This is a genomic window from Campylobacter coli (genome assembly GCF_009730395.1).
Lineage (GTDB): Bacteria > Campylobacterota > Campylobacteria > Campylobacterales > Campylobacteraceae > Campylobacter_D > Campylobacter_D coli.
The window spans coordinates 692059-807401 of record NZ_CP046317.1 but is presented as its reverse complement, the minus strand read 5'-3'; the positions used below and the strand labels follow the sequence as shown (position 1 = coordinate 807401).

Genomic DNA, 115343 nt, shown 5'->3' with positions numbered 1-115343 from the left:
AAATTTTACTTCAAATGGCTATAGTTTTAACTTTTGCGGGTGGTTGTCCCGTTGTTAAAATTGGTCGTATGGCGGGGCAATTTGCTAAGCCAAGAAGTAGCGATTATGAAGAGATAAATGGAGTAAAGCTTCCAAGTTATAGAGGTGATATTATTAATGGCTTTGAATTTAATGAAAAAGCTAGAATTCCTGATCCAAATAGAATGCTTGAAGCTTACTATCAAAGTGCTACTACTTTAAATTTATTGCGCGGTTTTGCTAAAGGGGGATTAGCTAATTTACACGAGGTGCATCGATGGAATTTAGGTTTTTTGAAAAAAAGCGAGCTGCATCAACAATACACCGATATCAGTGAGAAAATTTCTCAGGCCTTAGATTTTATGGAGGCCTGTGGTATTAATACCTATAATACTCCAAGCTTAAAAGAAGTTGATATCTATACTTCTCATGAAGCTTTGCTTTTGCCTTACGAGGAAGCTTTAACTAGAGTGGATAGCTTAAGTGGTGAAATTTATGATTGTTCAGCTCATATGCTTTGGATAGGTGAGAGAACTAGGGGTCTTGATGAAGCTCATGTACACTTTTTAAGTGGAGTTAGAAATCCTTTAGGAGTAAAAATAGGCCCAAATGCAAGTGCTGATGATGTGATCGCTTTAGCTAATGCTTTAAATCCAAACAATGAAGAGGGTAGATTAAATATCATCATTAGGATGGGTGCTGAAAAAATAGCAACTCAATTGCCTAAAATTTTCTCTAAACTTAAAAAAGAGGGATTAAATTTAGTTTATAGTATAGATCCTATGCATGGTAATACGGTAAAAGCAGGGGATTTTAAAACGCGTGAATTTGATAAAATCATGCAAGAAGTAAGATATTTCTTTGAAATAGCTATGAGCGAAGGTGTATATGCAGGTGGAGTTCATCTTGAAATGACAGGACAGGATGTAACCGAATGTACGGGTGGTGCGAGTAATGTTACTGCGCAAAGTTTAGAAAAACGCTATGAGACACAGTGCGATCCAAGACTTAATGCAGATCAGGCACTTGAGCTTGCGTTTTTGATTGCTGATTTGGTTAAAAAGGCAAGAAAATGAAAGTCTATGGGATTAAAAACTGTAATTCCGTAAAAAAAGCTCTAGAGTTTTTAGATAAAAAAGCTCTAGAATTTGATTTTATTGATATTAAAAAGATTGATTTGGGCGTGCTTGAAAACTGGCTTAAATATAAAAGATTTAGTGAAATTATCAATACTGCAGGCACTACTTCAAAAAAACTCGGTTTGAATAAAGACAAGATAGAGAGCTTAAGCGAGCTTGAGTTGAAAAATATTATTTTAGAAAATCCAAGTTGTATTAAACGCCCTGTTATAGAAAAGGATAACCAAATTTATATTGGCAAAGAATATGAACAAATTTTGTGATTTTATCTCTTGAAAGATGATTCATTCTTTCAATCTTAAAAACTTTTACCATTTTATTTTTTAAAATATATTTGCTGATGGTGATAAAATTATCATGATAAATTTCAGGTAATTTTTAGTGATAAATTCTTTCAAATTCAGCAATAAAAATTTATAATTTTTATCAAAATCTTTAGTATTTATATTTTCAAGGAAGACGATGAGCCAATTTACCCATCTTCATTTGCATACAGAATATTCTTTACTTGATGGAGCCAATAAGCTTAAGGAATTAGCTAAAACCCTTAAAGAGCAGGGTGCTACAAGTGTAGCCATGACAGATCATGGTAATATGTTTGGAGCAATTGATTTTTATCAGACTATGCGTTCTGAGGGATTAAAACCCATCATAGGTCTTGAAGCGTATTTGCATAATCATGAAGATATTTCAGATAAAAGCTCGCGTCAAAGATTTCATCTTTGCTTATATGCAAAAAATGAGGTTGGTTATCAAAATTTAATGTATCTAAGTTCTCAAAGCTATATCAAGGGTTTGTATTATTATCCACGCATCAATAAAAAGCTTTTGGAAGAGCATAGCGAAGGGCTTATCTGTTCTTCGGCTTGCTTGCAAGGTGAGGTAAATTGGCATTTAAATATTCATAGTGAAAGAAATGTTCGTTTTGGAGCCAAGGGTTATGAAGCGGCTAAGGAAGCGGCTTTATGGTATAAAAAAGTTTTTGGCGATGATTTTTATTTTGAAATTATGCGTCATGGTATAGGAGATCAAAGAGCCATAGACGATGATATTATAAGACTCTCAAAAGAATTGAATATTAAAATTATTGCTACAAATGATACCCATTATACTTTTAAGGAAAGAGCGGCTGCCCATGAAGTATTTATGTGTATTGCTATGGGCAAAAAGCTGAATGATCCTGATCGTTTACGCCATAGTGTTCATGAATTTTATGTCAAATCTCCAGCGCAAATGAGCGAGCTTTTTGCTGATATACCTGAAGCTATTGAAAATACTCAAGAAATTGCTAATAAATGTAATTTAGAGCTAAATTTAGGAAATCCCACTCCGCCAAATTTTAAATTCACAAGAGAATATGCAAAAGAATATAATATAAGCTTACCCGAAGAGGGTAAAGAATTTAGTTTTGATAATGATGATGTGGTTTTTGATGAGCTTTGCAAAAAAGGACTTGAGGAAAGGCTAAAATTCGTTGATATAAGCAAGCATGAAGAATATAAAACAAGGCTCGAAGTCGAAATCAATATCATAAAAAAAATGAAATTTTCAGGCTATATGCTAATCGTTCATGATTTTATCAAAGTGGCTAAAGATAAAGGAATTCCTGTAGGTCCTGGAAGGGGTTCAGCTGCGGGTAGTTTGGTCGCTTATTCTTTGAAAATCACGGATTTAGATCCTATTCCTTATAGTTTGCTTTTTGAGCGTTTTTTAAATCCAGAACGCGTATCGATGCCCGATATTGATGTGGATTTTTGTCAAGATAGACGCGCAGAAGTGATTGATTATGTGATTGATAAATACGGAGCCGATAAGGTTGCACAGGTTATTACTTTTGGTAAGCTTTTGGCTCGTGGAGTGATTCGTGATGTGGCAAGGGTTTGTGATATGAGTATTCCTGATGCAGATGAACTTGCCAAGCTTATACCTGAAGAACTTAAAATCACTCTTGATGCAGCTTACGAAAAAGAACCAAAGATTAAAGAATTTATAGAGCGTCACCCAAAGGGTCCTGAAGTTTGGGAGTATGCTAAGGCTCTTGAAGGACTCAATAGAAATGCAGGTATGCACGCAGCAGGTGTTGTGATTTCTAATGAAAGTTTATGGAAAAAAACTCCTCTTTTTAGACAGAGTAAAAACGATGAAAGACATTTAGTTACACAATACTCTAAAGATCATTTAGAGGATGTAGACTTAATCAAATTTGATTTCTTGGGTTTAAAAACCTTAACTTTGATCAACAATGCTATTAAACTCATTAAAAAGCGTTACAATAAAGACATAATCTGGGAAGCTATCGATGTAAACGATGCTAAAGTTTATAAAACCATACAGAGTGGGAATACCTTAGGAATATTTCAAATAGAATCAGGCGGAATGCAAAACTTAAATGCAAGATTAAAGCCTGAGCGTTTTGAAGATATTATCGCGGTTCTTGCTCTTTATCGCCCAGGTCCTATGGAATCAGGAATGCTTGATGATTTTATAGATAGGAAACATGGGCTTAAAAAGATAGAATATCCATTTGATACTCTTGAAAGTGTATTAGAGCCTACATACGGGATTATTGTCTATCAAGAGCAAGTTATGCAAATTGTTCAGATTATAGGAGGATTTTCACTAGGTGGTGCTGATGTGGTGCGCCGCGCTATGGGCAAAAAAGATCCTGAAAAAATGAAAAAATTAAAAAGTGAATTTGCTGATGGTGCTGAAAAGCAGGGTTATGATAGAGTAAAAGCCGAAGAGCTTTGGGAATTGATTGTTAAATTTGCAGGATATGGTTTTAACAAATCTCACTCTGCGGCTTATGCCTTGATCACTTTTCAAACAGCGTACTTAAAAACCTACTATCCTAGTGAATTTATGGCAGCATTGCTAACAAGTGAAGAAAATAATGTCGATAAAATCGCTGTTTATATCGATGAAATGAAAAAAATGAATATCAAACTTCTTCCACCTTCTGTTAATAAAGCCATACGCGAATTTAGTGCAGTAGAGCAAGAAGATGGTAAAGATGCTATTGTTTATGGACTTGGAGCTATTAAAAGTGTGGGAATTCCTGCAGTTGAAAATTTACTCGAAGCAAGAGAGCGAGGCGAATTTAAAAATATTGATGATTTTTTAAGCAGGATAGAGCCTACAAAGATCAACAAAAGAACCCTAGAAAGTCTTATCAAAGCGGGTGCTTTTGATGAATTTGGCTATACGAGAAAGTGCTTGTTTGATAATATGGACAATTTAACCGAAGGCTCTAAAAAAATGGCCGATGCAAGAAAAAATGCAGCAAGTTCTCTTTTTGGAGAAGATGAATTAACTGTTGGTTTGCAAGTTAATATAGTGGCTAAGAATGAAGAATTTGAGGTTATGGAAAAACTTGAATTTGAAAAAGAGATTTTGGGAATTTATGTTTCAGGACACCCACTCGATCGTTTTTATGATAAATTTAAGGAAATAGATTATGTAAAAAGTATAGATTTTTCAACACTTAAAGGCAGTGGAGAAATTTTAAGCATAGGAAAGATTGAAAGCTTTAAATCTATGATGAGTAAAAATAATAAGCGTTATGGCAGGCTTGAGATATTGGATTTTTATTCTACTTTTGAAGTGACGGTTTTTGAGTCTAATATAGAAGAGATTGAAAATATTTTAAAAAATGAAGCCTCTAAAAATGAGGCTTATGGATTTTTATTAAGCTATAAAGCAGAGGAGGGCAAATTAGATAGCTTGGCTTTAAGATCAATTAAAACTCTAGAGGGGCTTCAAGAAGGAGAGATTAAGGCGGTAAAAAAATTTAACGCCAAGAAAAATACTCAAGAAAATAAAGATTTTATAGCAGAGCCTAAAGAATTTGAAAACAATATTATAGAACTTGATCTTTCAAGATTAAATCGAGAGCTTGTTTATGAAATTCACGAAATAGCAAGAAGTGCACATAATCCAAATAAAAAAGGCAATAAAAAGCTTGTCTTAAAGATCGTTAGCACTGGTTCTTGCTTGCTTTATCATACTGATTTTGTTATTTCTGATAGTGTTAGTGAAAAAATTATCAATAAATATGCAGGGTAAAGGATTAGGGGAGATTTTATTTTAAATTTTTAAATAAAATACTTCCAAGCCTTACCATATTAGATCCACACTTAATGGCGATTTCAAAGTCATTACTCATCCCCATGGAGCAAATTTTAGCTCCGTGTTTTTGAAGTTTTTCATAGATTTTATAGGTTGTTTCAAAACTTTTTTCAATTTCTCTTTGATCTTCGCTGTGTGAACCTATGCTCATAACTCCACAAAGATTTAAATTAGGACATTCTTCTTGAATTTGTAAATATTCTTCTATAGCTTGATCCGGATTAAGTCCGCTTTTGCTGAGTTCATTGGCACTATTGATTTCTAGTAAGGTATCTAGTTTATAATTTAGTCTTTTATCCATGGCTTTTGCTATTTTTAATCCATTACAAGAATGCCAGAGTATTGGTTTTTGCTTGATTAAAAGATTGATTTTATTGCTTTGTAGCGTTCCTATAAAATGCCATTTTATATTTAAATCTTTTTTATCAAGAATTTCTTTTTTTTGTACTAGGGCTTGAACTTGATTTTCTCCAAATTCTGTAATTCCTTGAGTAAAAAGTTTTTCGATAATATTTGCATCAACATATTTGCTTGCTGCTACAAGACGGATATTTTTGGTTTTTTCTAAAATTTGTTCTAAAGTCATTTTTATAAAAAGAGAAGCCCTAGATTAGGGCTTTTATCATTGTAATAAGCTAGCAATTTTGCTTTGAAGTTGCATGTTAGATTGTGCAGCGACGAAAGCAGCTGCATTTTCTTTTAGGTAATTGCTATTAAAATCATTGACATTTTTTGCCATATCATTATTCAGCAAATTATTTTCAGCTGCTTTAGTATTGATGCTATTTTGCACACTAGCATTGATATTAGAAGTGATGGCATTGATACTCGATCCTATTTCACTTCTTAAAGCACCAAGTTGATCCATAAAATTTGTAATACTGTCTTGATTATCTATGCTAAGACCACTAGTTGTCAATGGATTTAAATTGGTCGTTTCAGTTCCACTTCCTACTACAAAATTCATAGTTTGGAATACATTTTTTCCATTATAGGTAGCATTATTAAAAGAATCATTGATGGACTCTTGTATGCGTGTTACTTCTGTTCTTAGCATGCTTTTTTGAGAATCACTTAATGCTGCATTATTCATCTTTACGGAGAGTTCATTAAGTCTATCAGCACTTTGAGAAATATTTGTCAGGCTTGCATCTGCAATTTGTAAAACACCAATAGCATCATAGGCATTTGCGATACCTTGATCTATAGTGCTTGATTGAGATCTTAAAGAATCAGCAATAGCTAAATTAGCACTATCAATCCCACTTATCGCACGGACAGCTGCAATGTTTTCTAAAGCTTTTTCACTAGCTTTTTGAGCATTATTTAAATAATAATTTTGTTGCATCATGCTTGCATCAGAGATCATCATAGCCTACTCCTCCTTATAAATTTTTATTGGATTTTAGCATTTTTTTGCTATTTTAAAGCTTAAGAAATATAGAAAAACTTGCATTAATAAAATAATTTTTATAACCACTTCGCTTGCATTATGTATACTAAGAAATTCTTGGCTTTTTGTAGCTTGTTCGCCCAAATTTTGAAGTTCAATAATGGTATTTGTAAAATACAAAACAAACACTAAGCTCAAAATTAAAATGAGTATAGTAAGCATTAATTTTGAGAATTTAATCTGAAATTTCATATCTTCTTTTGCAAAAGAATAGATTTCAAATAATAAATTAATAATAGAAACAAAAATTAACAAATATCCCATTTTAATGAAAATTTGAGTCATCATTAAGCCACTTTGAAAATGACTTAAAACTCCCTCGCCTATAAGGTTAGCTGGGTAAAAAATTACTGGTGCAACAACTATGCCAAGTATAAGCTCTATGCCAATCATAGCTGCAAGTAAAAATAGATTGATTGCTTTCAATTTTTCTCCTTAATTTTTTAACTTATCATATCATACAAAGCTTATTTTTTAGCAAATTGAGCGACAAAAGCACGATCATATCCTTGTTCATCTTGAAAAAATTCAGCTTGAAAATTTTTTTGATATAAAATTTGTTTTAAAATTACTTTTTGATCATAGCCAAATTCGCATGCTAAAAATTTAACCTTTCTTTCAAAGGAGAAAGTTATAATTTCTTCTAAAATTTCATATCCTTTTTCTCCTCCAAATAGGGCTTCTTTTGGTTCGTTTTGTACCCAAAGATCTATGGGGTATGAATTTTGGATATAGGGAGGATTTGAAAAAATAAAATCATAATTTTCTTTTATTTGTTTAAAATCACAAAGTTTAAAGTCGATTAAATGTTCAACTTTGTGTAATTTAGCATTTTCTAAGGCTAATTGTAAAGCTTTGGGGTTGATATCACAAGCTGTAATTTTTATTCCCAATTCTTTAGCTAAAACTATACTTAAAATTCCGCTTCCAAAGCCTATTTCTAATATATTTTGAAAATTATTATTTTTGCAAATTTTAAGAACTTGTGAAAGTAAAATTTCGCTATCATAGCGTGGGATTAAAACCCCTTTTTTTACTTTAAATTCCAAGCCCCAAAAATCTGCTTTTTCAAAGATGTATTCAAAAGGTTCCCCTGATTGAAAGCGTTTGATAAGTTCAAAATAGGGCTTGGAATCAAATTCTAGATCTTGATTTAAAAAAATCCAAGTCCTATCTTTTTTTAGATATTCACAAAGTATAAATAAGGCTTCATTTTCGTGTTTTTCAAGTCTAGTTTTAGCTTCTATAAGAGCGTTTTTTATGGTCAAGAAAGAGCCTTGATTCTATCACTAATGCTTGGATGACTAAGATAAAAAAAGGTATAAATCTTGCTTGTTTTAATAAAAGCTTTATTTTCTCTTGCTAGAGCTAAGAGTGCATTCTTCATATCTTCTTTGCTTGTAACTTTAGCTCCGTGTTGATCTGCTGCAAATTCATTTTTTCTACTTAAGGCATTTATTAAAGGAGAGATGATAAAACTAAAAATATTTGCAAATATAAACAAAAGAGCAAAAACACCCCCATTAACTCCTTCTAGATGGCTTTCTTGATATACAAAATCAGGCAAATGGGCAAAAATAAAGAAAAGTAAAAACATAGTGATTGCCCCATTGATTAGGGCTTTTATTATATCTTTGTGAACAAAATGTCCAAGTTCGTGCCCTAAAACTGCTAGAAGCTCTCTTTCGCTTAAGGCTTTTAAAAGTGTGTCAAAAAGCACCACTCTTTTGCTTTTAAAAAGCCCACCAAAATAAGCATTTAAACGCTTATCTCTTTTACTAGCATCAATCACATAAACCCCATTCGCATTAAAGCCACATTGTTTCATTAGATCATTGATTTTACTTAGCAAATTTTCATCTTCTAATTTTTCCATTTTGTTAAATATAGGAGCGATTAGAGTAGGATAAATAACATTTATGATCACTATCACACAAAAAGCAAAAATAAAGGCCGCAAGCCACCAAAAAGTACCAAAAAAATCATAGCAAAAAAGTAGGGCATAAAGGATTAAAAATCCAAAAATCAAAGTTAAAATAAGGCTTTTTATAGTGTCTTTGATAAAAAGTTTTAAAGTCATATTTGAAAAACCATGAGCCTTATCTTTAACAAAGCTTTCATAAATGCTTAGAGGCAAATTTAAAATACTTGTGATAATTAAAAAAGCAAGTAAAAATAGAGTATTTTCAAGGCGAGAGTTTTCGCTGATTAATAGTTCTTTTAAGTAAAGAAATCCAAAACCTATCCATGCGATATTAACAATCAGCATATAAAAATTTGAAAAAAGCTTGAATTTTTCATTTTCTATAGCAATATCGGCTGCGTTTTGATAGTCTTTTTCGCTTAAAATTTGAGCTTGTTTGTCTTTTTCTCTTTCTAAGAAACGAATTTGAGCATAGGAAATCCAAGATAAAAGTGCTGTGTAAAGACATAAAATTGCAATTAAAGTCATTTATTTTTTCCTTGATTTATTTTTTGCGAATTCTAGCTTAAAATAATGAAATAAAGTTAATAGTTTAAAATCTAAAATAATATTCTTTTCAACTAAGTTGGTGTATATTTATAAAAAAGGATTAAAGAATGTTTTTTAAGAAAAAGATTTCACAAAAGCAAAAAGAAAAGCCTAAAATTCCAATCAATGATGTGATTTTAGATGACAGGCTTTGTAAGTTTAAAAATAAAGTACAAAAGATAAGCAAAGATGAAGCTTCGGCAAGTCTGCTTGCTAGACAATTAAGCAGACTTGTTAGGGCTAATAAATTTTAATTTTGACATTTTTTCTTAGGTCTAAAAACTTGAATTACTTCATCATTTCCCTCTATACAAGCTCCACCTATTAAATCAATACAATAAGGTATTGCAGGAAATACAGGCTCTAGACATTCTGCTATGGCTTTAGGATTGCCAGGTAGATTGATGATAAAAGATTTATTGCGAATTCCTGCACTCTGTCTTGAAAGTATAGCTGTTGGGACATATTTTAAACTTTCTAAGCGCATAAGTTCTCCAAAACCTGGCATCATTTTATCACACACGGCTTCCGTGGCTTCTGGGGTTACATCACGAAGTGCTGGACCTGTACCTCCGCTTGTAACAATCAAATCGCATTTTTTTTCATCTGCTAGATAAAGTAATTTTTTAATGATCAAATCATAATCATCAGGGATTAATTCTTTATGATAAATAATATCATTTTTTATATATGAATTTAACACTCTTTCAATTTCAGCAGTGGCTTTATCTTCGTATATACCACTACTTGCTCTATCGCTTAGGGTTAAAATTCCTATGTTTATTATATCCATTGTTTCTCCTTAATAAATTTTTATAACCATCCTTTTTTCTTGAAAACAACCAAAGGTAAAATGATAGAAATTACCATCACGCCAAGCACTATGGGATAAGCATAGTGAAGTTCAAGTTCGGGCATGAATTTAAAATTCATACCATAAACAGTTCCTATTAAAGTAGGTGGCATCATGGCAACAGTTGCAACGGTGAAAATTTTAATGATTTTGTTTTGTTCTATGTTGATTTGGCTGGCTAAAATGGTTTGGATATTATCTAAGATATTAAGTTGCGAAACGCTAAATTCAACCAAAGAATTTAAGTCTTTTAAAACTATAGTGAGATTTTGTTTTATATCTTTATCGATTTTATCGCTTTTTAGCAAAGAAGTCATAGCGCGACGCTTATCAAACAAAGAATCTCTTACGCGCATATTAAGCTCTTGCAAACTTGAAATATCCTTTAGCATTTCATCATAACTATATTCATCTTTTTTTTCTAAAACACTTGTTCTTAAGCGTCTTGCTTCTTTATCTATCCATTCTAGTAAATCCGCATCTTTTTCAACGCGTACTTCAAACATTTTATCAATAATATCAAAACCATCTTCAAAATTCTTCGGACTAGCTAAAATCCTTGCTTGAATTTCTTCAAAAGTGCTAAATTCGTTATATCTTATAGTAAATAAGATATTTTTAGCGGTAGCAAAAGTAACAATTTCTGTGCGAAGCTTGATTAAATTCCTATCTTCTTCATCACTTTTAAGATCTCTTACTAAAAAATGAGCATTGATGGTTATTGTCGCATTATCTTCCCAATATTTTGCGCTAAGTTCTATTTCTTCCCTTTCTTCTTTTGTAGGAAACTCAAGATTAAATTCACTTGATATAAAAGCAATTTCTGCTACACTTGGATGAAGTAAATCAATCCATAAAATATTTTGTGGTAGTTCTTGACTATCGAGATTAAAATTGATTCTTTGAACTAAAGCATTTTGAGTTTTGATATAAATATAAAGCATGATCGCTCCTTGTTTATGACTTTAAAATTATAACCTTGTTTGCTTAAAAATTAACTTGTTTCTAAAATGTTTCTAAAACTCATTAAATTTCCAAAATATTTTTTGAAAGGAAAAAAATGAGTAAGAAATTTTTCTTAAGTTTAGGTCTTGTTGCTTTATTGTTTTCAAATTCACAAGCTATTGATGAGAATTTGATTAAAGCTGCGCAAGCAGAAGGTAGGGTAAATTCTTTAGCTATGCCTGATACTTGGGCAAATTGGAAGGATACTTGGGCAGATCTTAAAAATCTTTATGGCATAGAACATAGCGATACAGATATGAGTTCAGCTCAAGAAATTGCTAAATTTAAAGCCGAAAAGAAAAATGCAAGCGGTGATATAGGGGATGTAGGGGCTTCTTTTGGAGAGATAGCGGTTAAACAAGGAGTAGCTCAGCCTTTTAAGACAAGTTACTGGGATCAAATTCCAACTTGGGCTAAAGATAAAGATGGAAATTGGCTTTTAGCTTATACAGGAACCATAGCTTTTATAGTCAATAAAGATGTAGTAAAAGATATACCTAAAACTTGGCAAGATTTGCTTAAGGGAAATTATAAAATTACCGTAGGTGATGTAAGTGTAGCGGCTCAAGCTGTGAGTGCAGTTTTGGCAGCTAATTATGCCTTAGGTGGGGATGAAAAAGATTTAAGTCCTGCTTTAGCTTTTTTTAATACTTTAGCCAAACAAGGAAGACTTGTAAATAATGATGTAAGTATAGCCAATCTTGAAAAAGGTGAAGTTGAAGTGGGTTTAGTTTGGGATTTTAATGGTTTAGGCTATAGAGATAAAGTGGGCAAAGATCGTTATGAAGTTTTAATCCCTGCTGATGGTAGTGTTATTTCGGGTTATACAACTATTATCAATAAATACGCAAAACATCCAAATGCGGCTAAATTAGCCCGTGAGTTTATACTTTCTGATAAAGGACAAATCAATCTAGCAAAAGGTTATGCAAGGCCAATAAGAATTGATCATATTACCTTGCCAGATGATATAAAAGCTAAACTTTTACCAAGTGAGCAATACAAAAATGCAAGAGCAATCAAAGATCAAAAAGCTTGGGAAAAAAGCGCTAAAGAATTGCCACAACTTTGGCAAGAAAAAGTTATAGTGGATATGAAATAAAGGAGATTGGATGAAAAAGGTTATTTTAACAAGTGCTATGCTTTGCAGTGTTTTATTTGGAGTTCAAGAGTATGAGGCCAATTTAGCAGGGCATATTATCATAGATTCTAAAAGTACAGTAAAACCTCCTAAGGATGCTCCTGATTTTTTTAAAACTTATGGGAAATTTGCAAATATCACTAGAGAAGAAAAAATTGGAACTTTTAAATCTAAGGGAAACAGGGAGACAGATTTTTATTTACCTTTTAAAAATCAACCTATACAAGGACATAGTGGGATAAAATATATTCCAAAAAAAGATGTTTTTTGGGTAATTAGCGATAATGGCTTGGGTAAAAAGTATAATTCTTATGATGCCATGCTTTATGCTCACGAGTTTAAATTTGATTTTAAAAATTCAAAATACGAACTTTTAAAAACAGTTTTTTTTAAAGATAGTGATAAAAAATACCCCTATCCTATAACCACCGAAACAACCAAAGAAAGGTATTTAAGTGGGGTTGATTTTGATACTGAGAGTATACAGGTTATCAATGATGAATTTTATATAGGTGATGAATTTGGTCCTTATTTGCTTCATTTTGATAAGAATGGGAATTTAAAAGAAGTTTTTGATGTGTATGTGGAGGGTAAAAAACTTATTTCTCCTGATAATCCAAGTTTAAAATTTAGCGATAAGCCTGATGGAGAAAATGAGAAATTTAATATCAAGCGTTCTAAAGGCTTTGAAGCTATGGCAAGCTCTAAAGATGGTTCTAAACTTTATTTGCTTTTAGAAGGAAGCATTTATAATAACAACGCTTATGAGAATGAAAAAGGCAAAGAATATCTAAGAATCATAGAATTTGATGTAAAAAATAAAAAATTCACCGGAAAAACTTATAAATATTTCTTAGAAGATAAAAGCCATTCCATAGGTGATTTTAATATGATAGATGATAAATACGGCATCATCATAGAAAGAGATCAAAAAGAAGGCACTAAAGATAAGGTTTGCAAAGAAGGTGAAGATACTAAGCATTGTTTTAATAATGTAGCCCAATTTAAAAGAATTTACAAGGTTAAATTAGATGATAAAACCCATGAAGCTCAAAAAATTTCTTATATAGATCTTTTAAATATTAAGGATAGAAATAAAATTTCTAAAAAGCCTTTGGTAAATGATAAATTTGTTTTTCCTTTTGAAACCATAGAAGGTGTGGATATAGTAGATGACTCTCATATAGTCGTAGAAAATGACAATAACTTTCCTTATTCTTCAAGTAGAGAACCTAATAAAACTGATGATAATGAATTTATTTTACTTGAAGTAAAAGATTTTTTAAAGAGCAAATGATGTCCAAAGTTATTTTAGTTGTGCTTGATGGCTTAAATTGTAAAAGTGCTAGTATAAATATGGGATATTTAAATGCGCTTTGCAAAGAGAATTTAGGCAAATTTTATTCTTTAGAATGCGAACTTCCTAGCATGTCTCGTCCTTTATACGAGTGCTTATTAACAGGCGTAAAGCCTGTTTTAAGTGGGATAATTAATAATAAATTGAGTTTTTCAAAACAAACAAGCATTTTTGACCTTTGCAAAGAACAAGGCTTAAAAGCTGGAGGCGCAGCTTATCATTGGGTTTTTGAGCTTTATAATAAAAAAGAATTTATTCCTTCTTTACATCGCCACATAGAAGATGAAAATTTAACTTTACCTTATGGACATTTTTATTATGAAGATGATTATTTAGATTCTCATTTATTTGCAGATGGGGAGCATTTAAGAAACAAATATAATCTAGATTTTACTTTTATACATTCTATGAATATAGATGATGCAGGACATAAATTTGGCTCACACTCTATTGAGTATGCTAATAAAACCAAAAAAGTTGATATTTTGATTTCTGAGTATTTGCCTACTTGGTTAGAACAAGGTATTAATGTAATCATCACAAGCGATCATGGTATGACAGAGGGTAAAAGTCATGGAGGCTTAAGTGAAGATGAAATTTTAGTGCCTTTTTTCACTTTTGGTAGTGCTTTTTCGTATGAAAATGCCAAGATAAAACAGGATGAAATTTGTGGCAGTATCTGTGAAATTTTAGGACTTAAACACGATAAGAGATATAATGATGAAATTTTAAAGGCCAAAAAATGAAAGAAAAATTTCTAGCATTTTTAAGTATTTTACCTTTTTTTATAGTTTTTACTTTTTTTATGATAGCACCTTTGATTTGGATTGTTTTTAATGCTTTTTATGTAGAAGAGGATGAAATTTATTCTTTAGCCAATTTTATACATATTTTTGAGTCCAAATTCTATCTACAAAGCATTATAAATTCTTTACAAATCAGTTTTATTTCTAGTATTTTTGGACTTTTAATAGGGCTTTTGGCGAGCTATTCTTTATTTGTTTTAGCTCCATCAAAAATATGTAAATTTCTTTTTTCTTTAAATACCATGATAAGTAATTTTTCAGGAGTTCCTTTAGCTTTTGCTTTCATTATAGTTCTTGGAAGCAATGGTGTAGTTAATGTGTTTTTGAAAAATTTAGGCATAGAGCCTTTTGTTAGTGTTTATGCTAATTTCGGGGTAAATATTGTTTATGTGTATTTTCAAATTCCTTTGGCAATCTTGCTTTTGCTTCCAGCTTTTAAAAGTCTTGAAAATTCACATTTAAATGCTTGTAAAATGTTAGGTGGAGGCAATTTTTTATATTGGTTAAAAATAGCTTTGCCTTTGCTCGCTCCTGCTTTGTTTGGTGTTTTTGTGATTTTATTTGCCAATGCTTTTGGAGCTTATGCGACTATTTATGCTTTAAGTTCGGGAAATTTTAATGTCGCTCCTGTAAGAATCGCTGCTTTAATCGCAGGCGATATCAATCTTGATCCTTATATGGCTAGTGCTTTAAGTATCATTATAACTATTATCATGCTTGTTGTTACCTTTATAGCCAATTTCCTTTCTAAAAAATATCATTTTAAGGTGCTTTAAATGAATGAAAATTTGAGTTTAAAAGCTAAAATTTATCATTATGCAGTTTTGTTTTTGGTTTTTTTGTTTTTAGCTTTGCCTTTAATGGCTACTTTTTTATATTCTATTTCCACTTCTTGGGGTGTAAGTGTTTTGCCTGATGATCTTACGCTTAAATGGTATCAAGAACTTTTTCATGACGAAAGATTTTTACTTGCTCTTTGGCATTCTTTGCTTGTTTGTGTGGGCAGTATTTTACTTTCTGTGATTCTTGTTTTTCCTTTGGTTTTTGTGCTAAATTATTATTTTTTAAAATTAAAAGCCTTTGTAAATATACTTATTATCATGCCTTTTGCTGTACCTCCTATAGTTAGCTGTGTGGGGCTTTTGCAACTTTATGCTGACAATATAGGAGGCACAGCTTGGATACTCATTTTTACTTATTTTACTATAGCTTTGCCTTTTATATATAGGGCTTTAGATAATGCTATGTCTAATGTCAATTTAAATGAACTCATCGCATCTAATGCTATGCTTGGAGGTTCTTTAATGGGAGCGATTTTTAAGCTTGTCTTGCCTAATTTAAGAAATGGAATTTTGGTGGCAGTTTTTTTAAGTTTTTCTTTTTTAATAGGCGAATTTTTATACGCAAATATTCTTGTAGGAAGTGCTTATGAGACTTTGCAAGTTTATCTTTATAATATCAAAAATCAAAGTGGGCATTATTCTAGTGCTTTGGTAATAGTTTATTTTGTGTTAATTTTTATAACAACTTTTATAGCTAGTTTGATTAAGGAGTAAAAAATGGCTTATTTAAAGATTAAAAATTTTAAAAAAGCTTATGGGGATAAAATTATTTTTGAAGATATTAATTTTAGTGCTAAAAAGGGTGAGTTTATAACCCTTTTGGGCCCAAGTGGCTGTGGAAAATCCACTCTTTTAAGGTGTATAGCAGGGCTTAGCCAAATTAATGGAGGAAAAATTTCTTTAAATGATAAAGATCTTACTAAATTAAGTCCTCAAAAAAGAAATATAGGTATGGTTTTTCAAAATTACGCTCTTTTTCCAAATCTTAACGTTTTTGAAAATGTAGCTTTTGGTTTAAAGATCAAAAAAATGGATAAAAAGGACATAGAAAAAAGAGTGAAAAAAATGTTAAAACTCGTCGAGCTTGAAGAATACGCTAAAACTTATCCACATAAGCTTTCAGGCGGACAAATGCAAAGAGTGGCTTTAGCAAGATCTTTGGTGACTAAACCTGATTTACTTTTGCTTGATGAGCCTTTATCGGCACTTGATGCTAAAATTCGTAAGCATTTAAGGGTGCAAATTAAAGAAATTCAAAAAGAACTTGAACTTACCACTATTTTTGTAACGCACGATCAAGAAGAAGCTTTAGAGTTATCCGATAGGATTATTTTAATGAATGAGGGTAAAATCATACAAAATTCCAACGCAAACAATCTTTATCTTTTGCCAGAATCTCATTTTGTGGCTAGCTTTATAGGAAATTACAATATTTTAAGCCCTAAAGAGCTTGATAGCTTGGGTTTAAAACACGATTTTAAAAAAGATATAGCCTTGCGTCCTGAAACCATAGAAATTTCTAACGAAGGCTTAGAGGCTAAGATCAAAGAAAAATCATTGCTAGGTAATATCATACGCTATAGGGTTAGAGTGCAAGAAATTGAATTTAAGGTAGATACTTTAAATTTTAGCACTCATAGTACTTATGAAGCAGGTGATAAAATCGCTTTAAAATTCAATCTTTCTTTAGCAAAAGAGTTAAAATGAAGCTTGTTTTATTTGATTTAGATGATACTTTAATACAAGGCGATAGTGCTAAACTTTGGCTTAAATTTTGTGTTGAAAAAGGTTTTTTACCTCAAGAATATTTAGAAAAAATCGTTTTTTATCAAAAACAATATCAAGAAAAAAAGCTTGATATGGATGAATTTATGACTTTTTTTCTTCAAAGTGTTAAGGGTAAAAATGAAGATAGAATTTCATCTTTAGTAGATGAATTTATAAAAATTTATATAAAACCTTATGAAAAAGCTAAAGAACTTATAATCAAATATCAAGATCAAAGGTGTATTATAATTTCAGCTACGGCTGAATTTTTAGTTAGAAAAATCGCCTCTTTTTTGGGAGTGAGAGAAAGCATAGCCATAAAATGCGAGCGTGTGGGTGATAAATTTAGTGGAAAAGCTTACGGGATTTATAGCTTTAAGGAAGGCAAGGTTTTAAGACTTAAGGAATATTTGAGTAAAGATTATGAAAAATGGATGAAAGATTCTTATTTTTTTAGTGATTCTATCAATGATTTACCTTTACTAGAGTCTGTTAGCAAAGCCTTTGTATGTAATGGCGATGAAAAAATTTTAAAAATTGCAAAAGAGAGAAAATATGAAATTTTAACTTTTTAAGCTATAAGCGTGAAAATTCACGCTTATTCTAATTCATATTTTTTAATTAAAGTATCATAAAATCCATCAGTTTTTGCTTCATCTATGCCTTTGTTAAATATTTCAATAATATCTTTTTGTTTATTTTTATCAAAAGCAAAACTAAAGCCTTCTCCTCCATCTGTTTCTTGGTAGAAACTTACCAATTCTGGATTTTCAGCTAAAAAACCTTTAGCAGTATCTTGATCAGCTACAATAGCATCGATTTTGTTGTTTTTTAGTGCTAAAACAGCTATGTTTAAATCTTTATTGCTTTGCACTTGTGCATTTTTGATAGCTTTTGCAGTATTTTCTTGTAAAGTTCCTAATTGAACTCCTATTTTTTTGCCTTCTAAATCATTTTTTGTTTGAAGAGAGTCGTTGTTTTTTAGCTTAAGATAAAGATTTTTACTCATATAGTAAGGTTTGGTAAAATCAACACTTTGTCTTCTTTCATCAGTTGCGCTCATAGCTGAAGCAATCATATCAATCTTACCTGATTTGAGAGCAGGAATCAATCCATCAAAATTGGTTTCAACCCAAACAATTTCAATACCATTTTTTTTAGCAATTTCTTCAATCAAATCAGTATCAAAACCCGTAAGTTTAGAATCTTGCTTAAAATTAAAAGGTTTATAATTTGGAGCAGTTCCAACCTTTAAAGTGAGTGTAGTATTAGCTTCATTGCTTGCATTATTTTCTGTTTTAGTGTTTTGGCAAGCCACCAAAAATAAGCCCGTGAAGGCAACTAAGAAAGCGGTTAAAAACTTTTTCATTGTTTTCCTTTATAGTAAAATTTTCTCTATGATTATATCAAAGTTAGCTAGCCAATTGGCAAAAAAATCTAGTTTTTAATTTTTTGCCAAAATTAATTAAAAAAATAATTTATTTAATCCTCCTTTAAGCTTAATTGGTTATACTTTCATTTCCTTTTTCAGAAAAGGACTTAAGATCTTTAAATTATAGTCTAAAGTTAACTAAAGTTAAATTAAGATTTTATAAACCCTATGTTTCTAGTTTTAAATTAATCTTTAATCCTAGCTAAAGCAATCTAAGTTTATAAAACTTTATTATTACTAAACTTTATTTACATATAATAAATGATTTTTTGTTTTTGTTCTTTAAAATTAATATTGTTATTTCAAATCTTATTAGTCAATCTTTGAAATCTAAATAAGTGATCGATTGAGCCAGAAGGATTTAGGCATAAGTAATTATGTAAAATCTATTCAATCTAAATATTTAAAGATTAAAAGTTTTTCTTTTTAATCTTCATTACTTTTTCTTTGAAGAAAAAGATTAAACTATCTATAATTTTTATGGAGAGTTTGATCCTGGCTCAGAGTGAACGCTGGCGGCGTGCCTAATACATGCAAGTCGAACGATGAAGCTTCTAGCTTGCTAGAAGTGGATTAGTGGCGCACGGGTGAGTAAGGTATAGTTAATCTGCCCTACACAAGAGGACAACAGTTGGAAACGACTGCTAATACTCTATACTCCTGCTTAACACAAGTTGAGTAGGGAAAGTTTTTCGGTGTAGGATGAGACTATATAGTATCAGCTAGTTGGTAAGGTAATGGCTTACCAAGGCTATGACGCTTAACTGGTCTGAGAGGATGATCAGTCACACTGGAACTGAGACACGGTCCAGACTCCTACGGGAGGCAGCAGTAGGGAATATTGCGCAATGGGGGAAACCCTGACGCAGCAACGCCGCGTGGAGGATGACACTTTTCGGAGCGTAAACTCCTTTTCTTAGGGAAGAATTCTGACGGTACCTAAGGAATAAGCACCGGCTAACTCCGTGCCAGCAGCCGCGGTAATACGGAGGGTGCAAGCGTTACTCGGAATCACTGGGCGTAAAGGGCGCGTAGGCGGATTATCAAGTCTCTTGTGAAATCTAATGGCTTAACCATTAAACTGCTTGGGAAACTGATAGTCTAGAGTGAGGGAGAGGCAGATGGAATTGGTGGTGTAGGGGTAAAATCCGTAGATATCACCAAGAATACCCATTGCGAAGGCGATCTGCTGGAACTCAACTGACGCTAAGGCGCGAAAGCGTGGGGAGCAAACAGGATTAGATACCCTGGTAGTCCACGCCCTAAACGATGTACACTAGTTGTTGGGGTGCTAGTCATCTCAGTAATGCAGCTAACGCATTAAGTGTACCGCCTGGGGAGTACGGTCGCAAGATTAAAACTCAAAGGAATAGACGGGGACCCGCACAAGCGGTGGAGCATGTGGTTTAATTCGAAGATACGCGAAGAACCTTACCTGGGCTTGATATCCTAAGAACCTTTTAGAGATAAGAGGGTGCTAGCTTGCTAGAACTTAGAGACAGGTGCTGCACGGCTGTCGTCAGCTCGTGTCGTGAGATGTTGGGTTAAGTCCCGCAACGAGCGCAACCCACGTATTTAGTTGCTAACGGTTCGGCCGAGCACTCTAAATAGACTGCCTTCGTAAGGAGGAGGAAGGTGTGGACGACGTCAAGTCATCATGGCCCTTATGCCCAGGGCGACACACGTGCTACAATGGCATATACAATGAGACGCAATACCGCGAGGTGGAGCAAATCTATAAAATATGTCCCAGTTCGGATTGTTCTCTGCAACTCGAGAGCATGAAGCCGGAATCGCTAGTAATCGTAGATCAGCCATGCTACGGTGAATACGTTCCCGGGTCTTGTACTCACCGCCCGTCACACCATGGGAGTTGATTTCACTCGAAGCCGGAATACTAAACTAGTTACCGTCCACAGTGGAATCAGCGACTGGGGTGAAGTCGTAACAAGGTAACCGTAGGAGAACCTGCGGTTGGATCACCTCCTTTCTAGAGTACAAAGTAATAAGTCTCACAACTATTACTTCATTATAAACTCAATTGATTCTTGTTTAGATTTCAAAGATTGATGATAAAGCTAATTGTTTATGGGGAATTAGCTCAGCTGGGAGAGCGCCTGCTTTGCACGCAGGAGGTCAGCGGTTCGATCCCGCTATTCTCCACCATTTATTAAGGGCCTATAGCTCAGCTGGTTAGAGTGCACCCCTGATAAGGGTGAGGTCACAAGTTCAAGTCTTGTTAGGCCCACCATAGAAGTATCAATCTTAAAAAGATAAAAACAAGATTTGAAATCAAGCTTTAAAATCTAAAGCAAGTATATATTTATAAATATACTTTATATACCATATACTTCCTTTAGGTTTTAAACCTAAATGTTCTTTATAATTATCATTGTTAAGAGTCACAAGCAAGTTTTAATAAAAACAATTTTACAGGACTTGTTAAAGGATAAAACTCAATTATCTTTTCTTTGGTTTTATTTATATCTTTTAACTATCTTTATTTTTTATAATAAAGAGAATATTAGATCTAAAATTTTAAATTAAAGATAAGTTTCAAACTCACGACTTAGTTTAGATATTTTTAGTATTTATATTAAGTGTTTGAATGCTTTCCGTCTTAAGATAATGAAGTCTTATCGTAAAAACTTTAACAAGGAAGTGATGCGTTTTAGAATCAATAATAAAAGGTAGAAGTTAGATTATATCTAACTTTTATGCATATTCTTAGCAGAAGAAGCAAGAAAGACTATTAGTCTTTAACTTACTTTATCAGCCTAATATCTTTTAGGTTGGCGGGGTAGGTCTTTAGCTTGCTTCTTAGTCAAGGCTTTGCCTTGACGCTAAAGAAGGTAAAAAAGGTAAGCTACTAAGAGCGAATGGTGGATGCCTTGACTGGTAAAGGCGATGAAGGACGTACTAGACTGCGATAAGCTACGGGGAGCTGTCAAGAAGCTTTGATCCGTAGATTTCCGAATGGGGCAACCCAATGTATAGAGATATACATTACCTATATAGGAGCGAACGAGGGGAATTGAAACATCTTAGTACCCTCAGGAAAAGAAATCAATAGAGATTGCGTCAGTAGCGGCGAGCGAAAGCGCAAGAGGGCAAACCCAGTGCTTGCACTGGGGGTTGTAGGACTGCAATGTGCAAGAGGTGAGTTTAGCAGAACATTCTGGAAAGTATAGCCATAGAGGGTGATAGTCCCGTATGCGAAAAACAAACCTTAGCTAGCAGTATCCTGAGTAGGGCGGGACACGAGAAATCCTGTCTGAAGCTGGGTCGACCACGATCCAACCCTAAATACTAATACCAGATCGATAGTGCACAAGTACCGTGAGGGAAAGGTGAAAAGAACTGAGGTGATCAGAGTGAAATAGAACCTGAAACCATTTGCTTACAATCATTCAGAGCCCTATGTAGCAATACAGGGTGATGGACTGCCTTTTGCATAATGAGCCTGCGAGTTGTGGTGTCTGGCAAGGTTAAGCAAACGCGAAGCCGTAGCGAAAGCGAGTCTGAATAGGGCGCTTAGTCAGATGCTGCAGACCCGAAACGAAGTGATCTATCCATGAGCAAGTTGAAGCTAGTGTAAGAACTAGTGGAGGACTGAACCCATAGGCGTTGAAAAGCCCCGGGATGACTTGTGGATAGGGGTGAAAGGCCAATCAAACTTCGTGATAGCTGGTTCTCTCCGAAATATATTTAGGTATAGCGTTGTGTCGTAATATAAGGGGGTAGAGCACTGAATGGGCTAGGGCATACACCAATGTACCAAACCCTATCAAACTCCGAATACCTTATATGTAATCACAGCAGTCAGGCGGCGAGTGATAAAATCCGTCGTCAAGAGGGAAACAACCCAGACTACCAGCTAAGGTCCCTAAATCTTACTTAAGTGGAAAACGATGTGAAGTTACTTAAACAACCAGGAGGTTGGCTTAGAAGCAGCCATCCTTTAAAGAAAGCGTAATAGCTCACTGGTCTAGTGATTTTGCGCGGAAAATATAACGGGGCTAAAGTAAGTACCGAAGCTGTAGACTTGCGCACAACTTAGATTATTTAAGTTTAGAATATGAGAAACTAAGTTATATGTTTAGTTATATTTTTACTGATTTTTATAGAGTAAAGATAGAAATAAAACTTAGTAAAATCAGTAAAAATATTCTTAGACTAAAGTTAAGTAGTTTAAGTTGTGTGCAAGTGGTAGGAGAGCGTTCTATTTGCGTCGAAGGTATACCGGTAAGGAGTGCTGGAGCGAATAGAAGTGAGCATGCAGGCATGAGTAGCGATAATTAATGTGAGAATCATTAACGCCGTAAACCCAAGGTTTCCTACGCGATGCTCGTCATCGTAGGGTTAGTCGGGTCCTAAGTCGAGTCCGAAAGGGGTAGACGATGGCAAATTGGTTAATATTCCAATACCAACATTAGTGTGCGATGGAAGGACGCTTAGGGCTAAGGGGGCTAGCGGATGGAAGTGCTAGTCTAAGGTCGTAGGAGGTTATACAGGCAAATCCGTATAACAATACTCCGAGAACTGAAAGGCTTTTTGAAGTCTTCGGATGGATAGAAGAACCCCTGATGCCGTCGAGCCAAGAAAAGTTTCTAAGTTTAGCTAATGTTGCCCGTACCGTAAACCGACACAGGTGGGTGGGATGAGTATTCTAAGGCGCGTGGAAGAACTCTCTTTAAGGAACTCTGCAAAATAGCACCGTATCTTCGGTATAAGGTGTGGTTCGCTTCGTATTAGGATTTACTCCGAAAGCGAAGAAACTTACAACAAAGAGTCCCTCCCGACTGTTTACCAAAAACACAGCACTCTGCTAACTCGTAAGAGGATGTATAGGGTGTGACGCCTGCCCGGTGCTCGAAGGTTAATTGATGGGGTTAGCATTAGCGAAGCTCTTGATCGAAGCCCGAGTAAACGGCGGCCGTAACTATAACGGTCCTAAGGTAGCGAAATTCCTTGTCGGTTAAATACCGACCTGCATGAATGGCGTAACGAGATGGGAGCTGTCTCAAAGAGGGATCCAGTGAAATTGTAGTGGAGGTGAAAATTCCTCCTACCCGCGGCAAGACGGAAAGACCCCGTGGACCTTTACTACAGCTTGACACTGCTATTTGGATAAGAATGTGCAGGATAGGTGGGAGGCTTTGAGTATATGACGCCAGTTGTATATGAGCCATTGTTGAGATACCACTCTTTCTTATTTGGGTAGCTAACCAGCTTGAGTTATCCTCAAGTGGGACAATGTCTGGTGGGTAGTTTGACTGGGGCGGTCGCCTCCCAAATAATAACGGAGGCTTACAAAGGTTGGCTCAGAACGGTTGGAAATCGTTCGTAGAGTATAAAGGTATAAGCCAGCTTAACTGCAAGACATACAAGTCAAGCAGAGACGAAAGTCGGTCTTAGTGATCCGGTGGTTCTGTGTGGAAGGGCCATCGCTCAAAGGATAAAAGGTACCCCGGGGATAACAGGCTGATCTCCCCCAAGAGCTCACATCGACGGGGAGGTTTGGCACCTCGATGTCGGCTCATCGCATCCTGGGGCTGGAGCAGGTCCCAAGGGTATGGCTGTTCGCCATTTAAAGCGGTACGCGAGCTGGGTTCAGAACGTCGTGAGACAGTTCGGTCCCTATCTGCCGTGGGCGTAAGAAGATTGAAGAGATTTGACCCTAGTACGAGAGGACCGGGTTGAACAAACCACTGGTGTAGCTGTTGTTCTGCCAAGAGCATCGCAGCGTAGCTAAGTTTGGAAAGGATAAACGCTGAAAGCATCTAAGCGTGAAGCCAACTCTAAGATGAATCTTCTCTAAGCTCTCTAGAAGACTACTAGTTTGATAGGCTGGGTGTGTAATGGATGAAAGTCCTTTAGCTGACCAGTACTAATAGAGCGTTTGGCTTATCTTTAATAAAGCATCACTTCCTTGTTAAGGTTTTTAAGAAGACTTTGAATATAGATAATATTTAGAGTTTAATAGAAATCTTTCAAGTAGAGTTTGTATTAGAACTTGCTCTTAACATTGTTTTTTAAGTATTCTAAAATAAAAACTTATCAAAGAGAGTAAAGATTTGATTCATTGATAAGATGAAAGATAAGATTTAAAAGATAAAAGTAAAAATTAAAAAACAAAAAAAGAAAAATAAAAAAGAATAGAAGAAAAGCAAAAAAATAAAACAATAGAATAAAAAATAAAAGCTTTATTCTTAAGTTAAATCTTTCAAAGAATATTTAAATAACAATGTCCGTGATTATACAGATGTGGAAACGCCTTGCTCCATCCCGAACCAAGAAGCTAAGCACATCGTGGGTGATGATACTACGCCTTACTGGCAGGGGGAAAGTAGCTCATTGCGGACTTGTTAATTCTACTTTATCTTATTCTTATAGATTTAAAATCTTAGTTTTTATATGTCAATCGTTGTTTTTATATTTAATTATTTTTTTATGTTTATTAAATCTATTATTGTATTAATTATTTTTTTATTGATTGAATTTGTTTTTATGCCAATTAAATATGTTTTTGTATTCATTGTTCTTTTATGTTTATGTTTATGTTTAATTGGCTTGGATTGATTTATGCTTTTGTTCTAATTGTATTTAATCAGCTTAGAATGCTTTGTATAATGCTTTTACTTATCTACAACTTATTATTTTTATATTCAATCATTAGTTTAATTGATTTATGCTTTTGTTGGTTTTAAATACTTTATTAGTCATTGCTTGATTAGTTTATTAATTTATTTAATTTAATCAGTTAGGTTATATTCATTGGTTTGTTTGATTAATTAGTTTGAAGTTTAATTAGCTTGGGTTGATTTAATTTGTAGTTTTATATTTAAATTGATTGGTTGGGTTGTCAGCTTAAGCTATGGTTGTTTATTAGTTTGGTTGTTTGAGTTGTTTAGTTTATATGTTTTTATATCTCAATTATTCTTTTTATTTATTAAATCTTTTGTATCAATAATTAATCTTTATGTTTACTTGTATAGGTTTATTTATTCAATCTATTTTTATGTGTCAATTGTTCTTTATATGTCTAGTTTATATTTTATTATGTAGCTTGGGTTTGTTCAATAATTGGGTTGGATTTTTAATCACTCAAGTTTATTTTATAGTGTTTATTGAGGTTTTATGGTTGGGGGTTGTTTATGATGAAATAAATATTGCTGTAAATACATGCAAGGGTTTAGTGTTGTCTAAAAAAAGATTATTTGCTTTAAATTTATCTTTTTTATTCAATAAAACTCTCACTTCTTAAGTGGGAGATGAATTGCTTACAGTGTTAGTTGTACGGCTCTAGTTAGGTTATTTGACATAATCAGTAATTTTTTATAGAATACCTATGCGGAATAATGCTAGAAACTCTTAAAAAATATGCAGAAAATCAAGGCATAGAAGATAATTACCCTAAAAAAATATATAACCAAAAAGAAAAAAAGCCCTAATGGAACAAAGCAATGCAAATAACCAAAGGTTTTAAATATAGAATTCTACCTAAACAAAGAACAACAAAAGCTTATTAATCATCAATGTTTCATCTATATCAAGCCTATAATATTTGTTTAAATTTACAGCAAGAGCAGTGGGATAAAAATAAGAATTTAGATAAAAAAGATAGGAGTTATTTAAAGGCAAGTAAGATAGATAATCAATAAAACTAGCCTTATAAAAGCAAGAGAATTAAGCTATAAAAGTGTTGTAACCCAACAAGCAAGGATTAATCTTCTCGTGCCTTAGAGCAAGCAATTAGAGATAAAAACAAAGGCTTTCCCAAATTTAAAAACTCTAAATTTGCAAAGCAAAGCTTTAATTGGAATAATCAAGCCTACAAAATCAAAGATAGTGATACTACTAAGTTTAAGATATTTAGACTTATGAATACATTTTTTAAAATGCGTTATCACAGAGATTTACCAAATACTTATAAGTTTAATCAAATCACTATTATCAAAAATCACAATAAATACTATTTAGCTTTTAGTATCATTTATGATGAATCAAATATTTCTTTAATATCTAGCAAAGATTTTGATATTAAAAAAGCAGTTGACATTGATTTAAATATCAATGAGATTACCTTAAGCAGTGGAGAGTTAATAGCTACTAACTCAAAGCTACTTAGTAGAGCTGAATATGATTTAGCATTTAAAAGATTGCAAAGAAAACAAAGTAGGAGAATATTAAAAACAAAAAAGGAGAAAACAAAGTTAAGCCATAATTTCAAAAAAACACAATTAAAATTAAATAAAATCTATGAAAAAAGTTCAAATATCAAAAAGGATAGTTATCACAAGATAACTTCAAAACTCATACAAGAATTTGACTTGCTAGCAGTCGAAGATTTGCAAATTAAGAATATGTCTAAAAGAGCTAAATTAAAGAATATAAAAGCTAAAAGTGGTTTAAATAAATCTATTCTTAATATTTCATTCTATCAATTCTCTCAATATCTAGAGTATAAAGCAAAGCATAATGGTAAATTCTTTATAAAAGTCAATCCACAATATACAAGCAAAACTTGTAGTGTATGTGGAAATATCAAAAAAAATCTTATGTTTAAAGATAGAGTGTATCTTTGTGAAAAATGTGGCAACACTTTACATAGAGATATTAATGCTGCAAATAATATCTTAAAGCGTGGATTAAAGTCGTTTGGGTTAGGAATTAGCCTTGAGGACTATAAACTCAAAGCCTTTCGAATTAGCTAATACTAGTTAGCTTTAGCTAGGAAGCTTCTACTTCTAAGCGTTAGCAAAGCTGGAGTGATTTGCATTAAAAATAGAGTATATTGTGAAAGATTTAGCTTAATTTATATACCAATGGTATTTTTATATGAAAAGTTTTTTCATATTGTGGAAATTTTTTAGAAGCTATGCGTATAGTTTCTAAAGCACTTTTATTTAGAAAATCATATTTTGAAGGTTTAAGTATTTTTAAATTTTCTAATTTCTTTTCTTTTGTCCAGGTAAATTCTACAAGAACCTCCCCACTCATACGCATTTTTCTAGCTTGTCTAGGGTAGATTAGGGCTTCATCGATTGCTGATTTTATTTCTTTTAAAAATTCACTATTGCTAGTTAAAGATACGCTTTGGTAAGAGCTGGCTTGTGGAGTTTGTTGCTGCATGATTGGTTGCTGCATGTTTGTATCTTTTTTGGGTTGACTTATTGCCTTTGCATTTGCTGGAGGGATTATTTTTTTAGGTTTAGCGATAGGTTTTTCTTTTCTCGGTTTTATTTTTTTTATTTCTTGCACAGGTTCTTTGGGTTGCACATTCGAAGGCTCTTGTATAGTTTGTGTGGGTTGTGTCGGTTTCATATCGGAGGAATTTTGTACAAAATGTTTGATTGCCATATTAAATTTATTTTCTTTAATAGTTTCATTGGGTTGTATGTGTAAAAAATCTTTAGAATAAAGAAAAACAAAAAATAAAGGTGTAAAAACAAATAAAGTGATAAAAGAAGATTGGTTTTTATGATTGCTTATAAATGTTTTCATCTTTTACTCCGTTATGATTTTATTTTTTGATTTAAATATCTTTATTTCTTAAACACATTCTATGGTAAATTGTTTAAAAAGATAAATTTTGAAACAAATTTCACAGAGAAAAATAACAATCAAATAATCAAGCTTGTATCTAAAAGATATTTAATTTTTGCTATTTACTTCTCTAAAAAAACTTATATTTTTAAGAATTATAGCAAGAAAAAATAAATTTTTAATTAATACTAATTATCACAATTGATACAAAATTTATCTTAAATTAATAATTATTATCATAATATTCTGATTTCTAATTAATATTTAACAAAAGGAGAAAAATGAAGAAATTATGTCTATCGGTTTGTGCCATTGGCCTTTTGGCTTCTAATGCTATATCGCAAAATGTAGAGCTAGACAGTTCGATCATTAGTGCTTCTGGATTTGCTCAAGATATTAAAGAAGCTCCTGCTACTATCAATGTTATTAGTAAAAAAGAATTACAAAGTAAGCCTTATAGAGATGTTGCAGAGGCTATCGCAGATATTCCAGGCGTTGATTTATATGCTAGCAAGGGAAAAACAGGTTCTTATAATATCACTATGAGGGGTATTACTGGATATACTTTGGTTTTGATTGATGGGCGTCGTCAGGGTATTGGCGGAGAGGTGGGCCCTAATGGTTTTAATGAAATTTCAAATTCTTTCTTACCTCCGATTTCTAGTATAGAAAGGATAGAAGTTATAAAAGGTCCTATGAGTACTTTATATGGCTCTGAAGCTTTAGGCGGGGTGGTAAATATCATTACCAAAAAAGTAAGTGATAAATGGGAAACTTCTGTAAGTTTGGATGCTCTTTTAAATGAAAATAAAGATTGGGGTAATACTTATGGAACGAGTATTTATTCTAGTGGTCCTTTGATGAATGACAAATTGGGTCTAACACTTCGATTTAGAGAATTTTACAGACAGCAATCTAATGTTGAATTTACAAATGGAAGTGGACAAAGAGTTCAAGGGGATCAAGCTCAAAGTCCTACAAAGGCAAATAATTTCAACATAGGAACAAGAATTAGTTATTTAGCTAATGATTATAATACTTTTATATTTGATATAGATTTTTCAAGAAATCATTACGATAATAAACAAGGTCAATTAGGAACTATTACAAGTCCAGGTAGAACACCAGGTAGCTTAACGGGTGGTTATGCAGATATTATGGAAGTTGATAAATTTGTGACTTATTTAAGTCATGAGGGTGTTTATGAAAATTTTTCTATCACTTCTGGTTTGCAATATAATAGAGTGAGCAATGATGGCCGCGAAGTCGTAGGGCAATCTACACAGCCGTTTTTGGGAGAAAATAGAGATATAGTCGCAGAAGATATTATCTTAGATACTAAGTCTGTTATTCCTCTAGGACAAAGTCATATTTTAAGCGTAGGCGGTGAATATAGGCTTGAAAAAATGCAAGATAAAATAGCTAGTCCTACTAATTTTGATCAGTATTTATTGGCAATTTTTGCAGAGGATGAGTATAGTATAAAAGATGATTTAAGACTTACTTTTGGAGCAAGATATAATCATCATGAAATTTTTGGAAACAATGTTTCGCCAAGAGCTTATGTGGTTTATAATCCTACTAATGAGCTTACTTTAAAAGGCGGTGTATCTACAGGCTTTAGAACCCCTTATGCAAACCGTTTGATAAATGGAACTTACAGTTATAGTGGCCAAGGCAGATTTCCTACATATGGAAATCCTGATTTAAAAGAAGAGACATCTTTAAACTATGAAATAGCAGCTATTTACAATAATGATTTATTTTATGTTTCAGCAACAGGTTTTTTAACGAATTTTAAAGATAAAATTTCAAGTCAAAGTTATAATAATAGCGAACCAATCCCAGGTATTGGCACTTGTGATGCTGATAGATGTTCTAGAGCAATCAATCATGGCAAGGTTGAATACAAAGGTGTAGAACTTGGAGCAGGGATAAGCCCTCTTGATAATTTAAATGTAAATTTTGCTTATACTTATCTTGATACTGAAGTTAAAGAAGCACAAGATAGAAGTGTGATAGGTAAACCTGAACAAGATAGTTTAAAACACAATATCATGTTAAAAACCGAATACAGCTTCTATAATAAATTCACTCCTTGGATAAAAGGCGAGTGGCAAATAGATCGCTATATGGGTGATACTAATATCAATAGAGAATATTACAAGGATATCTTTTTAGCTTCCATGGGTGTGCGTTATGATATCAACAAACAATGGAGTATCAATGCAGCTATTTATAATCTTTTTGACAAAAGCTTTACAAATGGCTGGGAATCTTATGCAAGTGGGAGTGGTAGCACTTGGGTAAATACCTATAACCGCATAGAAGAAGGAAGAAGAATGTATATTTCTATCAATGGTAACTTTTAAGCTTTGATAGAAGAACCAAAGAGCTTTCAAAGGCTTCTTTGGTTTTTTATTTTAATATCTTATACCTTTAAAAAACTAGACAATCAATTCAATTTAAAATTTTCATCTTATTTTTATCATTGCATTTTCAATCTTAAAAGATAGCTTATCCTTATAAAAAAGTAACTAACAAAACTTTAGTCATATTGACTAAATAAAATTAAGTATATTTTTTTATATTTATACTTGACAAAATAACACTCAATGTTGTATAATATATCTAGCAATCAAAAAATAGAGTGCTAGATATGAAGGAAAATATGATGAAAAGTCGAGATAAAAAGGATTTGATTTTAGAGTCTATTATTCAAACTTATCTTTTGGATAATGCACCTATTGGTTCTAATGAATTAAATTCAAACCTTTGCATACCTGCTTCGACTATACGCGTTTATCTTAAAAGACTTAGCGATGAGGGTTTGATCACTCAGCTTCATATAAGTAGCGGTAGAATTCCTACTATTTTAACGATGCAAAATTATTGGCAAAATTTTTGGGAAAAAGAGCAAGATAAAAACATTCATATCAAAAATGAAAGCTTTTTAAAGGAACTAAGCAAGGAATTTGAAATTTATTGTCTTGTTTATGGAGGTAGAAGTTTAGTACTTAAAGAAGTACTTGATCTAAATGCTAAGTTTATAGTACTTGATTTTAAAGAAGAAGAGCTCGTTTTAAAATATGAAAAAGAAGCGTGGAATTTTTTACAAAGTCTTATAGGACTTGATCTTTCTAGTATAGAAAAAATAGCTTTGAGAGTTCATTTTATAGATCTTGTAGAAAAAATAGCTAGCTTAAGACAAAATTTGATTTGCTATAGAAGCAATGAAGAAAGAGCTTATCAAATTTATCAAAATGATGAATTTGTTAAGCTCTTAGATTGTCAAATTCACCGTCATTTTAAAGAAAGTCTTGAATTTGAACCCTTATTTAAAGAGGGTTTTATGGGGCTTAAGGTGGATGCGCAGTTTTTGGGCGAGGATGTAAATATTATCTTAGCAGGTAGTGTTTATACGGATTATAAAAAGATATTACAATACATAAAGGAGGCGGCATGAGCGAACAAAAGCAAGAAATTGAAAATGAAAACGCAGAAAATTCTGAACATTTGCAAGATGAGAATTTGCAAAATATCGAAGATGTTGAGCAAAACAAATTGCAAAAAGACTATGATGAATTAAAAGACAAATATATGCGTGCAAACGCTGAATTTGAAAATATTAAAAAAAGAATGGAAAAAGAAAAGCTAAGTGCTATGGCTTATGCAAATGAAAGCTTTGCAAAGGATTTGCTTGATGTTTTAGATGCTTTAGAAGCAGCTATCAATGTCGAATGCCAAGATGAAATTAGCTTAAAAATCAAAGAAGGAGTGCAAAACACTTTAGATTTATTTCTTAAAAAACTTGAAAAACATGGAGTGGCTCTTATCAAAGATGAAAAAGAGTTTGATCCTAATTTACACGAAGCGATGTTTCATGTAGATAGTGAAAATCATCAAAGTGGTGAAGTGGTTCAAGTGCTTCAAAAAGGTTATAAAATAGCCGATCGCGTGATCCGCCCAACCAAAGTTAGTGTAGCAAAATAAATTTTAATAAAAAGGATAAAAAATGAGTAAAGTTATAGGTATAGATTTAGGAACAACCAATTCTTGTGTTGCTGTGTATGAACGCGGCGAGAGTAAAGTAATCCCAAACAAAGAAGGAAAAAACACAACTCCTTCAGTAGTTGCTTTTACAGATAAAGGTGAAGTTTTAGTAGGCGATAGCGCAAAACGCCAAGCGGTAACAAACCCTGAAAAAACTATTTATTCTATCAAAAGAATTATGGGTTTGATGATCAATGAAGATGCGGCTAAAGAAGCCAAAAATAGACTTCCTTACCACATCACCGAAAGAAATGGTGCATGCGCGATAGAAATCGCAGGTAAAATTTACACCCCACAAGAAATTTCAGCAAAAGTTTTGATGAAATTAAAAGAAGATGCAGAAGCTTTTTTGGGTGAAAGTGTTACTGATGCGGTGATTACTGTGCCTGCGTATTTTAATGATGCACAAAGAAAAGCAACGAAAGAAGCAGGGACTATCGCAGGACTTAATGTATTAAGAATTATCAACGAGCCTACTTCAGCAGCTTTAGCTTATGGGCTTGATAAAAAAGATAGTGAAAAAATCGTAGTTTACGATCTAGGTGGGGGAACCTTTGATGTTACCGTGCTTGAAACAGGGGATAATGTAGTAGAAGTTTTAGCAACAGGTGGTAATGCTTTCTTAGGTGGTGATGATTTTGATAACAAGCTTATCGATTTTCTAGCAAGTGAATTTAAAGATGAAACAGGTATAGATCTTAAAAATGATGTTATGGCTTTACAACGCTTAAAAGAAGCTGCAGAAAATGCTAAAAAAGAGCTAAGTTCAGCTAATGAAACAGAGATTAATTTACCATTTATCACAGCTGATGCGAGTGGCCCAAAACACTTGGTTAAAAAACTTACTAGAGCTAAATTTGAAGGTATGATTGATTCTTTAGTAGCTGAAACTATCACTAAGATCAATGAAGTGGTAAAAGATGCAGGGCTTGATAAAAATGAAATTAAAGAAATCGTTATGGTAGGGGGTTCTACTCGTGTTCCTTTAGTGCAAGAAGAGGTTAAAAAAGCTTTTGGAAAAGAACTTAACAAATCTGTAAATCCTGATGAAGTTGTGGCTATCGGTGCGGCGATTCAAGGTGCAGTTATAAAAGGTGATGTAAAAGATGTACTTTTACTTGATGTAACTCCACTTTCTTTAGGTATCGAAACTTTAGGCGGTGTGATGACTAAAATCATCGAAAAAGGTACAACTATACCAACCAAAAAAGAGCAAGTTTTCTCAACTGCAGAAGACAATCAAAGTGCTGTAACTATCAATGTTTTACAAGGGGAAAGAGAATTTAGTCGTGATAATAAATCTTTAGGAAATTTCAACCTTGAAGGAATTCCACCAGCACCACGCGGTATGCCACAAATCGAAGTAACTTTTGACATCGATGCAAATGGTATTTTAACTGTTTCTGCAAAAGATAAAGCAACAGGTAAAGCACAAGAGATCAAAATCACAGGTTCAAGTGGACTTAGCGAGGAAGAGATTAATAACATGGTAAAAGATGCTGAACTTCACAAAGAAGAAGACAAAAAACGCAAAGAAGCTGTAGATGCTAGAAATGCAGCTGATAGCTTGGCGCATCAAGTGGAAAAATCTCTAAATGAGCTTGGAGAAAAAGTAGCTGATAGCGATAAAGAAAATATCCAAAAAGCTCTTGATGATTTGCGTGAGACTTTGAAAAATCAAAATGCAAGTAAAGAAGAAATCGAAGCTAAAATGAAAGCTTTAAGCGAGGTTTCTCATAAATTGGCTGAAAATATGTATAAAAAAGATGAGCCAAATGCAGCAAATGATAAAAAGAAAAAAGACGATGATGTAATCGACGCTGAAGTCGAATAAAACTCTCTAAGATCTTTAATCAAGCCTTTTTAAAAGGCTTGAAAATTTTATAAAAATTTTCAAGAGATGATAAAATCTCTAAAATATAATTCTTTAATCAGCTTATTGCCTAATTTTTCATTAATTTTTTTAACCAATTCTCTTTGAAGTTCTAGTTTGAAATTAGAGAATTCAATTTCTTGTATTTCTTTTGCTAGAATGGTTTGAATAATAGTATCTCTAATAACGGGTGAAATTTTTGTAAAATCTTCTAAAGAAATTTCTTTTATTAATTCTAAATCAATGGTGCAGTGTGTATATTTTTGTCTGCCAGCTTGTGGTAAGTTAAGAATAAAAGGATCTAATGAATAAAAATAATTTGTATGAAAGTGTTATATGAAAAATTTTCTTGTCTTATGCTTTTGGAGGGCTTGTTAAGTAAAAAAAGGTAATAAATATAATACAAGATAAAATGCATGCAAATAAAAAAATAATTAATACTTCTAGTGGTTTTAGTATTCTTTTTTTTGACATTTTCTTCTTTTGGAATAAAATGTAAATTGTTTGGATTATTTTTAAAATTAACAATACTTTGTTTAAGTCTTGCTAGATCGTAACGAATAAGATTTGTTACGATATTTAAATCCATGGCTACTATTATGTGCTGCAATATTTCTACTTTTTGAGAGTCTTTTCATATCTTCTTCACAAAAAATTACCATAACTTCAGCATCTGCACTATCTTGGATATTTTTTATCGTTTCTTTAATGTTGATTAGTGACATGAAAATAGCTTTTTGTTTGATTTCATTTTTTAAAGCTTGCATAAGCTCGCCTTTGGTTTGTTTAAATATAAAATCAATTTCTTGAAGTATTTTGTCTAGTTTATATAAATTTTATTTTTACATCATTTTATCCAATATTTGATTTGGACATTTTAACACAAGTAAACCAAAAACTTGTGTAAAATAAAATTAATCTAAAAATTTCTTGGATATAATTTTAATAAACATAAAAAAGGAAAAAATTGAATTTGTCATTTAAAACCTTTGATCTTTCGAGTAAAGAACGCCAAAAAGCTAAAAAAGTGCAGGGTAAAAAATATGAAATTTTTCTTAATGAAAATCCCCAAACACATAATGCTTTTAAAGTGTCTTTTAGGGAAGTTTTGAGGTATTATTATCTTTACCCTAAAAATGCTAAGGCGACTTTTAAACTTCCTTTTTTTAAGCCAAATTTAAAGTATGTTCGTACTCCGCACATCACTTGGCTTGGACATTCATCGCTTTTTGTGAGTTATAAAAACTATAAAATTTTAATCGATCCTATCTTTAACACTCACGCTTCACCTTTTTCTTTTATTAATAAAGCTTTTAAAAATGCACCTGTTTATAATGCCAATGATTTTGATGAAATTTTTGCCGTGATTATCACTCATTCTCATTTTGATCATTTAGATGAAAAAAGCGTGAAAACTTTAAAAGATAGGGCTAAATTTTTTATCGCGCCTTTAAAAGTAGGAAATTATCTAAAAAGTTATGGAGTGAGTGAGAAAAAAATCATAGAGCTTGATTGGTGGAGTGGGGTGGAATTTGATGATTTAAGGATTGTTGCAACGCCTGCGCAGCATAGTTCAAGCAGGGGCGATGGGTTAAATAAAACTCTTTGGGCTTCTTTTGTGATGGAATTTTTAAGCGCGGACAAAAGGGTGTTTTTTAGTGGCGATGGAGGATATTTTACACATTTTAAAAAAATCGGGGCTTATTTTGGTGGTTTTGATTTAGTTTGTCTTGAAAGCGGTCAATTTAATGCCGCTTGGCCTTTTTCGCATTCTTTTCCTGATCAAATTTTAAAAGAAGCAAAAGATTTGAATGCAAAAGCTTTAATGCCTATACATTGGGGAAGGTTTTTAGCAGGAACTCATGCGTGGAATGGAGTGGTAGAATATCTTTATGAGAATTCAAATTTGCCTTTGATTACACCAAAAATGGGCGAAGCTTATGAGGTGGGAAGTGAGTTTGAGCAAGATTTTTGGTGGAAAGAAGGATAAAATTAACACAAGTTTATAGTCTGTGTTTTGATTTTTGTTACAATCTTATAAAATTAAAAAGGAGATTTTATGAAAATCACTCAATGGAATAAAGCGGATTTTAGCCCCAAAGAAGTAAAAATCAATGTTTTAATCGATGATGAGCACAGCAAGGAAATTCAAATTTTACTTGCTAAAGATAGCGTGATGAAAGAGCATAAAGCACCCTTTGCTATCCGCGTGCAAGTTTTAAGTGGTAAAATTTGGTTTGAAGTAGAAAATGAGAAATTTGAATTCAATACTTTAGATATGATAAGCTTAGAAGCAAATGTGCCTCATTCTTTAGGAGGATTAGAAGATTCTGTGATAAGACTTAGTTTAAATAAACTAGATAAAGTCCAAAGAGTAAATGCAGTGCTTAAAAAACCTTGATTTTTTGGTTTTATTTTGAAATTTGGGTTTGAGAAAGTTTAAATTTGGGTCATTTGAATTTTATTTGATTGCCTAACAAAGTTAGCAATTCTAGGTTTTAAACCTAGAATTATTTATAATTTTTAATAAAATTTGCTATTCTTTCTATGCCTTTTTTGATAAGTTCATCGCTTGTAGCATAAGAAAGTCTAAAATATCCATCCATGCCAAAACCGATACCTGGAACTACAGCAACTTTTTCTTGTTCTAGTAATTTTTGGCAAAATTTCATAGAATCTTTTTCAATTTTTTGAGTATTTACAAAAAGATAAAAAGCTCCTTCAGGCTTATAGACGCTAATATTTGGAATTTGATGAAGCATATTTAAGGCTAAATCGCGACGCTTTTCAAAAGCTTGACGCATTTTTTCTATATCCTCATCACATTCTCCATTTAAGGCAGGTATGGCAGCGTGCTGAGTGATAGAGCAGATATTTGAAGTGCTTTGGCCTTGAAGTCTTTTAACAGCTGAAATCAAGGCTTTGTTTTTACTTGCCATATAGCCAAAACGCCATCCAGGCATAGCACCGCATTTACTAAGTCCATTGATGGTCACAGTGCGATTTAAAGCATCTTCGCTTACACTTGCAAAAGCTACAAATTCAAAGCCATCGTAGCGAAGTTTTTCATACATTTCATCACTTAATACGATAATCTTTGTACCCTCTAAAACCTTAGCAATACTTAAAAGCTCTTCTTTGTTGTAGATAGAGCCTACAGGATTTGAAGGAGAATTAAGCATTAAAATTTTAGTTTTAGGAGTGATGGCTTTTTTAAGCTGCTCTGCGTTGATTTTAAAGCCATTTTCTTCTAAACCCTCGATAAATACAGGCTTTCCACCTGCAAATTTAACCATTTCAGGATAGCTCACCCAATAAGGACTAGGAATGATGACTTCATCGCCTTCTTCAACTAGACATTCTATACATTCAAAAAGAGAATGCTTTGCCCCTACATTTGTAATAATTTCACTTGTTTCATAGCTAAGATTATTGTCTTTTTTGAGTTTGTTTTGAATAGCTTTTAATACATCAGCAATTCCTGCAACAGCAGTGTATTTACCACAACCCTTTTCTATGGCAGCAATAGCTGCATTTTTGATGGTTTGCGGGGTGTCAAAATCAGGCTCACCTGCGGAGAAGCTGATCACATCTTCACCCTTAGCTTTTAACTCGTTAGCAAGCGCAGTGATTGCTAGAGTGATGGATTCTTCTAAAACTTGTGATCTTTGGGTTAACATCTGTTGTCCTTTTGAATTTTTTGTCTAATTTTAGCAAAAAAACACACTTATGCAGTGAATTTAATTAAAAATTAATAATGTAAAAATGAACTAATGTGCAAATTCGTTAAAGGTTAAAAAATATAAAATAATATATAAGATTTTTATATATTATTTTATATCTGATAAAGCTTTTTCAAGTTCTGCAATTTTTCTCTCTAGCTTTTCGAGCTTGTCTTCGCAGTTTGCATCAACAGCCCTTGTGTTTTCCTTGTTTTTACGACGCTCTTCTACTATATAAGCAGGAATTCCTACTGCGGTTAAATTTGCTCCTACATCTTTAACAACAACGGCATTGGAGCCTATTTTGGCATTTTCTCCTATAGTGATATTACCGAGTACTTTTGCACCCGAGCCTATAATCACTCCTTTTTTGATGGTAGGATGGCGTTTAATACCCTTTTCAAGACTGGTTCCGCCTAGGGTTACGCCTTGATAGATTAAAACATCATCTTCTATGACCGCGGTTTGTCCTATCACCACTCCATTAGCATGATCTATAAAAATGCGTCTGCCTAAAGTTGCACCCGGATGTAGATCTACGCCTGTTAAAAATTGTGAAATTCCGCTGATTATCCTAGCGGTGCGCTTGAAATTTTTTGTATAAAAAAAATGCGCAAAGCGGTAATTTACTACCGCCCATACACCCGGGTAATTAAAAAAAAGTTCTACACAAGAATTATACGCTGGATCTTGTACTTTTGGTTGGGAAAAATCTTCTTTTATAATGCCGAAAAATCCCATTTATACTCCTATGCTTTTTAAATAGCCATTATCATTTAAGAAAAGATAAAGTTCGCCTAAAATGTGTTTTTTCTGCTTTTCATTGACAAGCTTAGAATTGCTAATGCGTTCATTAAGTATATCCATAATCGTATGTATATCATAGTCTAGATCTTCTAAAGCATCAAGTATGGATTGAGCTTCTATAATCCCTTCGATTTCATAGCCTTTTTCATTGACACTTATCGTTGCTTCGGTAGGATGGGTAAAAAGATTGTGCTTCATTCCAAGCACTTCTTGATAAGCTCCTACAAGGAAAAAACCTAGAAAATAATTTTCTTTTTCTACATCTACATCATGCAAAAATAAAGGATTGTTTTTAGAATACGAAATTTCGCCATCGCTATCGCAGGTTATATCCCATATGCTTGCGCTTCTTGTTGGTTCTTCGTCAAGTCTATCAAGTGGCATGATAGGGAAATTTTGCTCCAAGCCCCAAAAATCAGGTATGCTTTGAAAGAGTGAAAAATTTACCAAATACCTTTCTTGCACTTCATCTTGTATAGCAAGTAAATCCGCAGGATTTTGCTTATCACCTAAAAGCAAAATGGCTTTTTTTGTGATTAAATGTGTTAAAATTTCAGCATTAGAACGATCTTGCAAATCCACATAACCTAAGTCAAAAAGTGTTAAGATGCTTTCTAAATGATCGATACTATCGTGCAAATATTCTAAAGCATTGGAAGGCTTTATGCTTTTGTAAAGATCGTAAAGTTCATCGATAAGTTTTGGATTTTGCTTTTTTAGTATAAGCTTGCTTTCTGTGTATTCTTGAGAGAAAAGCTCTAAAACAGGAGCGACTAAAACGGCGTGATTGGCCGCGACAAAACGCCCGCTCTCTATAAAAATATCAGGCTCAAGATCTTTTTTTTGCTCGGCTATATTTTTCAATATAAATACCACATCGTTAGCGTATTCTCTTAAGGTATAATTTCTACTTTTTTCATTTTTAAATTGCGAGTATTCCACTGCTAAACCGCCACCTAGATTGATAGCTTTTAAATTTTTAGCCCCCATTTTTCTAAGCTCGGTATAGATGTTACCTGCTTCATTTAAGGCTTTTTTAAGAGGATGAATTTCAGTGATTTGCGAACCAAGATGAAAATGTATCATGGTAAATTGCTCTAAAAGCTTGTTTTCTTTGAGTAAATTTACAGCTTCTATAAGTTCAGTAGAGGTAAGTCCAAATTTAGAATTAATCCCCCCGCTTTTTGCCCAAATTCCTACACCTGCAGAGTGCAAACGCACACGCAAGCCTATATTGGGTTTAGGCTTAAAGCGCTCCTTAGCTATATCAACAATGGCTTCAAGCTCGTTTAGTCCTTCTATGGTTAAGGTGATATTGTGTCCCATTTCAGCTGCGATAAAGCCTATATTGATAAGCTCTCTATCTTTAAATCCATTTACGGTAATAGGCGCATCTTCGTTATTGTAAGCCATGGCAAGTAAAAGCTCAGCCTTAGAACCTGCTTCAAGACCGTAATTATAATCCTTACCTAAACGAACGAGATTTTTTACAAAACCAGGATATTGATTGACTTTTAAAGGATAAACGGCATTGAATTTTCCTTTATAATTAAATTCCTTTCTTGCTTTATTAAAACTTCCATAAATACTTTCAATTTGCTTTTGAATCAAATGAGGAAATCTTAAGAGCAAAGGGCCTTTATATCCATCATCTCTTAGCTCTTTTACTATATCGATAATGGCAGGTTTTTTTTCGTGATTGATACAAACTTTACCATTTTTGATGATAAAATTATCATTTCCCCAGATATCAATTCCATAATTCATCATAAAGCATTCTCCAAATCTGAAATTTGAATCACTTTTTCATCTTTGTTTTCTAAATTTTTATAAAACAAACTTTCGCTTTTTGCTTCATTTTCCCCCATGCAAAGAAAATGTTTTGAATTTATCTTATCTCCATTTTCTAAGTGCTTGGCAAGTTTTCTAGCTTCATAGCTTAAGATTACTTTGTGTTTTTTTCTAAGCTTGGTAGCAATTTGCAAAAGTTTTGGGATATAAATTTCATCCATAGCACAAAGATAAATTCCCTCTCTTTTTTCTAACTCTTCTTTTTGTTCTAAAATGGCTATAATTCTTTCTATACCCATGGCAAAACCTATACCATAGCCACTTTTTCCACCTAAATACTCTATAAGTCTATCGTAGCGTCCTCCACCTGCAATGGCGGCTTTTGCTCCTATTTCATCGCTTATAAATTCAAAAGCCGTTTTAGAATAATAATCCAAGCCCCTCACAAGTTTTGAATCTAACTCAAATTTAACTCCATTATCCTTTAAAATTTGTTGTAGTGTTTCAAAGTCTTTTTGGCAAGAGGTACATAAATTATTGATTAAAAGTGGAGCATTTTCAAGCAAATTTTGACAATATTCATTTTTACAATCCAAAACGCGAATAGGATTTAAATTTTTTCTACGCAAACAATCTTCGCAAAAACCTTCTTTAGAATCTAAGAATTCAACGAGCTCATCGCGGTATTTTGGCAAGCATTGTGAGCAGCCTAAAGAATTAAGTTGAAGTTTGAAATCAATACTAAGGCGTGAGAAAATTTCTACTAGCATTAAAATAATACTCGCATCTTCATAAACGCTAGGTATACCAAAGCTTTCAACTCCAAATTGATGAAATTCTCTTAAGCGACCCTTTTGAGGTCTTTCATAACGAAACATAGAGCCATGATAAAACCAACGCTTTACGCTGATGTTTTTATCTAATTTTTTTTCTATATAGGCACGCACGACTCCTGCTGTGCCTTCAGGGCGCATACAGACTTCATTGCCCCCTTTGTCTGTAAATTCATACATTTCTTTACCAACGATGTCAGAACTTTCTCCTACACTTCTTTTAAAAAGTATGCTTTGCTCTAAATGTGGAGTATTGATGAAATTAAACCCGTAGTTTTTTGCAACTTCTTCGCAAGTTTTGATAATTTTTTCATAATATAGCGCATCTTTATCGCTTAAATCTTTCATACCTTTTAGAGCATTAATCATTGTAAAAAATCCTTTATTTTTTGGTGTAAATTTTCTTTTGTATCATTTGCATTTAGGGTTAAAACTTGAAGATTTATTTTTTCTTTTAAAAAATAAAGAGTATTTTCAAGTTTATCTTGGACACTTAAGAAATAATCAATTCCGCGTTTTTCTATAGCATCTTGCTCTTTTTGGCTAAGACGTTCTTTGATTAAATTTTCATCGCCTTTTAAAAAAATAACTTTTTGCGGGAAGAAATTTTCTAAAGCAAAGGCATTAAGTCTAAAAAGCTCTTCGTTTTCAAAATCTTTTGCATAAGCCATGCCTGAAATAAAACTTCTATCGCTAATAATGAGTTTATCTTGATTTGCTTTTAAAATTTCCTCACAGTGCTGCGCACGATCAGCTAAAAAAAGCAAAAGCTCGGTTTTTTTGTCAAGTTGATAGGGTTTATAAAGTAAAAGCTCTCTTAGGTGATTGCCTAGTTTGGTTCCCCCAGGCTCTGCAGTAAAAACGGCTTCTTTAAAACATTCTTTTAAAAGTGAAATTTGCGTACTTTTACCAACACAATCCACCCCTTCAAAAACTACATACAAGGCAAATCCTTTAAAAAGGGTAAAATTTCTTTAGGGACTAAAGTGCTGATATCTCCTCCATGGGAAGCAATAGATCTAACTATAGAACTTGAGATAAACGCATTTTTTAAATTTGGCATTAGGTAAATGGTTTCAATCTCTTCCCAAAGGGCGTGATTAGCATAGCCAATTTGTAGTTCGTATTCAAAATCACTTACTGCTCTAAGTCCTCTTACTATGGTATTTACTTTGAGCTCTTTGGCTAAATTTACAAGGAGATTATCAAAAGTGATAATTTCTACATTGTTTAAATGTGAAGTAGCAAGCTTTGCAAGCTCCTTTCTTTGTTCTAAGCTAAAACAAGGCTTTTTATGCTCGCTATTTGCTATAGCTACAATCACTTTATCAAAGATTTTAAGCGCTCTTTTAATCACATCTAAATGTCCATTTGTAATAGGGTCAAAAGTCCCTGGATATAAACAAGTCATTTTTACTCCAAAAATTTTTAAAAATATAACAAATTTAAGCTAAAAATTCTGCCATCTTTCGTATAAATTATGAGAAATTCCTAAAAGATCTAGCCATTTTCCTATAATAAAATTTTCCATTTGTTCTAAATTACTAGCATGAGAATAGCTCGCTATAATAGGAGGTGCGATGATAACACCTAGTTGACTAAGCTTGTGCATATGTTCTAAAATTAAAGTTGAAAAGGGCATTTCTCTTACTCCTAAAATCAAACTTTTTCTTTCTTTTAGAGCCACGGCAGCAGCTCGCATCAAAAGTGTGTCGGCTAATCCTGCGTGAATTTTAGCAAGGCTCGAGATAGAGCAGGGTGCAATGATGGTTTTTTCTATACTAAAAGATCCGCTTGCAACACTTGCGCTTAGGTTATTATCATTTAAAAAACAGATATTTTGAAATTGTTCTTGACAAATTTTTTCCAAGTTTTTCTTATTTTCAGCTTCAAAACTTATCTTTGCACCTTCAGTAATAATACAATAAAGCTCGCATTTATTTTCCAAATTTTTTAAAAGTTTAAGTCCTAAATGCGTACTACTAGATCCTGAAATTCCTAATAAAATTTTCATTGTATAATCATCCTATTTTTTCCTGTAACTATACCTTGCATGACTTTACCCTCTTTGTTTTTTGCTCGAATTCTTTCTCCCATATCGGCACTGTGTAAGGCTGTGAGTTCTATTAATACATCAACATTTCCATCACTTAAAACACCTATTATAGGGTCATTGCGGCGAATAAGAGCCATGGTTTTAAACATATTTTCTTTTAAAATAGTATTTTTACTGATATTGCTTTTTGCTATGAGATTGTGAGTGTCTTCAAGAGCGAGAGCGTTAGAGGGAACTTTATCAAAGTCCATAAGTACGCTTTTATAGTCAAAAGCGCCAAGTTTATCTCCTCTTTGTATAGAGCGCTCACTTTTTAATACTTCTAAACTTGCTTGCATAAAATAACGAAAAAATACATTTTTTTGTATATTTTGTGGGGTTTTAAATTCAGCCCTTATAAATCCTTGCGCTTGGTTAAAACGAGCATTGGCTATTCTTATAAATTGATATTGTTCGAAATCTTTAGGTAAAGTAGTGATTTTTAAATCGATATTTTTAATGATTAAACTTGGAAAATTGTTTTTAAATTCTTTGGCAAGTGCAGTTTTAATCTCTTCTAAATTTGCACCATGGCTTAAACCAATAAAAACAAAAAAAATAAAAGATATAATTCTCATTGCCAGCCTAATATGGTATTAATCTTTTATATTTTACCCAATACAAATTTACAAAGCCTTTAAAGGCTTTGCTTGGATTAAAAAGTAGGTATAACAGAGCCTTTGTATTGCTCATTGATGAAATTTTTTATTTTATCACTGGTTAGAATTTCTTTAAGAATTAGACTTTTTTCGTTTTTTTCATCACCTTGTCTTACTGCCAGAACTATAGCATATAAGCTGTCTTTATCCTCTATAAAAATTCCATCTTTTAGAGGATTAAGTCCTGCGCCAAGGGCATAATTTGTCGTAATGACTGCTAAATCTACATCATTTAAAGCTCTTGGAAGTTGTGCGGCTTTTAGCTCTATAAATTTAAGATTTTTAGGATTTTTACTGATATTAATCGGGGTTTTAAGAGTGCTTGAAGTTTTAAATTCGATCAAACCAGCTTTAGCAAGCAAATCCAAAGCTCTACTTTCATTGGTAGCATCATTTGGAATAGCAATTTTAGCACCATTTGGGATATTTTTAATATCTTTAATATCATTAGAATAAATAGCCATAGGAACTAAAACAATAGAACCCAAAGAACTTAATTTTGTGCCTTTGTGAGCGTTAAAATCCTCTAAAAAGGGTTTGTGTTGATATAAATTTGCATCTAAATCTTTTTCATTAAGCGAGATATTAGGTATATTATAATCACTAAATTCTTTTACTTCAAGATTCCAACCTCTTTCTTTAAAAATAGGTTTTGCAAAATTTAAGATTTCAGCATAAGGAGTAGGCGTTGCTCCTATAATGATACTCTTTTCGGCTCCAAAGAGAAAACTTGTTATGCAAAAAACACTCAGTAATATTTTTTTAAATTTCATAAAAACTCCTTAAAATGCAGGGATTAGTACATCTTTATAGTGCTCATCAATAATATTTCTAAATTTATCACTTCTTAAAATTTCATCTATGATTTTAGTTTTTTCATTGTCTTTATCTTCAAAACGAACCACAACATAATTTACATAAGGGCTATTTTTATCTTCTCTAAAGATGGTATCTTTAATCGGATTCAGTCCAGCTCCAAGCGCAAAATTAGAATTAATCACAGCAATATCCACATCATCTAAAGCTCTTGGGAGTTGTGCTGCTTTTAGTTCTATAAATTTAAGATTTTTAGGATTTTTCTTTATATCTAATGGGGTTTTAAGAGTATTTTGATTTAACTCAATCAAGCCAGCTTTTTCTAAAAGCTCCAAAGCTCTACTCTCATTTGTAGCGTCATTAGGTATAGCAACCCTAGCACCTTTTTTAAGATTCTTTAAATCTTTAATTGTTTTGCTATAAATTCCTACTGGTGCGATGACAACAGGCGTTGTTGGGGTTAAATTTGTGCCTTTTTGAGCATTGTATTCTTCTAAAAAGGGTTTGTGCTGATATAAATTTGCGTCAAGTTCTTTTTCTTCTAAGGCTCTATTAGGCAGTATATAATCAGAAAATTCTATTATTTTTAATTCATAACCCTTATCTTTAAAATCATCTTTAACTTTTTCTAGTAAGCTTGCAAAGGGATTTGGTGTAGCTCCTATGGTTATGGTTTTGGCAAATATAGGACTTAAATTCAGTAAGCAAAATAATAAAATAATTTTAAATAATTTCATAAAAAACTCCTTTGGTGATTAAAAAAAGAAGAGTCCCTAAAAAAGGGACAAGGATTAAAATGCAGGTAGAATTGAGCCTTTGTATTTTTCGATGATAAATTGTTTAACTTTCTCACTTTGTAGAGCTTTTGCTAAAGCTTGGATTTTAGGATCATTTTCATTTCCTGTTTTTACTACAAGGATGTTTGCATAAGGGCTTTCTTTATCTTCTATAAATACGCCATCTTGAGCTGGATTTAAATTCGCAGAAAGTGCATAGTTAGAATTAATTACAGCAAAATCCACATCATTTAAAGCTCTTGGAAGTTGAGCAGCTTTAAGCTCTACAAATTTTATTTTCTTTGGATTTGTTGTGATGTCAAGTGGAGTTTTAAGAGCTTTTTCTTTAAATTCCACCAAACCTTTTTTTGCGATAATATCTAAAGCTCTACTCTCATTGGTTGGGTCATTTGGTATAGCTATAGTAGCACCTTCTTTGATATCATCTAAACTTTTATATTTTTTAGAATAAACAGCCATAGGTTCGATATGCACATTAGCTACTTTGGTGAGTTTGGTACCTTTATTTTTATTGAATTCTTCTAAATAAGGTGTGTGCTGAAAGAAATTTGCATCCACTTCTCCGCTGTCTACGGCTAGATTAGGTAAAACATAATCTGTAAATTCTTTGATTTCGAGTTTATAACCTTGTTTTTCTAGTTCAGGTTTTACCTGCTCTAATATTTCAACATGAGGAACTGGAGTTGCTGCGATACTGATAGTTTCTGCGGCTGTTAAATTTACAGCCAAACCTAAAAAACTTGCTACGATTAAATTTTTGATATTCATTTTAATTTCCTTATATAGTCATTTTTGTGCTTGCTTTAATCTTAATCACTCTGACTATCAGGAAGAAGCATTATGAGAAATCTTGATAGTCAGACTAGCGCATCTGAGGCATCATCTGTTAATCCTTTTAAAAATTTTTTGGCTTATTCTACTTAAAAAAACTTATATTTAAATTAAAACCGGATTTAATTTTTTATTTTTTAAGGAATTTATAAATAAAACACAGAGCAAGAACGATTAAAATAATTGCTTGCCAAACAAAACTTTCATCGTTGTTTATATTGATGATTATGCTAATTACAAATAAGGCTATTAAAGTAGCAAGAATGTATAAAGTTTTGCTATTTTTAGCCCAAGTGTAAAATAAATTGCCTAAAATTTGAACCAATTGCACCAATACAAGTAAGATAACTACCGTTTGAATCATGATTTCTTTATTAAAGCGTTCATAACCATAGCGAATCGCCACATCTCCAAGTCCGCCACCACCGACAGTTCCTGCAAGGGCCGAAAAACCTATGGTAAAAATCAAAGTCAAAGTTATACCGCTAATAATATTTGGCAAGGATTCGTTAAAAATCACTTTAAAGATGATTTGAGTATTGCTTGCACCGTAGCTTTTTGCAGCTTCTATAATGCCATGATCTACTTCCTTAAAAGCACTTTCTAACATCTTTGCCAAATAAGGTGCTATACCTATAGCTAAAGGAACTATGGCTGCATTTGTGCCAATACTAGTGCCCACTATAATTTTAGAAAGAGGTAAAAGCACAACAATCAATATAAGAAAAGGAAAAGCTCTTAAAAGATTGGTGATAAAATCTAAAACCGCATAAGCGATTTTATTATGCTTGATACCATTTTTATCCCAAATAGCAAGTAAAATTCCAGGAATTATAGCTAAAATAAAACCAAAAAATACAGCCATTAAACTCATATAAATAGTTTCATTTAAAGCAGGTTTTAAAATATTTTCATAGTTTTGTGCAAAGGTGCTGATGGAATTTAGAGATACCTCTTTGATACCTTGCCAAGAAAATTCAGTAAAAAATTGCGAAATTCTTCCCAAAAATGCATCAAATATAGACACTTCATTCATGATACTACCTCCCATAAAACCCCACTTTGTTCTATATAATTAAGAACTTTACTTTTATCCTTTTCATCGATATTAATCACTAGATTTCCCAAAGCATTTCCATTAAGCTTTTCAATTTTACCCCAAACAATATTAAAATCGATATTAAGAGTTCTTGCCATATGCGTAATAATACTATTTTGCGCTACTTCTTTTGGGAAGTAAAGCTTGATATTTAAACCTGTTGAAGGCAAGAAATCACTTTCGCCCAAAAATTCTTTCATTTTTTCATTAGGTTTTAAAAAGAGCTCATCAATTGCGCCACTTCCTATAATCTGACCATGTTCTAAAAGTAAAGCTTTTTGAGCAACATCTTTTACAACATCCATTTCGTGTGTGACTAAAACCACGGTTATTCCAAATTCAGCATTGATTTTAGCAATGAGTTCTAAAATATTTTTTGTTGTATTAGGATCAAGAGCTGAAGTGGCTTCATCACTAAGTAAAATTTTAGGATTTAAAGTCAAGGCTCTAGCAATGGCCACGCGTTGTTTTTGCCCCCCACTAAGTTCTCTGGGGTAGGCTTTGTTTTTATGATCAAGCCCTACAACATCAAGCAAAGAATTGACTTTTTGATTTAAATCTTTTTCGCTCATATATTCTTTGCCAAAAAGCTTAGAATAAATTTTGCATTGGCTATAATGCATTCTTAAAGGCATTGCAACATTTTCGAATACATTTTTTCTTTCCATTAAGGCAAAATTTTGAAAAATCATACCTATATCTTTTCTTAACATTCTAAGCTTTTTAGGATTATTTTGACTTAGATCTTTTATTTCAGCATCAAGCACTTTTAAACTTCCTTCTTGATAGCTTTCAAGTCCATTGATACATCTTAAAAGAGTAGATTTTCCAGCACCGCTGTGTCCTACGATAGCATAGATTTCACCTTTTTTTATCTCCAAGGAAACATCATTAATAACCAGTTCTTTTCCGTAATATTTTTTTAAATTTTGTATTTTTATCAAAGTTTTTAACCTTTTAAATTTGCTAGTTCAGCTGATATTTTTTCAAGCTGAGTTTTTAAATTTGCCAAAGCTTCTTTATTCTGTTCTACGACTTCTTTAGGCGCATTGGCAATAAATTTTTCATTTGACAACATAGCATTTAGTTTGGTACTTTCTTTTTCTAGCTTTGTTTTTTGATTTTCAAGCCTTGTTAAAATACCGCTTAAATCTACATTATTAAGCGTGATGAAAATTTCTAAATTTTCACTTACATCGCAAATGGCTTTTTGTAGTTTGTTTTCTGTAAATTCTATATTTTCGCATTTGGCAAGCATGGTGATGAACTTCATATAGGATTTGATTTCATCTTGCATTTTTTTATCATTTAATTTAATATAGGCTTTTTCTATTTTTGAATTTCCTAAATCCACAAGGCTTTTAGCGCGGCGTATGCTAACAATGCTTTCTATGATCAAAGAGAAAATTTCTTCTATATTGGAATTTTTTGCATGAAATTGTGGGTATTTGCTTATCATTATGGAGGCACTTGTTTTAAGTTCACTTTTACTAAGCTTGTGATACAGATACTCACTGATAAATGGCATAAAAGGATTTAAGAGTTTTAAAGCCTCTTTGAAAATGCTTCCTAGTTCTTTTACTGATTCTTTTTGAGCTTTGCTAAGTTCTATCCCCCAATCGCAAAAATCATCCCAGAAGAATTTATAAAGTGTGTTTGCAGCATCATTAAAGCGATAATTGTCTAAATTTTCTCTCACATTTTTTACACAATCTTGAAATCTAGAATAAACAAATTGAGCTAATGCGCTTTTAAGTTCTATCTTTTCTAAGTCTTCAAATTGCTCTTCATTTAAAAGTAGATAATTTGTCGCATTATAGATTTTATTTGTGAAATTTCTAACTTGTAAAAGTTTGTCATTGCTAAGCTTGATATCGCGTCCTTGTATAGCAAGCAAGGCTAAGGTGAAACGCAAGATATCGGCGCTATATTCTTTAATGCTTTCATTTGGATCAATAACATTTCCAAGACTCTTACTCATTTTTCTACCTTGCTCATCTTTAACAAGAGCGTGTAAATAAATATCTTTAAAAGGTAAAGCCCCTAAAGCATTTGTACTTTGAAACATCATTCTAGCTACCCAGAAAAACAAAATATCAAAACCGGTTATCAATAAAGAATTAGGATAAAATTCTTTTAAATCTTCTTCAAACCAGATTTTATCTTTTCCCCAAGTATCATTTCCCCATCCAAGTGTACTTATTGCCCAAAGTCCCGAAGAAAACCAAGTATCGAGTACATCTTCATCTTGTTTGAAATTTTGCCCTCCGCATTTTGGACAAGCTTTTGGTGTATCTTGACTTGCCCATTCATGCGAGCATTCACAATAATACACAGGAATTTGATGTCCCCACCAAAGTTGTCTTGAAATACACCAAGCCCTTAAATCTTTCATCCAAGCATTAAAGCTATTAACCCAATGGCTTGGATAAAATTTACTCTCGCCAAGAGCTACTTTTTCTATACTTTCTTTGGCGATTTCTTGCTTTACAAACCATTGTTTTGAAATATAAGGTTCGACTATATTGTTGCAACGATAGCAATATCCTACTTGATTGTTATGTTCTTCTATTTTATCTATAAAGCCAAGACTATCCAGTTTAGCTACAATTTTATCTCTAGCTTCTAATCGTTCTAAGCCTTTAAATTCCAAACAATGCTCGTTTAAAATTCCTTTTTCATCAAAAACACTTATAAATTCTAAATTATGTCTAAGTCCTACTTCATAGTCATTCATATCATGAGCAGGGGTAACCTTTACAACCCCTGTTCCAAATTCTTTTTCTACATGTTCATCAGCTATGATTTTAATGGCTTTATTGCTCAAAGGCAAGATCAGTTCTTTTCCTATAAATTGTTTATAACGCTCATCATCAGGATGAACCATGACTGCAGTATCACCAAAAAAAGTCTCAGGACGCGTTGTTGCTACGACTAGGTATTCATCACTATCTTTTAAATAATATTTTATATGATAAAGTTTGCCTTTGTTTTCTTTGTATTCTACTTCTATATCACTTAAAGCTCCATCGTGAGTGCACCAATTGATCATATAGTTTCCACGCACGATAAGTTTTTTATCGTAAAGTTCCACAAAAGCTTTTTTTACAGCATTTGCTAAGCCTTCATCCATAGTAAAACGCAAGCGGCTCCAAGCAGGAGTAATTCCTAGAGTTCTCATTTGATCTAGGATTTTTCCACCGCTTTGTTCTTTCCATTCCCAAATTTTTTCTATAAATTTTTCACGACCCAATTCTTCTTTTTTAATGCCTTGAGCAAGAAGTTGTTTTTCTACAACATTTTGAGTGGCAATTCCTGCATGGTCAAGTCCTGGTTGATAAAGAACTTTATAGCCATCCATTCTCTTATATCGTGTCATAATATCTTGCAAAGTAAAGGTTAAAGCATGGCCTATGTGTAAAACGCCTGTTACATTAGGCGGTGGCATCATGATACAAAAATTTTTATTTTTTTCTTGTATGGCTTTATTTCCATCGATTTCAAAATACCCACGCTCTTCGCAAATTTGATAATATGTTTTTTCTATGCTTTTATCATACATTATTTTTTACCTTTTTTACGCGGCTTATTTTACGGAAGTAATTTCTATGATTTCACAAAATGGAAAAAAGTATTGAGCCTTGTTAAGTCCAGTTTTTAAGCTATTTATATGCTTAGAAAATTCACTTCCTTTTCCTTCTTTTTTAGTTTGAAGCTTAAATCTTTCTATAATTTCTTCGCGTGCTACATATTGATTAAGCACTTCAGGGGTTTTAATATAAGGTGAAATTTTATCCATACTTATATATTTATAAGATTTTTTCATATCAGAGAAAATAATATCTTTATTGTAAATAGTTAAACTCATTTCTCCCTTAGGCAGCATTTTAACAAAAACACTAAGAAAATAGTCTTTAGAATTATCTTCTATAATCGCTAACATATCTTTTAAAAGCTTGATTCTATAATCGCTTAAGAATTTACCATCAAGCACATAAACTTTCATATTTTCTGTACTTAGTTGAGGTTCAAGGCGACTATTTTTTCCCAAGCTTAAATATTCTTGCGCTGGGCTTAGTTTTTTAGCTTGATAATTTGTTTTATTGTTATTTGTATTTTGAGGCTTAAATATTTTTTCTTGTTCTAAAATTTTTTGCTGTTTACTGATTTCTTTTTCAATCGCTGCTAGTTTTTCTTCATTGTTTTGTTTTGTAATTTGAGAAGATTTTGTATCGCTTTTGTTGTCATCGTTAATGATGTTATTTGCATCCTTTTCATCTTGCTTGTCTTGTATTAAATTTATATTTTCATTATTTGTATTTGTAATATCAGAAACATAAGAGTTTTGGGTTGTTGTATGGGTGTTATTGCTGTATTGGTTTTGTTCTGTTGAAGTTTGTGTTATAGGTGTATAGCTAGGTTTAGAATACTCAAAAAGATAGTAATAAGTTCCGCTAAGTATTAAAATCACAACGACTAAAATCCCTACAATAATAGAAAAAAATTTAAAATTCATCTTTAATTCCTTAACAAATAAAATAAATTGAATATTGTACTATATATTAATATAAATAAATGTTAAATTTTTATATTTTTAAGCATTTTTTTTCTATAATTCGTGCTTTTTAAGGAAAAAAATGCCACTTTCTAGATTAAATGAAGAGCAGTATTTAGCTGCTACTGCAAATTTTGGACACAATCTGATCATAGCAAGCGCGGGGACGGGAAAAACTTCTACCATAGTTGCAAGAATTTCTTATCTTTTAAGCCAAGGTGTATCGCCGCAAAAAATCATGCTTTTGACTTTTACTAATAAAGCCAGTAAAGAAATGATAAGCCGTTTGGGGAAATATTTTGACAAAAATATTACAGGAAAAATTTTAGCAGGAACTTTTCATAGCACAGCCTATACCTTGCTTAAAAGCGCAAATAAAGATGTGGTTTTAAAACAGGCCAGTGAGTTAAAAACCCTACTTAAAAGTGTTTATGAAAAAAGAACCTTTAGACATTTAAGTGATATAAAACCTTATCAGTCAAGCTATTTATATGATATATATTCTTTATTTCAAAACAAGGCTTATGATCAAGATTTTTACCATTGGTTTTGCGTAAATTATGAAGATCAAAGTATTTATGCAGAAATTTATGAAGATATATTAAAAGAATACAGTGAAGAAAAAAAGCGTTTTAATTATGTAGATTTTAACGATTTACTTTTGAATTTAAAAACTCTTTTAAATGAAAAAAAATACGAATTTGATGAAATTTTGGTAGATGAATATCAAGATACTAATGCGCTTCAGAGTTCTTTAATCGAGGCTTTTGAGAGTAAGAGCTTATTTTGTGTGGGGGATTATGATCAAAGTATTTATGCTTTTAATGGTGCAGATATTAACATAATAGGTGGATTTAAGCAGCGTTTTAAGGATGCTCAAATTTTTTCTCTAAACAAAAACTACCGTTCTTCAAGAAGTATTCTAGCTTTGGCAAATAAGGTAATTTTAAACAACGAAAGACTCTATCCAAAGGAGCTTATAGTTACAAGAAAAGATGAATTTAAAGCCCCTTCTTTACTGACTTTTGAAGAATTGTTTGATCAATATCAAAATATAGCCAAAATGATACTTACTAGCGGAGTGAGCTTGGAAGAAATTGCTGTTATTTTTCGCAATAATTCGAGTGCAGATGGTATCGAGGTGGCCTTAAGAGAGCAGGGGATCGCAAGTGTGAGAAAAGGCAGCGGGAGTTTTTTTGAAAGCTTGGAGGTTAAAGCCTTTAGTGCTATGCTTGCTCTTGTGGTAAATCCTAAGGATATCATGGCATTTATTCATTTGGTTCAGTATACCAAAGGAGTAGGCGGAGTTTTAGCAAAGGAAATTTTTGATGCTCTTTTAAAATTAGGTCATGGTAGCTTGATAAGGGGTTTTTTAGAACCTGATAAAAGTGTAAATTTGCAAAACCATCAAAAAAGAAATTACCAGCTTGGGCTTTTTGCAGACTTAGAAGAACTAGCCAGTGAAAATCGTTTTAAATTTGAGAGTGAGTTCAATGCTCATCCTATCTTAAAACTTTCAAAGATTAATGATTTATGTGCTAAAAATTTAGAAAAAATTTATTTTTTCTTAAAAAAAGCTATGGAAACAAAACATTCTTTAGCACTGGTTAATTTAATTTGTGAAAATTCTTTTTATAAGGAAATTTGCGAAGAATTAGCCATCAAAAGAGCGACAAATAAAGCAGGGCAAGTGGATCTTTTAAGAAAAAAAGAAAATTTAGAAAAGATAGAAACGAAATTTAATGTTTTAAAAGAACTCACTAAAAATTATAGCGATATTTATAAGTATTATAATTTTTTAACCCTAGGTGCAAGCGAGATGAGTAATGGCAAGGGTGTAAATTTGCTTAGCGTGCATGCAAGCAAGGGTTTGGAATTTGATTTGGTATTTGTGATCGATCTTGCACAAGGGCGTTTTCCTAATCAAAAACTTATGAGCATGGGCGGAAGCTTGGAAGAAGAAAGAAGGCTGTTTTATGTTGCGGTAACAAGGGCTAAAAATATACTTTATCTTAGCTATGCAAAATACGACAAAAATAAAAAAACTGCTTTTACACCTTCGCGTTTTCTTATAGAAGCAGGGCTTTGCAAGGGAGAGTTAACCATAGATTGATAACATTTTCTTTCAAAATAAATATCATTGAAAGAAAGGTTTAAAATATGAAAAAATATTTATTTTTTTAAGTTTAGTCGCAGCAAGTTTTTTAAATGCTGAAGTTTTAATTTATGGTCCTGGCGGTCCTGCGCCGGTTATGAAAGAACTAGCATTGAAATTTGAAGAAAAAACTAAAGAAAAAGTTGTAGTGACTGCAGGTCCTACCCCATCGTGGTTTAAAAAGGCTAGAAAAGATGCGGATTTGATTTTTTCGGGTAATACTTCTATGATGGATGGATTTATCAAAAGAATTCCTAGCTTGAATTTAGAAGATTTGGTTGTTTTAAATGCCCGTCCTTCAGGTATCATCGTGCGTCCTAATAACCCAAAAAATATCAAAAGTTTTGAGGATATTTTAAAAGATAATGTAAATGTTATGGTTGTTGATGGTGCAGGTCAAGTTGGACTTTATGAGGATATGGCTTTAAAAGATGGTAAAAGAGAAAATTTGGTCAAGTTGCGTAAAAATATTAAAGTTTATGCTAAAAATTCTAAAATAGCTATAGATGAGTGGAACAACAATCCAAACATAGACGCTTTAATTATTTGGTCGCATTGGGCTAAGGTTTTAGGAGATAAGGCTTTGTTTATCGAAGATGAAAAAGCAGCAGTTTATCGCACAGCTGAAATCATTCCTACCAAAAAAGGACTTCAAAATAAACAAGCTTTAGAATTTGTGAAATTTATTCAAAGTAAAGAAGCCCAAAAAATTTGGAAAAAACATGCTTGGAATGAAGTTGAGTGATTTTAAGCTGAGTATTTAAAGAATTAATAATAATTATTAAGATATAATAATTTTCGAAACATTAAAATTACAAAAATGTTTCAATTTATAAAAATAAAGGATGACAAAATGAGTTCAGTAAATTTTAAAGGAAACCCAGTAAAACTTAAAGGAAATTCAGTAGAAGTTGGAGCAGATGCTCCTAAAGTAGGACTTAAGGCTAAAGATTTAAGCACGATTGAAATTGGTGCTGCAGGTAAAACACAAATTGTTTTAAGTCTTCCAAGCTTAGATACTCCAGTTTGCGCAACTGAAGCAAGAGAATTTAACAAAAAAGTAGCAAGCTACAATGGAGCTGAAGTTGTAGTTGTAAGTATGGATTTACCTTTTGCTATGGGTAGATTTTGCAGTACTGAAGGTATAGAAAATCTAAGTGTTGCTAGCGATTTTGTAGCAAAAGAATTTGGAGAAAAATATGGCGTTTTAATTGGTGAAGGTCCATTAGAAGGTCTTTTAGCTCGTGCTGTATTTGTAATCAAAGATGGTAAAATCGCTTATAAAGAATTAGTAAGTGAAGTGACAGAAATGCCAGATATTGCAAAACTTGATGCATTTTTTGGTGGCTCTAGCTGCTGCGGCGGATGCGGTTGTCATTAATTTTCTACATATAAAGCCCCCAATGGGGCTACTTTCTTAGCTTTTCAAACAAAATCATTTATCAAACATTATTTTATATTTTTATTAGATTAGAGTTTTCTAGCCTGTTTTATTTTTTATAATCTTATTATTTCAAAAATGATAAAAGGACAATAAAAGTCCTATAAAATAGGGCTTTGAAATTATTATTTTTTGCAAAAAATTCAAGATAATTTTATTTTCTATTTTTTATAATAAAATGATTTTTATTATTTTGGAGGATTAGAGTATGAATAGAAGGGATTTTATTAAAAATACCGCTATTGCGAGTGCTGCTAGTGTTGCAGGTCTTAGTGCCCCAAGCCCAGTATTTGGCGCACAAGAGGAAGAATGGAAATGGGATAAAGCCGTTTGTAGATTTTGCGGAACGGGCTGTGGAATTATGATAGCTAGAAAAGATGGCAAAATTGTAGCAATCAAAGGTGATCCTGCTGCTCCTGTAAATCGTGGTCTTAATTGTATTAAAGGATATTTTAACGCTAAAATCATGTATGGAGAAGATCGTCTTGTTATGCCTTTGCTTCGTATGAATGATAAGGGAGAATTTGACAAAAAAGGAAAATTCAAGCAAGTTTCCTGGCAAAGAGCCTTTGATGAAATGGAAAAACAATTTAAAAAAGCCTACAATGAACTCGGCGTTACAGGTATAGGGATTTTTGGTAGTGGACAATACACTATCCAAGAAGGTTATGCTGCTTTAAAACTTGCAAAAGCGGGTTTTAGAACAAATAATATCGATCCAAATGCAAGACATTGTATGGCCTCTGCAGTGGTTGGTTTTATGCAAACTTTTGGTGTAGATGAGCCATCAGGCTGTTATGATGATATAGAACTTACCGATACTATCATCACTTGGGGAGCTAATATGGCTGAAATGCACCCTATACTTTGGTCAAGAGTTAGCGATAGAAAGCTAAGCAATCTTGATAAAGTTAAAATTGTGAATTTAAGCACTTTTTCTAATCGTACTTCAAATATTGCTGATATTGAAATCATTTTTAAACCTAATACAGATTTAGCTATTTGGAACTATATAGCAAGAGAGATTGTTTATAATCATCCTGAAGCTATGGATAAAAAATTCATTAAAGATCATTGTGTATTTGCAACAGGTTATGCAGATATTGGTTATGGCATGAGAAATAATCCAAACCATCCAAAATTTAAAGAAAGCGAAAAAGATACCGTTGTAAAAGAAAATGCAATCACTTTAGATGAAGAAGAAGCAACCTCTCTTTCTTATCTTGGTGTGAAAGCGGGTGATAAATTTGAAATGAAACATCAAGGCGTAGCTGATAAGAATTGGGAAATTTCTTTTGAAGAATTCAAAAAAGGTTTAGCACCTTATACTTTAGAATATACCGCAAAAGTAGCCAAGGGTGATGATAATGAATCTTTAGAAGATTTTAAGAAAAAACTCCAAGAATTGGCTAATTTATATATAGAAAAAAATCGTAAAGTAGTGAGCTTTTGGACTATGGGCTTTAACCAACACACAAGAGGCTCTTGGGTAAATGAACAAGCTTATATGGTGCATTTTTTACTTGGCAAACAAGCTAAGCCAGGTAGTGGGGCTTTCTCTTTAACAGGACAACCAAGTGCCTGTGGAACAGCTAGGGAAGTAGGAACTTTCTCGCATCGTTTGCCTGCAGATATGGTTGTAGCCAATCCAAAACACAGAGAAATTTCTGAAAAAATTTGGAAAGTTCCTGCAAAGACCATCAACCCAAAACCAGGTTCTCCTTATCTTAATATCATGAGAGATTTAGAAGATGGAAAAATTAAATTTGCATGGGTGCAAGTGAATAATCCATGGCAAAATACCGCAAATGCAAATCACTGGATCACAGCAGCTAGAGATATGGATAATTTTATCGTTGTGAGTGATTGTTATCCTGGAATTTCAGCAAAAGTAGCCGATCTTATCTTGCCAAGTGCGATGATTTATGAAAAATGGGGTGCTTATGGTAATGCTGAAAGAAGAACTCAACACTGGAAACAACAAGTTTTACCTGTAGGTGCTGCTATGAGTGATACTTGGCAAATTTTAGAATTTGCAAAACGCTTTAAGCTTAAAGAGGTTTGGAAAGAACAAAAAGTAGATGGTAAGCTTACTTTACCAAGTGTACTAGAAGAAGCAAAAGCTATGGGTTATAGCGAAGATGATACGCTTTTTGATGTTTTATTTGCCAATAAAGAAGCAAAAAGCTTTACTTCAAATGATGCTGTTATGAAAGATTATGACAATAGTGAAGTTAAGGGTGATGAAAGAAAAATTCAAGGCAGTGATGGAAAAGAATTTAAAGGATATGGCTTTTTTGTTCAAAAATATCTTTGGGAAGAGTATCGTAAATTTGGTTTAGGCCATGGTCATGATTTGGCTGATTTTAACACTTATCATCAAGTAAGAGGTCTAAGATGGCCAGTGGTAAATGGTAAAGAAACACAATGGAGATTTAATACTAAATTTGATTATTATGCCAAAAAAGCTGCTCCAAATTCAGATTTTGCTTTCTATGGTGAATTTAATAAAATGCTTACCAATGGGGATTTGATAGCTCCTAAGGATGAAAAAGAACATAGTATTAAAAATAAAGCTAAAATTTTCTTTAGACCATTTATGAAAGCACCTGAAAGACCAAATGAAGAGTATCCATTCTGGCTTTCAACTGGAAGGGTTTTAGAGCATTGGCATAGTGGGACTATGACTATGCGTGTGCCAGAGCTTTACCGTGCTGTTCCAGAAGCACTTTGTTATATGAGTGAAAAAGATGGTGAAAAATTAGGTTTAAATCAAGGAGATTTAGTTTGGGTAGAATCGCGTCGTGGTAAAGTAAAAGCAAGAGTAGATATGCGTGGCAGAAACAAACCACCTGTAGGACTTGTTTATGTGCCTTGGTTTGATGAGAATGTATATATCAATAAAGTTACTCTAGATGCAACTTGCCCACTTTCTAAGCAAACTGACTTTAAAAAATGTGCGGTAAAAATCTATAAAGCTTAAGATAAAGGTTTGATTTGATGAAAGATAGAAGAGAATTTTTTGCTAGTGCTTTTAAAGGTTTGTGTCTTTGTACTGCGGGTGGATTTTTGGCAAATTTAAGCTTAAAGGCTGACGATGATTACGCCTTGAGGCCACCAGGAGCTGAAGATGAGGCGAGATTTTTAAGCAAATGTATTCGTTGTGGTTTGTGTGTAAAAGCCTGTCCATACAATACTTTAAAACTTGCTACTTTGTTAGATAGTGCAAAAAACGGAACTCCTTTTTTTAAGGCTAGAGAAATTCCTTGTTATCTTTGCAAGGACATACCATGTATTAAGGAATGTCCAACCGATGCTTTGGATAAAAAACATTTAGAGCAGGGCATAGAATCTTTAAAAATGGGTATTGCGATCGTAGATAGTGCTTCTTGTGTAGCGCATTGGGGAATTCAGTGTGATGCTTGTTATAGAGCTTGTCCTTTGATAGATAGGGCTTTAAAACTTGAACTTAAACGCAATGAGCGCACTGCTAAGCACGCCTTTTTATTGCCTAGTGTTGATCATGAAGTATGCGTAGGCTGTGGGCTTTGCGAGCTTGCGTGTATTACGGAAAAGCCTGCTATTCGTGTTTTACCACGCGAGTATGTTTTAGGTAAGGCTGGTTCGCATTATGTAAAGGGCTGGGATCAAGAGGATGAAGATCGTATAAAAGATGCAGATACTTCTAAATATTTTGATGCTAAAAAGGCAACAAATTATTTAAATGAGGGAGAATTTTGATGAGGTATTTAATCGCTAGACGCATCGTTCAAATCGGAATTTTAGCTCTTTTTAGTTTTAAGGCTACGGATTTTATCTTAAAAGGAAATTTAAGTTCTTCTAGGCTTTTTGATACCCTGCCTTTAAGCGATCCTTTTGCAGTGATTCAAATTTATTTAGCAAGTTTTAGCATAGATTTAATGGCACTTATGGGAGCTTTGATCGTTTTAATTCTTTATGGAGTTTTCTTAGGTCGTGCTTTTTGTGCTTGGGTATGCCCTGTAAATTTGATTACTGATTTTGCTGCCTTTGTTCGCTCTAAAATGGCTTTTAAACAGAGTAAGGTTTTAATCTTAAGTAAAAATTTAAGATATTATATTTTAGCTTTGAGTTTAATTCTTTCTTTTGTATTGTCTTTGCCTGTATTTGAAAGTATGTCTTATATAGGCATTATACATAGAGGGATTATTTTTGGCACCACTTCTTGGATATTTATAGCTTTTATACTTTTTTGTATAGATGCTTTTTTGAGTCCTAGAGCGATATGTTCGCATTTGTGTCCTTTAGGGGCTTTTTATGCTCTCATCTCTCGTTTTGCGCTTTTAAAAATCAAGCACAATCATCAAAAATGCACTAAGTGTTATAAATGTATTGGAATTTGTCCTGAAAAACAAGTTCTTTGGATGATAGCTAAAGAAAGCGCGAGTGTAAATTCGGGGGAATGTATAAGATGTGGACGCTGTGTAGAAGTGTGTAACGATGATGCTTTAAATTTTAATATATTTGATTTAAGGAAAAAATAATGAAAAAGAAAACGATTTTACTAGGAAGCGTTGCTATAATGTTTTTAGCCGCTTGTGCGTTAAATAGTGGGGTGAGTTCAGAGCAAATTGGACTTAGGAAAGCAAGTTTGGAAAATGAAAATAAGGTAGCTTTGGTCGATGCTAGTTTTACTGCTTTACAGCCAGGTGAATCTGTGCTTTTTGAGCGTTCTTTTGAAAATGCACCACCGCTTATTTCGCATACTATTGAGGATATGTTGCCTATTACTAAGGATAATAACACCTGCCTTAGTTGCCATGATAAAGCAATTGCAACCGATGTTGGCGCAACTCCTCTTCCTGCGAGTCATTATTATGATTTTAGAACTAATAAAACCACAGGAGATGCGATCAGTGATTCGCGCTTTAATTGTACCCAATGTCATGTTCCACAAAGTGATGCAAAACCTTTAGTTGGAAATAGTTTTAAGGCTGAATTTAAAAATGAAGGCTTGAAAAATCGTTCTAATTTAATCGATGTAATTAATGAAGGTGTTGAGTAAAATAATGAAAAAAATTCTTTTCATTTTAAGCTTTTTATATATTTTATCTCCTGCTTATGAGCTAAAGCTTAATTCAAATATTACAGCTTTAAAGCTTGATCAGCAGGAGCTGTATATAGGCACTGATAAGGGTGAGATTTATGAGTATAATCTAAAAGATAAAAGCTTAAAAGAACTTTTATCTTTGCCTAAAATTAAAAATTATTATGAGGGTGATTTTGCTAGAATTTATAATATCGATGTTTATCAAAATTCTCTTTTGATACTTAGCGAAGGCGATTTTGGAGCAAAAAATTTAAGCCTTTATAATAACAATCTTCAAATTCAAACACTTCAAGAAAGCAGTGTTAAAGAGGCTTTTTTTATAGATGAAAATACCTATCTTTTGGTTTTATTGGGTTCTAAAATAGAGCTTGTTGATAAGGATTTAAAGCGTATAAATGAGTTTAAATTCTCTCATTCTAGTTTAAATGATGCAGCTTTAAATGAAGAAAAAACCAAGTTTATAGCAGGATTTGAAAGTGGGGAGGTGGAACTTTTTGATTTGAAAAGTTGGAAAATATTAAAAAACTATGATAAAATGCACAAAGATAATATCTATCAAGTTGATTTTAAAAATGATACTCTTATAAGTTGCGGCACAGATAGGCGTATAGGTTTGGTAAAAAATGAAGAGCAAACTTTTTTGCAAAAAGATTTTTTAATCTATACTTGCGCTTTAAGTCCTAGTGGGAAATTGGCTGCGTATAGTGATAATGAAGAGGGTTTTAATGAGGTTTTTGATACAAATACCCTAAAAACTGTTAGAATTTTCAAGGATGAAAATTTAATGAGTGAAATTATCATTTTTATCAACGAAAGAGAATTGATTATCTCAGGCTTTGGAGATAAAATTGTATTTAGGAGTTTAGATGAATCTTTCTAGCGTTTTGATCGTAGCTAAAGTACAACATATAGATGAATTAAAAAAAGAAATCTTAAAAATTCCTTCATGTTTAATAGAGCTTTGTGAGAATGAAAAAATCATCGTTGTGATAGAAAGTGAAAGTTTAGAAAAAGAGCTTGAGTCTTACAAAATGCTTGAAAAATTACCTCATATTATCAGTATAAATATGGTTTTTTCTTATCAAGATTTGGATAAAGATATCCAGAAAGCTATAAATAGCGGAGCGATACAAACTATAGAAAAAAATGAAAATGCTGAAAATATTCGTTATTATGGTAGTATTTACAATCAAATGTCTTGATTAAAGCTTTTAGATGGTTTTTTTAATTCCTTTACTTATTATTATAGCTATTATTTTTGGTATTGATTATTTGTATTTTAATGATGAAAATGTCAAAGTAAAAGAAGAGCGACAAATTCATAAAAGCGATCCAAATTTAGATAAACAAAGAGAAGAATATCTAAAACATTTATTCAAAGAGAAAAAATGAAGCAAAGAGAACTCTTTCTTCTTACTATCCCTGTTTTAATGGGTTATATCCCTTTAGGGGCTGCTTTTGGAATTTTAGCTGCTAGTAAAGATTTTTCTTTGTTTGAAATTTTGCTTAGTTCAATTTTTATTTATGCAGGTGCTGGGCAATTTCTTTTAGTAGCTTTAGTGGCGCAAAATGTATCTTTTTTGATGATTTTTTTTACTTTGTTTTTATTGAATTTTCGCCATTTTTTCTATACTTTATCACTTTTAAAAGAGCTAAAATCCATTAATTTTCTAAGGCACTATATTATCTTTGCTTTAACAGATGAAAGTTTTGCTCTTTTAAGCTCTATTAAAGAGAAAATCAAAAATCTTAGTCGTGCGCAAAGATCGCTTATTATGTTTGAAGTTTGTTTATTGAATCAAATTTATTGGGTAATAGGTTCTGTTTTGGGTTATTATTTTAAGCAGGGTTTAAATATTGATTATTCGGGTGTAGAATTTAGTCTTAATGCCCTTTTTATTGTGCTAGCTTATGAGCTTTATAAACAAAATCCTAATTTAAAAATTTTACTTTATTCTTCTTTTGTGGCACTTTTTGCTTTATTTTGCATAGACAAGCCTTATATGTTGGCTTTTTGTATTTTTATCGCTCTGATGATTTTGATTTTTGGAAAAAAATATGTTAGATAAAAATATTTTATATGCGATTTTAGCAGCTTCTTTAGCGACTTATTTAACTCGTGTTTTAGCTTTTATTTTGTTTAAAAATAAAAAAGAAAACTATCACTTGCTTTTTGTGCAGTATAATATGCCTTTAGTTATCATCATCATTTTATTTTTTTATACTTTTTATGAGGTGGATTTTTATTCTTATCCTTATGGGCTTGATTTTATTGTATCTTGTATTTTGGTATTTTTGATACATCTGCTTTTTAAAAATGCACTTCTTAGCATTATTTTAGGAACTATTTTTTATATGTTTGTGTTAAGATTGTTTTAATGGACTATACTTTATTTATCTTGACTTTTGTTTCGGTTTCTTTACTGCCAGGATTGTGTATGAGCCTAGCTTTTTCCTTGGGACTTTCTTTAGGATATAAAAATACTTTATGGATGATATTTGGCGAGCTTGTGGGATTAGCATTAGTGGTTTTGTGTTGTGCTTTGGGGATAGAGTTTATTTTGCGATATGAAAATTTATTTAAATTTTTTCAAATAGCGGGTGCTTTATATCTTTTATATATTGCTTTTATATTGTTTAAATCAAAAAGTCAAATTACTCAAGAAAAAATCATCCATAAGAAAAAATTTTCTCTTATCATCCAAGGCTTTATAGCTTCATCTTCTAATCCAAAAGCATGGATTTTTATGTTTTCCATCTTGCCTTCTTTTTTAAAATTTCAAGTGAATGTAAATATTTTGCTTTTGATTATTTTGTTGATAGAATTTTGCTCTTTAAGTCTTTATGCTTTAGGCGGAAGTATATTTAAGATCTTTATGAATAAGCATTTAGATAAAATCAATAAAATCAGCGCTTTGTTTATCTTTGCAATGGCTCTTAGCGTATTATATAAAGTTTAACTTAAAATGCTTTTTGCTAAAATTAAAAAAAAATATTAGGAAAGATAATGAAAAACACAGTTACAGAAGCTTCCATTTATGAAGCCCAAGGGCTTAAGGATGAAGCTTTAGAGATTTATAAAAATATTTTAAAAGAAGATCCTAATAACCAAAATGCAATTGATGCAGTGCGTCGTCTTAGTGGGTTTCGTTCTAAGCATCAGGATTTAAATACTCAAATGCTTGATTTTTTTATAAATATGAAAAGCGATGAAGAGATCAATGAATTTAAAAGGTGGTTGATAAAAATATGAATTTAGAAGATTTGGCAAAGAAAACTATCAGTGAAGTTAGCTCTATCATGGAAGAACAAAGAAGGCAAAGTGAAATTCTAAAAGAACAAGAAGAGCTTAGAAAGACTCAAATTCAAGAGGATATGCCTACGGTTAAACTTAAGGAAGAGCCTATTTTGGAGCAAGAATTAGAAGATAAAATTTCTATGGCGAAATTTGAAGAAGAGCAAAAAATTCAAGAAGAGATAAAAAATTTAGATGAATTAAATCAAGAAAATAAAGAGCCAGTTAAAGAAGAGGCTGTTTTGCAAAGTGAAATTTTAAACCCTAGTATTATAGCAGAGGTGCAAACTCTTAATGAAGATATATTTTTAAAACACCTTAGAGAAAGAATTTTGGTTCTTTTTGAGGGTTTAAATAGTGTTAAGGAGGAGAATTTGGAACACAGACTTCAATTAACTATTAATTTTTTAGAGTTTTTGCTTGCAAACATCGAAGATAAGCTTAAAAAATAATGCAGATTTAAAATTTGTCATTGATTTTCTAAGTCCCTATACTCAAAGGGCTTATTTGGTTGGTGGGAGTGTAAGGGATTTATTTTTAGGTTTAGAAATTTATGATTATGATATAGAGCTTTACGATATAACGCCTAGTGATTTTGAAAAAATGATGAAAAAACTAGGCGCGCAAGGCTTTGGAAAAAGTTTTTTTGTATATAAATTTAAAAATTATGATTTTGCTCTTGCTAGAACTGAAAACAAGACAGGTTATGGGCATACGGGTTTTGAGGTGCAAATTTGTAATGATGAAAAATTAGGCGCCAAAAGACGCGATTTTACTATAAATTCTATGATGATCAATCTTTTTAATGATGAGTTTTTAGACTTTTATGGAGGATTAAAAGATCTAGAGCAGGGCATTTTAAGGCATATTGATCAAACAAGTTTTCAAGAAGATAGTTTAAGAATTTTAAGAGCAGTGGCTTTTGCTTCAAGATTTGATTTTAAAATAGCAGATGAAAGCTTAAAATTAATGCAAAGCATGAATATAAAAGATCTTAGCAGAGATAGGATCAATGCTGAGCTTTATAAATTTTTTAAAAGCTCTAAGCTTGAAGTGGGCTATAAATATTTACAAGAGCTTAATATGGAAAAAGAAATTTTTGGCTTTGATAGTGCTTTTAAAAGCATGGAATTTCAAGCTTTGCTTAGAAAAAGTAGAGAAGTAGTTAAAGACGATGCTTTGTTTTTGTATTTGTATTTAAATTTTTTTAATTTAAACAAAGAGGAATTTTTTAAAAAAAGCAAAATAAAAAAAGAGTATTTCAAAAAGGCAAATCAAGCTTTTTATCTTGATGAAATGAGTGATTTTGATTTAGCAAGTATTGCTTTGGATATGCCTTTAAAAGAATGGCTTGGGCTTTGGGATAAAGAGCGCATAAAGTGGGCTAAAAAATTCAAACTTTATGAGAACAAATTTAAAACAAGTATTTTAGCAAAAGATTTTCTTGATGCTGGAATTTATGGTAAAATGTTGGGTTTAAAGCTTAAAGAAGCAAGAGAAAATGAATTATATGAATATATTAAAAGGTTAAATTAAATGATTTCTGTATTAAAAATTTGCACCAAGGATCAAAAAGGTTTGATTTATCGTATTTCTGATGTGATTTTTAAATATCATATCAATATAGTAAAAAATGATGAATTTGTGGGCGAAGAAATGTTTTTTTTCCGCGCTATTTTAGAGGGTGAATTTGATAAAAAAGCCTTTGTTGGGACACTTGAGGCGATGTTGGGAGAAGAAGCTTATATAGAGCTTTGTGAAAAAAGAAAGAAAGATATTATTGTTTTTGCTACTAAAGAAAGCCATTGTTTGGGAGATTTATTGATCAAGTATTATAGCAATGAGCTTGAGGCTAATATCAAAGCCGTGATTTCTAATCACGACACTCTTAAAAACTTAGTAGAAAAATTTGAAATCCCTTATCATTGCATCAGTGCAGAAAATTTAAAGCGCGAAGAGCAGGAAAAACAAGTTTTAGAATGTTTAAAAGAATATCAATTTGATTATTTGGTTTTGGCAAAATATATGAGAATTTTATCCCCTGATTTTGTCAAACATTTTGAAGGAAAGATAGTTAATATCCATCATTCTTTCTTGCCTGCATTTGTGGGAGCAAATCCCTATAAACAAGCTTTTGAGCGTGGGGTGAAGATTATTGGAGCTACGGCACATTTTGTTAATAATAATCTTGATGAAGGGCCGATTATCACTCAAGCAGTTTTGCCTGTAAGTCATGAATACACTTGGCAAGATATGCAGCAAGCTGGACGCAATGTTGAAAAAAATGTGCTTTCAAAAGCTCTTGATTTGGTTTTTGATGATAGAATTTTTATACATAAAAATAAAACCATAGTATTTTGATAAAAGATTGAGTATTTTTAAGCAAGTAAGTTTTATATTTTTATATAAAAATATAAAACTTAAAACATTTTAAGTTCTCTTTTAATTATAAAGAATATAATTTTTTCCATTTTTAAAATTATCTTTATAAGTAATGAAACAAGAAGAGGATATGGTATGTTTATTTTTAGTCCTTTGTTTACGATTTTTATCTTACTAGCAGGTGGGTATTTTGCTAAAAGAGTGGGTATCTTAAAACAAAAACAAGCAAGAACCTTTTTAGATTTTGCTATCGTTTTTGCTTTGCCTTGTTTAATTTTCGATAAAGCTTATCATTTAAATTTTGATTTCTCTTTGATTGTTTTGATATTTATAGGATTTTTTAGTTGTGCTCTTGCTGCTTTTATAGTCGTATTTTTAGGTTTTATTTTTAATTTTTCAAAAGCAACACTAGTGAGTATGTTTTTACTCTCTTGCTTTGGAAATACTATTTTTGTGGGTATGCCTATCGTTGAAGGCATTTTTGCTAATGCGCAATTTGGCGCAGAAGTAATACTATATGATGCTTTAGCTACTACTTTGCCTATTTCTCTTTTGGGGCCTTTTATCCTTTCTTTGGGAAGTGGTGAAAAAGTAAGTTTGGTAGCAAATATTAAAAAAATTCTTTCTTTTCCACCTTTTTTGGCTTTGCTTTTGGGTTTTTTGTGTAAATTAATATCCTTGCCTGAATTTATTTTTTCCCCTATTCGTTTATTTGGTGGTGCAGCTACTCCAGTGGCACTTTTTGCCATAGGTTTGGGGCTTGGTTTTATGGCGATTAAAACTGCTTATAAACCTACTATTCTTGTGATTTTAGCTAAAATGGTTTTAGCACCTTTAATTTTTGTGCTTTTATTAAAGCTTTTTGGTTTTGAAATGAAAGCTTCAATCATAGTTGCCATCATAGAAAGTGCCACGCCTACAATGACTTTAGCAGGAGCTATGGTAATGAAGGCTAAATTAGATAGCAATCTAGCTGTAAGTACTGTGGCTTTTGGAGTGCTTTTTGCTTTTATTTCTATGCCAATTTTAGTTTGGGCTTTGGCGTAAATTTAAATATATGAAAGAATTATAAGAAAAAATTAAAAAAGCAAAGAGTATTTATCTCTTTGCTAAAAATTTATTATTTTAAACCAAGCTTTTTGCTAATTCCTTAGCGCCTTTTAAGTCCACTTTTCCAGAGCCTAAAAGTGGAATTTTTTCTACTTTTAGATAGCGACTTGGCTTGAAAATAGCAGGCATACTTGAGCTTTTTATAGCTTCGCAAACACCTTCAAAGAATTCTTCATCACATTCTATAAGCAAGGCAACTTGTTCGCCTTTTTTCTCATCTTCTAAAGCTACGGTGCAAAATTTCACTATATTTGTATCGATGAATTTAGCGATTTCTTCTTCTAGAGCACCTAAAGATATCATCTCTCCACCGATTTTCGCAAAACGCGAATAACGATCTACGATATACAAAAATCCATCTTCATCTAAATGCCCTTTATCGCCGGTGTTATACCATCTTATGCCATCGATTTCTTTGATGACTTCATCGGTTTTTTCTTTGTTGTTAAGATATCCTACCATGACTTGGTGTCCGCCTATGAGTATCAGCCCATCTTCATTTGTTTTTAGAGTTTCGTAAGTATTAGGATCGACAATGCGAACTGCAGTTCCAGGTAGAGGCATGCCCACACTTCCTTCTTTGCTTGCGCGGTGAACTATCCAATAATCCGCATCAAAGCGATTAGGCAAATTCACGCTTGCAACAGGAGTGGTTTCAGTCGCTCCATAGCCCTCAAAAATACTCTTTTTAAATTTCATTTCAAAGGCAGATCGAACTTCGCTTTTAAGCTTTTCAGCTCCTGAAACAACCACTCTTAAGCTTTCAAACATAATGGCATCAAGCTTTTTATTTCTAGCGTAAATTCCTAAGAAGGTCGAGGTTCCACACATTATCGTAACATTGTTTTTGGCTACAGCTTTTGCTATGCCTAAAGCATCGGTTGGATCAGCAAAAGTAATGCTTTTAATACTTTCAAGTAAAGGTAAAAATGTAGTAACAGTTAGCCCAAAAGCATGAAAAGGTGGCAAGGATGAAAGTATTACATCGTTGTTTCTTGTGCAAAGCACATCTGAAATTTGAGCGATATTGCTTAGGATATTTCGGTTATTTAACATTACGCCTTTTGGAGTGCCTTCGCTACCACTGCTAAAAAGAATAGCTGCTATGGCAAGATTGTTTTTAGAAGGAGCAAAGATCGCTTTTAATATAAAGCTAGGTAAAATACTAACTGCCATCATCATTGCTAAAATTTTACTTTTTTGTTTTTTAAAGATTTCAACCACATCTTCCATGTAGATAAGATTTACTTCTTCACCAAAATTTAAAGACACGCCTTTGCTTTCTAATTTTTCTAAGAATTTCTTAGAAGTATAAATTTGTGAAATTTGAGCACTTTTTACTGCTGCTTGTAAGGCTTTTTCTCCCGCAGTAAAATTTAAATTTACTACAACTTTTTGTGCAAGCAAGACACTTAAATTTAGCAAAGAACTAGCAAAAGAAGCAGGAAGTAAAATTCCTACACATTCTTCTTTGGGCGCATAAGATCCGCGTTCAAAATTGCTATTGATTTTTTTTGAATTTTCTTTTATAAGGGTGCTTAAAATAAAACTAAGACTCAATAATTTTCTATAGCTAATCGCTCCTGCTAAAGAGTCGATTATAGCTATATTACTAAGATTTCTCTTAGCGCTGGTGATAAAAGCTCTTGCTATGGTATGCATTGCTTCGCATTGAGATTTCCAAGCCATAAAAGAAAGTTCAAAAACTTTAGCTTTTACCTCTTCTTTTTTAGAATGTAAAGACATAGGAGCACCAAAGGCTATAGCGATATTTCTTTTGCTTAAGGTGCGATTTCTAGCTGAAAACTCCTCATCACTTCTTGAAAAAGTGCTACCCCAAAGTCCGCGTATATAAAAAGGTAAAATCACCCCATCATCTTCTTCTAAATTTGAGCAAACATGTTCAAATCCACCTTTAAATTCATTGAGTTGCCCATGTCTTGAAAGCACGCCTTCAGGAAAAAGACAAACCAAATCCCCTTGTTTAATACGCTCTGCAATAAGCTCTAAGCTAGCCTTGCTTGCTGCACTTGAAACAGGAATGACACCAAATTTATCAAGAAAAATTTTGATATACCATTTAGAATAAATACTTCGCTCCATGACAAAATAAATTTTTCTAGGAATTGCCATTTGCACTATAGCCCAATCGATAAAAGAAATATGATTGCCCAAAAGCAAGGCACCGCCTTTTTCAGGGATATTTTTAAAGCCTTCCACAAGCAAACGATAGCGTCCTAAAAATGCTATGCTTAAAAGCATTCTTACTAAAGAAAAAGGGAGTTTAAAGACTACATAAATCGCACCCAAAAAAGCAACAAGTGTAATGAAGTAAAATAAATAAATTACATTGATTTCTAAATTGGCAAATAAAGTTGCCAAAACAAGAAAAGTAAGCATGGCGATATTTTGTATGAAGTTATTGCCTGCTAAAATTTTACCCAGTTCATTTTCTTTTGCATGAAATTGTATAAGAGAATTTAAAGGTATGATAAATAACGCACCGCAAAAACCAAAGATAAAAAAGATAAAACTATATGTAATCAAACTTGTAAAATAGGGCATAATCAAGGCCATTAAAAACACGCCCAAAGCCCCAAAAGGAATGAGTCCAAGCTCGATATAATTTTTAGAAAACCTACCCGCTATTAAAGAGCCTAAAACGACTCCAATCCCTGAAAATCCTAAAGAAACTTGTACAAAAAAAGTATTTTCAATAAAAAGTTCATTTTTACTAAATACGGGAAAACTTACAAGATATAATTGCGATATCGCCCAAAATATCGAAATTCCAACGATACAAAGCCAAATTACTTTATTTTCAAAAATAAGTTTTAAATTGCTCATCAACAATTTTCCGCTCAAATAGCGTTTAGAATCAAATTTTAATTCTTTTATCTCATCTTTAAGTTTAGGTAAACGCCACGCTAAGTAAAGCTCTATGAGTGAAAAAAGTATAAGTAAAAATCCCAAAGGTGCAACTTGCTTTAAAACCTCTTCTGAGCTGTTATGATTTATATCATATAAGCTTTCAAAACTTAAAGAAAAAAGACTCATTCCAGCTAGTATAGCCACGATGCTTACTGCATTAACTGCACCATTTCCCATCGCAAGTAAATCTTTTCCGACTAATTCTTTAATAAAGCCGTATTTGCTAGGAGAATAAAGTGCAGCTTGAATTCCCATGATGAAAGTAAGTGTAAAAGCTGTCCAAAAAGCCCCATTATAATAGCTTATACAAATGATAATCGTAAGCATAACGCTAAAAGCTGCTGAGAGTTTCATGATAAGATTTTTTGGATATTTGTCTGCTAAAAATCCTGAGGGTGAAAGCATTAAAATAAAAGGTAGAAGGATAAGAGCATTAACAATGGCTGTTAAAAGAAGCTGTGTGCTACCTTCATAAACCTTATAAATAGTATTTTGAATGATGATTTTATGCCCTAAATCTACAAAAGCATTGATGAAAGCTACAAGCAAAAAGGGTATGAGCCCATAGATTTTTAAAAAAGAATTTTTTTGCATATAATTTACTCCTAAATTTATGAAAACTTTATAAAAGTGGCATTGATTTTATCATAAAATTCTAACAATAAAATAGAAGATGATTTAAGATAAGAATTAGAAATCTTTCTTAAATATCTTTATCTTTAAAATTATTCACAAGATAAACTTACATAAAACTAGGTGCATCATTAGAAAAAAGTATCAAATCGCCTTGTTGGGTTTCTTTTGCTAAAACCTTAACAAGATCTGCTTTTTCTTTGAGTATGATGGTTTTTATTTTAAGTTCTTTTTTAAAGATATCAGCATTAACCTGTGCTGTGATGACGGCAAGATCAAAGCATTCATTGATGATTTTGGCTAATTTTACATTTTCATCCTTATCTACTTCTACTATACCAGGGCTAACTAAAACCTTGCGCCCTTTATAGTTTTTGCAAAGCTTATAGCTTGCACTCATACCTTTATAATTTCCATTAAAACCATCATCGATGATGAATTTAGGCTCTTTAGAGATGATTTGTAAGCGATGTTCTACTGAATTGATTTTTAAAACTTGCTTTTGAATTTTTTCTATTTTTACGCCTAGATAATTTGCACAAAGTATACAAGCGCAAAGATTTTGAGCATTAAAATCTCCTAGAATTTGGCTTTTAAATTCATATGTTTTATTTTCTAAATTGATCTTAAATTCCAAACCTTGAAGACTTGCTTGAATGTCTTGTAATTTATCATCGTAAAGCAAGATAAGCTCATCTTCGCTTTTTTGGGTGCTAGTATGTAAAAAAGCTTTTTCTAATCTTTTGGAATTTAAAGCTTCGAGTTTGGTTTTTCGCGTATTTTCTATATTTTTAAAATACTCTAAATGCGCATTTCCTATCTCTCCTACAATGCAAATTTGAGGCTCTAAAAAACGCGTTATAACATCAATATCGCCTTTTACTCTTGCTCCTGCTTCTGCTATGTAAATTTGTGTATCATCGCTTAAATTTGTATTGATATCTGCGATAATGCCAAGTAGGGTATTTACAGAGCGAGGGGTTTTGTAGGTTTTAAAATCATCTTTTAAAAGCTCATAGAGGAAATTTTTAATACTTGTTTTTCCAAAACTTGCAGTAATGAGTATGATTTTTAATTGTGGATTGTTTTGAAGTTTGGCTTTGGCTTTATTTTTAAAATATAAATTGCTAAATAGCTCAAAGATTTTAAGACTTATAAGAGCAAAAGGCAGGGCAAAAAGATTAAAAAGAAAAGAAAAACGCAAAGCAAGTATGGCAAAAAGGGTATTGTAAATAAATACGAAAACAAAAAACCATTTAACCTTACTTGTAAAGACGAGTTTTTTATCTATGCTTTTATTCCAAAAATATAAAATCGGAGTATGAATAAGTGCAAAATACGCCAAAGAATATAAAGGAAAAGTCAAAAAGAAAAAATAAGGTAAAAATAAAAAATACAAATGCCACAAAGGTCTATGATAGTGAAAAAATACGCGTTTAAATTTATAAGAATACCATTGTAAAGCGCTCATAAGATAAAAAGCTACACAAAAATTAAAAAACAAAGAATTGATAAAATAAAGTGTATTGGTTAGCATTGGTTTTCCTTGATTTTATTGGCTATAAATAAAGAATGTTTTAAAAAGAAAAAATGATCCCCTTCTAAAGGATAAAATTCGCTATTTTTGATAAGCTTGTGCATTGCTTCTCCGCTTTTTAAAGGGGTGGCTTTATCATCAATCCCCCAAAAAATAAGGCTTTTATTGTCGATTTTAGCAAAAGTTTGACTCAGATCTTCATCTACTACATTTTTAAAAGTTTGATACATCAAAGGGTTTAAATTTGCTCCATCTTTGCTTGCAAAATAACGATAAAATCTACCCAAACCCAATTTTTTTAGAAATTTAAACAGCATGATTTTAAAACGCACTTTAAAAGATTTTTTTGCAAGTATGCCTGAATTTGAAAGCAAAACAAGTTGAGCTTTTTGAAAATCCAAAACAAGTAAAGCAGCTATTTTTCCACCAAAAGAATGTCCTAGAAAAATATCAATATCAAGTTTTTTTTCTTTTAAAAATTCTTTTATGATATTTACATAATCTTGACTATAAAGACTTTTTGGCGCACTTGAATTTCCAAAACCAGGTAAATCTAGATAAATTTGACAAAAATCATTTAAATTTTTAGAAAAAGCTTGCTTCATAAGCTCCTTATTTGCACCCCATCCATGCAATATGAGTAAAGATTTTTTCTTATCTTGATTTAAAATTTCATAACTTAATTCATAAGTATCATTATTATAAATCACATTTACAAGCGCCATCTTAAACCTTTTGGTTTTTGTAAATATTTTCTAAGAGTTGCATAGCATTTTGCAAGCGTTCAAATTCTTTCATACTGAGCAAAACGGCCTCAAATTTATTATTTTTTAAGATGACCATTTTGCCCGATTCGCTTTTTTTTAGTTTTTCGATCAAAGGGCTAAAGTTTCGCACAACTTCTGTGGCGGTATAGATTTCATCTTGTTTAAAAGAAAGCATAAATTTTCCTAAAATACATAAAATTTTATGTAAAATTTAACATACTTTCTCTTAAAGCTTTATAATTTGCCTTTTTGTCCATTAATAGAATGTAAAAATTCATAAGTGATTTTAATCTTCTTTTCGCTTTCTATACTTAGAGCAAGTTGCTCTATAATTTTGTTAAAATCTTTGAAAAGATAATTTGCTAAAGAGCCTGGATTTGGATTGATTTCATTCAGATAAACTTCATTATCTAGGATGAAAAAATCACAACGGATTAAAGCACCTTTAAATAAAGGATTATAAATTTTGGCAAAATTATCTTTAAGCTTTTGCTTTAATTCTTCGCTCAAATCAGCTTCGATAAGTTCGTTATGGCCTGAAAAACTAAGATATTTTTGCTCAAAATTCAAAAATTCTTTTTTCTTTGGTTCTTCGATGATTGAAAAGATAAATTCATCTTTGATCATACATCCTGCAAGATTGTACTCTTTGATGTTACTTTTAAAATCCTCTACCAAAATATCAGTATCAAACTCAAAACCCACATCCTTAGCATAATCCAATTCCTTTTCATTTTTAGCTATGCTAATCCCTATACTGCTCCCAAGTCGTGCAGGCTTTAAAATGCAAGGAAAATGAGCTGTAAAATCTTGCTTTTGACTTTTTCTAAGCATTTGATAATCTAGAGTTTTAACCCCAACGCTTTGTGCGTAAAGTTTTGTGAACTCTTTATTGAAAGATAAAACACTTGCTTCAACCCTAGGACCTATGAATTTGATATCAAAAAATTCAAGCAAAGAAGCTATCTTTCCGTCTTCTCCATCTCTTCCGTGGATGAGGTTGATCACACAATCTAAATCTAAGTTTTTTTCACTCCATAGACTTTTATGATAAAAAGCCTTTTGTCTTAAAAATAACTCCTTTTCTTTTTGGTAAGCACCACCGCTAAAGGTTTTAGAATTCATTTTTTCGCTAGGAATTAAATAAAATCTCCTTTTTTCATCGCAAAAAATAAATGTCAAATCCGTATTTATCACTTTTTTTAATACCACAGCACTTACAATGCTGATTTCATGTTCGTAAGAATTTCCGCCAAAAAGTATCGCTAATTTCATTATTTTTCCTTATGCTAGTTTTTTTAGTGCTTCTTTGATAAGTTCGCTTGTATCTTTTCCGTTGCAAGTACTTAAAACGCTTAATATTTTATCTTGTTTAAATCCCAAAGAAAGCAAAGCAGCCAAGGCTTCGCTTTTATCATCGCTCACACTTTCGAGTTGGACTTTGGCATCTCCAAGTTCTACGATGATGCGTTTGGCGCTTTTTGGACCAATGCCTGGAACTTTTTTAAGTACACTCTCATCTCCCAAATTTAAAGCCTTATAAAAAGAATTTACATCCAAACTTGAGCATATAGCCATCGCAGTGCTTGCGCCCACTCCATTTACTTTTAAAAGCATTTCAAACATTTTTTGCTCATCTTTATCTAAAAAACCATAGAATTTATTAGAATCCTCTTTGATGATTTGAGTGATGAAAAGCTCGTATTTTTGATGAGTTTCAAGCTTAGCAGCACAAAAAAGTGAGATAAAAACCCCATAGCTTAAACCACTAGCGCATTTTATGATAGCAAAAGTGGGTTCTTTTTTTGTGATTATTCCTTCGATGGCAACAACCATTCTATATCCTTTTCTTCATAGTCAAGTTTTTTATCAATCTCTATATATTCTTGATTATTTTGTATGATTTTTTTCAAAGCTATAAATTTTGCACTTTCTTTAGTGGAAGAAGAATAAAAAATATCTTCTTTAGGTTCTAAAAGCGAAAATCTGATTTCATTCATATCGCTCCATTTTCCACTTTTGTTGATAAATTTAGCTTTAAATAAATCCTCTTCTAGTGCTAAAAGCTCATCGTGGATTTTTTTTCTATATTCTAAAAGTTCTTTTTCTTGGTTTTGAAGTTTATTTAAGTTTGCATTTTGTATAGAGAAATTTTTTAAAAATTTTTCATATTGGCTTGGTATATTTTGTCCTTGATTTTTAAGCTCTAAGACTTTTTTTTCTATATCTAAAACATTGTTTTTGTTTGATAGAATGTATTGTTTGAGTTTGCTTATTTTATGATGAAGAGATGAAATTTCATTCTTTATTTTTAAAAGTTCTTGATCGTAGTCTTTATCCATTTTTTTTATTTTAGTATGAAATTTATTATTTTCACCTTCAAAGCGTTCTATGACAACATTATTGTAAAACACACATGAATTATTGCTTTCTAATTGTTCTATATAAATTCTATCTGCTTCTATCACTCCACCTAAGCTTTTTTTAATCCTTACTTCCTTGGCTTTTATATTGCCACCCTCTAAGAGATCTATGTTTAGTTTGTCTGCTTGAGCAAAACCGCGATGTGTTTTTATATAGGCTTCTTTGGCATAAATTTTAGATTTTGTGTGCGTGGTGCCTTCAACTCTCATTCTTGTAGCTTTTAAATTTGTATTGCTTCCAACGCTTCCTGTGATATTGAGTTCTTCGCATTCTATTCCTACACCTGAATTAACAGCATCTTGCATATCGGATATAAATTTGATATTTATTTTTACATTTTTATCCAATCCTGCGCGGATTATGCCTATATTTTTAAAATCAACTTTATTATTAAATTCAAGCAAGTTTGCAATATCAAATTTATCTTGATCTTCAACTACATAACCCTTTTTTAGCGCCAAATATTCTGTGTAATCTTCGTATTCTACAGTCTTAAATGCTAATGAGGAGCAGTTAAATTTGATTTTGTTTTGATTAGCATCTATAACTTTTAAAGTATGTAAATTTAAGTCTTTTCCTTCTTTGCCTTGCTTGAATTTGTTATATCTTAATACAACTTCATTTTCATCAACTGCTATAATACCCGAGCGTTTTTCATCTATAGTATAATCTTTAGCCTTTTCTTTATAAAGCAAAACTAAGGCTTCATCTTGGCTTTGTATAGGTTCAACACCTTTGGCTACATTGATTTGCAAGGTTTTATTTAAAGTATTTTTCTTGTGTTCATTGCATATACGGATGAGTTCTTTTTTAAAATCAAAGATACGAATGCCTATTAAAAACTTAAGCTTTAACATTTTTTTGTAGATAATTTGCAAAAGTTCAAAAGTTAATTTTTCATGATATTTTAACTCATTAAAATTGATTTGAGCGACAATTTTTGTTAAATTTTTATTAGCAATCAGCTTGATAGCATTTGCGGTTTTATCTTGGCGTGTTTGATGAAAAATTTCGATTTTGTACTCTTGTTTGATTTGCAAATCCTCTTTTAAAAATACTTCATCTTTTTCAAAAAGAGTGAGATCTTTTTCAGCGATTTTTATCCATTCGGTATTTTCAAGACAATATTGTGTCGAAAAAGCTAAAAGATGAAAATCAAGTTCATTTAAAGCGATATTAGTTCTTGAAGCTACAGATAAAAGTTCGCGAGAAGGATTTTCGGTATAGGAAATGATTTTCTCATCTAAAGCCAAAACTTTCCCCTTTATTGTTTAATTTAAATTCAATATTATAGTCAATTTTTAATCAAATTTAGTTAAAATGATAGCTTTTATATTTGAAATTTTGTGAAAATTTATGAAGAGTTTAGTGTTTAAAAATTTTATTATCAATGCTTTAGGAATTTTATTTTCTCGCGTTTTGGGTCTAGCGCGTGATGTTTTAATCGCTCTTTTTTTGGGGGCTGGAATTTATAGTGATATTTTTTTTGTAGCATTAAAAATGCCTGCCTTTTTTAGAAGAATTTTCGCTGAAGGGGCGTTTGGGCAAAGCTTTTTACCTAACTTTGTCAAAGCAAAGAAAAAAGGCGCTTTTTGCGTGAGTGTGATGTATCAATTTAGTGTTATAGTGTTTTTATTTTGTCTTTTAGTAAGCTTTTTTTCTTCATTTTTTACCAAGCTTTTTGCTTTTGGGTTTAGTTCCGATACTATAGCTTTAGCCTCTCCTTTGGTGGCGATTAATTTTTGGTATTTGTTTTTTATTTTTTTGGTTACCTTTTTAGGAGCGATTTTAAATTATAGACAAAAATTTTTCATCACTTCTTTTTCGGCAGCTTTGTTTAATCTAAGTATAGTTATAGCCGCATTTTTTGTTGATAAAGATGCTCCTCAAGATACGCTTTATTATTTTTCTTATGCGACTGTATTAAGCGGTGTGGCACAATTGATTTTGCATTTAATGGTGTTGCGAAAAAATCCTGTGATACGCGCTATGGCATTAAGTGTGAAATTTAGACGAGCAAAGGCTAAACTAGAGGGTTTTTATAGTAATTTTTTTCATGGAGTTTTAGGCTCTTCTGCTACACAAATAAGCTCTTTGCTTGATACGACAATAGCGAGTTTTTTAATGACGGGTAGTATTTCTTATCTTTATTATGCAAACCGCGTTTTTCAGCTTCCTTTAGCTCTTTTTGCTATAGCCTTAACTCAAGTTTCTTTTCCTAAAATTTTAAAGCATTTAAAAAGCGATCAAGAAAATTTAGCCTTAAGTTTTATGCAAAGAGCTTTAGCGGTTTTAAGTATTTTGTTGATTGTTTCAAGTATTGTAGGTTCTGTATTTGCTTTAGAAATTTCAAAGCTTTTATTTGAAAGAGGGAATTTTACTCACGAAGATAGTATTATCACAGCTTATGTTTTAATCGCTTATTTGATAGGGCTTTTGCCTTTTGGCTTACAAAAATTATTTTCTTTATGGCTTTATGCTAAATTCAAACAAAAAACAGCCGCTTTTATCGCCTTTAAAGCTTTGCTTATTAGTGCTTTATGCTCTGTGCTTTTTATTTTTTTAATCAAAGATGAGAGTTTAAAGGTTATAGCTGTGGCGCTTTCAAGCTCTTTAAGTGCTTTTTATTTGCTTATTGCCAATATCAAAGAATTTGGTTTTAAGAACTTTTTTGCTTTAATATCTTTTAAATTTTGTTTTTTAATGATTACAGGACTTGTTGTTTTTACAATTTTGCTTTATGAGATCAAGCCTTATCTTATAGAGGCTTTGTTGTGGATCGTTGCTAGTGTTAAAGGAGTGTTTTGATGAAATTAATGGATAGCGTTTTAAAAGAAAAAATCGAACTTGATCAAGATAATGTCAATATTTATTTATGTGGACCTACTGTGTATGATGATGCGCATTTGGGTCATGCTAGAAGCAGTGTTTGTTTTGATTTGTTGCGTAGAGTTTTACTTTCTTTGGGCTATAGGGTGCAATTTGCTAGAAATTATACAGATATAGACGATAAAATTTTAAAAAAAATGAGTGAAAGCGGTAAGAGCTTAAATGAGCTTGTTGAGTTTTATATAGCAAATTACGAAAGAGATATGAAAGCTTTAAATGTTTTAGAGCCTGATTTTAAACCTCGTGCGACATATTATATAGAACCTATGTTAGATCTTATCCATAAGCTTAGTAAAAATGGCTTTACTTATACTTTAGAAGATGGAGTGTATTTTGATACTAGCAAAGATGAGGATTATCTAAGCTTATCTCATCGTAACACAGAAGAAAATGTTTCAAGACTGAGTAATGAAGTTGAAAAAAGAAATGAGAGTGATTTTGTTCTTTGGAAATTCGATGAAAATTTTTATGATAGTGAATTTGGAAAAGGGCGACCAGGTTGGCATACTGAATGTGTGGCTATGATTGATTCTATTTTTGGCGATACTCTTGATATACATGCAGGTGGAGTGGATTTGTTATTTCCTCATCATGAAAATGAGGCAGCACAATGTCGTTGTGCGTGCAAAAGAACTTTGGCAAAAATTTGGCTTCACAATGGCTTTGTAAAAATCAATGGAGAAAAGATGAGCAAAAGTTTAAACAATAGCTTTTTCTTAAAAGATGCACTCAAAGATTTTATGGGAGAGGCTTTAAGATTTTATCTTTTAAGTTCTCATTATAGAGCTCATTTTAATTATTCTTTAGATGATTTAGAAAATGTAAAAAAACGCTTGGATAAGTTTTATCGTCTTAAAAAAAGACTTGCTGTGGGAAAAACCCCAGATTTTGGAATTTTAAATGATATAGAGATTCATAGCAATATCGCCAAGCAAATCTTAGAAGTTTTAAGTGATGATTTAAATATCTCTAAGGCTTTGGCGCTTTTAGATGAGTTTATAACTAATGCAAATTTAGAGCTTGATCAGCAAAGTAAAAATAAAGAATTAAAACAAAAAATCAAAGAAGCTTTAAGCGAACTGGCTAAAATTTTTGGCTTTGGTTTTATGGATGAAAATTTATATTTTCAATGGGGTGTCGCCAAAGAGTTGAAAGAAAAAATTCAAGATCAAATTTTGCAAAGAAACGAAGCTAAGAAAAATAAAGATTTTGCCAAAGCAGATCAGATCAGAGAAGACTTGCTCAAGCTTGGTATTGCTTTGCAAGATACGCCGCAAGGAACGATTTGGGAGAAAATTTAAATGCATAAAGATATGACTCTTAAAGATGTTTTAATCCGTTTTAAGCCTTTTTATAAAAAATACAAGAAAGAATTTGCCATTGCTATTTTTGGGATGATACTTACTAGTATAGGAACGGCTGGAAGTTTCGCATCTTTAAAGCCTATTTTAGATTATATTTTTGTTGAAAAAAATGAGGCCTTGCTCTATACCTTACCTTTTCTACTTGTTATTATTTATATTTTAAAGAATTTGGGTTTTTATTTACAAACTTATTATTTAAGTTTTATAGGAATGGATACTTTAAGAATTTTGCGTTTTAAGGTTTTAAAAAATCTTTTAAAGCTTGATATGGATTTTTTTAAACGCAACAGAAGCGGAGAGCTAGTAAGTCGTTGCACTAATGATATTAACGCTCTTCAAAGCATAGTTTCTAATATCATTCCTGATTTTTTTAGAGAGCTTTTAACCATTGTGGGTTTATTGATAGTGGTATTTTATCAAAGTCCTATTTTGGCTTTTTTTGCTCTAGTAGTTTTACCTTGTGCGATTTTGCCCTTGGTGCATTTTGCTAGAAAATTAAAAAAATACGCTAGAAGTATACAAGAAACAAATTCTGATTTGCTTTCAAGACTGAGTGAAATTTTTTCAAATATTGAGCTTATTAAGGCGAGCAATACTCAAAACAAAGAAAGCGAAAAATTTGCCAAACAAAACAATGAGCTTTGTCGTTTGAATTTAAAATCCACTCGCATTGATGCTCTAACTAGTCCACTTATGGAGATTATTGGATCGCTTGGAGTGGCTGCGGTAATTATCATCGGAGGAAGAGAAGTGATCCATGGTACGATGAGCGTGGGTAGTTTTTTTGCTTTTATTACAGCACTTTTTGCTATTTATACACCCTTAAAAAGATTATCTTCGCTTTATGGTAGACTACAAGGCGCAATAGCAGCAAGCGAGAGGACTTTTTATTTACTTGATTTAGAGCCACAAATTCTAAATGGAAGTAAAAACTTAGAAAGTATAGCAAGGATTGAATTTAAACAAGTAGATTTTGCTTATGAAAATCCTTATAAGAGTGTTTTAAAAGATATTAATTTTGAATTTAACAAGGGTGAAATTCTTGCACTTGTTGGAACAAGCGGGGGTGGAAAATCATCTATCATCAATCTTTTAATGCGTTTTTATGATAAGCAAAAGGGTGAGATTTTATTAAATGATCTAGATATCAGTGAATTTAGCATAGAAAGCTTGCATGATAGAATAGGCCTTGTAACACAAAATATTTATCTTTTTAACGACAGCTTTGCTGAAAATGTAGCCTACAGCGAAGAGCCTAATAAAGAAAAGATTATCAAAGCTTTAAAACTAGCCAATGCTTATGAATTTGTCCAAGAAATGGGAGGAATTTATGCAGAGATAAAAGAGCATGGTAAAAATTTAAGCGGGGGTCAAAAACAACGCATTGCCATAGCTAGAGCCTTGTATAAAAATCCTGATTTGCTTATTTTTGATGAAGCAACTTCAGCTCTTGATAATGAAAGTGAAAAAGCCATCATCGAGACTATAGAAAATTTAAAAAAAGATAGACTTGTTTTAATGATTGCCCATCGTTTAAGCACTATAGAAAATGCAGACAAGATCGCAGTGATTGATCAGGGGCAAATGATTGCTATAGGAAGCAATGAAGAGCTTTTGCAAAGTTGCGAACTTTATCAGAAATTTAAAAACAAAGAAGTAGATAAAGTCTAGTTTTAAGTTAAATTTAGTTAAAATTTTAAAAAAACGAGGAATAATATGCTTTATAATTTTATAAAACCCTTACTTTTTAAGCTTGATCCTGAAAATGCTCATGCCTTAGTGGAGGGCAGTTTAAGGTCCTTAAATGCCACTTTGCCAGGCTCTTTGAGCTTTTTTGCTTATAATTATATTGTAAATGATGATAGCTTGAAACAAAAATTACTAGGACTTGATTTTAATAATCCTGTGGGTTTAGCAGGAGGATTTGATAAAAATGCCACCATGATACGCCCTTTAGCGGCTCTTGGTTTTGGTTTTTTAGAGTTTGGAACCTTTACTCCAAAGCCTCAAGAGGGAAATGAAAAACCGCGTTTATTTCGCCTTGTAAAACAAGAAAGCATACAAAATGCAATGGGTTTTAATAATCAAGGAGCAGAAAAAATCGCCGCAAGATTATCAAAAATTTATCCTTTTGTTTTGCCTTTGGGAGCAAACATAGGAAAAAATAAGATCACAAGCAATGATAAAGCTTTGGAGGATTATTTTACTTTATTTAGAAATTTTAAAGATTTGTGTGATTATTTTATCGTCAATATTTCTTCACCTAATACTAAAAATTTAAGAGAACTTCAAAATGATGATTTTTTAAGTCATCTTCTTGAAGAAGCTAGAAAAATCACTAACAAACCTATTTTGATAAAAATCGCTCCTGATATGCCTATAGATAGCGCTTTAAAGCTTTGTGAAAATGCTATCTTAAAAGGAGCAGATGGTTTTATCATAGCCAATACAAGTGTAGATTATTCTCTTCTTGATAATAACAGAACTTTTGGCGGCATAAGCGGAAGGCTCATCACTGAAAAAAGCGGTATTTTCTTTAAAGAGCTTGCTAAGGTTTTATTTGGAAAAACTTTACTTATTGCAAGTGGAGGGATAGACAGCGGCGAGCTTGCTTATGAGCGAATCAAAAATGGAGCTAATTTAATACAAGTTTATACAGCATTGATTTTTAAGGGGCCTTCATTGGTAAGAGATATTAATAAAACTCTTATAGAATTATTAAAACAAGATGGTTTTATGCATATTAGCGAAGCGGTGGGAGTAAATTTAAAATGATAGACTATAGTAAAATTACACTAAAAAATAAACTAGATGTTTATACTTTTCCTGTAAATAAAAACAGCGATGTTATCAGTGTAGATATTTTTTATAAAGTGGGTTCAAGAAATGAGATCATGGGAAAAAGCGGTATAGCTCATATGCTTGAACATTTAAATTTTAAAAGCACTAAAAATTTAAAAGCAGGGGAATTTGATGAGATAGTTAAGGGCTTTGGCGGGGTTGATAACGCCAGCACGGGTTTTGATTATACTCATTATTATATCAAATGTTCTAAGAAAAATTTAGACAAAACCTTAGAGCTTTTTGCGGAGCTTATGGAAAATTTAAGCCTTAAAGATGAGGAATTTCAACCCGAAAGAAGTGTGGTCTTAGAAGAGCGTAGATGGAGAACGGATAATAATCCTTTAGGGTATTTGTACTTTAGACTTTTTAATCACGCTTTTATGTATCATCCTTATCATTGGACCCCTATAGGCTTTTTTAAGGATATAGAAAATTGGAGCATAGAAGATATTAAAGAATTTCATAGTACTTATTATCAGCCTAAAAATGCTATTTTGATAGTAAGTGGGGATATTGATAGCGAAGAGGTTTTTAGTGGAGCCAAAAAACATTTTGAAAAAATCAAAAACACTAAACCTATTCCAAAAATTCATACCAAAGAGCCTAAACAAGATGGAGCTAAAAGGATAGAGATTAAAAAACCAACTCAAACCGAACTTCTTGCCATAGGTTTTAAAATTCCTAATTTTAAACATAAGGATATACCTGCTTTAAATGCCTTAGCAGAACTTTTAGGAAATGGAAAAAGTTCTATGATGAATGAAATTTTAGTCGATGAATTAAATTTAGTCAATGAGTTTTATTCTTTTGCAAATGATTGTATAGATGAGAATTTGTTTATTTTTATTTGTAATTGCAATGTGGGCGTAAAAGCAGAAAAAGTAGAACAAGAGCTTTGGAAGATCATAGATAGACTTAAAAAGGGCGATTTTTCGAGCAAGGATTTGCAAAAAGTAAAAAATAATGTCAAGAGTGATTTTATCTTTTCACTCGATACAGCAAGTGCGGTTTCAAATACTTATGGTTCTTATTTGGCTAGAGGGGATTTAAAACCTCTTTTAGAATATGAAAGCAATATAGCCCATTTGTGCGAGCAAGATTTGGTTAAAAGCGCTAAAAAATATTTTGATAGATCAAATTCGACTACATTGATTTTAAGAAAGGATTAAAAATGGATAAAAATATCATTATCGGAGCAATGACAGCTTTGATTACACCTTTTAAAAATGGCAAGTTAGATGAGCAAAGTTATGCAAGATTGATACAAAGACAAATTGATAATGGCATCGATGCGGTAGTTCCTGTTGGGACAACAGGAGAGAGCGCGACTTTAACCCATGAAGAACATAGAACTTGTATTGAAATTGCAGTAGATATTTGTAAAGGAACTAAGGTTAAAGTTCTAGCGGGTGCTGGAAGTAATGCTACCCATGAAGCTGTGGATTTGGCTCAATTTGCCAAAGAGCATGGAGCAGATGGAATTTTAAGTGTGGCTCCTTATTATAACAAACCAACACAGCAAGGACTTTATGAGCATTATAAAGCGATCGCAAATAGTGTGGATATTCCTGTGCTTTTATACAATGTCCCTGGAAGAACAGGCTGTGAAATTTGCACTGAGACTATTATTAAATTATTTAGAGATTGTGAAAATATTTATGGGGTTAAGGAAGCAAGCGGAAATATAGACAAATGCGTTGATTTGCTTGCGCATGAACCAAGGATGATATTGATTTCAGGTGAAGATGCGATCAATTATCCTATACTTTCTAATGGGGGCAAAGGGGTGATTTCAGTTACTTCAAATTTGTTGCCTGATATGATTAGCAAGCTTACTCATTTGGCTTTGGAAGAAAATTATAAAGAAGCTAAAAAGATTAATGATGAGCTTTATAATATCAATAAAATTTTATTTTGCGAGAGCAATCCCATCCCTATAAAAACTGCCATGTATATAGCAGGACTTATTGAAAGTTTGGAATTTAGACTTCCTCTTTGTTCTCCAAGTAAGGAAAATTTTGCTAAAATTGAAGAAGTGATGAAAAAATATAAGATCAAAGGATTTTAATGAATACAGAATTTCAAGGAAAAACTTTAGTGATTAGCGGTGGAACTCGCGGGATAGGTAAAGCTATAGTTTATGAATTTGCTAAAGTGGGTGCAAATATAGCTTTTACTTATAATTCTAATGCGCAAATTGCTGATGAAATGGTTCAAGATTTGGAGAAAAATTATAAAATCAAAGCTAGAGCTTATGAGTTTAATATCTTAGAACCTGAAACCTATAAAGAACTTTTTGAAAAAATTGATGTGGATTTTGATAGAGTGGATTATTTTATCTCAAATGCTATCATTTCAGGACGTGCGGTTGTAGGTGGCTATACTAAATTTATGAAGTTAAAACCAAAAGGAATTAACAATATCTTTACCGCTACTGTAAATGCTTTTGTTGTAGGAGCTCAAGAAGCAGCTAAGAGAATGGAAAAAGTAGGGGGTGGAAGTATTATTTCAATTTCTTCTACTGGAAATTTGGTTTATATAGAAAATTACTCAGGACACGGCACAGCAAAAGCTGCGGTTGAAGCAATGGCAAGATATGCAGCAACAGAGCTTGGAGAAAAAAATATCCGTGTAAATGTAGTCAGCGGTGGGCCGATTGAAACAGATGCTTTAAGAGCTTTTACAAATTATGAAGAGGTTAAACAAGCAACTATAAATTTAAGTCCTTTAAATCGTATGGGACAGCCTGAAGATCTAGCTGGTGCTTGTCTTTTTCTTTGCTCAAATAAAGCAAGCTGGGTAACAGGACATACTTTCATCGTAGATGGTGGAACGACTTTTAAGTAAGATAAAAATTTAATTTTACTTAAAAAATATTATTTATTTTTTAAGTGCTTGCTTAAAAACTTGCACTTATAAAAATAAATTTTTTAAAACAATTATAAAAACAGAGTTTAATCAAGTTTTAGCTTCCAGCCCATATAAGCACTCAAAAGCGTAAATAAGAAAATCAAATTTAAAAATAAATCGCCAAATCCAATATAACCTATAGACAATACACTATAAAAAAATCCACCCACAGCAGAATAAATACAAATCGTACTTAAAGAGCCATTTTCTGCCATTTGTTTGCAAGGACAAATTTTATAAAATTTTTTATCATTGAATTGATTTTTTTTCTTATTTCCTAAGAGCAAGCCCAAAAGCGCAAAAGCATCTAAAAAAACAAAGAAGCAAAGCAACACAAAATCTAAATTCACAAAAATCACCTTTAAAAATATCTAAGCCAAGAAGGTAAATGCACTTGTTCAGCTCTAAGGCTTGTTTCTTGCCCATGTCCAGGTAAAAGTCTAAAGTCTTCTTTATAAGTCATCACTTTTTCCAAGCTTTGTTTCATTAAATTAGCATCTGAATAAGGAAAATCCCATCTTCCTATACTTCTATAAAATAAAAAATCTCCGCTAAACATCAAATTTTCACCCATAAGTTCTATCATGGTACAGCCTGGCGTATGCCCAGGGAGAAAATGGAATTTAAACCGAGTGTTAGAAATTTCAAGCTCATCTTCATTTTCGATTAAAACATCAGCTTTACTTGGCTCAAAACCTTTTCCAAAAGGATCTTGTAGCATAAATTCATCATTTTTATGGATATAAATAGGAATGTCAAATTCTTTTTTTACTCTAGCATTATCCCATACATGATCATAATGCCCGTGAGTGTTTAAAATCGCTAAAGGTTTTTTAGCGTATTGCTTTATAAAACTTAGAGCATTAACGCCAGGATCTATTATAAAATCCCCTTTAGAGGTGTTTAAAATATAGCAATTTGTCTCATAAGGACCGCAAGCTTGTTTTAGAATTTGCATTTTTAGCCTTTTTTATTGAAATTTGAACCTAAAATGAATTATAATTATACATTGATTGTTTAAAGGTAAGTTTATGGATTGTGAAAAAATTTCTCAGACTTTATGTGAATTCATTCAGCACAAGGTTAAGGACTCGGGCTTAAATGGCGTTGTTTTAGGACTTAGCGGGGGGATTGATTCTGCTTTGGTGGCGACGCTTTGTAAGAAGGCTTTGGGTGAAAATGTTTTTGCGCTTTTAATGCCTACAAAATTTTCTAATCAAGAAAATTTAAACGATGCTTTAAAACTTTGTCAAGAATTGAATTTAAAATACAAAATCATAGAAATTCAAGACATTTTAGAGGCTTTCTTAAAACAAAGTGAAAATACAGATGAGTTAAGCAGGGGAAATTTTGCTGCACGTATTAGAATGAGCTTGCTTTATGATTATTCTGCTTTAAAAAAAGCTTTAGTGGTTGGTACTTCAAATAAAAGCGAATTACTTTTGGGTTATGGGACGATTTATGGAGATTTAGCTTACGCTTTTAATCCTATAGGAGAGCTTTATAAAAGTGAAATTTATGGATTAGCAAGATATTTAAATTTAAATGAAAAATTCATTCAAAAAGCTCCAAGTGCGGATCTTTGGATAGGACAAAGTGATGAGAAAGACTTGGGTTTTTCTTATGAGCTTATAGACAAAGGATTAAAAGCGCTTGAAAATCAAGATATGAAAGCATTAGAAAATTTAGATAAAAAATTATTAGATATGCTTCAATCAAGAATAAAAAACAATGCTTTTAAAAGAAATATGCCTGAAATTGCGAGTTTGAATAAATAATGAATGAAGAAAAAAAGTATCAACTTTGGCTTGATAATTATTTTTTTAAGCCCAGCTTTTTTCAAAAATGTTTAGCTTTTATTTTTTTACCTTTGAGTTTGCTTTATGGTTTATGTGCGATTTTAAATACTTGTTTTCGCCAAAAGATTGATTTTAAAAAACCCATTATAAGCGTAGGAAATTTAAGCTTTGGAGGAAATGGAAAAACGCCTATTTGCAAGGCTATAGCAAGGGAATTTGAAGGCGTTTTTATAGTGCTTAGAGGCTATAGGCGTAAAAGCAAGGGTTTGCTTGTGGTTAAAAATGAAAATGCAATTTTAGCTCAAGTTTCACAAAGTGGCGATGAGGCGATGGAGTACGCATTTGAAGAGTGTGTAAAGGGTGTGATTGTAAGTGAAGATAGGGTAGCAGGAATTCAAAAAGCTTTTGAGTTAGGGGCTAAAATAGTGCTTTTAGATGATGCTTTTTCTAAATTTCATATCCAAAAATTTGATATTTTACTTGAAAGCAAGATCAAGCCTTATTTTAATTTTACCTTACCAAGCGGTGCTTATCGTTTGCCTAAATTTTATGAAAAAAAAGCTGATTTTATAGCTTGTGAGGGTAGGGATTTTATACGCTATTCTTATGTAAAAGAAAATCCTAAGGCAGTTTTAGTTACAGCGATTGCAAAGCCTTTTAGGCTTTATGAGCATTTTATAAAGGCTAGGGCTTGTTATTTTTTTAAAGATCATTATGAATTTAAAAAAGAAGAATTGCAAGCTTTGTTGGATAAACATCATTGTGATACTTTAATGCTAACTTTTAAGGATTATGTTAAGGTGAAGGATTTTGGATTTAAGTGTCAGATTATAGAATTGAATATAGAATTAAAAGAAAATTTCAAAGAAAAATTATATCAATATATAAGGAGTTTTAATGTTGCTAGTTGAAAGTAGAAATATAAACAATAAAGTAGATTTTAAAAATGCATTAGTTAATCCCAATGCTCCACAAGGTGGGCTTTATTCGCCTTTAAGTTTACCTCAATTTGATGGGGAAAAATACACGAACTTATCTTATAAAGAATTTGCTTTAAAGTTGATAGAGAGTTTTGAATTTGGACATGAGGCTTTGTTTGATAAAGCTTTAAAAAGTTATGAAAAATTTGATGATAAAAACTCACCTATCGCTTTAAAAAAGATAAAAGATAAAACATACATCAACGAGCTTTGGCATGGGCCTACAAGAGCCTTTAAAGATATGGCTTTGCAACCTTTTGGAGTGCTTTTAAATGAATTTTCTCAAAATGAAAAAATTTTAATCATTTGTGCTACGAGTGGAGATACAGGACCTGCAACGCTTAAAAGCTTTGAAAATTTAGAAAATATTAAAGTGCTTTGCATGTATCCAAAAGGTGGAACAAGTGCTATACAAGAGCTTCAAATGAGAGCTTTAGATAAGGGAAATTTAAAGGTTTTTGCTATCAGGGGAGATTTTGATGATGCACAACGCACTTTAAAAAATTTGCTTGCAAAAGAAACTTTTAAGGACGAGTTAAGCAAAGTAGGATACGGACTTTGCGCTGCTAATTCTGTAAATTTTGGTAGAATTTTATTTCAAATCATCTATCACTACTATGCAAGCTTAAAACTTTATCATGAATTTAAAGAAGAGATTGAAATTCTTATACCAAGTGGGAATTTTGGCAATGCTTTAGGAGCGTATTATGCTAAATTAATGGGAGCTAAAATTTCTAAGATAAAAATTGTTTCTAATGCTAACAATATCCTTACTGATTTTTTCACCAAAGGAGAATATGATCTTAGGGATAGAAGTTTAAAAAAGACGATTTCTCCAGCTATGGATATACTTATTTCTTCAAATATTGAAAGATTGTTATTTTCTAAATTTTCAGATCTTAGGACTAATGAATTGATGAATTTGTTAAAAACTGAGAAATATTTCAAATTAGAAAAAGAAGAATTGCAAAGCTTACAAGAGGATTTTGAAGCTGATTTTTGTACTGATGAAGAATGTATGAAATTTATTAAAGAGAGTAAAATTTTAATCGATCCTCATACAGCAACTTGCTTTAAAATGCTTGATACTTCAAAGCCAAGTATTATTACTTCAACAGCAGAATGGACTAAATTTACTCCGAGTATGGTAAAAGCACTTTTTGGTAGAGAATGCAAGGATGAAAAAGCAGATTTTGAGCTTTTGGCTAAAGAATTTAAAGTAGATATCAAAAAAGATCTTTTAGAGCTTTTTGATCTTAAAAATGCTGATGAAAAAGTCTACGAGATAGGAGATATCGAAGGTGAAATTTTAGAATGGATTAAAAAATGATTATCATACCCACAAGACTAGCTTCAACGCGTTTTCCTGAAAAAATTCTTTGTGATATAGGTGGTGTGCCTATGTTTATCGCTACTGCTAAACAGGTTTCTAGTGTGGATGAGGTTTGCATAGCAGTAGATGATGAAAAAGTGTTAGAAATTGCCAAACAATATGGTTTTAAAGCGGTTTTAACAAGCAAAAATCATGAAAGTGGCACAGATAGGATCAATGAAGCTTGTAAAAAGCTTGGTCTAAAAGATGATGAAATCATCATCAATGTACAAGCAGATGAACCCTTTATAGAATGCGAGAATTTAGCCAAATTTAAAGAATTTGCTAATTCTTGTTTGAAACAAGAAGCTTTTATGGCAAGTTGTTATAAAGATATCAGTAAAGATGATGCAAGCGATCCGAATTTGGTGAAAGTGGTTTGCGATAAAAATGATTTTGCTTTATATTTTTCAAGAGCGAAAATTCCTTACGAAAGGGCAGACTATGAGGAAAGTTTTAAAGGACATTTAGGAATTTATGCTTATAGTGTTAAAGCTTTGTGTGAATTTTGCACTTTGGAAAATTCCGCCCTTGAAAAAGCTGAAAAATTGGAACAATTAAGAGCTATTGAAAATGGCAAAAAGATAAAAATGCTTCAAATTAACACTAGTAGCATGGGGATTGATACCAAAGAAGACTATGAAAGGGCTTTGCGAATTTATTTAGGAAAATAATTTATTCCAAAATGGAACAGATCTTGCTTATATTATTTTAATATATTTAGGTTGAAGGCAGAAAAATCTAAATTAAGGAATTAATATGAGTATCTTTAGCATCAATGATAACTCAAACTATAATTCTATACTTTCACAAAGTAAAGCTAATAAAGAAAGTAAAGAAAATTCTAAAATAAGTTTTGCTAATGCTTTTTTAAAACAAAATGCCAGCAAGTTAAGTGATATAGAAAGTAAAAATTCACAAACTCTAGCAAGAAGTGAAATATTAAGTAACAACAATGCATTAAACAATAGTTCAAATTCTACTAATATATCAAATAGTAGTAATACTAACCTTAGTATTAATAATGCTACTAAAACAAGTTCTCCTAATTATGATATATCTAGTGAATTTAAAAACTCTATTTATACTCTAAAATATAAACAAGCAGATATAAGCACTTCTACCAATACAGCCTATGGTTATAGTGTAGATAAAGATGGTTATATGGGAAGTGATTTTAACAAAGCTGCGGGACTTCCTGAAGATTTTAAGATACATAAATCTACTTTGGATGAGATAGAGAGATTTAATCAACATGGTATGGCTGATGAAACTAGTGGTAATTATTATGATAGTTTTGATATGGCTTCTATTGTTAAATCCTATTATAATAGTTTTAATCAAGTAATAAGTGCATTTCCAAATGATAAAACAAGTTTTAGCGAAGCTGATTTAGAGCAATTACCAAAAGGACTAAATTATGGTCGTAATGAAAACAAAGAAAAAATTGTAAAAAATATATTTAATGCGGAACAATTTCACGAAGCACAAGCGATTAAGTATTCTACTATGAATTTGGGTATGAACCTTATGAAACTTGACTTTTCTCCGCAAAGCATGGAGCAAGGACCTTCAAATGAAGGTGAATTTAATCCTGATATGTCAGTTTATCCACAAAATGAAGATGGAAATTATTCTAAAGAAGCTTTGTTTATGAGTTTTTTAAAATCCTATCCGCCTTTTCCATCTCCAAATCAAGTTGTTTTTAGTCCTGAAGCAAAAGTTCGTGAAGCAAAACTTGAGCTAGAAATGAAAGCAAATCCCTCTTTTGATATTTCCTTAGACGACATTATGACAGGCAAAGTAGATTTTGCAAGTTTATTAAAAGGTTATGCACAAGATGGCTGGCTTGATGCAGGTATATATGCAATGGAAAAAGGAGTTAAATGGCAAAATGTATACGTAGGCAGTGGAATCTCTTTTGATAGAGAATTTCATCAAGCAAAAGCTAATGGTTGGAAAGCAAGCAGTGAAAGTATAAATTCTTTTGCTGATTCTATAGCGGATAGATTTAATAATCTTATAGGACAAACTAGGGTTTAAGGGTTATGGATAAGTAGGTTTAAAAACTTGTTTATCTATATAAAAAAATAGAAAAATCTAAATTAAGGAATTAATATGAGTATCTTTAGCATCAATGATAACTCAAACTATAATTCTATACTTTCACAAGCAAAAGCTAATAAAGAAAGTAAAGAAAATTCTAAAATAAGTTTTGCTAATGCTTTTTTAAAACAAAATGCCAGCAAGTTAAGTGATATAGAAAGTAAAAATTCACAAACTCTAGCAAGAAGTGAAATATTAAGTAACAACAATGCATTAAGTAATAATTCAAATTCTACTAATATATCAAATAGTAGCAATACTAACCTTAGTATTAATAATGCTACTAAAACAAGTTCTCCTAATTATGATATATCAAGTGAATTTAAAAACTCTATTTATACTCTAAAATACAAACAAGTAGATATAAGTAATACTTCTACCAATACAGCCTATGGTTATAGTGTAGATAAAGATGGTTATATGGGAAGTGATTTTAACAAAGCTGCAGGACTTCCTGAAGATTTTAAGATACATAAATCTACTTTGGATGAGATATATAGTTTCAATACAAGTTTTAAAGAACACACTGCAAACGATTTAGGCGTTTCAAATTATTATACAAACATAGATATGGCCGATACCATAAGACAATACTATTCCAAATTTAATCAAATTATAAATCATAGTTTTGGTAATTCTAATAAAACTAGCTTTAGTGTAGAAGATTTAAATTCTTTACCAAAGGGGTATAGTATTCATAATACGGATTTTAAGTTTATGTTTCAAAATTTAGATAGTCAAACTATAACAAATTTCTATAATACACAAGAACGATATAATGAAGCAGAACAATTAGGAATGTTTGGGCATATTAATATAGGCTTACAACCATTAAATTTCACTCCGCAAAGTATGCAAACTCAAAATTTAGATGAAAATAGTGCAAAATATACTTTTAATCCTGATATGTCAGTTTATCCACAAAATGAAGATGGAAGTTATTCTAAAGAAGCTTTGTTTATGAGTTTTTTAAAATCTAGCGGTGGAGAAGCTTTAGAAGGTGGTAATACAACATTAAATCCATTAGTTAAAGCACATATTGAAGCTATGACGAAAGAAAGCTTTGATGGCTCTTTAGCTTCCTTAGACGACATTATGACAGGCAAAGTAGATTTTGCAAGTTTATTAAAAGGCTATGCACAAGATGGTTGGCTTGATGCAGATATATATGCAATGGAAAAAGGAGTTGCTTGGCAAAATACAAGCATAGGTTATGGTGGAGCTTGGTTTGATAATCAGTTTAATCAAGCAAAAGCTAATGGTTGGAAAGCAAGCAGTGAAAGTATAAATTCTTATGTTGGATCTATAATGGATAGACTTAATAATCTTATAGGACAAACTAGGGTTTAGGAAATAAATAAAAAGAAATTAATATCGCTTAATTGCGATATTAAAATCCAAAATGTTCTATTTCGAAATTCAAAGATTTTTGATTAAATTTGATTTAGGGCATTTATTATGATAAAATGAATTATATTACATTTTAAAACAAGGAGCTAAAATGTTAAAAAAATTACTAAGTGTTGCAGCTTTAGGTGCTTTATTGTCAAGTTCTGCTTTTGCAGAAGATATTCTTGCTAAAGTCAGTAATGGAGCAATTAGCGATAATAGTGCAGGTGTTAAAGTTCTTAGCCTTGATGAGATGAAAGAGGTTAAGGGTGGGTTCAATTTTGTAAGAGATAGTAGGTATGATAATATTGCAGGTATTAGAAGTTATGCCTATGTTGTAACCGATGCAGACAAGAGTCAGTTGCAAATAAGTTCAAATAGCAAGGTTCTTGCTAAATACCGCTATGTAAATAATCAAAAAGATTATTATTTGCAAAGCTATAACAATGGAACTTTAGGGACAATTTTTCCTAATTATTCTACAAGTTGGGGACAATATGCAATGAAAATCATGAACGAATTCAGAAGTAAATATTAATTCTCACTCTCTGTTCCATTTTACTCCAAAATGGAACAGATCTTGCTTATATTATTTTAATATATTTAGGTTGAAGGCAGAAAAATCTAAATTAAGGAATTAATATGAGTATCTTTAGCATCAATGATAACTCAAACTATGGTTCTATACTTTCACAAGCAAAAGCTAATAAAGAAAGTAAAGAAAATTCTAAAATAAGTTTTGCTAATGCTTTTTTAAAACAAAATGCCAGCAAGTTAAGTGATATAGAAAGTAAAAATTCACAAACTCTAGCAAGAAGTGAAATATTAAGTAACAACAATGCATTAAGTAATAATTCAAATTCTACTAATATATCAAATAGTAGCAATACTAACCTTAGTATTAATAATGCTACTAAAACAAGTTCTCCTAATTATGATATATCAAGTGAATTTAAAAACTCTATTTATACTCTAAAATACAAACAAGTAGATATAAGTAATACTTCTACCAATACAGCCTATGGTTATAGTGTAGATAAAGATGGTTATATGGGAAGTGATTTTAACAAAGCTGCGGGACTTCCTGAAGATTTTAAGATACATAAATCTACTTTGGATGAGATTAAAAAAGCTGCTGAAAATGAACCTTATATTGCAGATATGAAACAATATTTTGGTGTAAGTGAGTATTATACTAATATAGATATGGCTGAAACCATAAAACAATATTATAATCTTTTTTCCAATGCTTTAGGTCAAAGTTTTCCAAATGATAAAACAAGTTTTAGTGAAGCAGATATAAATTCTATGCCTAAGGGGTATGCTATAAATGGAATAAAATCGATGGATTTTAATGATCCAAGCAATAGAATGAATATCACTCACCTAAGAGATTTTTCAAATTCTTTAATTTCAAATGTTTATAAAACCCCTGAACAAGCAAAAGAAGCTGATGAAATTTGGCTTGATTCAGGATGTATGATCAAAGGATTATCATCTGAGACTTTAGGTTTATCCTTAGAAGAAATCAAAAATGTTTCTAAAGGTGAAGATTGGCAGTTTAATCCTGATATGTCAGTTTATCCACAAAATGAAGATGGAAGCTATTCTAAAGAAACTTTGTTTATGAGTTTTTTAAAATCTCAAGGTGGACAACCTGTTGAGAGTCTAAAAACCACACTTAATCCAAAAGTAGAAGCTTATAATAGAGCTATGGCTAAAGAGAGTTTTAGTGGTCCAGCCATACACTTAGATAGTATTATGACAGGTAAAAGTGACTTTAAAAGCTTTTTTAGATACTGGGCAGAGCGTGGCATAGAAGAAGGTGATTTATATATGTATGAAAATAACATTCCTAAAGAATCTGCTATGGGTAATTGGGCTTTAGATGCTGAAATTAAACAAGCCATTGCCAATGGCTGGAAAGCAAAACCTAGCACCATTAATTCCTACGCTGATTCTATAATGGATAGATTAAATAATCTTATAGGACAAACTAGGGTTTAGGAAATAAATAAAAAGAAATTAATATCGCTTAATTGCGATATTAAAATCCAAAATGTTCTATTTCGAAATTTAAAGGTTTGGGTAAATTGAGTTTGTAATCTTTGAGTTGTTTTTTAGGATTAACAATTAAAGCAAATCCACCTTTATTGTATCTATCCCAAACACTATAAAATTCTCTTTTAGAACTGATATATTCTCCATAACTTGGATCAAGTATTTGTAAATAATTACCTTTATGATTTATAATCACCACAAAATGTGGAAAGCGTGGATCATCTTCAATTTTAACTAAAATAGGAACAGATATAATATTCTCTAAAATCTTTCTATCGACTTTATAAGACTTGCTTTCATAGCCAAGCTTTTTTACTGCATCATTTAAATCTGCAAAGCTTACCATATCTGTATAAAGTTTTTGTCCACTCATGGTTTTTAATAAATCTAATTCTGTTAAATTATTATCATCAAGTGTATTAATAAGCGTAGCCAAAGAAGCAGCACCACAAGATTCTTCATAATTTTGCCTTACAACTTTTTCATTTTTGATTTCTTGGTAAGACTTAACTACAAATTCTGCCTTTAAAAACAAAGGCAAAAGAGCAACCATTAATGCTATTTTTAGAATTTTTTCCATAGATTGATACCAAAAATTGCATCAGGAGCAGCAGAGCTTCCACCTAGACTTGCACTGACTGAAACAGCAGTATCTTGATTTATGCTATAAGTAGAACCGCCACTAATTGTAGGAATTGATCTGATTTCTGAATTTTTTACACCATTGATTTTTTGTTCGGTTTGAAATCTTTGTTCTGCTCCTAAATCCAAAGTAATTTTAGGGCTTAAAATTATAGATAAATTTCCACCAAAGTAAATACTATTGCCATAATCTATTTTTGCGATTTTAAATTTTCTTTGGGCGTTATAACCAAATCCTGTATAAATACTATATACCACTGGATCGCTATATCCTCTTAAACTTGCCTCTAAGTTTTGGGATTGAAAATAAAAGTTTTTAGTTTGCAAAACTGTTTTTTCTCTTTGAATGATCGCTGTTTGAAATTTAATCTGCGGAACAAAGTCAGCAATGCTTTCTCCTGTATAAATAAAGCCTATCCATAAAGAATCAAAATTTAAAGTATTTTTGCTTGTAAAAGCACCTGAAATAATATTGTTATACTCTTGTCTTGCATAATTTCCACCGCCTGAAATAAGTAAATCGAAATTAGGTGTAAGCGTATAAATAAAAGTTTGATTCAAATAAAGTTGCTTTGTATCATTCCAAACATTTAAATCTCCATTTACTCCAATATTTGGATAAATGTAATAAGAGTGAGGATTTCCTGTGCTAAGCAAGGATAAACTTGTAATGCTTCTTAAGCCTATTTGCTTTTTAAACAAGCTATCGATATTTAGCTCATCGCTAGCAAAAAGACAACCACTTAAAACTGCCAAAATAAGAATAATTTTTTTCATTTTATTACCTTTTAAAATATTGCTTTGAAAAATTAAGCAAGGAGCGTTCCAAATTTTTAGTATATTCTTTATATTTTATTCCTTTCTTTTATAAATTATCCATCTTTTAATCTCATTATTCCTAACACTTGTCCATTGCAAGATTAATTGAGTTAAATTGTAATACAATATAAAAAATTATTTGTTTATATTTTAGATTAGCTTTATTACAATTTTATACATTTTTTTAAAAAATAAAAAACTTTCACAAATACCATAAAATCATTATATATATTTTTTAAATATCTATAACATAATACTTTGATTAAATTTGATTTAGGACATTTATTATGATAAAATGAATTATATTACATTTTAAAACAAGGAGCTAAAATGTTAAAAAAATTACTAAGTGTTGTAGCTTTAGGTGCTTTATTAGCAAGTTCTGCTTTTGCAGAAGATATTCTTGCTAAAGTCAGTAATGGAGCAATTAGCGATAATAGTGCAGGTGTTAAAGTCCTTAGCCTTGATGAGATGAAAGAGGTTAAGGGTGGGTATTATTTTAAAAGAGATAGTGCCTTTGATTATGGTGCAGGTTCTCTAAGTTCTTATGGATATGTTGTGATGAATGACAGTTTTCATCAGGATTCAAATGCGGTTACACAATCATTAGGTTATTCTAGTGGTTATATCGTAGCCAAATACCGCTATGTAAATAATCAAAAAGATTATTATTTACAATATTTTTCAAGTAAATATGGTTCAGGCACAAATATTTGGGCTTATGCAAATAGCCCTGCTTATAAAATTCTAAACGAATTCAGAAGTAAATATTAATTCTCACTCTCTGTTCCATTTTATTCCAAAGTGGAACAGATCTTGCTTATATTATTTTAATATATTTAGGTTGAAGGCAGAAAAATCTAAATTAAGGAATTAATATGAGTATCTTTAGCATCAATGATAACTCAAACTATGGTTCTATACTTTCACAAGCAAAAGCTAATAAAGAAAGTAAAGAAAATTCTAAAATAAGTTTTGCTAATGTTTTTTTAAAACAAAATGCCAGCAAGTTAAGTGATATAGAAAGTAAAAATTCACAAACTCTAGCAAGAAGTGAAATATTAAATTCTACTAATACAACAAATACTAGCAATAATACTAATTTTAGTATAAGTAGTAAGACAAGTTCTCCTAATTATGATATATCAAGTGAATTTAAAAACTCTATTTATACTCTAAAATATAAACAAGTAGATTTAAGCACTGATACAGCCTATGGTTATAGTGTAGATAAAGATGGTTATATGGGAAGTGATTTTAATAAAGCTGCGGGATTACCTGAAGATTTTAAGATACATAAATCTACTTTAGATGAGATAGAGAGGAAGGCTGAAAATAACTCTTATACTTCAGATATAAAAAAATATTTAGGTATAGATAAATATTATACAAACATAGATATGGCTGAAACCATAAAACAATACTATAATCAATTTAATCAAATTGTTAATCATACTTTTAATGATACCAATAAAACAAGTTTCACTGAAACAGATATAAATTCTATGCCTAAGGGAATTAGTGAATTATCATCTGATAAAACTATAGGTATTATGCCGAAAAATTATGATAAGCTAACAATAACAAACTATTATAATACACAAGAACGATATAATGAAGCAGAACAATTAGGAATGTTTGGGCATATTAATATAGGCTTACAACCATTAAATTTCACTCCGCAAAGTATGCAAACTCAAAATTTAGATAAAGACACTGCAATAGATACTTTTAATCCTGATATGTCAGTTTATCCACAAAATGAAGATGGAAGTTATTCTAAAGAAGCTTTGTTTATGAGCTTTTTAAAATCAACAGGTGTATTGCCAAGAGAAGGTAGTGCAACATTAAATCCTATAGCTAAGTCTTATGCTGAAGCTATGGCCAAAGAAAGCTTTGATGGATCATTAACTTCCTTAGATGACATTATGACAGGTAAGGTTGATTTTGCAAGTTTGTTAAAAGGCTATGCACAAGATGGTTGGCTTGATGCAGATATATATGCAATGGATAAAGGAGTTGCTTGGCAAAATACAAGCATAGGTTATGGTGGAGCTTGGTTTGATAATCAGTTTAATCAAGCAAAGGCTAATGGTTGGAAAGCAAGTAACCAAAGTATAGACTCTTATGTTAATTCTATAATGGATAGACTTAATAATCTTTTGGGACAAACTAGGGTTTAGGAAGTATTAATTTTTTAAGTTTGAAATAAATTGCTAATAATAAAATAAGATAAAATTAGTATAATTTTTTTACAAAAAAATTTGAAAGGAAATTATGAAAAAAATTATTTTGATTTTTATCTCTTTTTTTGCTTTAAATTTGAGTGCAAAAGATTTGGTTGTAGGAATGGAGCTTGGATATCCGCCTTTTGAAATGAGCGATAAAACAGGCAAAGCAAGTGGAATTAGCGTGGATTTTTTAGAAGCTTTTGCAAAGAAAAACGGCTATAAACTTGTAGTAAAAAATATCGCTTGGGATGGTTTAATACCTGCTTTAAAAACAGCCAAGATAGATCTTATTATGTCCTCTATGACAATTACCGATGAGAGAAAGAAAGTGGTGGATTTTAGCATTCCTTATGCTAAGGCAAATTTGGCTATTTTAACTCCTTTGAACTCTGATATTACAAATATCAAAGATTTAGATAAAAAGGGCAAAGTTTTGGCTTTAAAGCGTGGTTCTACAGGGCATTTATATGCGGTTAAAAATTTAAAAAATGCAACTATTAATTTATTTGATAAAGAAAATGCTGCTATTTTGGAAGTGATTCAAGGCAAGGCTGATGGATTTTTTTATGATCAACTTACGATTTATCGGACTTGGCAAAAGCATCAAGATACAACCAGAGCCATTTTAGCGCCTTTTCAAGAAAATCCTGAGTTTTGGGGTATAGCTGTAAGAAGAGGTGATGAAGCTTTAAAGGACAAGCTTGATAATTTCATTGATGAGAGTAGGAAAAATGGCTTTTTAGATTTTTTGGGCAATAAGTATTTAAAAGACATTAAAGAAGTTTTTAAGCAAAATAATATCACTTTTTTCTTGTAGGCTTTTAATAAAATATTGATAATTAATATTAATTTTATAAATTTTGATATACAATATCATTATCTAAATTTTAAATAAAAGGATTTAAGATAATGAAAAAAGTTGCATTTTTTTTGTTATTTTTGTTTTTATCTTGCACTGTACTAAACGCAGCTAGGGAGTATTGCAAATATGCTTATCAAGAAGATAGAGCTATACCTTTAATTTTAAATTATGGAATAAGATTGGGGGTAGTAGGTGCTGGGGTTGCGAATGTACCTGCACCGGGCGGAAGTACTTACAATTCAAAAATTGACATGATGGCTGCAAGATGCCACCAAGCTTAGTTTTTGGGTGTATTTTACAATGCTAGAATTTATTTTTACTCTTATTTTAGATTTTACTTTTTATTCTATCAAGACCCTAGAAAAAGTCTTTCTAGGGCGAACAGCCTTAGTAATTCTTTTTGTTGTTTTTATAGCTCTTTTTTGCGTTAAAGGCTTGTTTTTGTATATGCTTTTAACTTTAGAATTATTTTTGCTTTTGTATCTTTTTCTTGGAATTTTGTTTTTAAGATTTTATAAATCTTAGGTTACAAAGCTTTCCACAAGCCTTTGCACTAGCAAATTCCATCCATCCACTAATACAAAAATCAAAAGTTTAAAAGGCAATGAAATCATAACAGGAGGAAGCATCATCATCCCCATCGCCATCAAAACCGAACTCACAACCATATCGATAACCAAAAATGGCAAATAAATCAAAAAGCCTATCTCAAAAGCAGTTTTAAGTTCTGAAATCATAAAAGCAGGAACTAAAACCGTAAGTGGAACATCATCTATGGTTTTAGGATTAGGCAGGTTTCGTATGCGGTAAAATAAAGCTAAGTCTTTTTCGCGAGTATTTTTAAGCATAAAATCTTTAAAAGGTTTCACACCTCTTGCAAAAGCTTCTTCATAGCCTATTTGCTCTGCTAAATAAGGCTTGATGCCTTCATTATAAGACTTTGTAGCCACAGGCTCCATTATAAAAAAGGTTAAAATCAATGCCAAGGTTACTAAGATGGTATTAGGCGGCATACTTTGAGTTCCCATAGCTTGACGCAAGAATGAAAAAACTACAATCAAGCGTAAAAAAGAAGTCATAACAAAAATTATACTTGGAGCTAATGCAAGTATGGTTAAGACTATGACTATGTTTAATGTTGTAACAAGTTGATTAGGAGTATCAGGAGCACTTAGGCTTAAATTTACTGTAGGAATTGTTGCTTCGGCAGCGAAAATAACGCTAAAAAAACCGCTGATAAACAATAATGTTAAAATTTTTTTCAAAAATAAACCTTGATTAAAAAATGAAACTTAATTTTAACTTTTACTCACTAAAAAAGAGTTTAACTTGTTTTAATTTAGAGAAAAATTTAACTTTAAAATGTTAAAATTAAAATAAAATTATCCTCAAAAGGCTTTTTATAATGAAAACTTCCATTTTGATTTTAGCAGCAGGACTTGGAACAAGAATGAAATCACAAAAACCAAAGGTATTGCAAGAGCTGTGTCAAAAAAGCATGATTTTACATATCTTAGAGAAAGCTTTTGCTATAAGTGAAGATGTGAGCGTGGTTTTATCTCATCAAAAAGAACGCGTTGAAAAAGAAATTTTAAAACATTTTCCTAAAACGCAAATTTTAGAACAAGATTTGATCAATTTCCCAGGCACTGCAGGCGCTTTAAAGGAATTTAGGCCTAAAAATGAAAAAGTTTTAATTCTTTGCGGGGATATGCCTTTGGTTGAGCAAACAAGTTTGGAAGCTTTGTTGAGTAATAATGCAAAATTAAATCTAGCAGTTTTTAAAGCAAGAGATCCTAAAAGTTATGGTAGGGTGGTGATAAAAAACGATAGCGTTGAAAAAATTGTTGAATTTAAAGATGCAAATACGCAAGAAAAAGAGATAAATACTTGCAATGCTGGGGTTTATGTGATTGACTCGAGACTTTTAAAAGAGCTTTTACCTTTGATTGATAACAATAATGCGGCAAAAGAGTATTATTTAACCGACATTGTAAAACTAGCAAAAGAAAAAGATGTGATGATTAAAGCAGTTTTTGTAGATGAAGATGAATTTATGGGGATTAATGATAAATTTGAACTCAGTATAGCTGAAAATTTCATGCAAGAAAAAATTAAAAAATACTGGATGCAACAGGGTGTGATTTTTCATTTACCGCAAAGCACTTTTATAGGTGCAGATGTTGAATTTGTAGGTGAATGTGAAGTATATGAAAATGTAAGGATAGAGGGCAAAAGTAAGATTATAAACTCTATCATTAAAAGTTCAAGCGTGATAGAAAATTCCATCGTAGAAAATAGCGATGTAGGGCCTTTGGCACATTTGCGTCCAAATTGTGAGTTAAAAAACACTCATATAGGAAATTTTGTAGAATGCAAAAATGCAAAGTTAAATACCGTAAAAGCAGGGCATTTGAGCTATTTGGGAGATTGTGAGATAGATAGTGGAACCAATATAGGCTGTGGGACTATCACTTGTAATTATGATGGGGTAAAAAAGCATAAAACCATCATAGGAAAAAATGTTTTTGTAGGTTCTGATACGCAATTTATCGCACCTGTAAAAATCGAAGATGAAGTAATCATAGCAGCAGGAAGCACAGTAAGTGTCAATGTAGAAAAAGGTGCTTTGTTTATCAATAGAGCAGAGCATAAAATGATAAAAGATTATTATTACAAGAAATTTCAAAAATGAAAACCATACTTTTAGCCATTAGCGGTAGCATAGCTTTTTATAAATCTTACGAGCTTATTTCTTTGTTTAAAAAAGAAGACTTTAGGGTGAAAGTTTTGCTTTCTAATGGTTTGTTAAAATTTGCTAGCAAAATGAGTTTTGAAGCCTTGGTTGATGAAGTTTTATGCGAGGAAAATGAAAGTTGGCAAAATTCAAACAATCACATAGCTTTTAGTAAGGATGTAGACCTTGTTTTGTTTGCTCCTGCAAGTGTTAATTCTATCAATAAACTTGCTTTTGGTATAGCGGATAATCTTTTTATCCAAACTTTAATCGCAGCAAATAAACCTCTTATCATAGCTCCTGCGGCAAATACAAATATGTTTCATCATTTTAGCACGCAAAATTCTTTAAAGATACTTAAAGAAAATAAAGCTTTGATTATAGAGCCTATTTGTAAAGTTTTAGCTTGTAAAGATGAAGGCGTAGGAGCCTTAGCTGAAGTTAAGAATATTTTTAATATCGTCAAAAGAGAACTTTTAAAAGAAAAGTTTTGGTGCGATAAAAGTGTAGTTATCACAGGTGGCGGCACAAAAGAAAAGATTGATAATGTGCGTTGTGTGAGTAATTTTTCAAGTGGAAAAATGGCAAAGGCAATCGCTGATGCGTTTTATTTTTTGGGGGCTAAAGTAACGCTTTTGAGTTCGGTTTATTTTGATACTCCTTATTCTCTTAAGAGTTTTGAAAGCTCGCGAGAATTAAAAGAATTGCTAGAGCAAAATTCAAACAAAGATTATTTAATCATGGCGGCAGCTGTAAGTGACTTTATACCTGAATTTAAAAAAGGCAAAATCAAAAAAAATGAGCATTTAAAGGGTTTAAATTTGCATTTAAGATTAAATGAGGATTTGCTTAAAAATTTAAATTTTAAAGGTAAAAAAATAGGCTTTAAGATGGAATTTGACGCTCAAAATGCTTTAGAAAATGCGAAAAAATCGCTTAATGATAAAAAACTTGATATGGTTTGTTTAAATATCTTAGAAGAGGAAAATTATTTTGGAAGTTCTAAGAATGAAATTCATTTTATTACAGTAAATAAGATAGAAAAAAGTGGTTTAAAAAGCAAGGAAGATTTGGCTTTTGATTTGGTTTCTTGGTGTGAAAAAATATGAATATGATAAACTCAACCCTACCTATACAAATGAAAGTTTTAGCAAAATCAGGCTATGCACACTACACACTTTTGCTCAATCATAGAAAAATTCAAACCAAAAGCATGATAGAATTAGAAATTGGAGCTGAGTATTTAGCCGAGCTTTATATAGAAAAAGGCGGCGCGATCGCATTTAAGCATTTATCTAAAAGGCCTGATTTTCATCCCTTTGAAGAGGGATTATCTTTGATGGTTGAAATTTTAGAGGGTAGGATTGATTATAAAAAATATATTATTTCAAATCTTTTAGAGTGCAAAGATAAAAATAAATATCATATTTTAAAAGAAATGCTTTTTGCAAGTTTTGAAAATATTTATCATATCCCTTTTATCTTTAAGGGTAAGGCTTGTTTGTTTCAGATGAAAAAAAGGGTTAAATTTTTAGAAATTTATCTTTATTTTAGCGTTTTTGGAGCTTTGAAAATTCTGATCGATGAGGGTGGAATTTCGATATTTACCCCCTTTTTTAAGGTGCAAAAATTTTTAAACGAGCACTTGCAATTTAATGTTTTGCAAGATAAAAATATACAACCTTTATTTGTATTTAAAAAATTATTTGATTTTAAAGGGTGATAATGAATGAATTAAAACATCTTGCTGTTGTAATGGATGGCAATAGGCGTTGGGCTAAGGCAAAAGGTTTTTTAGCTAAGCTTGGATATTCTCAAGGTGTTAAAACCATGCAAAAGCTGATGGAAGCTTGTGTAGAGGAGGGAATTTCAAATTTAAGTCTTTTTGCTTTTAGCACGGAAAATTGGAACAGACCTCAAGATGAGATTGAATTTATTTTTGAGCTTTTGGATCGTTGTTTGGACGAAGCCTTAAAAGAATTTGAAAAAAACAATGTAAGATTAAGAGCTATCGGGGATTTATCAAGACTTGATACACATTTACAAGAAAAAATAGCCCTTGTGGAAGAAAAAACCAAGCACTGTGATTTGCTTTGTGTGAATTTAGCTATCAGTTATGGAGCAAAAGATGAAATCGTGCGTTCGGTTAAACGCTTGATTGAAAAAGGCTTGGAAATCAATGAAAAAAACATAAGCGATAATTTAGATTTGCCTTTGGATGTGGATTTGATGCTTCGTGTGGGAAATGCTAAAAGATTGTCTAATTTCTTGCTTTGGCAATGTGCTTATGCAGAAATTTATTTTAGCGAAACCTTATTTCCTTCTCTTACAAAAAGAGAATTTAAAAAAATTATAAAAGAATTTAGAAAAAGAGAGAGAACTTTTGGAAAATAATCCCATAGCTTTTTTGATTTTAGCTATTTTAGGAGCGAGCTTGGGTTCATTTTGTATGAGCTTAACAATGCGTTTTTGTGAAAACAAGCCCTTATTAAGCTTGCGTTCTTATTGCTTTTCTTGCTATCAAAAACTTAAGCCTTTGGAATTAATACCCATTTTTTCTTATATTTTTCTTCGCTTTAAGTGCAAAACTTGTCATATTAAAATTCCTTTTTCTGTTTTTTTGACTGAAGTTTTGGGGATGATTTTTGCATGGATTGCTTATTTGCTAAGCCAAAATATAGGGGAATTTATCCATTTACTGATTTTTCTATTTGTTTTATTTGCACTCTCTTGCATAGATTTAAAATTTCAAGCTGTGCCTCAAAAATTGCTTTGGTTGATTTTTTTTATTGCATTTTCTTTTGCTTTTAATAGCAATGAATTTGCGTATTTTTTTATATTTGAAAATTTTCAAAATGGATTTATGGTTCAAGCTTTTATTTTTGCTGGTTTTTTGTTTTTACTTAAAAATTTTATAGCATTTTTAAAAAATTTTAGAACAAAAGACATACAAGAAAATTTAGGTGATGCGGATATTATTATCCTTGCTAGTATGGCAGGGGTATTTGGTTTTAAGAGTGCTTTTATAATTCTTTTTCTTGCTTCGTTATTGTCTTTACCCTTTTTTATCCATAATAAAAATACAAAACTAGCATTTTTACCCTTTATCAATGCTGCTTTTGTGATATATTTGATATATTTGATTGTTCAGGAATTAATATGAAACTTGCTTTAAGATATGTTTTAAATCAATTTTTAAGTACAAATTTATCGATTTTTTTTGTGCTTTTTACTATAGTTTCTATGGTTTTTTTTATACAACTTGCTAAGCTTACTTCTAGTATAGAGATTAATTTTGTAGATTTGCTTAAATTATACGGCTTTATGCTGCCTAGAATTCTTATTTTTACCCTGCCTATAGCTTTTTTTATCGCTCTTACTTTGGCTCTTTTTAGGCTTTCTAGAGAGAATGAAAGCATAGTGTTATTTACCTTGGGATTTTCACCTAAAATTTTAGCTAAGTTTTTTTTAAAAATCGCCGCTTTAGTAAGTGCATTGATGTTAATTATAGCTTTGGTTATGATACCTATAGTGTTTGAATTGCAAGATAATTTTGTTAATTTTAAAAAAACTCAGGTTAAATTTAATTATAAAACGGGTGAATTTGGACAAAGATTTCTTGAATGGATGATTTTTATTGAGAAGCAAGAAAGTGATAGATATGAAAATATCATCATGTATCATCCAAAACGCAATATAGAAGACAAAGAGCAATTGATTATCGCAAAAGAAGCAACAGCACAAAGAAATGAAGACAGCTTTGCTTTTAAGCTTTCTAATGGCAAAATGTATAATTTTGAAAATGGCCAAACGCTTTTTATTGGAAATTTTGATAAGCTTATAGTCAATACACAATTTAATGATCAAAATTTACAAACTAAAAAATTTTATGAGTATTGGAATGATTTAAATACAAATCCCAAACGCGCGAAAGAATTTGTAATCTATGTAACCATAGCATTATTTCCACTCGCAAGTACGCTTTTTGCCCTTTCTTTTGGTATAGTAACTTATCGTTATGAAAAAGGTTTTATTTATTTTGGGATGTTTGGGGTTATTGCTGTGTATTTTGGGCTTTTAAGTTCTTTTTCACAGCCTCCTATTTTAGCTTGTATTGGAATATTTGCTTTAAGTTTTATTGCGTCTATTGTTTGTTTTAAAAAGATGATTTTGAGTCGTTATTGATGAAATTAAAAATTATTTTTTCCTATGATGGATCGAAATTTTTAGGTTCAGCTACCCAACCTCACAAAAAAAGCGTTCAAGATGCCTTGCAAGATGCCTTAAGTCATCTTGGAATTTTTTCCTCTGTTTTGATGGCTTCTCGCACAGATAAAGGGGTGCATGCAAGCTATGCTGTTGCTTGCGTGGAATGCGGGGAGCATTTTAGGGATTTAAACTATCTTAAAAAACAAATCAATAAATTTTCTCATCCTTTTATACATGTTAAAAATTTAAAAATCATGCCTTCAAATTTTGAAGTAAGATACGATGTAAAAAGTAGAGAATATCGCTATATTTTTTATCACGGGGTTTATAATCCTTTTTTAGCTTCTTATGTTCATTTTTATCCTTTTATTGATGTTTTAAAGGCTGATCTTGTTTTGCAAAATTTTGTAGGTATTAAGGATTTTAAATTCTTTTGCAAGAGCGGAGGAGATAATAAAACGACTATCAGAGAAATATTTTTAGCTAAAGCGTATTCTTATAAGGATTTTACCATTTTTCGTTTTAAGGCTAATGGTTTTTTAAGGGCGCAAATAAGACTAATGGTTGCGAGTGTTTTAAAAGTTTTAGAAAATAAGATGAGTATAGAAGAGTTAAAAGAGCAAATCGAAGTTAAAAAACAATACAATCATTTTTTAGCCCCGCCTTGTGGACTTTATCTGAGTAGAATTTCTTATTAGAAAGTTTCGTAAAAATCAAAACCTTTATCTTTTAAGATATTTCTAACTTCTTCTTGATGTTCTTTGCCTTTAGTTTCTAAGGTAATAGAAATCATAGCATCGCCATAATCAAGCTTTGTTGAAAATCTATCATAATCAATTTTGACTATGTTTGCATTGGCTGATTTTAAGCTATCTGTAAGATTAAGTAGGGCTCCTGGTTTATCGATTAAAGTAACATTGATTTGCATTTTACGATAAGCTTTAAAAAGACCCTTTTCTATGATGATATTTAGCATTTGCACATCGATATTGCCGCCACTTAAAACAACGCCGATTTTTTTAGAATCTTTTATATCTATTTTTTGATGAAGTAGGGCGGCTACGCTTGCAGCACCTGCGCCTTCAACTATAATTTTATGTTTTTCAAGCAAAAACAATACCGCATTAGCGATTTCTTCATCGTCTACTTGAACAAATTCATTCACGCATTCAAGGATGATACCTAGGTTAATAGGATTAGCATCGCGTACAGCAATACCATCTGCTATAGTACGGACACTTTTAGAGTTTTTAACTTCTTTTGCTTTAAAGCTATCATGCATTGCAGGAGCTCCTTTAGCACCTACTGCAATAATTTTGATATTGGGATTAATCTGCTTTGCAGCGCTTGCTATACCGCTAATAAGTCCACCACCACCTACAGGAGCTATGATGGTATCAAGATCGCTTACATCATCAAGCATTTCAAGTATAAGTGTGCCTTGTCCTGCCATTACAAGTTCATCTTCAAAAGGATGAATAAAACTTAATCCATTTTCTTTCGCATAGTTTGTTGCAAAAGCATAAGCTTCGTCAAAATTATCACCCTTTAAAATAACTTCTGCACCCAAGCTTTTGGTAGCAGAAACTTTTAAGAGAGGGGTGGATTCTGGCATCACGATTATAGCTTTTGTGTCAAATTTCTTTGCACTTATGGCAACACCTTGAGCGTGATTTCCAGCACTAGCAGCTATAACTCCTGCTTTTTTAGCTTCTGGGTCTAAATTAGCTATTTTGTTATATGCACCGCGAATTTTATAAGCTCCTGTAATTTGCAAATTTTCATTTTTTAAATACACTTCACTTTTGCAAAGTTCGCTTAAAAAAGAAGAGTGTATAAAAGGAGTTTTGCTTACAAAATCAGCAATTTTTTGTTTGGCTTGATAAATTTTGTTCAGTTCTAACATTTGCTTATCCTATCTTGATAAAGTGGCAATTCACGCATAATGCATTTATCCTGTATAAAATTAATCTTTAAATTTTCGCATTCTTTAGCAACTTCATTGTTGCAAATTCCAAGCTGCAGCCAAAAATTTTGAATTCCTTTACGGATAATACTTGGGAGTAATGAAGAGGCAAATTCGCCCTTGCGAAACATTAAAACAAGATCTATTTTTTCATCGATATCATCTAAGCTTCGATAAACGCGTTCTCCTAAAATTTCATCACATTTAGGATATATAGGATAAATTTTATAATGATTTTCTTGTAAAAATTGTCCTATCATAAAAGAAGGCTTGCTTTCATCGGGGCTAAGTCCTACTATGGCAATGGTTTTTGTGTTGTTGAGTATTTTATCTATGATTAAATTTTCATCCATCGTTGTTACTTTATATAAAAATTTTAAAAATTTAATCATAATCTTATTTCGCTTAAAAATAGATTTTAATTTAAAAATATATTTATATAAAATTAACTAAAGTGAATTTTTTAAAGATAAAAAATTGCTAGAATATTAAAAGCTATTAAAAAAGGAGTGAAATATGGTTCAAGCTTATCCTTATATTTTAATCATTCATCTAAGCTGTGCAATCTTTTTTATAGGTTATTTATTTGTCGATATTTTTATACTCAATACAATTAAGAGAAAAAATCCAAATTTTGATAAAAATCTTTTTTCTTCCGTGGGTGTTAAGATTATGCCTTTTATCGTATTATTGCTATTTTTAAGTGGTGGTGCGATGATAAGCTTTCATCTTAATCCTTTAAATTTAATTTTTTTGATAAAATTGATTTTAGCCTTTAGTATTTTGTCTTTAGTGGTGTTTTCTTTATTTTTTCATTTTGTGCTAAAGAGAAAAAATCCTTTAACGCGTTTTATACATCCTTTTGTTTTTATGCTTTGTATTTTTATCGTGGTTTTAGCTAAGTTGATGAATTATTATTTTTTATAATTTATCAACTTTCAAATTGAAGATTGCTTAGAATGTAAAGATTTTAAAAGTATTCCACATTCTAAATGCGGAGTATTAACAAACTGATCAAAAAGCGCAAATTTTTCAACTTTATGCGTAAGAGCAAGTTCTTTTAAATTTTCTTTCAAGCTGATAGGATTACAAGAAATATAAATGATGTTTTCATAATTTTTAATTAAATCAATCACACTTTTATCAAGTCCTGCACGCGGTGGATCGACTAAAATATGAGAAAAATTAAAATTATCTAAATCAATATCTTTTAAGCGAAAAAATTCCCTTTCTTTTTTTAAAGCTTGGGATAATTCCTCGCTTGAAAGTCTTGTAAAATGGATATTTGAGATATTGTTGATCTTGCAATTAAGCAAGGCAAAATTAATATTGCTTTTTGAAATTTCAGTGGCTAGTACATTGTTAAAAAAAATTGCTAAAGCTAGAGTAAAATTTCCATATCCACAATAAAGCTCAAGCAAGTCTTTTCTTTCTTGGGTTTTTAAATTTTCACACACCCAAGTTATCATTTTTTCATTGATGGAGGTATTAGGCTGTATGAAACAATCATTGTTAAATTCATAAAATATTTTTCTACCTTGTATATCAAGCTCTTGTCTTAAATTTTCTTTTTTAAAAACAAGTTTTTTACCTTTGCTTCTTGCGATTAAATTTGCATCAAGTTCTAAGCTTAAATTATTTAAGTCATTGTAAATAAGCTCTATATTTTTATGATAAAGTAGAGTGGTGCTTAACTCGTTTTTAGTCGCTAAAAACTCTACACCAAAAAGTTTTTCTTTTAAATTTGTATTGTTGCGAATTTGTTTTAAGAGTTTGGGCATAAAAGCGGTGATTTTTTCATCTGCAAATTCTAAGCTTTCTATGATGATTTTCTTTTTATTTTCAAACATCGCATAATAAATTTCGTCTTTATCATGATAAAATGAAAGCTCTGCTCTTGTGCGGTAATGTTTATCTTTGGAAGAAAAAAGCTCGAAATTTCCTTGATAAAAATCTTTGAAAAATTCTTTTATAAAAGAAGCTTTTTCTTCTAATTTTAAAAAATTTCCAAATTCTTGAAGACTCATGAAACTTTCTTTCCGATAATTCTAAGCAAAAATGCAATAAGAATTAAATTTAAAGGAAGAACCAACCATACACTAAGCCCTAAAGAAACAGGTATATAACCAGCAAATAAAGAAATTACACAAATAAATAAGGCATAAGGAATTTGAGTGCGAACATGCTCCATATGATCGCATTTTGCACTCATTGATGAAAGGATTACATTGTCTGAAATAGGCGAACAATGGTTTCCAAAAATGGCTCCAGTTAAGACACAACTTATATTAATCACCATATAATGATGCATTGCATCCATATCCATTGCATTTATTTGTGCAACCTTATAAGCTAAAGGCACCGCCAAAGGCATTAAAATACCCATAGTCCCATAGCTTGTTCCTATCGCAAAAGAAATAAGCGAAGCAAAAGCAAAAATGGTAGCAGGTAGGATAAATTCAGGCAATTTATCAGCGAGCAAGCTTGAGATAAATTCTGGAGTTCCAAGCTCTTTTACTATGCTTGAAAGCGACCATGCAAACAAAAGTAAAACTATGGTAAAAATCATAGTTTTCCAACCATATATCCAAGTTTCAACCGCTTCTTTAAAATTAAAAATTTTGCGATACACTCCAATAAAAATTGCTACAATAGCGGCAAATAAGGCGGCTTGAAAAAGCACCACAGAAGAATTTGCACTTCCAAAAGCTAGCCTAAGGGTTTCAAAAGATAAAGGATTTGCATTTGCTTTTAGTAATTCTTCACCTTCTAAAGTACTTAGTCCATTAAAATAAAATCCAAGTATAGCTAAAACAATCAAAGTTAAAATAGGAATCGTAGCATCTAATGCACGGATTTTAATATCTTCTTTTGGAGCTAAAAACTGATCTTCAAGTTCTGCGGTATCTAGGGTGCTTGATTTTGATAAAGGAGCGATTTGTCCTGTAGTTCTTGCACGAATTTCAGCTTTTAACATAGGACCAAATTCACGCCCCATAAGCGCAGTCATTAAAACAAAGAAAAGCATAAAAATATTGTAAAATCTATAGGGTATGGTTTCAACAAAAACCCCAAAAGCGCTGATATTGCTAATGCCTATATCTTCATAGGCATTTTTGATTAAAGATACTTCTAAACCTATCCAGGTAGAAATCACAGCAATCCCTGCAACGGGTGCAGCTGTAGAATCGATAATAAAGGCAAATTTTTCACGAGAAATTTTAAATTTATCTGCTAAAGGACGCATGATAGGTCCTACGATGAGTAAATTAGCGTAATCATCAAAAAAGATTAACAAACCTAAAAACCAAGTATTTACTTGTGCCGATACTGCTGATTTTGCTCTTTTTGCAAATTTTATAGCCACAGCTTTTGCGCCACCCATTTTGGTGATAAGTGCAACAAGCCCACCTATGCATAAAATTTGCAAGATGATACCAGCATTTACAGGATCTGAAGTTGATTCTAAAATATAAGAAATAATTTTTGAAAAAGAATCTATCGCAGTATTATAAAAATGAATAAAACTTAAGCTGTCGGCTTGAAAAATATTAGAAGCAAGACTAAGCAAGAAGGTTCCGCTTAAAACTCCTGCAAAAAGAGACAAGATCACATCTTTTGTAATAAAAGCTAGAGTGATAGCAACCAAAGGAGGTATAAGAGTGAAAACTCCAAATAAATTTGCATTTGCCGTAGCTTGATGTGTATTGGCAAATGCAAGTAAAGGCAGTAGGAAAAATACTAAAAATCTCATTGATTTTGCTCTATATAAAAGCCATTCCAAGTTTGAGTAACAGGCATTAATTCTATTTCATTGACATTGATATGGCTTGGCAGATTGATGATTGACATCACTACTTTTGCTATATCTTGTGCACTTATGTATTGCGTCCCTTCATAGACTGCATTGGCTTTTGCCTTATCTCCTTTAAAGCGAACTTCACTAAATTCAGTTTTGCAAAGCCCTGGAGCTATGTTTGTAACCTTGATATTTTCTCCCCTTAAATCATTTCTTAAGGCCCTAGAAAATTGTCCTACAAATGCTTTAGTTCCACAATATACATTGCCACCAAAATAAGGATTTCTAGCTGCTACAGAGCCAAGATTGAAGATATAAGCACTTTTTTGTTTGCGAAGTATAGGAATGATCGCTTTTGCTACATATAAAAGACCTTTGATATTAGTATCAACCATAGTGTCTATATCTTCTATACTTAATTTATCAAATTCATCTATGCCAAGAGCTAAACCAGCATTATTAAAAAGTACATCTATTTCTTTAAAATCGTTAGGTAGGTTTTCAACAGCTTTAAAGATCTCTTCTTGTTTTCTTACATCAAGACAAAGTATGTGAATTTGATCTTTGTATTTGGCTTTTAATTCATCTAAACGATCCTTTCTTCTTGCTAGAGCAATGACTTTGTATCCTTCTTGTATAAAAGCTTCAACGCAAGCATGCCCAAAACCAGAGCTTGCTCCTGTGATAAATGCAGTTTTCATTCTAAACTCCCTCCGTAAATTAAATTTTCATTGGGTTTTAAACCCAGACTTTGCAGATAATTAGCATTATCTTTTTGATTGGCTGCTAGGGCAAAATCTAAAGCATTAAAACCTAAATCATCTATTTCGTTAATATCAGCACCTTTTGCAACAAGCATTTTTAAAATTTCTACATCTCCATAAGCGGCCGCATGCATAAGAACATTTTTAGAAGTGTGCTCCAAAGCACAAAAGGTGATAAAATAAGGAGTGTTTCCGCCTATATTTGCGCTTAGGGCTAATTTTTCATTATCGTTAATGTATTTTTTATTAACATCAGTACCATATTCTAAAAGCAATGAAACAATATCTTTGCGCTTAAATTCTATAGCGTAAAATAAAGGTGTCTTGCCAAAAGTATTGGCACTATTGACATTTAAACCTAGTTCTAATAAAAATTTGGTATTATCGTAGTTTTCTAAAGCATAAAACAAAGCATTTTCATAACCCTCATCGATTCTAGCACCCAAACGGATCAAAAGATTTAAAATATCTTTGTTGCGTTGGTTTAACAAGGCTGCTTGAAGCCCTATGGTAAGTTCATCTCGGTTGAGATTATTGGTATAAATAAAATCTTGGATATAAGTTATTGAATGTTTTTTATTGGATAAAACTTTTGCTAAAGGACTTATATCTTTGTAAATTTTAGTTTCTCCTACAGCCCAATTTAAAAATTCATTTAAAGCATTGGTGGTATAGTAAATATTGCTACCCTTGTCGAATTTGAAATTATTTTCAAAATATTGTTCTAAGGGTTCTATGGCATTATTGTATTCTTGCCAAAATTCTTGATAAAGTCTAAAATTTCCTATACTTTGATAAGCCCAATATCTAAAATAAGATCTTAAAAGAGTGTATTTTTTTTCTAAATTTTCAGGAGCATCTAGACCTTTTTGATATTCTATAGGATCAATAGAAATTTTTAAAAGCAAAAAGTCAAATTCTTGTAGTTTTGGAAAATATTCAATACCACTACAAGCAGCATTTCCACCGCGAATTTCATTGGCGAGTTGATAAAGTCTTTTGGTAAAAGCTTGATTTTTTAAAGAAAAATCACAAGTAGAAGCAATATCAAGATAGTCTTGCTTTGGACTATCTTGAAAAACTTGGGCTTTGTTATTTTTTATATAATCACAAGTAATTAAATTTTCGGCCTTTAAACCTAAAAAACAACAAAATAAAATAAATAATAATCTCAATTTTATCCTTTGAAAATTTTAATCTATAATTTTAACCCAAATCTGCTTTAAATTTGGATTAATTATCTAGTTTAAAATTATCAATTTCATTAAAATTAAGATATTTATAAATATTTGCTTTGTGCGCATCGCTTAATTTATCGCTTACGATTTGCAAATATTCTTCTTTGCTTGGGATTTTACCTAAAATCGCACAAACTGCTGCAAGTTCAGCACTTCCTAGATATACTTTAGCACCCATACCCATACGATTGTCAAAGTTTCTTGTAGAGGTTGAGAAGACAACAGCACCATCATTTACTCTTGCTTGATTTCCCATACATAGCGAACAACCTGGAACTTCTATTCTAGCGCCTGCTGCGCCAAAGATGCTGTAATAACCTTCTTTGGTGAGTTGTGCTTTATCCATTTTTGTTGGAGGCACTACCCAAAGTCTGGTTTTAAGTATGCCTTTATCTTTTAAAATTTCTCCCAAAGCTCTATAATGTCCTATGTTTGTCATACAAGAGCCTACAAAAACTTCATCGATATTTTTTGGACGCTTATCATCGGCTAAAATTTCGCTTAAGGTTGCCACATCATCAGGGTCATTTGGACAAGCTAGAATTGGCTCCTTGATATCGTTAAGATTAATATCGATAATGTACGCATATTTTGCATCTTTATCTGCTCTTAAAAGAGTAGGGTTTTTAAGCCATTCTCTCATTTTATCCGCTCTTCTAGCAAGA

At 31.7% G+C, this 115343-nt stretch carries 108 protein-coding genes, 2 tRNA genes, 3 rRNA genes and 1 pseudogene (2 of these 114 only partly in view); 70 read left to right on the top strand and 44 right to left on the bottom strand.

Annotated elements, in window-relative coordinates; translation table 11 throughout:
• From FOC43_RS04040 to dnaE, 3 genes are all read left to right on the top strand, one after another.
• A protein-coding gene (locus FOC43_RS04040; protein ID WP_002776512.1) for a class II 3-deoxy-7-phosphoheptulonate synthase crosses the window boundary here: on the top strand, positions 1-1094 show its 3' portion. Its footprint begins 250 nt before the window's first position; 1094 of the gene's 1344 nt are visible here — the last part of the coding sequence; its start codon lies off the left edge, out of view; it ends in the stop codon at positions 1092-1094.
• Complete coding sequence (locus tag FOC43_RS04035; RefSeq protein WP_002776527.1) at positions 1091-1420, top strand: Spx/MgsR family RNA polymerase-binding regulatory protein; 330 nt, start codon at positions 1091-1093, stop codon at positions 1418-1420. Before FOC43_RS04040 ends, FOC43_RS04035 begins: the two co-directional genes overlap by 4 nt.
• Positions 1421-1619: 199 nt before the next feature.
• Complete coding sequence (dnaE, locus tag FOC43_RS04030; RefSeq protein WP_004284975.1) at positions 1620-5222, top strand: DNA polymerase III subunit alpha; 3603 nt, start codon at positions 1620-1622, stop codon at positions 5220-5222.
• 16 nt (positions 5223-5238) lie between these two features.
• Here dnaE and FOC43_RS04025 read toward each other — a convergent pair whose 3' ends face one another.
• The 5 genes from FOC43_RS04025 to FOC43_RS04005 are packed head-to-tail and all read right to left on the bottom strand — an operon-like array spanning position 5239 to position 9190.
• Complete coding sequence (locus tag FOC43_RS04025) at positions 5239-5871, bottom strand: YggS family pyridoxal phosphate-dependent enzyme (RefSeq protein ID WP_002776529.1); 633 nt, start codon at positions 5869-5871, stop codon at positions 5239-5241.
• A 36-nt stretch (positions 5872-5907) separates the two neighbouring features.
• Complete coding sequence (gene flaC, locus FOC43_RS04020; RefSeq protein WP_004284976.1) at positions 5908-6657, bottom strand: flagellin C; 750 nt, start codon at positions 6655-6657, stop codon at positions 5908-5910.
• A 33-nt stretch (positions 6658-6690) separates the two neighbouring features.
• A complete protein-coding gene (locus tag FOC43_RS04015; RefSeq protein WP_002787413.1) occupies positions 6691-7164 on the bottom strand; it encodes a DUF4149 domain-containing protein in 474 nt (157 codons plus the stop codon).
• A gap of 41 nt (positions 7165-7205) precedes the next feature.
• A complete protein-coding gene (locus FOC43_RS04010) occupies positions 7206-8006 on the bottom strand; it encodes a HemK/PrmC family methyltransferase (protein WP_002781824.1) in 801 nt (266 codons plus the stop codon).
• Positions 8003-9190 (bottom strand): M48 family metallopeptidase, encoded by a 1188-nt coding sequence (locus FOC43_RS04005; protein ID WP_002781822.1) that lies wholly within the window; start codon positions 9188-9190, stop codon positions 8003-8005. The genes FOC43_RS04010 and FOC43_RS04005 overlap by 4 nt, the downstream gene beginning before the upstream one ends.
• 128 nt (positions 9191-9318) lie before the next feature.
• On the opposite strand from FOC43_RS04005, the gene FOC43_RS04000 reads away from it, so the two are divergent.
• On the top strand, positions 9319-9504 hold the full coding sequence (locus FOC43_RS04000) for a hypothetical protein (protein ID WP_002776553.1): 186 nt from the start codon (positions 9319-9321) through the stop codon (positions 9502-9504).
• Here FOC43_RS04000 and mog read toward each other — a convergent pair.
• Together mog and corA are read right to left on the bottom strand one after the other, a co-directional pair.
• Entirely contained in the window at positions 9501-10043 is a 543-nt protein-coding gene (gene mog, locus FOC43_RS03995; protein ID WP_002776555.1) for a molybdopterin adenylyltransferase, read from the bottom strand. The two genes, FOC43_RS04000 and mog, sit on opposite strands and share 4 nt — an antisense overlap.
• Positions 10044-10063: 20 nt before the next feature.
• A complete protein-coding gene (gene corA / locus FOC43_RS03990; RefSeq protein ID WP_002776558.1) occupies positions 10064-11047 on the bottom strand; it encodes a magnesium/cobalt transporter CorA in 984 nt (327 codons plus the stop codon).
• Between the two features lie 116 nt (positions 11048-11163).
• Between corA and FOC43_RS03985 the strand changes: the two genes are divergently transcribed.
• Genes FOC43_RS03985 through FOC43_RS03955 form a run of 7 tightly spaced genes read left to right on the top strand, consistent with a single transcriptional unit; the run spans position 11164 to position 17596 of the window.
• Entirely contained in the window at positions 11164-12210 is a 1047-nt protein-coding gene (locus tag FOC43_RS03985; protein WP_002776559.1) for an ABC transporter substrate-binding protein, read from the top strand.
• Between the two features lie 10 nt (positions 12211-12220).
• A complete protein-coding gene (locus tag FOC43_RS03980; protein WP_002776560.1) occupies positions 12221-13546 on the top strand; it encodes an esterase-like activity of phytase family protein in 1326 nt (441 codons plus the stop codon).
• A complete protein-coding gene (locus tag FOC43_RS03975) occupies positions 13543-14352 on the top strand; it encodes an alkaline phosphatase family protein (protein WP_004284977.1) in 810 nt (269 codons plus the stop codon). The genes FOC43_RS03980 and FOC43_RS03975 overlap by 4 nt, the downstream gene beginning before the upstream one ends.
• Positions 14349-15188: an ABC transporter permease gene (locus FOC43_RS03970; RefSeq protein ID WP_002787417.1), complete on the top strand. Its 840-nt coding sequence runs from the start codon at positions 14349-14351 to the stop codon at positions 15186-15188. The genes FOC43_RS03975 and FOC43_RS03970 overlap by 4 nt, the downstream gene beginning before the upstream one ends.
• Positions 15189-15968 carry an ABC transporter permease gene (locus tag FOC43_RS03965; protein WP_002781812.1) on the top strand — a complete coding sequence of 260 codons (780 nt, stop codon included), beginning with the start codon at positions 15189-15191 and terminating at the stop codon, positions 15966-15968.
• A gap of 3 nt (positions 15969-15971) precedes the next feature.
• The gene (locus FOC43_RS03960) at positions 15972-16961 is read left to right on the top strand and encodes an ABC transporter ATP-binding protein (RefSeq protein WP_002776579.1); all 990 of its coding nucleotides are present in this window, start codon (positions 15972-15974) and stop codon (positions 16959-16961) included.
• Positions 16958-17596, top strand: coding sequence for an HAD family hydrolase (locus FOC43_RS03955; protein WP_002776581.1), 639 nt, complete (start codon positions 16958-16960; stop codon positions 17594-17596). The genes FOC43_RS03960 and FOC43_RS03955 overlap by 4 nt, the downstream gene beginning before the upstream one ends.
• 23 nt (positions 17597-17619) lie before the next feature.
• On the opposite strand, the gene FOC43_RS03950 is transcribed toward FOC43_RS03955, so the two are convergent.
• Positions 17620-18390 carry a basic amino acid ABC transporter substrate-binding protein gene (locus FOC43_RS03950; RefSeq protein ID WP_002776584.1) on the bottom strand — a complete coding sequence of 257 codons (771 nt, stop codon included), beginning with the start codon at positions 18388-18390 and terminating at the stop codon, positions 17620-17622.
• Positions 18391-18930: 540 nt separating this feature from the next.
• Here FOC43_RS03950 and FOC43_RS03945 point away from each other — a divergent pair.
• The 7 genes from FOC43_RS03945 to FOC43_RS03910 all read left to right on the top strand — a co-directional run bounded on the left by FOC43_RS03945 (position 18931) and on the right by FOC43_RS03910 (position 27170).
• Positions 18931-20443, top strand: a 16S ribosomal RNA gene (locus FOC43_RS03945).
• A 100-nt stretch (positions 20444-20543) separates the two neighbouring features.
• A tRNA-Ala gene (locus FOC43_RS03940) sits at positions 20544-20619 on the top strand.
• An 8-nt stretch (positions 20620-20627) separates the two neighbouring features.
• Positions 20628-20704, top strand: a tRNA-Ile gene (locus tag FOC43_RS03935).
• 608 nt (positions 20705-21312) lie between these two features.
• Positions 21313-24368 (top strand): 23S ribosomal RNA (locus tag FOC43_RS03930).
• A 334-nt stretch (positions 24369-24702) separates the two neighbouring features.
• Positions 24703-24819 (top strand): 5S ribosomal RNA (rrf, locus tag FOC43_RS03925).
• The 16S, 23S and 5S rRNA genes sit together here with 2 tRNA genes alongside, the layout of an rRNA operon.
• A gap of 995 nt (positions 24820-25814) precedes the next feature.
• Positions 25815-25907: a hypothetical protein gene (locus tag FOC43_RS03915; RefSeq protein ID WP_002776614.1), complete on the top strand. Its 93-nt coding sequence runs from the start codon at positions 25815-25817 to the stop codon at positions 25905-25907.
• A 300-nt stretch (positions 25908-26207) separates the two neighbouring features.
• Entirely contained in the window at positions 26208-27170 is a 963-nt protein-coding gene (locus tag FOC43_RS03910; RefSeq protein ID WP_228344171.1) for an RNA-guided endonuclease InsQ/TnpB family protein, read from the top strand.
• Between the two features lie 91 nt (positions 27171-27261).
• On the opposite strand, the gene FOC43_RS03905 is transcribed toward FOC43_RS03910, so the two are convergent.
• A complete protein-coding gene (locus FOC43_RS03905) occupies positions 27262-27960 on the bottom strand; it encodes a TonB family protein (RefSeq protein WP_002776622.1) in 699 nt (232 codons plus the stop codon).
• Between the two features lie 323 nt (positions 27961-28283).
• Here FOC43_RS03905 and cfrA point away from each other — a divergent pair, with 323 nt between their 5' ends.
• The 4 genes from cfrA to dnaK all read left to right on the top strand — a co-directional run bounded on the left by cfrA (position 28284) and on the right by dnaK (position 33889).
• Positions 28284-30374: a TonB-dependent ferric enterobactin receptor CfrA gene (cfrA, locus tag FOC43_RS03900; protein ID WP_002784415.1), complete on the top strand. Its 2091-nt coding sequence runs from the start codon at positions 28284-28286 to the stop codon at positions 30372-30374.
• Between the two features lie 299 nt (positions 30375-30673).
• Positions 30674-31468, top strand: coding sequence for an HrcA family transcriptional regulator (locus FOC43_RS03895; protein WP_023890725.1), 795 nt, complete (start codon positions 30674-30676; stop codon positions 31466-31468).
• On the top strand, positions 31465-31995 hold the full coding sequence (gene grpE, locus FOC43_RS03890; RefSeq protein ID WP_002776629.1) for a nucleotide exchange factor GrpE: 531 nt from the start codon (positions 31465-31467) through the stop codon (positions 31993-31995). The genes FOC43_RS03895 and grpE overlap by 4 nt, the downstream gene beginning before the upstream one ends.
• A 22-nt stretch (positions 31996-32017) precedes the next feature.
• Positions 32018-33889, top strand: coding sequence for a molecular chaperone DnaK (dnaK, locus tag FOC43_RS03885; protein ID WP_002776631.1), 1872 nt, complete (start codon positions 32018-32020; stop codon positions 33887-33889).
• 59 nt (positions 33890-33948) lie between these two features.
• Here dnaK and FOC43_RS03880 read toward each other — a convergent pair.
• Positions 33949-34695 (bottom strand): annotated as a pseudogene (locus tag FOC43_RS03880) (flagellar basal body-associated FliL family protein).
• Positions 34696-34895: 200 nt separating this feature from the next.
• Between FOC43_RS03880 and FOC43_RS03875 the strand changes: the two are divergent.
• A complete protein-coding gene (locus FOC43_RS03875) occupies positions 34896-35918 on the top strand; it encodes an MBL fold metallo-hydrolase (RefSeq protein WP_002776637.1) in 1023 nt (340 codons plus the stop codon).
• A gap of 69 nt (positions 35919-35987) precedes the next feature.
• Positions 35988-36329, top strand: coding sequence for a cupin domain-containing protein (locus tag FOC43_RS03870; RefSeq protein WP_002776640.1), 342 nt, complete (start codon positions 35988-35990; stop codon positions 36327-36329).
• Between the two features lie 109 nt (positions 36330-36438).
• Here the strand turns inward: FOC43_RS03870 and FOC43_RS03865 are convergent, their stop codons facing one another.
• The 15 genes from FOC43_RS03865 to FOC43_RS03795 form a co-directional block, all read right to left on the bottom strand.
• A complete protein-coding gene (locus FOC43_RS03865) occupies positions 36439-37608 on the bottom strand; it encodes a pyridoxal phosphate-dependent aminotransferase (protein ID WP_002780059.1) in 1170 nt (389 codons plus the stop codon).
• Between the two features lie 150 nt (positions 37609-37758).
• Positions 37759-38391 carry a serine O-acetyltransferase gene (cysE, locus tag FOC43_RS03860; RefSeq protein ID WP_002780061.1) on the bottom strand — a complete coding sequence of 211 codons (633 nt, stop codon included), beginning with the start codon at positions 38389-38391 and terminating at the stop codon, positions 37759-37761.
• Positions 38392-40227: a biosynthetic arginine decarboxylase gene (gene speA, locus FOC43_RS03855; RefSeq protein ID WP_002776646.1), complete on the bottom strand. Its 1836-nt coding sequence runs from the start codon at positions 40225-40227 to the stop codon at positions 38392-38394.
• Positions 40224-41450 (bottom strand): histidine--tRNA ligase, encoded by a 1227-nt coding sequence (gene hisS / locus FOC43_RS03850; protein ID WP_002790447.1) that lies wholly within the window; start codon positions 41448-41450, stop codon positions 40224-40226. The genes speA and hisS overlap by 4 nt, the downstream gene beginning before the upstream one ends.
• The gene (gene tmk / locus FOC43_RS03845) at positions 41447-42025 is read right to left on the bottom strand and encodes a dTMP kinase (RefSeq protein WP_002780065.1); all 579 of its coding nucleotides are present in this window, start codon (positions 42023-42025) and stop codon (positions 41447-41449) included. The genes hisS and tmk overlap by 4 nt, the downstream gene beginning before the upstream one ends.
• Positions 42016-42492 carry a pantetheine-phosphate adenylyltransferase gene (gene coaD / locus FOC43_RS03840; RefSeq protein WP_004284235.1) on the bottom strand — a complete coding sequence of 159 codons (477 nt, stop codon included), beginning with the start codon at positions 42490-42492 and terminating at the stop codon, positions 42016-42018. The genes tmk and coaD overlap by 10 nt, the downstream gene beginning before the upstream one ends.
• A 39-nt stretch (positions 42493-42531) precedes the next feature.
• Complete coding sequence (locus FOC43_RS03835) at positions 42532-43095, bottom strand: UbiX family flavin prenyltransferase (RefSeq protein ID WP_002776650.1); 564 nt, start codon at positions 43093-43095, stop codon at positions 42532-42534.
• Positions 43092-43754, bottom strand: coding sequence for a flagellar basal body P-ring formation chaperone FlgA (gene flgA, locus FOC43_RS03830; RefSeq protein WP_002776652.1), 663 nt, complete (start codon positions 43752-43754; stop codon positions 43092-43094). Before flgA ends, FOC43_RS03835 begins: the two co-directional genes overlap by 4 nt.
• A gap of 77 nt (positions 43755-43831) precedes the next feature.
• Complete coding sequence (locus FOC43_RS03825) at positions 43832-44608, bottom strand: MetQ/NlpA family ABC transporter substrate-binding protein (RefSeq protein ID WP_002776655.1); 777 nt, start codon at positions 44606-44608, stop codon at positions 43832-43834.
• A 9-nt stretch (positions 44609-44617) separates the two neighbouring features.
• Positions 44618-45388 carry a MetQ/NlpA family ABC transporter substrate-binding protein gene (locus tag FOC43_RS03820; RefSeq protein WP_002817100.1) on the bottom strand — a complete coding sequence of 257 codons (771 nt, stop codon included), beginning with the start codon at positions 45386-45388 and terminating at the stop codon, positions 44618-44620.
• Positions 45389-45442: 54 nt separating this feature from the next.
• Positions 45443-46216: a MetQ/NlpA family ABC transporter substrate-binding protein gene (locus FOC43_RS03815; protein WP_002776664.1), complete on the bottom strand. Its 774-nt coding sequence runs from the start codon at positions 46214-46216 to the stop codon at positions 45443-45445.
• 193 nt (positions 46217-46409) lie between these two features.
• Entirely contained in the window at positions 46410-47315 is a 906-nt protein-coding gene (locus FOC43_RS03810; RefSeq protein ID WP_002776665.1) for a methionine ABC transporter permease, read from the bottom strand.
• A complete protein-coding gene (locus FOC43_RS03805) occupies positions 47312-48322 on the bottom strand; it encodes a methionine ABC transporter ATP-binding protein (RefSeq protein ID WP_002776666.1) in 1011 nt (336 codons plus the stop codon). Before FOC43_RS03805 ends, FOC43_RS03810 begins: the two co-directional genes overlap by 4 nt.
• Positions 48323-48327: 5 nt before the next feature.
• Positions 48328-50940, bottom strand: a complete 2613-nt coding sequence (locus FOC43_RS03800; protein WP_002776667.1) for a valine--tRNA ligase — start codon at positions 50938-50940, stop codon at positions 48328-48330.
• Between the two features lie 24 nt (positions 50941-50964).
• The gene (locus FOC43_RS03795) at positions 50965-51894 is read right to left on the bottom strand and encodes a hypothetical protein (protein ID WP_002776668.1); all 930 of its coding nucleotides are present in this window, start codon (positions 51892-51894) and stop codon (positions 50965-50967) included.
• Between the two features lie 121 nt (positions 51895-52015).
• Here FOC43_RS03795 and FOC43_RS03790 point away from each other — a divergent pair, with 121 nt between their 5' ends.
• From FOC43_RS03790 to FOC43_RS03710, 18 genes are all read left to right on the top strand, one after another.
• Positions 52016-54046 carry an ATP-dependent helicase gene (locus tag FOC43_RS03790; protein WP_002776669.1) on the top strand — a complete coding sequence of 677 codons (2031 nt, stop codon included), beginning with the start codon at positions 52016-52018 and terminating at the stop codon, positions 54044-54046.
• Between the two features lie 55 nt (positions 54047-54101).
• Positions 54102-54833, top strand: a complete 732-nt coding sequence (locus tag FOC43_RS03785; RefSeq protein WP_031263639.1) for a substrate-binding domain-containing protein — start codon at positions 54102-54104, stop codon at positions 54831-54833.
• Between the two features lie 108 nt (positions 54834-54941).
• Positions 54942-55469: a thiol peroxidase gene (gene tpx, locus FOC43_RS03780; protein ID WP_002776674.1), complete on the top strand. Its 528-nt coding sequence runs from the start codon at positions 54942-54944 to the stop codon at positions 55467-55469.
• Between the two features lie 268 nt (positions 55470-55737).
• Positions 55738-58512 carry a periplasmic nitrate reductase subunit alpha gene (gene napA / locus FOC43_RS03775; RefSeq protein WP_004284225.1) on the top strand — a complete coding sequence of 925 codons (2775 nt, stop codon included), beginning with the start codon at positions 55738-55740 and terminating at the stop codon, positions 58510-58512.
• Positions 58513-58529: 17 nt separating this feature from the next.
• Positions 58530-59270: a ferredoxin-type protein NapG gene (napG, locus tag FOC43_RS03770; protein ID WP_002784911.1), complete on the top strand. Its 741-nt coding sequence runs from the start codon at positions 58530-58532 to the stop codon at positions 59268-59270.
• Positions 59267-60052 carry a quinol dehydrogenase ferredoxin subunit NapH gene (gene napH, locus FOC43_RS03765; RefSeq protein WP_072212041.1) on the top strand — a complete coding sequence of 262 codons (786 nt, stop codon included), beginning with the start codon at positions 59267-59269 and terminating at the stop codon, positions 60050-60052. The genes napG and napH overlap by 4 nt, the downstream gene beginning before the upstream one ends.
• The gene (locus FOC43_RS03760) at positions 60049-60573 is read left to right on the top strand and encodes a nitrate reductase cytochrome c-type subunit (protein WP_072212040.1); all 525 of its coding nucleotides are present in this window, start codon (positions 60049-60051) and stop codon (positions 60571-60573) included. The genes napH and FOC43_RS03760 overlap by 4 nt, the downstream gene beginning before the upstream one ends.
• Before the next feature lie 4 nt (positions 60574-60577).
• Positions 60578-61498, top strand: coding sequence for a WD40 repeat domain-containing protein (locus tag FOC43_RS03755; RefSeq protein WP_002780405.1), 921 nt, complete (start codon positions 60578-60580; stop codon positions 61496-61498).
• On the top strand, positions 61485-61820 hold the full coding sequence (locus tag FOC43_RS03750; protein ID WP_004284220.1) for a chaperone NapD: 336 nt from the start codon (positions 61485-61487) through the stop codon (positions 61818-61820). Before FOC43_RS03755 ends, FOC43_RS03750 begins: the two co-directional genes overlap by 14 nt.
• Positions 61821-61833: 13 nt before the next feature.
• Positions 61834-62010: a hypothetical protein gene (locus tag FOC43_RS08870; protein WP_002776684.1), complete on the top strand. Its 177-nt coding sequence runs from the start codon at positions 61834-61836 to the stop codon at positions 62008-62010.
• Positions 62007-62687: an AzlC family ABC transporter permease gene (locus FOC43_RS03745; RefSeq protein ID WP_002776685.1), complete on the top strand. Its 681-nt coding sequence runs from the start codon at positions 62007-62009 to the stop codon at positions 62685-62687. The genes FOC43_RS08870 and FOC43_RS03745 overlap by 4 nt, the downstream gene beginning before the upstream one ends.
• Complete coding sequence (locus tag FOC43_RS03740) at positions 62677-62997, top strand: branched-chain amino acid transporter permease (RefSeq protein ID WP_002776686.1); 321 nt, start codon at positions 62677-62679, stop codon at positions 62995-62997. The genes FOC43_RS03745 and FOC43_RS03740 overlap by 11 nt, the downstream gene beginning before the upstream one ends.
• A complete protein-coding gene (locus tag FOC43_RS03735; RefSeq protein WP_004284218.1) occupies positions 62997-63578 on the top strand; it encodes a LysE family translocator in 582 nt (193 codons plus the stop codon). Before FOC43_RS03740 ends, FOC43_RS03735 begins: the two co-directional genes overlap by 1 nt.
• A 44-nt stretch (positions 63579-63622) precedes the next feature.
• The gene (locus tag FOC43_RS03730; protein WP_087721326.1) at positions 63623-63871 is read left to right on the top strand and encodes a tetratricopeptide repeat protein; all 249 of its coding nucleotides are present in this window, start codon (positions 63623-63625) and stop codon (positions 63869-63871) included.
• Positions 63868-64365, top strand: a complete 498-nt coding sequence (ciaD, locus tag FOC43_RS03725; protein WP_002776689.1) for an effector protein CiaD — start codon at positions 63868-63870, stop codon at positions 64363-64365. The genes FOC43_RS03730 and ciaD overlap by 4 nt, the downstream gene beginning before the upstream one ends.
• Positions 64334-65449: a tRNA nucleotidyltransferase/poly(A) polymerase family protein gene (locus FOC43_RS03720; RefSeq protein ID WP_002780402.1), complete on the top strand. Its 1116-nt coding sequence runs from the start codon at positions 64334-64336 to the stop codon at positions 65447-65449. Before ciaD ends, FOC43_RS03720 begins: the two co-directional genes overlap by 32 nt.
• Entirely contained in the window at positions 65450-66274 is an 825-nt protein-coding gene (purU, locus tag FOC43_RS03715; RefSeq protein WP_002776691.1) for a formyltetrahydrofolate deformylase, read from the top strand.
• A 156-nt stretch (positions 66275-66430) separates the two neighbouring features.
• Complete coding sequence (locus tag FOC43_RS03710) at positions 66431-67342, top strand: AEC family transporter (protein ID WP_002776695.1); 912 nt, start codon at positions 66431-66433, stop codon at positions 67340-67342.
• Positions 67343-67420: 78 nt separating this feature from the next.
• Here the strand turns inward: FOC43_RS03710 and FOC43_RS03705 are convergent, their stop codons facing one another.
• The 7 genes from FOC43_RS03705 to FOC43_RS03675 form a co-directional block, all read right to left on the bottom strand.
• Complete coding sequence (locus tag FOC43_RS03705) at positions 67421-70930, bottom strand: acyl-[ACP]--phospholipid O-acyltransferase (RefSeq protein WP_002776696.1); 3510 nt, start codon at positions 70928-70930, stop codon at positions 67421-67423.
• 148 nt (positions 70931-71078) lie between these two features.
• Positions 71079-72506: a Mur ligase family protein gene (locus FOC43_RS03700; protein ID WP_002785025.1), complete on the bottom strand. Its 1428-nt coding sequence runs from the start codon at positions 72504-72506 to the stop codon at positions 71079-71081.
• Positions 72500-73231 carry an alpha/beta fold hydrolase gene (locus FOC43_RS03695; protein ID WP_002780330.1) on the bottom strand — a complete coding sequence of 244 codons (732 nt, stop codon included), beginning with the start codon at positions 73229-73231 and terminating at the stop codon, positions 72500-72502. Before FOC43_RS03695 ends, FOC43_RS03700 begins: the two co-directional genes overlap by 7 nt.
• A 1-nt stretch (position 73232) precedes the next feature.
• Entirely contained in the window at positions 73233-73448 is a 216-nt protein-coding gene (locus tag FOC43_RS03690; protein WP_002776699.1) for a type II toxin-antitoxin system Phd/YefM family antitoxin, read from the bottom strand.
• Positions 73449-73507: 59 nt separating this feature from the next.
• A complete protein-coding gene (locus FOC43_RS03685) occupies positions 73508-74548 on the bottom strand; it encodes a D-alanine--D-alanine ligase (protein ID WP_002785026.1) in 1041 nt (346 codons plus the stop codon).
• Positions 74549-74557: 9 nt separating this feature from the next.
• On the bottom strand, positions 74558-75109 hold the full coding sequence (gene ruvA, locus FOC43_RS03680) for a Holliday junction branch migration protein RuvA (RefSeq protein ID WP_002776701.1): 552 nt from the start codon (positions 75107-75109) through the stop codon (positions 74558-74560).
• Positions 75085-76950: a flagellar assembly protein A gene (locus FOC43_RS03675; RefSeq protein ID WP_002785029.1), complete on the bottom strand. Its 1866-nt coding sequence runs from the start codon at positions 76948-76950 to the stop codon at positions 75085-75087. Before FOC43_RS03675 ends, ruvA begins: the two co-directional genes overlap by 25 nt.
• 103 nt (positions 76951-77053) lie before the next feature.
• Between FOC43_RS03675 and murJ the strand changes: the two genes are divergently transcribed.
• The 7 genes from murJ to FOC43_RS03640 are packed head-to-tail and all read left to right on the top strand — an operon-like array spanning position 77054 to position 85641.
• Positions 77054-78505, top strand: coding sequence for a murein biosynthesis integral membrane protein MurJ (gene murJ / locus FOC43_RS03670; protein WP_002776704.1), 1452 nt, complete (start codon positions 77054-77056; stop codon positions 78503-78505).
• Positions 78505-79887 carry a cysteine--tRNA ligase gene (gene cysS, locus FOC43_RS03665; protein ID WP_002776706.1) on the top strand — a complete coding sequence of 461 codons (1383 nt, stop codon included), beginning with the start codon at positions 78505-78507 and terminating at the stop codon, positions 79885-79887. Before murJ ends, cysS begins: the two co-directional genes overlap by 1 nt.
• Complete coding sequence (locus tag FOC43_RS03660) at positions 79888-81621, top strand: ABC transporter ATP-binding protein (RefSeq protein ID WP_002793421.1); 1734 nt, start codon at positions 79888-79890, stop codon at positions 81619-81621.
• A gap of 45 nt (positions 81622-81666) precedes the next feature.
• Complete coding sequence (locus FOC43_RS03655; protein ID WP_002799651.1) at positions 81667-82725, top strand: quinone-dependent dihydroorotate dehydrogenase; 1059 nt, start codon at positions 81667-81669, stop codon at positions 82723-82725.
• Positions 82722-83963 carry a M16 family metallopeptidase gene (locus tag FOC43_RS03650; protein WP_002776712.1) on the top strand — a complete coding sequence of 414 codons (1242 nt, stop codon included), beginning with the start codon at positions 82722-82724 and terminating at the stop codon, positions 83961-83963. Before FOC43_RS03655 ends, FOC43_RS03650 begins: the two co-directional genes overlap by 4 nt.
• A gap of 2 nt (positions 83964-83965) precedes the next feature.
• On the top strand, positions 83966-84862 hold the full coding sequence (gene dapA / locus FOC43_RS03645; protein ID WP_002776714.1) for a 4-hydroxy-tetrahydrodipicolinate synthase: 897 nt from the start codon (positions 83966-83968) through the stop codon (positions 84860-84862).
• Entirely contained in the window at positions 84862-85641 is a 780-nt protein-coding gene (locus tag FOC43_RS03640; protein WP_002780350.1) for an enoyl-ACP reductase, read from the top strand. The genes dapA and FOC43_RS03640 overlap by 1 nt, the downstream gene beginning before the upstream one ends.
• Before the next feature lie 107 nt (positions 85642-85748).
• Here the strand turns inward: FOC43_RS03640 and FOC43_RS03635 are convergent, their stop codons facing one another.
• Together FOC43_RS03635 and FOC43_RS03630 are read right to left on the bottom strand one after the other, a co-directional pair.
• Complete coding sequence (locus tag FOC43_RS03635; RefSeq protein WP_002776716.1) at positions 85749-86054, bottom strand: hypothetical protein; 306 nt, start codon at positions 86052-86054, stop codon at positions 85749-85751.
• A gap of 11 nt (positions 86055-86065) precedes the next feature.
• Positions 86066-86662 (bottom strand): MBL fold metallo-hydrolase, encoded by a 597-nt coding sequence (locus tag FOC43_RS03630; RefSeq protein WP_002776717.1) that lies wholly within the window; start codon positions 86660-86662, stop codon positions 86066-86068.
• A 73-nt stretch (positions 86663-86735) separates the two neighbouring features.
• On the opposite strand from FOC43_RS03630, the gene FOC43_RS03625 reads away from it, so the two are divergent.
• The 8 genes from FOC43_RS03625 to FOC43_RS03590 all read left to right on the top strand — a co-directional run bounded on the left by FOC43_RS03625 (position 86736) and on the right by FOC43_RS03590 (position 95357).
• Positions 86736-87482 carry an NAD+ synthase gene (locus FOC43_RS03625; RefSeq protein WP_002776720.1) on the top strand — a complete coding sequence of 249 codons (747 nt, stop codon included), beginning with the start codon at positions 86736-86738 and terminating at the stop codon, positions 87480-87482.
• Positions 87482-88414, top strand: a complete 933-nt coding sequence (locus FOC43_RS03620; protein WP_002776725.1) for a tetraacyldisaccharide 4'-kinase — start codon at positions 87482-87484, stop codon at positions 88412-88414. Before FOC43_RS03625 ends, FOC43_RS03620 begins: the two co-directional genes overlap by 1 nt.
• Positions 88401-89813 (top strand): threonine synthase, encoded by a 1413-nt coding sequence (gene thrC, locus FOC43_RS03615; protein ID WP_002799649.1) that lies wholly within the window; start codon positions 88401-88403, stop codon positions 89811-89813. The genes FOC43_RS03620 and thrC overlap by 14 nt, the downstream gene beginning before the upstream one ends.
• Positions 89810-90529, top strand: a complete 720-nt coding sequence (kdsB, locus tag FOC43_RS03610) for a 3-deoxy-manno-octulosonate cytidylyltransferase (RefSeq protein WP_002789166.1) — start codon at positions 89810-89812, stop codon at positions 90527-90529. Before thrC ends, kdsB begins: the two co-directional genes overlap by 4 nt.
• An 85-nt stretch (positions 90530-90614) precedes the next feature.
• Positions 90615-91898, top strand: coding sequence for a Cj0814 family flagellar-dependent secreted protein (locus FOC43_RS03605; protein WP_155820405.1), 1284 nt, complete (start codon positions 90615-90617; stop codon positions 91896-91898).
• Positions 91899-91973: 75 nt separating this feature from the next.
• A complete protein-coding gene (locus tag FOC43_RS03600) occupies positions 91974-93311 on the top strand; it encodes a Cj0814 family flagellar-dependent secreted protein (protein WP_155820402.1) in 1338 nt (445 codons plus the stop codon).
• 151 nt (positions 93312-93462) lie between these two features.
• Positions 93463-93888, top strand: coding sequence for a hypothetical protein (locus FOC43_RS03595; protein ID WP_002779858.1), 426 nt, complete (start codon positions 93463-93465; stop codon positions 93886-93888).
• Between the two features lie 104 nt (positions 93889-93992).
• On the top strand, positions 93993-95357 hold the full coding sequence (locus FOC43_RS03590; protein WP_155820399.1) for a Cj0814 family flagellar-dependent secreted protein: 1365 nt from the start codon (positions 93993-93995) through the stop codon (positions 95355-95357).
• Between the two features lie 40 nt (positions 95358-95397).
• On the opposite strand, the gene FOC43_RS03585 is transcribed toward FOC43_RS03590, so the two are convergent.
• Positions 95398-95991: a cysteine peptidase family C39 domain-containing protein gene (locus tag FOC43_RS03585; protein ID WP_002800333.1), complete on the bottom strand. Its 594-nt coding sequence runs from the start codon at positions 95989-95991 to the stop codon at positions 95398-95400.
• Positions 95976-96830, bottom strand: coding sequence for a hypothetical protein (locus tag FOC43_RS03580; RefSeq protein ID WP_002779713.1), 855 nt, complete (start codon positions 96828-96830; stop codon positions 95976-95978). Before FOC43_RS03580 ends, FOC43_RS03585 begins: the two co-directional genes overlap by 16 nt.
• Before the next feature lie 372 nt (positions 96831-97202).
• Here FOC43_RS03580 and FOC43_RS03575 point away from each other — a divergent pair, with 372 nt between their 5' ends.
• The 5 genes from FOC43_RS03575 (at position 97203) to FOC43_RS03555 (ending at position 100490) form a co-directional block, all read left to right on the top strand.
• On the top strand, positions 97203-97646 hold the full coding sequence (locus tag FOC43_RS03575; RefSeq protein ID WP_004284199.1) for a hypothetical protein: 444 nt from the start codon (positions 97203-97205) through the stop codon (positions 97644-97646).
• 104 nt (positions 97647-97750) lie between these two features.
• A complete protein-coding gene (locus FOC43_RS03570) occupies positions 97751-99055 on the top strand; it encodes a Cj0814 family flagellar-dependent secreted protein (protein ID WP_155820396.1) in 1305 nt (434 codons plus the stop codon).
• A 94-nt stretch (positions 99056-99149) separates the two neighbouring features.
• Positions 99150-99920, top strand: a complete 771-nt coding sequence (locus FOC43_RS03565) for a transporter substrate-binding domain-containing protein (protein ID WP_004284195.1) — start codon at positions 99150-99152, stop codon at positions 99918-99920.
• 92 nt (positions 99921-100012) lie between these two features.
• On the top strand, positions 100013-100246 hold the full coding sequence (locus FOC43_RS03560; protein WP_002780360.1) for a hypothetical protein: 234 nt from the start codon (positions 100013-100015) through the stop codon (positions 100244-100246).
• Positions 100247-100265: 19 nt separating this feature from the next.
• Positions 100266-100490 carry a hypothetical protein gene (locus FOC43_RS03555; protein WP_031263783.1) on the top strand — a complete coding sequence of 75 codons (225 nt, stop codon included), beginning with the start codon at positions 100266-100268 and terminating at the stop codon, positions 100488-100490.
• Here FOC43_RS03555 and fliP read toward each other — a convergent pair.
• The gene (gene fliP / locus FOC43_RS03550) at positions 100487-101230 is read right to left on the bottom strand and encodes a flagellar type III secretion system pore protein FliP (protein ID WP_002776740.1); all 744 of its coding nucleotides are present in this window, start codon (positions 101228-101230) and stop codon (positions 100487-100489) included. The two genes, FOC43_RS03555 and fliP, sit on opposite strands and share 4 nt — an antisense overlap.
• A gap of 140 nt (positions 101231-101370) precedes the next feature.
• Between fliP and glmU the strand changes: the two genes are divergently transcribed.
• From glmU to truA, 7 genes are read left to right on the top strand one after another with little or no spacing between them, the layout of a single operon-like run.
• A complete protein-coding gene (gene glmU, locus FOC43_RS03545) occupies positions 101371-102660 on the top strand; it encodes a bifunctional UDP-N-acetylglucosamine diphosphorylase/glucosamine-1-phosphate N-acetyltransferase GlmU (protein ID WP_002790410.1) in 1290 nt (429 codons plus the stop codon).
• Positions 102657-103811, top strand: coding sequence for a bifunctional phosphopantothenoylcysteine decarboxylase/phosphopantothenate--cysteine ligase CoaBC (gene coaBC / locus FOC43_RS03540; RefSeq protein WP_004284191.1), 1155 nt, complete (start codon positions 102657-102659; stop codon positions 103809-103811). The genes glmU and coaBC overlap by 4 nt, the downstream gene beginning before the upstream one ends.
• Complete coding sequence (locus FOC43_RS03535) at positions 103808-104425, top strand: hypothetical protein (protein WP_002776746.1); 618 nt, start codon at positions 103808-103810, stop codon at positions 104423-104425. Before coaBC ends, FOC43_RS03535 begins: the two co-directional genes overlap by 4 nt.
• 2 nt (positions 104426-104427) lie before the next feature.
• The gene (uppS, locus tag FOC43_RS03530) at positions 104428-105096 is read left to right on the top strand and encodes a polyprenyl diphosphate synthase (protein WP_002780363.1); all 669 of its coding nucleotides are present in this window, start codon (positions 104428-104430) and stop codon (positions 105094-105096) included.
• On the top strand, positions 105086-105865 hold the full coding sequence (locus tag FOC43_RS03525; RefSeq protein ID WP_004284188.1) for a prepilin peptidase: 780 nt from the start codon (positions 105086-105088) through the stop codon (positions 105863-105865). Before uppS ends, FOC43_RS03525 begins: the two co-directional genes overlap by 11 nt.
• Complete coding sequence (locus tag FOC43_RS03520; RefSeq protein ID WP_004284186.1) at positions 105862-106887, top strand: LptF/LptG family permease; 1026 nt, start codon at positions 105862-105864, stop codon at positions 106885-106887. Before FOC43_RS03525 ends, FOC43_RS03520 begins: the two co-directional genes overlap by 4 nt.
• A complete protein-coding gene (truA, locus tag FOC43_RS03515; RefSeq protein ID WP_141044720.1) occupies positions 106884-107609 on the top strand; it encodes a tRNA pseudouridine(38-40) synthase TruA in 726 nt (241 codons plus the stop codon). The genes FOC43_RS03520 and truA overlap by 4 nt, the downstream gene beginning before the upstream one ends.
• Here the strand turns inward: truA and ilvA are convergent.
• Both ilvA and FOC43_RS03505 read right to left on the bottom strand, forming a co-directional pair.
• On the bottom strand, positions 107606-108817 hold the full coding sequence (ilvA, locus tag FOC43_RS03510) for a threonine ammonia-lyase (protein WP_002793805.1): 1212 nt from the start codon (positions 108815-108817) through the stop codon (positions 107606-107608). The two genes, truA and ilvA, sit on opposite strands and share 4 nt — an antisense overlap.
• Entirely contained in the window at positions 108811-109230 is a 420-nt protein-coding gene (locus FOC43_RS03505) for a CoA-binding protein (protein ID WP_002776755.1), read from the bottom strand. The genes ilvA and FOC43_RS03505 overlap by 7 nt, the downstream gene beginning before the upstream one ends.
• Positions 109231-109393: 163 nt before the next feature.
• Here FOC43_RS03505 and FOC43_RS03500 point away from each other — a divergent pair, with 163 nt between their 5' ends.
• The gene (locus FOC43_RS03500) at positions 109394-109804 is read left to right on the top strand and encodes a membrane protein (RefSeq protein ID WP_002783766.1); all 411 of its coding nucleotides are present in this window, start codon (positions 109394-109396) and stop codon (positions 109802-109804) included.
• Positions 109805-109815: 11 nt separating this feature from the next.
• On the opposite strand, the gene trmA is transcribed toward FOC43_RS03500, so the two are convergent.
• The 5 genes in view from trmA to FOC43_RS03475 are tightly spaced (at most 58 nt apart) and all read right to left on the bottom strand, a layout consistent with a single transcriptional unit that may run on beyond the window.
• A complete protein-coding gene (trmA, locus tag FOC43_RS03495; protein WP_002788563.1) occupies positions 109816-110904 on the bottom strand; it encodes a tRNA (uridine(54)-C5)-methyltransferase TrmA in 1089 nt (362 codons plus the stop codon).
• Positions 110901-112631 carry a Na+/H+ antiporter NhaC family protein gene (locus FOC43_RS03490; RefSeq protein ID WP_002793807.1) on the bottom strand — a complete coding sequence of 577 codons (1731 nt, stop codon included), beginning with the start codon at positions 112629-112631 and terminating at the stop codon, positions 110901-110903. Before FOC43_RS03490 ends, trmA begins: the two co-directional genes overlap by 4 nt.
• Positions 112628-113377, bottom strand: coding sequence for an SDR family NAD(P)-dependent oxidoreductase (locus FOC43_RS03485; RefSeq protein WP_004284180.1), 750 nt, complete (start codon positions 113375-113377; stop codon positions 112628-112630). Before FOC43_RS03485 ends, FOC43_RS03490 begins: the two co-directional genes overlap by 4 nt.
• Positions 113374-114615: an ankyrin repeat domain-containing protein gene (locus tag FOC43_RS03480; protein ID WP_002776765.1), complete on the bottom strand. Its 1242-nt coding sequence runs from the start codon at positions 114613-114615 to the stop codon at positions 113374-113376. The genes FOC43_RS03485 and FOC43_RS03480 overlap by 4 nt, the downstream gene beginning before the upstream one ends.
• A gap of 58 nt (positions 114616-114673) precedes the next feature.
• Positions 114674-115343, bottom strand: partial view of a bifunctional aconitate hydratase 2/2-methylisocitrate dehydratase gene (locus FOC43_RS03475; RefSeq protein ID WP_002776766.1) — the end only. Its footprint extends 1877 nt past the window's final position; only the last 670 of its 2547 coding nucleotides appear in the window; its start codon lies beyond the right edge, outside the window; the stop codon is at positions 114674-114676.

Bases quoted from the DNA above. Each gene is read 5' to 3' on its own strand.
- FOC43_RS03695 (WP_002780330.1), bottom strand. From the start codon at position 73,231: ATGGCGCTTGTAAATGTGATTTATAATAATGATACTTATGAATTAAGT.
- FOC43_RS03595 (WP_002779858.1), top strand. From the start codon at position 93,463: ATGTTAAAAAAATTACTAAGTGTTGCAGCTTTAGGTGCTTTATTGTCA.
- FOC43_RS03555 (WP_031263783.1), top strand. From the start codon at position 100,266: ATGCTAGAATTTATTTTTACTCTTATTTTAGATTTTACTTTTTATTCT.
- uppS (WP_002780363.1), top strand. From the start codon at position 104,428: ATGAATGAATTAAAACATCTTGCTGTTGTAATGGATGGCAATAGGCGT.
- speA (WP_002776646.1), bottom strand. From the start codon at position 40,227: ATGATGAATTATGGAATTGATATCTGGGGAAATGATAATTTTATCATC.
- FOC43_RS03605 (WP_155820405.1), top strand. From the start codon at position 90,615: ATGAGTATCTTTAGCATCAATGATAACTCAAACTATAATTCTATACTT.
- FOC43_RS03600 (WP_155820402.1), top strand. From the start codon at position 91,974: ATGAGTATCTTTAGCATCAATGATAACTCAAACTATAATTCTATACTT.
- FOC43_RS03965 (WP_002781812.1), top strand. From the start codon at position 15,189: ATGAATGAAAATTTGAGTTTAAAAGCTAAAATTTATCATTATGCAGTT.
- FOC43_RS03705 (WP_002776696.1), bottom strand. From the start codon at position 70,930: ATGCAAAAAAATTCTTTTTTAAAAATCTATGGGCTCATACCCTTTTTG.
- FOC43_RS04005 (WP_002781822.1), bottom strand. From the start codon at position 9,190: ATGACTTTAATTGCAATTTTATGTCTTTACACAGCACTTTTATCTTGG.
- corA (WP_002776558.1), bottom strand. From the start codon at position 11,047: ATGCTTTATATTTATATCAAAACTCAAAATGCTTTAGTTCAAAGAATC.
- FOC43_RS03655 (WP_002799651.1), top strand. From the start codon at position 81,667: ATGCTTTATAATTTTATAAAACCCTTACTTTTTAAGCTTGATCCTGAA.
- purU (WP_002776691.1), top strand. From the start codon at position 65,450: ATGATTTCTGTATTAAAAATTTGCACCAAGGATCAAAAAGGTTTGATT.
- FOC43_RS03985 (WP_002776559.1), top strand. From the start codon at position 11,164: ATGAGTAAGAAATTTTTCTTAAGTTTAGGTCTTGTTGCTTTATTGTTT.
- cysE (WP_002780061.1), bottom strand. From the start codon at position 38,391: ATGGGATTTTTCGGCATTATAAAAGAAGATTTTTCCCAACCAAAAGTA.
- FOC43_RS03955 (WP_002776581.1), top strand. From the start codon at position 16,958: ATGAAGCTTGTTTTATTTGATTTAGATGATACTTTAATACAAGGCGAT.
- FOC43_RS03815 (WP_002776664.1), bottom strand. From the start codon at position 46,216: ATGAATATCAAAAATTTAATCGTAGCAAGTTTTTTAGGTTTGGCTGTA.
- glmU (WP_002790410.1), top strand. From the start codon at position 101,371: ATGAAAACTTCCATTTTGATTTTAGCAGCAGGACTTGGAACAAGAATG.
- FOC43_RS03620 (WP_002776725.1), top strand. From the start codon at position 87,482: ATGAATGAAGAAAAAAAGTATCAACTTTGGCTTGATAATTATTTTTTT.
- FOC43_RS03660 (WP_002793421.1), top strand. From the start codon at position 79,888: ATGCATAAAGATATGACTCTTAAAGATGTTTTAATCCGTTTTAAGCCT.
- FOC43_RS03710 (WP_002776695.1), top strand. From the start codon at position 66,431: ATGTTTATTTTTAGTCCTTTGTTTACGATTTTTATCTTACTAGCAGGT.
- trmA (WP_002788563.1), bottom strand. From the start codon at position 110,904: ATGAGTCTTCAAGAATTTGGAAATTTTTTAAAATTAGAAGAAAAAGCT.
- FOC43_RS03970 (WP_002787417.1), top strand. From the start codon at position 14,349: ATGAAAGAAAAATTTCTAGCATTTTTAAGTATTTTACCTTTTTTTATA.
- FOC43_RS03700 (WP_002785025.1), bottom strand. From the start codon at position 72,506: ATGCTAACCAATACACTTTATTTTATCAATTCTTTGTTTTTTAATTTT.
- thrC (WP_002799649.1), top strand. From the start codon at position 88,401: ATGTTGCTAGTTGAAAGTAGAAATATAAACAATAAAGTAGATTTTAAA.
- FOC43_RS03915 (WP_002776614.1), top strand. From the start codon at position 25,815: ATGCTAGAAACTCTTAAAAAATATGCAGAAAATCAAGGCATAGAAGAT.
- FOC43_RS03960 (WP_002776579.1), top strand. From the start codon at position 15,972: ATGGCTTATTTAAAGATTAAAAATTTTAAAAAAGCTTATGGGGATAAA.
- FOC43_RS03950 (WP_002776584.1), bottom strand. From the start codon at position 18,390: ATGAAAAAGTTTTTAACCGCTTTCTTAGTTGCCTTCACGGGCTTATTT.
- FOC43_RS03535 (WP_002776746.1), top strand. From the start codon at position 103,808: ATGAATATGATAAACTCAACCCTACCTATACAAATGAAAGTTTTAGCA.
- coaBC (WP_004284191.1), top strand. From the start codon at position 102,657: ATGAAAACCATACTTTTAGCCATTAGCGGTAGCATAGCTTTTTATAAA.
- murJ (WP_002776704.1), top strand. From the start codon at position 77,054: ATGAAGAGTTTAGTGTTTAAAAATTTTATTATCAATGCTTTAGGAATT.
- FOC43_RS03820 (WP_002817100.1), bottom strand. From the start codon at position 45,388: ATGAAATTATTTAAAATTATTTTATTATTTTGCTTACTGAATTTAAGT.
- FOC43_RS04000 (WP_002776553.1), top strand. From the start codon at position 9,319: ATGTTTTTTAAGAAAAAGATTTCACAAAAGCAAAAAGAAAAGCCTAAA.
- FOC43_RS03565 (WP_004284195.1), top strand. From the start codon at position 99,150: ATGAAAAAAATTATTTTGATTTTTATCTCTTTTTTTGCTTTAAATTTG.
- FOC43_RS03575 (WP_004284199.1), top strand. From the start codon at position 97,203: ATGTTAAAAAAATTACTAAGTGTTGTAGCTTTAGGTGCTTTATTAGCA.
- kdsB (WP_002789166.1), top strand. From the start codon at position 89,810: ATGATTATCATACCCACAAGACTAGCTTCAACGCGTTTTCCTGAAAAA.
- flgA (WP_002776652.1), bottom strand. From the start codon at position 43,754: ATGAGAATTATATCTTTTATTTTTTTTGTTTTTATTGGTTTAAGCCAT.
- FOC43_RS03505 (WP_002776755.1), bottom strand. From the start codon at position 109,230: ATGGATGAAAATTTAATCATAGATAAAATACTCAACAACACAAAAACC.
- FOC43_RS03625 (WP_002776720.1), top strand. From the start codon at position 86,736: ATGGATTGTGAAAAAATTTCTCAGACTTTATGTGAATTCATTCAGCAC.
- FOC43_RS03755 (WP_002780405.1), top strand. From the start codon at position 60,578: ATGAAAAAAATTCTTTTCATTTTAAGCTTTTTATATATTTTATCTCCT.
- cysS (WP_002776706.1), top strand. From the start codon at position 78,505: ATGAAATTAATGGATAGCGTTTTAAAAGAAAAAATCGAACTTGATCAA.
- dnaK (WP_002776631.1), top strand. From the start codon at position 32,018: ATGAGTAAAGTTATAGGTATAGATTTAGGAACAACCAATTCTTGTGTT.
- flaC (WP_004284976.1), bottom strand. From the start codon at position 6,657: ATGATGATCTCTGATGCAAGCATGATGCAACAAAATTATTATTTAAAT.
- FOC43_RS03630 (WP_002776717.1), bottom strand. From the start codon at position 86,662: ATGCAAATTCTAAAACAAGCTTGCGGTCCTTATGAGACAAATTGCTAT.
- FOC43_RS03520 (WP_004284186.1), top strand. From the start codon at position 105,862: ATGAAACTTGCTTTAAGATATGTTTTAAATCAATTTTTAAGTACAAAT.
- FOC43_RS03735 (WP_004284218.1), top strand. From the start codon at position 62,997: ATGGACTATACTTTATTTATCTTGACTTTTGTTTCGGTTTCTTTACTG.
- FOC43_RS03485 (WP_004284180.1), bottom strand. From the start codon at position 113,377: ATGAAAACTGCATTTATCACAGGAGCAAGCTCTGGTTTTGGGCATGCT.
- FOC43_RS03750 (WP_004284220.1), top strand. From the start codon at position 61,485: ATGAATCTTTCTAGCGTTTTGATCGTAGCTAAAGTACAACATATAGAT.
- FOC43_RS03795 (WP_002776668.1), bottom strand. From the start codon at position 51,894: ATGAATTTTAAATTTTTTTCTATTATTGTAGGGATTTTAGTCGTTGTG.
- FOC43_RS03790 (WP_002776669.1), top strand. From the start codon at position 52,016: ATGCCACTTTCTAGATTAAATGAAGAGCAGTATTTAGCTGCTACTGCA.
- FOC43_RS03500 (WP_002783766.1), top strand. From the start codon at position 109,394: ATGGTTCAAGCTTATCCTTATATTTTAATCATTCATCTAAGCTGTGCA.
- hisS (WP_002790447.1), bottom strand. From the start codon at position 41,450: ATGATTAATGCTCTAAAAGGTATGAAAGATTTAAGCGATAAAGATGCG.
- FOC43_RS03810 (WP_002776665.1), bottom strand. From the start codon at position 47,315: ATGAATGAAGTGTCTATATTTGATGCATTTTTGGGAAGAATTTCGCAA.
- cfrA (WP_002784415.1), top strand. From the start codon at position 28,284: ATGAAGAAATTATGTCTATCGGTTTGTGCCATTGGCCTTTTGGCTTCT.
- FOC43_RS03740 (WP_002776686.1), top strand. From the start codon at position 62,677: ATGTTAGATAAAAATATTTTATATGCGATTTTAGCAGCTTCTTTAGCG.
- FOC43_RS03905 (WP_002776622.1), bottom strand. From the start codon at position 27,960: ATGAAAACATTTATAAGCAATCATAAAAACCAATCTTCTTTTATCACT.
- ruvA (WP_002776701.1), bottom strand. From the start codon at position 75,109: ATGGTTGTTGCCATCGAAGGAATAATCACAAAAAAAGAACCCACTTTT.
- FOC43_RS04025 (WP_002776529.1), bottom strand. From the start codon at position 5,871: ATGACTTTAGAACAAATTTTAGAAAAAACCAAAAATATCCGTCTTGTA.
- coaD (WP_004284235.1), bottom strand. From the start codon at position 42,492: ATGACTTGTTTATATCCAGGGACTTTTGACCCTATTACAAATGGACAT.
- mog (WP_002776555.1), bottom strand. From the start codon at position 10,043: ATGGATATAATAAACATAGGAATTTTAACCCTAAGCGATAGAGCAAGT.
- FOC43_RS03825 (WP_002776655.1), bottom strand. From the start codon at position 44,608: ATGAAATTTAAAAAAATATTACTGAGTGTTTTTTGCATAACAAGTTTT.
- FOC43_RS03745 (WP_002776685.1), top strand. From the start codon at position 62,007: ATGAAGCAAAGAGAACTCTTTCTTCTTACTATCCCTGTTTTAATGGGT.
- grpE (WP_002776629.1), top strand. From the start codon at position 31,465: ATGAGCGAACAAAAGCAAGAAATTGAAAATGAAAACGCAGAAAATTCT.
- FOC43_RS03490 (WP_002793807.1), bottom strand. From the start codon at position 112,631: ATGAGATTTTTAGTATTTTTCCTACTGCCTTTACTTGCATTTGCCAAT.
- FOC43_RS03580 (WP_002779713.1), bottom strand. From the start codon at position 96,830: ATGAAAAAAATTATTCTTATTTTGGCAGTTTTAAGTGGTTGTCTTTTT.
- napG (WP_002784911.1), top strand. From the start codon at position 58,530: ATGAAAGATAGAAGAGAATTTTTTGCTAGTGCTTTTAAAGGTTTGTGT.
- FOC43_RS03835 (WP_002776650.1), bottom strand. From the start codon at position 43,095: ATGAAAATTTTATTAGGAATTTCAGGATCTAGTAGTACGCATTTAGGA.
- ciaD (WP_002776689.1), top strand. From the start codon at position 63,868: ATGAATTTAGAAGATTTGGCAAAGAAAACTATCAGTGAAGTTAGCTCT.
- FOC43_RS03570 (WP_155820396.1), top strand. From the start codon at position 97,751: ATGAGTATCTTTAGCATCAATGATAACTCAAACTATGGTTCTATACTT.
- FOC43_RS03865 (WP_002780059.1), bottom strand. From the start codon at position 37,608: ATGTTAACCCAAAGATCACAAGTTTTAGAAGAATCCATCACTCTAGCA.
- tpx (WP_002776674.1), top strand. From the start codon at position 54,942: ATGAGTTCAGTAAATTTTAAAGGAAACCCAGTAAAACTTAAAGGAAAT.
- FOC43_RS03560 (WP_002780360.1), top strand. From the start codon at position 100,013: ATGAAAAAAGTTGCATTTTTTTTGTTATTTTTGTTTTTATCTTGCACT.
- FOC43_RS03640 (WP_002780350.1), top strand. From the start codon at position 84,862: ATGAATACAGAATTTCAAGGAAAAACTTTAGTGATTAGCGGTGGAACT.
- dnaE (WP_004284975.1), top strand. From the start codon at position 1,620: ATGAGCCAATTTACCCATCTTCATTTGCATACAGAATATTCTTTACTT.
- FOC43_RS03585 (WP_002800333.1), bottom strand. From the start codon at position 95,991: ATGGAAAAAATTCTAAAAATAGCATTAATGGTTGCTCTTTTGCCTTTG.
- FOC43_RS03800 (WP_002776667.1), bottom strand. From the start codon at position 50,940: ATGTATGATAAAAGCATAGAAAAAACATATTATCAAATTTGCGAAGAG.
- FOC43_RS03690 (WP_002776699.1), bottom strand. From the start codon at position 73,448: ATGCTTTCTTTTAAACAAGATGAAATCTATACCGCCACAGAAGTTGTG.
- FOC43_RS03895 (WP_023890725.1), top strand. From the start codon at position 30,674: ATGATGAAAAGTCGAGATAAAAAGGATTTGATTTTAGAGTCTATTATT.
- FOC43_RS03650 (WP_002776712.1), top strand. From the start codon at position 82,722: ATGATAGACTATAGTAAAATTACACTAAAAAATAAACTAGATGTTTAT.
- FOC43_RS03980 (WP_002776560.1), top strand. From the start codon at position 12,221: ATGAAAAAGGTTATTTTAACAAGTGCTATGCTTTGCAGTGTTTTATTT.
- napA (WP_004284225.1), top strand. From the start codon at position 55,738: ATGAATAGAAGGGATTTTATTAAAAATACCGCTATTGCGAGTGCTGCT.
- FOC43_RS08870 (WP_002776684.1), top strand. From the start codon at position 61,834: ATGGTTTTTTTAATTCCTTTACTTATTATTATAGCTATTATTTTTGGT.
- FOC43_RS04035 (WP_002776527.1), top strand. From the start codon at position 1,091: ATGAAAGTCTATGGGATTAAAAACTGTAATTCCGTAAAAAAAGCTCTA.
- FOC43_RS03685 (WP_002785026.1), bottom strand. From the start codon at position 74,548: ATGAAATTAGCGATACTTTTTGGCGGAAATTCTTACGAACATGAAATC.
- FOC43_RS03870 (WP_002776640.1), top strand. From the start codon at position 35,988: ATGAAAATCACTCAATGGAATAAAGCGGATTTTAGCCCCAAAGAAGTA.
- FOC43_RS03590 (WP_155820399.1), top strand. From the start codon at position 93,993: ATGAGTATCTTTAGCATCAATGATAACTCAAACTATGGTTCTATACTT.
- dapA (WP_002776714.1), top strand. From the start codon at position 83,966: ATGGATAAAAATATCATTATCGGAGCAATGACAGCTTTGATTACACCT.
- ilvA (WP_002793805.1), bottom strand. From the start codon at position 108,817: ATGTTAGAACTGAACAAAATTTATCAAGCCAAACAAAAAATTGCTGAT.
- FOC43_RS03975 (WP_004284977.1), top strand. From the start codon at position 13,543: ATGATGTCCAAAGTTATTTTAGTTGTGCTTGATGGCTTAAATTGTAAA.